This is a genomic window from Paenibacillus sp. UNC451MF (genome assembly GCF_000686845.1).
GTDB lineage: Bacteria > Bacillota > Bacilli > Paenibacillales > NBRC-103111 > Paenibacillus_S.
On the sequence record NZ_JMLS01000022.1, the window covers coordinates 1 to 115343 of the forward strand.

A 115343-nucleotide genomic window follows, 5' to 3' on the forward strand; every position below is an offset into this window, starting at 1 on the left:
GTTTGGTGATGATGGCGGAAGGGAACCACGCGTACCCATACCGAACACGAACGTTAAGCCTTCCAGCGTCGATGGTACTTGGACCGCAGGGTCCTGGGAGAGTAGAACGTCGCCAAGCAACTGATGAGTCTTCTCGGAACAAATCCGAGAAGACTTTTTTGTTTTGTAAATGATCGAGCTTGCTTTTTGGTGTATGTGGGTAAAGGATAAAGTGTTTTTCATGAAAGAAAACAAGTTATTTGATTAGTAAATATATTCATAATTTTCTTTACACTTTGGGCATTCTAAAGGGGAAGAAAGGGCATTTAATTCTTGTATTTCCATAGTTTGTACATAATTTCGAAGATACTCTAACGGTTGAGAAGATAAGCTTGACATTAAAAATAGGCTTTTGTTAATATTGCAATAATATCTACGGGCAAGTAAGAATTTGAAGGAGGACTAAGTTGTGTGGGAAACAAAGTTTGCTAAAGAAGGCTTGACGTTTGATGATGTGTTGTTGGTTCCAAGAAAGTCAGAGGTCTTTGGGAAAGAAATCAACATCTCAACGCAGCTTACAGATAAAATCAAGTTGAATATCCCTTTCTTAAGTTCAGCGATGGATACGGTAACGGAAGCAGCATTAGCGATAGCTATCGCACGAGAAGGCGGTATTGGGATTATTCATAAAAACATGTCTATCGCCCAGCAAGCAGAGGAAGTGGATCGTGTTAAGAGATCGGAAAGTGGAGTTATCACGAATCCGTTCTTCCTTACTCCGGAGCATCATGTGTATGATGCCGAAGAGCTAATGGCTAAATATAGAATTTCCGGCGTGCCGGTGTGTGATGAGAATAAAAAGCTGGTCGGTATTTTGACGAATCGTGATTTGCGTTTTGTTCATGATTACTCAATTAAGATTAAAGAGGTCATGACTCGCGAGAATTTGGTAACCGCTCCTGTAGGCACTACGCTGGCTGAGGCAGAAGTTATTTTGCAGCAGCACAAGATCGAGAAGCTGCCGTTGGTCGATGAGCATAACACCTTGAAGGGCCTTATTACGATCAAAGATATCGAAAAGGCTATACAGTTCCCTAACTCAGCTAAAGATGCTCAGGGACGCCTTCTAGTAGGTGCTGCGGTAGGTGTATCTAAGGACGTAATGGAGCGTACAGCGGCATTAGTAGAAGCTGGAGCAGACATGCTTGTTGTAGACTCGGCTCATGGTCACCATATCAACATTTTAAACACCGTTAAGATGATTCGCACCCAATACCCTGACCTCCCAATCTGCGCAGGTAATGTGGCTACTGGAGACGCTACAAGAGACCTTATCCAAGCCGGCGCTTCGATGGTTAAAGTAGGGATCGGTCCTGGTTCCATCTGTACTACACGGGTTATTGCAGGTATCGGGGTACCTCAAATCACAGCTATTTATGACTGCGCTTCGGTAGCAAGAGAATATAACGTGCCTGTCATCGCTGATGGAGGAATTAAGTACTCAGGCGATGTTACCAAAGCGATTGCAGCAGGTGCGAGTGCTGTTATGATCGGAAGCTTGTTTGCAGGTACGGACGAGAGCCCAGGTGAATCTGAAATTTACCAAGGCAGAAAGTTTAAAGTGTACCGTGGTATGGGTTCGCTTGGAGCTATGAAAGAAGGCAGTAAAGACCGTTACTTCCAAGAGAACGAGAGCAAACTTGTTCCTGAAGGTATTGAAGGTAGAATTGCTTACAAAGGTCCTTTGGCCGATACGGTGTATCAACTAATCGGCGGTTTGCGTTCTGGTATGGGCTACTGCGGAGCACACAATATTCCGGAGCTTATCAATGATACTTCGTTCATTCGTATTACCGGAGCTGGCTTACGTGAAAGTCATCCGCATGATGTACAAATCACAAAAGAAGCGCCTAACTATTCGTTATAATGTTTAACCATATTTTGGAGACAAGGGCTCAGGTCTTTGTCTTCTTTTTTTTGGTTACGTTGGTATGCTACAATAAAGGCACAAAATGAATGGGAGAGTGAAGAAGTGAACAGGTTTTGGAAATGGGGAAAGCTACTACTAGCTGCTTCGATCGTAGCACAAATTGCAATATCCCCACTAGTTGCTAATACAGCCCAAGCAGCGGAGGCAGAAGCCCCGAATTTAGGTTTAAGTTCGAAATCGGCGATATTGATGGAGGCTTCAACGGGACAAGTCCTGTACGCTCAAAATGAGAATACTCCTATGCCACCAGCCAGTATGGCCAAAATGATGACTGAATACTTAGTTCTTGATAGCATTGCCAACAAAAAGATAGATTGGACCGATACGCTTACTATCAGCGACTACTCTGCTTTTTTATCGAATAACAAAGCATTATCCGGTATTCCTAAAGCAGCGGGAGATCAATATAGCGTTCAAGATTTGTTTAATGCAGTAACGATTTATTCAGATAACGGAGCTGCAGTCGCCTTAGCGGAGAAGATCGCAGGTTCCGAAGAAAAGTTTGCACAACTGATGAATGAAACAGGAGCTAAGCTAGGCCTGTCCAAGGATGCTTATTTTATCAATACTTCGGGCTTGGACCGAGTGGATTTGGGTAAGTACGCACCGGCTTCATTACCGGGTGAAACGATCTTTACTGCCAAGGATGCTGCACTAATCGCTTATCATTTAGTTAAAGATTATCCGGATATTTTGAAGTTCTCTAGCATTGTCTCCAAGAAATTCAGAACAACAGATACCAATCCTATGATTAACTATAACTGGATGCTTGAAGGAAACAAGGATAATGTAAACTTCAAAAAGTATGTTTATCAGGGCTTGGATGGACTCAAGACGGGGCATACAGACCAAGCTGGTTACTGTTTTACTGGAACGGCTATCCGTAACGATACGAGACTTATCTCCGTTGTCATGAATTCGAGCAGCAGGGACAACAGCTTTTTTGATACTAAAAAGTTGCTAGATTATGGTTATACGAATTTCGAAAAGAAAGAAATCGTTAAGGCAGGCAGCCCAGTAGAGTCATTGGCAACTGTGCCTATTAAGAAAGGTACGAATACAGAAGTACCGGTTGTTACTGGTGAAGGTTTATCGCTGTTGGTTAAGAAAGGTACTCCGGATACTGCTTTTGCAAAAACAGCGGAAGGCAAGACGGATCTTATAGCTCCTATTACAAAGGGGCAAGAAATTGGTACGATGACGGTTACTTTTGAAAATAAGCCGTATACTATAAAATTAGTGGCAGCTAATGATGAGGAAAAAGGTGGCTGGTTCCGCTTATTTTTCCGGGCAATCAAAAACTTCTTTGTTGATATGATTAGCGGCGCTAAGAAGGCGTAAAATCCGGGTTTACGGGTTGTATAATTAAGGTTGTTCATGTAAAATAATTGCTTAGTTAGTTTGTCGCATTTTGCGTATCGTGAATTGATTATATGGGTTTTTAGGAGGAGTCGGGAAATGGAAACTGGTACATCACGAGTTAAAAAGGGCATGGCAGAAATGCAAAAAGGTGGCGTCATTATGGACGTCATGAATGCAGAGCAAGCAAGAATCGCTGAGGCTTCAGGAGCTTCCGCTGTTATGGCATTGGAGCGTGTACCTTCAGATATTCGTGCAGCAGGCGGCGTAGCCCGGATGGCTGACCCAACCGTTATGGAAGAGGTTATGAAGGCCGTATCGATTCCTGTTATGGCAAAGGCGCGTATCGGACATTTTGTCGAAGCGAAAATTTTGGAGTCCATGGGTGTGGACTATATCGATGAGAGTGAAGTACTTACTCCTGCCGATGAAGTATTCCATATTAATAAAAGAGACTTCACAGTTCCGTTTGTTTGTGGAGCAAGAGATCTTGGAGAAGCACTGCGCAGAATCGGCGAAGGCGCGTCTATGATTCGTACTAAAGGTGAACCAGGAACGGGTAACATCGTTGAAGCGGTTCGTCATATGCGCATGATGGTAGGGCAAATTAAAAAGGTACAAGCTATGGCCAAAGACGAGCTGATGGCTGAAGCTAAAAACCTGGGCGCTCCATACGAGCTGCTGTTGCAAGTCCACGAGACAGGCAAATTGCCGGTTGTTAACTTTGCTGCAGGTGGCGTAGCGACTCCAGCAGATGCTGCTCTTATGATGCATTTGGGTTCTGATGGCGTATTCGTGGGTTCCGGTATTTTCAAATCGGACAGCCCAGAAAAGTTCGCTAAAGCTATTGTGGAGGCGACAACGCACTACACGGATTATGCCTTGATCGCTCAAATATCCAAAAACTTAGGAACACCAATGAAAGGTATCGAAATTTCTAAGCTGGATGCTACTCAACGCATGCAAGAGCGCGGCTGGTAATTGTTCGATAAAGGATGGATTAGCCATGAAAATAGGAGTATTGGCACTCCAAGGAGCAGTAGCCGAGCATATTAGGCTGATCGAGAAGGCTGGCGCTGAAGGCGTCATCGTCAAAAAAACGGAGCAGTTAAGCGAAATCGATGGGATTATTATCCCTGGCGGGGAAAGTACGACCATTGGTAAGCTAATGCGTACCTATAACTTTATAGAAGCACTGCAGTCATTCTCTAAGCAAGGAAAGCCGATATTCGGCACCTGCGCGGGACTTATTGTGATCGCCAAGGAAATTGCCGGTCAGCCAGAAGCACATCTTGGATTAATGGATATCAAGGTAGCCCGCAATGCATTCGGTCGGCAGCGGGAGAGCTTTGAGACGGATTTGGCCGTAAAAGGAGTCGCTGACGATGTCCGTGCGGTATTTATCCGTGCTCCGTTAATTGAGAGTGTAGGCGAAGGCGTCGACATATTGTCGACGTATCGGGACCAAATTGTTGCGGCACGCCAGGGACATTTGCTAGCAGCCTCGTTCCATCCGGAATTAACCGATGATGAACGGATGCACGCATATTTTCTAGACATGGTACGTGAAGCGAGGTAGGAGGGGTCACCTTGTTAGATGTAAAATTAATGCGTAATGATTTGCAGCGCGTAGAGCAGGCGATGAACAATCGCGGCAAAACGCTTGAAGATATTAGCCGGTTTACAAGCTTGGACACCAAGCGTAGAGAGCTACTGCAAGAAGTCGAGCAGTTAAAAAATAGACGTAATGTTGTATCGCAAGAAGTAGCCGCTTTGAAAAAGGCTAAGCAGGATGCCGATGCTCTAATTGAAGAAATGAAGGGTGTAAATGACCGAATCAAAGTACTTGATGATGAAATCAGAGTACTTGAAGCGGATCTGAATGGCATTGTTATGTCAATTCCAAACATCCCTAATGACAGTGTGCCTGTAGGTAGATCCGAGGATGACAATGTTGAGATTCGCCGCATAGGTGAACCAGCTGTATTTTCGTTTGAGCCAAAGGCACATTGGGAGTTGGGTCAAGATCTTGGAATTCTTGATTTTGAAGCTGCGGCCAAAGTGACAGGTTCCCGTTTTGTGTTCTATAAAGGACTTGGGGCACGCCTTGAGCGCGCATTGCTTAATTTCATGATGGATCTTCACAGTGACAAGCACGGGTATGAGGAAATGATTCCTCCTCAGATTGTTAATCGTGACAGCCTAACAGGAACGGGGCAGCTTCCTAAGTTTGAGGAAGATGTGTTCAAACTGTCGGGAGAAGGCATCGATTACTTCTTGATCCCTACGGCTGAAGTTCCTGTAACGAACTACTATCGTGACGATATATTGACGGTAGAGGATTTACCGAAATATTTCTCCGCATTCAGCGCTTGCTTCCGTTCTGAGGCCGGTTCGGCAGGGAGAGATACCCGCGGCTTAATTCGCCAGCATCAGTTTAACAAAATCGAGCTTGTGAAGCTTACAACACCAGAAAGCTCTTATGATGAGCTGGAGAAGTTGACTGCCGATGCGGAAAAAGTACTACAGCTGTTAAAGCTGCCTTATCGTGTTCTGGCTTTATGTACAGGTGATTTGGGCTTTTCATCGGCGAAGACGTACGACTTGGAAGTGTGGCTGCCTAACAGCAACACCTACCGGGAAATTTCGTCTTGCAGTAACTTCGAGGATTTCCAAGCACGTCGTGCAAATATCCGCTTCCGCCGCGATGCAAAGGCTAAGCCGGAGTTTGTTCATACGTTGAATGGTTCCGGTCTAGCACTCGGACGTACGGTTGCCGCGATTCTGGAAAATTATCAGCAGGAAGACGGTAGTATTGTTATTCCTGAGGTACTACGCCCGTATATGAACAACTTAACTAAGATCTCTAAAAAATAGAACTTGATAAACAAGAGTCAAATGTGATACAATCCATTTTGTCACCCGGAGAGGTGGTCGAGTGGTTTAAGGCAGCGGTCTTGAAAACCGCCGAGGTCGTGAGGTCTCCGTGGGTTCGAATCCCACCCTCTCCGCCATTTAAACAAAATGGCATTACATATAAATATTAAGCTGTATCATCCATATAGAGGATGATGCAGCTTTTTTGCTTTTTCGGAGGATCCGAGGAACCGATCTGAAGGCCAAATTCCTTATTTTACTTTACCCTAGGCGAATAAAGAGGATTTAGGAATCGCACCTTAAAGAGTGTGGAGGTGTTGAAAAGATGGCGAAGACAGATACATTGACAATCGATCAACAAGAGCTGGCTGCTGCCTGGTCCAGAACATTGCCGACATTATTAAATGCATCCGACCGGGCGGAAGTACTGGCTGATGAGGCGGAATCTAATGTCCTACGCGTGCATATTGCCACTGCTGGGCATTCCGACTACAGTTTTGACTTTAAGTGTACGTATGTAGATTCCAGGGAAATAAAAGTGGAGCTCGTAGATGTAGAGTGTGAGGGTCGCAATGTGGATGAGCGTACAACAATCATTCAAACTTTAGTGGATGATTATGTCCGGCACATTCATGAATGCGCGCAACAGCTGCACGTGGTGACTAAATAGTCTGATTGCCGGAGGGATAAGCTGTGACTAAAAATAAGAGCAATGTAGATAAGAATCTGCAAAATGTCGTCAAGGATCTTGAGCATACCTCTGTAAATAGTCATCATGCTCAGCAAATTCAACAGCAAACGAATGATCGGCGGCATCAAGATGCGCTAAATCATGACGAGCCTACTCAAACTCAAACGGCGAGCTTATCGGATAAAGATTAAATTTTAAATATAGGAGGGCCTACCAAATGCCTAAGGATATTCCTCAACCTGTGAATCCCCCAAGTGGACAAAAAAACCGTGAAAAGGATACTCAGCCTACCGAGCCTTTATCCGGTTCTAAGAAGGTTAAGCAAGCCAATCATTCAAGACATAACAATGGTGAAGGTTAATCCAAGCCCAACGGTGTAGAAATAACGACAGTTCCTCTCCTCAGTAGGAAGGAATTGTCGTTTTTATATTACGCATTTTTGGCAGATAGGTATTGGAAACATTCGACTAACATCATTTGTGCAATTTCTTCGTTGTCAGCGTAGCCATATATTGTGCTTCCTGCCGCTAGTTCTTCACAAACATCATCAAGAAAAGAACAAATAGTAATCGTTAGTTCATCATAAACAATGTAGAATCGATTGTCCTGCAGCACGCTGTCCAACACCTCGCTCTTAGATTGCAATTATTTTACCATGAAGAATAATAAAAGAGAATGCATTTTATCACTTACAAAGATACAGATTACTGTTTGGAAATTAAAGGTTGAGCGAATGCAGAGGTCCTTTTTCCACCCTTACTACGTATTATGGTAAAAAAGAATGCTGAGGCGAAAAAGATGATCATTTTAAAAACACCTCAACAAATTGCAAAAATCCGCAAAGCAGGGCAAGTGTTAGCCAAGTGTCATCAGGAAATTGCTAAATTAATCCGTCCCGGAGTTACTACGGCATATATTAATGATTTTGTTGAACGATTTTTGAACGAAAATGGGGCTAAGCAAGTCACGAAAGGATATCAAGGGTTTCCTTTTGCAACCTGTGCTTCTGTTAATGATGTAATCGCACACGGATTTCCGGATGACAGACCACTACAAAGCGGCGACATCCTCAAAATGGACATTGTTTGCAGTTATGATGGTTGGATGGCCGACTCCTGCCGCACCTACCCTGTAGGAACGATTTCTCCCAATGCTGAGCGACTGATTAACGTAACAAGAGAATGTCTCGACCTTGCTATTATAAAGGCTGTAGCAGGCAATACGATCGGCGATATGATGCATGTCGTTCAGAAGCATGCGGAAGGAGCAGGATTTTCAGTTGTTCGCGATTTGCTGGGACACGGTATTGGACAGTCGCTTCATGAGAAGCCTTCCTTTCAGCATATTGGGCAACCGGGAAAAGGCTATAAGTTGAAGGAGGGCATGGTCATTACGGTTGAACCAATGCTTAATGTGGGTGGATATGAAATGTATATAGATTCCGACGGATGGACGGCCCGCACGTGGGATGGCTCTTTGTCCGCACAGTTTGAGCATACAATAGCTATTACTAAGGATGGACCATATGTATTGACTCAGCTGTGATGTTGAATATTGATAATGATTTAAGTAGCAGCAGTCTGAGGACTTTTGCTTAGCCGCCATTTGTGATAAACTACTAGGTAGCGCGCGCCCGTAGCTCAGCAGGATAGAGCGACAGTTTCCTAAACTGCAGGTCGTACGTTCGAATCGTATCGGGCGCGCCATTTATATTTGTTACTAACGAACCTCCTATGCTGTAGGAGTTTTTTTGTTTACCAATGGATTTGTAATAAGCGGAGACTACGCCCCAAAAGTGTGATCTTAGTACCTGTTTTTATAAAAGGATACAATGTACAATAAAGGCATATTATGGAATTAAAGGAGTAGAGATGAACTTAAAATGGATTGCAATGACGCTTGCTGTAGCTTTAAGTTTAGTTGGGTGTGGAGGAGAGTCAGCTAAACAGACGTCCGGGCAAACGAATAAAACCGAAGCTTCAGAGAAACAGGAAGGCAACTCCCTTATAACGAAAGCCAAATTCGAAAAGATAGAAAACGGAATGAGTTATGAAGAAGTGGTCAAGATTATCGGAGGATCAGGTGAATTATTGTCGGAGATCGGCAAAAAGGGCGAAAAAACTCACACTACGGTTTACGTATACAAGGGTGAAGGAACGGTTGGAGCTAATGCCACCCTCACATTTCAAGACGGGAAACTGATGGCGAAGGCACAAGCCGGATTAAAGTAGCAAGAGTTCTATGTAGGACTATCGGAGAAAGACGGAAGCACGTAGGATATTCTTTCCTGCGGCACCCGTCTTTTTTTGTTCATTTTACATAGATACTCGCCTGAGTGCTCTTCCCAAACATAGGATGAGGGAATTGATTGAAAGCGGCTCTTTTTTTGCTGTTGTACAATAAGGGGAGTTCTAGAAAAAAATAATCGATCATGTGCAGGGGTTTGCTGCTGGGCTATCGTCTATTCTTTCGGAGAGGAGGGGGAGAACCATTTCAGAGGAAACAGAGTGGATCGAGCGCATTGTAGCCGGCGACGTGCAATCATTTCGCTTATTGATGGACAAATATAATACGTATTTATATCAAGTTGCGTTCTCTGTGCTGCATTCGAGTAAAGACGCAGAGGATGTGACGCAGGAAGCACTGTGGAAAATATATGCTTCTCTCCCTACCTACCAGCATCAAGGCTTTAAAACATGGATTACTCGTATAACCGTAAACAAGGCGATAGATTATAAACGTTCGCTCGAACGAAAACGAGAGCAGTTAACCGACGAACCCGAGCAGCTCATTCCGTTGAATCCTGTACATACGGTGGAGGAGGAAGTACTCCATAGACATCGTCAGCAGCGTATTCGAGAATGTCTGGATGACTTGCCTGACAATTACCGGGATGTAGTCGTAGCCTTCTATATTGAGGACAAAAGCTATCAACAAATTGCATCGGAGCAGGGAGTTACTCTGAAAACAGTGGAATCGAAGCTGTATCGAGCCAAGCAGTGGATTCGCAAGCATTGGAAGGAGGAAGAGTGGGGATGAAGCATTACACGGTAGAAGAATGGTCCAGGTATGCTAGACAGGAACTAACTGCCGAGGAGCAGCATGAGTACGAAATACATCTCAGTTCATGTAATGAATGTCTTGAAAACTATATGCAAGGATTGGAACTCACGGCGGATACCTTCCCTAGGCTTGCAGAGGCAGCAGAGACGGCTATTGTTGAGTCGGTTATGAAGCGAATAGAGTCTGAGTCCACACTATCAGTGCAGGTCGTAGAGGCTACTTCTGAGCCTATTCAGCAGTATCAAGATCGAAAAGCCTCATCGTTCCTGCGGCATCCCGCGTTCCATTATGCAGTAGCTGCTGTCATCACACTATTGCTGATGGGAACGAGCACCTTCCAGTCGATGATGGATCGGATAGGTTCTGCGGAGACGAACATTGAGGCAGGGCCATGGGTACAGGAGGAAAACCGCTCATCCGTTTCCCAAAAAATCATGGAAAAAACGATTGTAATGTTGGACTCGATTCAGCCCAAACACGAAAGAGGGGGAACACGATAATGAAACCTAAAAGTCCGATGGCAGCGCTGCTGCTATCCTTTATCCCCGGAATGGGACACTTATATTTGAACCGTTTGGTAAGGGCGGTTATTTACGGCATTGGGTTTTTCGGACCGGTTTCGTTGATGTTCTTGCTGGTTCTGACAGGGAAATACCGGCACAACGGCGATTTTCTCGTCATTCTGATGGTCGTTGCCCTATTTTTCGGGGTGATCAACATGATTGACATGGTCATAGCTATCGCGCGGGGCCGTGTGCCAACCTTGGCTGTCTCTCCTAGCTACACAGAGGATGGAATGATGCTGGTCCAGCCAAACCAGGGGAATGACCGGTTTCTTACGATTATCCTGTCATTTATTCCAGGGCTAGGGCATTTCCAGCTTGGCTTGATGCAGAGAGGATTAGCCTTTCTAATCGCTTTCTTCGGAACATTGGCGATGGTCATTTTCGTAGCTGTGCTGACCCATAGGGATGGGTTTCTAGCCTTTCTCTGCATACTGCCTATCATCTGGCTTTACTCTATGTTCGACTGCGTACAGCAGCTGAATAGGAAGCAGCGAGGAGAAGAGCTTGTCGATCAGACGTTCTTCGAGGATTTCCAGGAAAGTCGTGAGGACGGCAGAAAAAGTAAAATGATCGCTACTTTCCTGTCTATCGTACCTGGAGCGGGACATATGTATCTCGGTTTACAAAAAAGAGGGCTTCAGCTGATGGCCGCCTTCCTGCTGCTCATCTACATTATGGATGTGCTTCGTCTATCGATTTTCCTATTTTTGATTCCCATTCTATGGTTTTACAGCTTCTTTGACGCTCTGCAGCAAATTTCAAAGCAAGGGCGAGAGGAGCTCAAGGATCTACCTTTTGTCGATTGGTTGATTAACCATCAAAAATGGGTCGGTATCGGACTGCTCGCCTTAGGTGTGTATTACTTGGCTGATGAGGTAGTCTTAAGCGCATTGGATCGGATGTTTCCTAAAGAACGGATTTCCATGCTGTTCCATCAATACTTTCAAACCTTTGTTGTATCCGTAATCTTGATCGGCGGCGGTCTACGACTGCTGGTCGGAAGCAAAAATCGAAAGGACGGATAGCCTATGAAAAAATGGCGGGTAGGCACATTGTCGATGGGGTTAACCTTAATTTTGTTAGGTGTCATCCTGTTTATGTCTCAGTGGCAAGGCATCCAGGCGTTCGATGCGTTCATCGCTTGGTGGCCGATCATCTTCGTATTACTGGGACTCGAAATTATCATATATTTATTGTTCTCCCGAAAAGAAAACAGCATCCTCCAATATGATTTTATGAGCCTGTTTTTCGTCGGAGTGATTTGCATAGGGTGCTTAGGCTTTGCTTTACTGACGTCAGTTGGCATAATGGGCGAGGTTCGCTCTATGATGGGGGCGACGGAGGAAACTCGCGATTTACCTACCGTGAAGGAAGCATTGGGCGATGGTGTGAAAAAAATCGTCGTACAGTCCGCAGACCAAAATGTAAAAATAGATAAGTCGGCGGATCGATCCGTCCAGATATTCGGTACTTTCCGTGAAAGGATTAAAGGGGGAGGGCAATCCCGCCCGTTGGACAAGGACCAGATTATATCGGTACATACGGCTGGAGATATCATGTATGTGCAGATCAAACGACTTCCGTCCGAACAAGGGATCCAATCCTATTATCCTTGGATGACGGTAACCGTAGTGCTGCCGCAGGATGTGCAGGTTGAGCTCAGAGGTTCTGACAATCGAATCATATCGTAATGAAAAAAGCAGGAGCCGGGATAAACCGAGCCTCCTGCTTTTCTTACATAGGAAATGTTAATTTCGCTAAAGGATTAACGAAAGGAATTTCATATTGCCGATAAAAACCTCCGCCTACGAAAGTACGTCAATAGACGATTTTCTCAAGCTTTTCCTCTCAGCCTGCGAAAAAATTGGGTAAGCATACTGCTGCATTCTTCTTGTAGAACGCCGGAAATGACATCCACACGATGATTAAAGCGCTCCTCCTGCAGCAGGTTCATTAGGGTACCGGCGCAGCCTGCTTTGGGGTCGGTTGTTCCGTAAATGACTTGTGGGATTCTGGACTGAACGATGGCGCCGGCACACATGGGACAAGGCTCCAGTGTCACGTACAATCTGCAATCGAGCAATCGCCAAGCCCCTAAATGTTCGCTGGCTTGTTTAATTGCAATAAGCTCCGCATGAGCCAACGGGTCTCGTGTGGTCTCGCGAAGATTGTGGCCGCGTCCAATAATGGTGTCATTCCATACGACAACGGCGCCGATAGGGACTTCTAGCAGTGCCTCGGCTTTGCGAGCTTCTTCCATTGCGGCGTTCATAAAAGGGATATGTTGTTGCACACAGGCACCTCGATTCTAATATTAACTTATTCACATGTGCATGCTGACGAACAAATATTCGATTTGTTAACATGCTGTGGATAACCTTGTGGATAACCCGTTTATTATGCACATTTTATTGTAGGAAATTGGGGATAGTTCCGCAAGTTCCCTCTATTTGTCCAAACGGCTATCCCCAAATGGGGATAAGCGCTAATGAACCTCATTGCTTATTATCATATAAATTTGCGTCTTATTTCGGGTGTTGGAATCATGCAATTGTCCTGTTTCCCGAACAGTTTGTGACGTCGTTTGGCGACCCAACGGTAAATGACATCTCGCCAAGGTGCAGGCACACTGGCAAATACATAGAGCAATGCCCAGCCACGTCCGAGTCGTCTGCATATTTGCAGCACAGCGGCAGAGTGAGTATAAACGATACCTTTATCGATGAGAATGACTGAATCCATGGTTGGATCTTCCCTAATCTCTTGAGGCAATAAGGATTGGGCCGTATCGGATTGCAGTGGGGCAAAGCGGAACACGTCCTTCTTATCTTTACGGATAATAAACTGGACCGAGCCGCTGCAAAAACGGCATTCTCCGTCAAATAGCATAATCGGGTGCTTGAACGTATCGTGCTTTGGGTCAGATACAGGGCAGGGGGCTTTCACTACGATCACCTTTTTTCATGGAGAAGTATACATTCATTATACTGTTATATCTACCGATCGTTAATGCTTTGGTCGAACTAGCGTACAGGTATTTCACTTGGAAGGCTTGTTTTATGCAGTAATGGATAGGCAACCAATGATTTTTGCTGGAAAATGGAGCAGCAAGGTGACAGCAACCCTATTTTTGCGATATAATAACTATTTAGGAATATTGAATAACGATAATTAAGGAGTTGTCCTATACATGGCTTTGAAAGCTGGGATCGTGGGCCTGCCGAACGTTGGCAAATCCACTTTATTTAATGCGATTACGCAAGCGGGCGCTGAGTCGGCAAACTACCCTTTCTGCACGATTGATCCGAACGTAGGTGTAGTAGAGGTTCCCGATGAGCGGCTGGTGAAGTTAACGGAGATGGTCGTTCCTAAAAGTGTCGTTCCGACGGCATTTGAATTTGTAGATATTGCTGGTCTAGTTAAAGGCGCAAGCCGAGGCGAAGGACTGGGCAACAAGTTTCTTGCCCACATCCGCGAAGTGGACGCCATTGTCCACGTAGTTCGCTGTTTTCAAGATGAGAACATTACGCACGTATCCGGTACGGTTAATCCTATCAGCGACATTGAGACGATCAACCTGGAGCTGATCTTGGCTGACGTTGAATCGGTTGAGAAGCGGATTGAACGTTCCCGTAAAAATATGAAGGGCGGCGACAAAAAATACGCTGCTGAGGTTGAATGTCTGGAGCGGGTTAAAGAAGCTTTGTACAACGATAAACCGGCTCGCAGTGTGGATTTGAGCGACGAAGAGAAGCTGTTGATTCGTGATCTTCATTTGCTGACTATGAAGCCAATGCTGTACGCAGCTAATGTGAGCGAAGAGGAAGTAGCGAGTGCAGACGACAATCCTTTCGTACAAAAAGTTCGTGAATTCGCGGCTCTTGAAGGTGCCGAAGTAGTTCCTATCAGCGCGAAGGTGGAATCCGAGATTGCTGAGCTGGAAGGCGAAGACAAGGAAATGTTCCTTGAGGAGCTTGGATTGCAGGAATCCGGCTTAAATCGTTTGATCAAGGCTGCTTATAAGCTGCTTGGATTGTATACGTATTTCACCGCTGGAGTGCAAGAGGTTCGCGCTTGGACGATTCGCAAAGGAATGAAAGCTCCGCAAGCAGCTGGAGTTATTCATACTGATTTCGAACGCGGATTTATTCGCGCAGAGGTTGTTGGCTATGATGAGTTGGTGAATGCCGGATCGATGAACGCGGCTAAGGAAAAAGGACAACTGCGTCTGGAAGGAAAAGAATACGTGGTGCAGGACGGCGATGTTATGCACTTCCGTTTTAACGTCTAAAATAAATACTAACCATTTGTGACATAAGGGGTGAATGATGATGTTAGATAGACTGCAATCACTGGCAGACCGTTATGATAAATTAAGCGAGCTTCTATGTGACCCGGACGTAACAAGCGATACGAAAAAGCTGCGGGAATATTCTAAAGAGCAATCCGATCTTCAGGAATCCTATGAAGCTTACACCGAGTACAAAGGCGTTGTAGAGCAGTATGAGGCTGCACGGGCTATGCAAAACGAGAAGCTGGACGATGAGATGCGTGAGCTCGTTAAGATGGAGCTCGATGAGCTTTCTCAGCGTAAAGAAGAACTGGAGGAGCGCATCAAAATTTTGATGCTTCCAAAGGACCCTAACGACGACAAAAACGTTATCGTCGAGATTCGTGGTGCTGCTGGTGGCGATGAAGCGGCTTTGTTCGCATCTGACTTGTATCGGATGTATTCGAAATACGCAGATACCCAAGGCTGGAAGACGGACATTATGGACGTCAGCATGAACGATCTGGGTGGATTTAAAGAAATCATCTTTATGGTGAACGGCAAGGGAGCGTACAGCAAGCTGAAGTTTGAAAGCGGCGCTCACCGGGTACAACGTATCCCGACGACGGAATCGGGAGGGCGGATTCATACGTCCACTTCCACGGTAGCTGTACTGCCGGAGATGGAAGATATCGATATCGAAATTAATGACAACGATATTCGCGTAGATACATTCTGTTCCAGCGGAGCAGGGGGACAGTCCGTTAATACAACGAAATCGGCGGTTCGGGTAACTCACGTACCGACTGGCATTGTTGCAACATGTCAGGACGGAAAGTCGCAGAACTCGAATAAGGAAAAAGCACTCCAGGTACTTCGTGCCCGGATTTTCGATAAGCTGCAGCAGGAAGAAATGTCCAAGTATGCGGGCGAGCGTAAGAGCAAGGTTGGTACAGGTGACCGAAGCGAACGTATCAGAACCTATAACTTCCCGCAAAGCCGTGTAACCGACCATCGTATCGGTTTAACACTGCATCGTTTGGATGCTGTGTTGAACGGTGATATGGATGAAATCATCTCCACCTTGACGATTGCTGCTCAATCGGACCTTATGGATAAAGGGGAACAAGAGTAAACCAATGACCGTCGAACGGAAGTTGACGATTCGTGAAGCCTATGTTGAGGCTTCTTCTTTTTTACAGGGGCATGATGTGAGCGAAGCCTCCAATTGTGCCGAATTGCTGCTGCAGCATCTGCTCGGTTGGAGCCGCAGTGAAATGCTGCTCCGATGGCATGAAATGTTCCCCGTGGAACTTGAACGGCAGTGGCATGAGCTGCTGGAACGTAAAGCGGCTGGAGAGCCGGTTCAATATATAATGGGGGAACAGGATTTCTATGGGCTTACCTTCAAGGTAACGCCAGCGGTGCTAATACCTCGTCCTGAAACCGAGCTGCTGGTCGAACAGGTTGTTCTGCTGGGTAGCAAGCTATGGCCTGAAAAGGATGCTTCTCCCCTTGTAGCTGATATAGGAGCGGGAAGCGGGGCGATAGCTGTGACCCTTGCCGTGGAGTGTCCACTTTGGCGTCTGATGAGCTCGGACATTTCGCCATCTGCTCTGGAGGTTGCACGTGGCAATGCGGAGCGATTAGGGGTCGGAGAGAGGGTCACCTTCCTAGAGGGTGACCTGCTGGTGCCTTACATCGAGCAGCAACTGCGGGTCGATGCGGTAATATCCAATCCTCCGTATATACCGGAGGAGGGTGAAGCCGGGCTTCAGCCGGAGGTGCGGCTGTATGAGCCAGCATCCGCATTGTATGGCGGACAAGATGGTCTGGTGTTGTATCGCCGTCTCATTGCACAGCTGAGCGAGCTAGTGGCGATGCCTTCCCTTGTCGGGCTCGAGGTTGGAATGGGCCAGGCTGAAGCTGTGTCAGTAATGCTTGCTGAAGCAGCGGAGTGGGAAGAGATACGTATCGTGCCGGATTTGGCGGGAATTGGACGACATGTTATTGCGTGGAAGTCTGGAGTTATGGAGTCTAGCAAAAAATGATAGATTGCTAGGTTTAAAACCTCTCTTATCGGTTCATACTAAAACTATGAAGCGATAACGAGAGGGGAAAACAAGCCATGGTGAAACGGACTTCCCGAGTACGGTATTATTATATAGCTTTTGCACTTATTCTATTAATTTTTTGCTGGGAAGCTCAACGTGAAAATGCAATAGTATTTGCCTCTAAGGTGGAGGCAGCCTCGGCTAGCTCGGAGGGCGTTATCCCTCAAGAGTCGATTCGTCTTCGCATTCTGGCCAATTCGGATTCCCCATCGGATCAATGGGTTAAAAGAGAAGTACGTGATGCTATTGTGGAGCAAATGAGTCGGTGGGTTACTGGACCGCAAACGATTGAGGAGGCAAGGCAAACGGTCCGCAATCATTTGCCGGAGTTGAATGATCTGGTTGGGCACACTTTGCGCAAAAACGGATTTGATTACACCTATCAGGTAGAATTGGGCGTTGTTCCTTTTCCTACGAAAATGTATGGCAGCGAAGTGTACCCTGCCGGAAATTATGAGGCGCTTCGGGTATCCATCGGTGAGGCTGAAGGGCAAAATTGGTGGTGTGTCCTGTTTCCTCCACTTTGCTTCGTTGACTCAGAAGTGATTGCTAAGAAGTCGAACGAGGTACGTGCAGAAGCAGCCCCTGAAACGGAGAAAGCTGCAATAAGCAACGCAAAAGATGGACAAGTGATCAAGGCTAATAAAGATACGAAAGTAACCAAGTCGACAAATGGGTCGGTTCAAGAAGCTAAAGTCGCAGCAGCATCAGAGAATGGGAAGGCAGCGGTAGCCAAGGCCGATGCCCAGCCTGAACAACCTGAAGTTAGGTTCTTTCTGTGGGATTTGATTAAAAAAATAGGATCGATGTTTGCGTAAACCAGTTGTTCAAAAATATCAAGCTTTGCTATGAATAAGAAGCACTTCCCATAGGGATTCGGATAAATAGGGGTACGCAAAGGACATCGGGATAAGGATGGATTGAGGATGACTGCATACTGGAAGGTCTCACCGGATCAGCCGCAGCCGGAATCATTGTCGGAAGCGGCAGAAACGATTCGACAGGGTGGTTTGGTAGCTTTTCCTACGGAGACCGTATATGGTTTAGGGGCGGATGCCCGGCAAACGGATGCGGTAGAAAAGATTTTCAAGGCCAAAGGAAGGCCGTCGGACAACCCGCTGATCGTCCATATTGCACATCGGTCTCAAGTAGAGGAGCTGGCCGCTTCTCCGGATGAGGCCGTTTCGCGTTTGCTGGACGCCTTCTGGCCGGGGCCGCTCACTGTAGTGCTGCCAGTCCGGCCAGGCGTCCTGTCCCCGCTGGTCACCGCGGGGCTGAACTCGGTCGGGCTGCGTATGCCCGACCATCCTGTAGCGCTGAAGCTGATTGCTGCTGCAGGCTGCCCTGTGGCCGCTCCGAGCGCTAACCGCTCGGGCAGGCCAAGCCCAACACAAGCGCCGCATGTGTTGCAGGATCTCGCTGGCCGCATCGACGGCATCGTCGACGGAGGGCCGACAGGGGTCGGCGTAGAGTCGACGGTGGTGGAGTACACAGCGGCAGCGGATGAAGCCGGCGGCGGTGTGCTCCACATCCTGCGGCCCGGCGGCATTACCGCAGCGCAGCTTCGCGAAGCGCTGCCCGGTGTCACGGTGCGCGAAGCTTCAGCGCACCACGAGCCCTCCGCGGCTCCCCGCGCGCCGGGGATGAAGTACACGCATTACGCCCCGCGCGGCGTAATGACCCTCGTTCAGGGCGATGCCCCTGAACGGGTGCTTGCCCGCATTCAACGCGAGCTCGATGAGGCTCACGCGCGCGGGGAACGCACAGGCGTACTCACGTACCGTGAGCACACAGCGCTGCTGCGCGCAGATCACATCGTCGCCTGCGGAAGCGTCGGCGACCTGGAATCGCTGGCGCACGGACTGTACGCCGCGCTGCGCGAGTTCGATGAAGAGGGAATCCACTTCATCGTAGGAGAAACCTGTCCCGAAGAAGGCATCGGGGCCGCAATCATGAATCGGCTGCGCAAAGCAGCTGGCGACCGTGTTATACATGCGTAGACCCACACCCTGTCATTCCAAAATTAACGGAATGGCGGGGTGTTTTTTTGCTGCATGGATGACTGTTTCGTACTCCTGGGCCCTAAATGTCGGGTCGAGCCTATTTTAACGATACAGGTCCGTCATAGGTGTAGTGAATAATTCCTCCCCCTATTGCGAAAAATGGCAATAAAATACGAGCCTCTTCAAGGGTATTGTTTGCGCTAGCTAATCTGTGAAAGCACCCCAAAGTCATGATTTTCTACTCGTCCGCATATGTTGATTAGGGACGGGGACAAGGGGTGAGTAAAATAATGGATTGGACATCTCCGCTGATGGTGGGGCAGTTTATCGCAATATTGATCATGGCCATCGCCTTGGGGCTGGATGCGCTATCGCTCGGCATTGGTATTGGGATGAGGGGCATACGCAAGCTGGATATAATAAAGCTCAGCTTTGTCATAGCCGTATTTCATATGATAATGCCGTTGATGGGAATGTTTACAGGCAGCTACGTAAGCTCTCTAATGGGTGGTATTGCGACCAAGGTTGGAGGGGCGCTGCTTCTGCTGCTTGGTATTCATATGGTGTACAGCTCTTTAAAGGGCGAAGAAGCACGTTCAATCGATCACCGCACGTTAGGGGGACTGCTCCTATTCGCTCTCAGTGTCAGTATCGATTCCTTTTCCGTTGGCGTCTCCCTAGGTATGTTTGCAGGAGACATGGCTCTAACGGTTATTATGTTCGGGACTGTCGGTGGAATCATGTCGATTATCGGACTGCTGCTTGGCAGTAAGATGGGACGATGGATTGGCGAATACGGGGAAGCGATGGGCGGGATTATTTTATTGGCCTTTGGCGTCCATTTTTTAATATGATAGAAGTCTATTTTATAAAAAATGAATTGTCTACCGTTCCCTATTTTCAGCATTTTAAGGTACAATAATATTGAAGGCTGCGTTAGACAAATTATGAAAAGTAAAGGCAGGGATCCCAGATGAATCGAATCCTATTCGTTTGTACCGGCAATACCTGCCGCAGTCCGATGGCTGAAGGATTGCTCCGGCGGCTGCTGGCGGAACATCAGTTGCAGCATCTTGAAGTCCGTTCGGCTGGAGTTGCAGCTTATGACGGCACTCCGGTATCCCATCATGCGGCGGCAGTATTGAAGGAAAAAGGCTCTGACTGTGACATGAGCTCCAGTGCGTTAACCGGCTCGCTGATCGAGTGGGCGGATGTAGTGCTGACCATGACGTCCGGCCATAAACAGCATGCAATTGGACGATATCCGGAATTCGTCGATAAAATATATACGTTGAAAGAATATGTGGAAGACGATCCGGATGCGGCTGACCGAATTGCGGAGATGGAGAGGCTGATTGCCGATCTGCAAGTGAAGAGGGCATTGTCTCAACAAGTCACTGATGAAGAACGAGCACGGATTTTAACGCTGGAGCGAAAGCTGCCTGATTATGATATCGCCGATCCCTTTGGCGGTTCTTTATCCCAATACAGGGCCTGTGCGGCAGAGATTGAAACCTCGCTGCTTAAGCTGATTGCCAAGCTGAAGGCATCGCTGTAACGAGTCTCATACCATGAATTATTCCTGTATAAGTCTTCGGAGCCAATGGCTTTTTAGGCTTTACACATGACGTCATTTCCGCTATGATAAAGATACAATCTAGGACCCTGATGTAACTGGCGACGAGTGGACTTAACCACAGTGGAGCATGAGGGTATACGGCCGGTCGCCTGGGCAAAGAGCATCGTTGTGCTGGAAACAGCACACAGCATGCTCTTTTTTCGTGTTTCGGCTATCTATCGGTTATAATGGAGCTAACTATGGTTAGGAGGCGAAAGACAAGATGAAAATTGCAATTGGAGCAGACCACGCTGGAGTTCGTTTGAAGGATGAATTGGTAGGATTTATCGAATCAATGGGTCACCAGGTGGCCGATTTAGGCTGTAACTGTACGGATTCCGTCGATTATCCGGATTATGCGATCGCCGTATGTGATCAAGTAGTCGCAGGGCAGGCGGACAAAGGAATCTTGATTTGCGGAACAGGGATCGGAATGACTATTGCCGCGAACAAAGTACCTGGCATCCGTTGCGCGCTGGTTCACGATTTGTTCTCCGCAAAAGCAACTCGCGAGCATAACGATACGAACGTACTTGCGATGGGCGAACGTGTTATCGGACCCGGCGTAGCACAAGAAATTATTAAAGTCTGGCTGGAGACGGAATTCTCTCATGGAGAACGCCATCAAAATCGGATTAATAAAGTTAAAGCGCTGGAAGATAAATATGCGCTGCATCCGTAAACGGAAAGCCTGACGAAAGAGGCGAATCCCTTATGGATAACATAGAGCAACTGCAGGAAGCTGCAGTGGAAGAGAAATCATTGGATTTAAATGCAATTCGTGTCCATCTGGAGCAGGCGCTTCGTGAGCTTATTCAGGCGGGCCACATAGAACCGGGGCAGCTTGTAGTCTTCGGGACAAGCACGAGCGAAGTGTTAGGCAAGCATATTGGTACTTCCGGAACGGAAGAAGTAGCCGAGCAGCTGTTCGCGGCCATGGAGGCTGTGCGGAAGGAAGTCCAATTTTATCCGGCCTATCAATGCTGTGAGCATCTGAACCGAGCTATTGTAGTTGAACGCGAAGCTATGAGAGAATATCGACTGGACCCGGTCTCGGTTATTCCAGTACCTAGGGCAGGCGGTTCCATGGCCTCTTACGCGTTCAAGAAGCTAACACAAGCCTGTGTAGTTGAGACTATTGAAGCTCATGCAGGTATCGATATCGGCGGTACGCTCATCGGCATGCATCTGAAGAGGGTAGCGGTTCCGTTCAAGCCGTCGATAAGAATGATCGGACATGCGTCTATCTTGGCTGCATATACCCGACCGAAGCTTATCGGAGGGGCACGTGCTGTTTATACCATGGAGGATTCAGCATCGCTGAATTCAAGCACTTGTATGTAATGAATTTTCTTTATAAAAATATAAGCATATCCTAAGGAGGAACTTACTGTGGAACAATTACGCAAGCAAGACCCCAAAATCGTTGAGGCTATGAACCTGGAAATCGGCCGTCAACGTGACAAAATCGAATTGATCGCTTCCGAGAACTTCGTAAGCGAAGCTGTAATGCAAGCTATGGGTACTGTACTTACGAACAAATATGCGGAAGGTTACCCAGGTCGTCGTTACTACGGTGGTTGCGAATACGTTGATATTGTAGAAGATATCGCTCGCGATCGCGCAAAAGAATTGTTCGGTGCCGAGCATGCGAACGTTCAGCCTCACTCCGGCGCACAAGCCAATATGGCGGTTTACTTGGCAGCTTTGCAACCAGGTGATACTGTATTGGGCATGAACCTGGCTCACGGCGGTCACTTGACTCACGGTAGCCCAGTTAACGCATCCGGTCTTTTGTACAACTTCGTTGCATACGGCGTAAGAGAATCCGATTCCCGTATCGACTATGATGAAGTACGTAAAGTAGCATTCAAACACAAGCCTCGTCTGATTGTAGCGGGTGCTAGTGCATATCCGCGCATCATCGATTTCGAAGCATTGAGTCAAATCGCTAATGATGTAGGCGCATTGTTCATGGTGGACATGGCTCATATCGCTGGCTTGGTTGCGGCTGGTTTGCACCCGAACCCAGTGCCTTATGCGCATTTTGTAACGACAACAACACATAAAACGCTTCGCGGTCCACGTGGCGGTATGATTTTGTGCCGTAAGCCTTGGGCAGCAGCTATTGATAAAGCGGTATTCCCAGGAACACAAGGCGGCCCATTGATGCATACAATCGCCGCTAAAGCCGTATCCTTCGGCGAAGCTTTGCAACCAGAATTCAAAACCTACGCACAAAACGTTGTTAACAATGCCAAAGCATTATCTGAAGCTTTGATCGCTGAAGGTGTTGACCTCGTATCCGGCGGTACAGACAATCACTTGATGCTGATTGACCTGCGCAGCTTGAACATTACTGGTAAAGATGCAGAGCATCTGTTGGATGAAGTGGGCGTTACCGTTAACAAAAATGCGATTCCTTTCGACCCTGCTAAACCTATGGTAACAAGCGGTGTACGTGTAGGTACGCCTGCGGCAACATCCCGCGGCATGAATGAAGAAGCTATGAAGACTATTGCCAAAATCATTGCTTTGACATTGAAAAACCCAACCGATGCAGCAGTACATGATAAAGTACGCGGCATGGTAAAAGATTTGACAGCTCAATTCCCTCTTTATCCAGGATTGGCATACTAATTGCTCAACCACAAGTCGGCACTGCTTAGCAGCTGCCGGCTTTTTTTTATGATATAAAACTCGTGTGGAGCTACTCGTAGGTGACTCTATAACCCTCCCATATAATGACCGTGCAAGGTCCATCATGAAGAAATAATAGGCGTACTGCTTGTATATTCAACGAGGTTTAGTAAAATAAATACAGTGCTTCACGAAAATTTGGAGGAGGATTGTATTCATGAGTACGGAACAAACTGCGGGTTACTTTGGTTCATTCGGGGGCAGCTTTATTCCTCCCGAACTTCAGGAAGTTATGGATTATTTGGCGCAGCAATTCGAGACTTACAAGACAGACCTTGAATTTGTAGAAGAATTTCAATATTATTTAAGAGAGTATGTCGGGCGTGAGAATCCATTAACTTACGCAAAGCATTTAACAGATAAGCTCGGCGGAGCCAAAATTTATTTGAAACGCGAGGATCTCAATCATACGGGCTCTCATAAAATCAATAACGTCCTCGGTCAAATTTTGCTTGCCAAGCGGATGGGTGCCAAGCGTATTATTGCGGAAACCGGAGCTGGACAGCACGGCGTAGCGACAGCAACGGTATGCGCCATGTTCGATATGGATTGCACCATTTATATGGGAGCAGAGGACACACGCCGTCAGGCTTTGAACGTATTCCGGATGGAGCTGCTTGGAGCCAAAGTAGTACCAGTAGAAAAAGGTCAAGGCAGATTGAAGGATGCAGTCGATGAGGCGTTGGGGGATCTGGTGCAGAACTACCGCAACACCTTTTATTTGCTGGGTTCGGCTGTAGGACCGCATCCGTTCCCTACGATGGTCAAACACTTTCAATCCATCATTAGCGAGGAGTCCAAGCGTCAAATCCTTGAAAAGGAAGGGCGTCTACCGACAGCTGTATTAGCTTGTACCGGTGGAGGAAGCAATGCCATTGGATCGTTCGCTCATTATATTGACGAACCGTCGGTTCGTTTGATCGGTGTGGAGCCGGACCAAGCCCCTAGTCTCACTGAGGGAGTGCCTGCCGTGTTGCATGGCTTTAAATGCTTGGTGCTTCTAGACGAAAATGGGGAGCCCCGTAAAACGTATTCGATTGCTGCTGGACTTGATTATCCGGGTATCGGACCTGAGCACAGCTATTTGAAAGAAAGCGGACGCGCGGAATACTATACGGTGACTAACGAGGAAGTGCTTAACGCCTTCCAGGTGCTGTCCAAAACAGAAGGCATCATTCCGGCACTCGAAAGCGCCCACGCCGTAGCACACGCTCTCAAGATGGCTCCGACGATGTCTAATGACGACATCCTGATCGTCAATCTGTCCGGACGTGGCGACAAGGACGTGGAACAAGTGTTCCACATGCTTCAGAAGTAATACTGGTGTGTAGAGGCTCTTTTTCGCGATGTGCTGAGTAAGTTTCAGTCCGCGGTAAGGGGCTTTTTTTTGCTGTTTAGGTAAGAGTTTTTTATACGAGAGGGCTTCAAATGAAAATGTCAATCTTGAGAGGATAACCTTCTGCAATTGTGGTATAATAGACAAGATTTGGCGTAAAGGGGACATAGTATGGGAAAAGTATTTGTGTGCGATCATCCGTTGATACAGCACAAGCTCACTTACATAAGAGACAAGGCGACAACGACGAAAGATTTTCGAGAGCTTGTCGATGAGGTGGCCACGCTGATGGCTTACGAGATTACAAGGGACATTCCTTTGCAAAAGGTAGAGGTGCAAACACCTGTTGCTACCGCCGATTGCCGTGTTATATCCGGCCGGATGCTTGGATTGATCCCCATTTTGCGTGCCGGTCTAGGCATGGTAGATGGGATATTGAAGCTTGTTCCGGCGGCTAAGGTCGGCCATATTGGTTTGTACCGCGATCCGGAAACGCTCGAACCGGTAGAATACTACGCCAAACTTCCTACCGATGTACAGGAGCGGGAGCTGATCGTTATCGATCCGATGCTTGCCACTGGAGGCTCGGCTAATGCTGCCATTACCGCATTGAAGAATAGAAACTGCTCGCAAATTAAGCTGATGTGTCTGATTGCCGCGCCGGAAGGTGTACAAGCTGTGCAGAATGCACATCCGGATGTCGATATTTATGTGGCTGCCATTGACGATTATTTAGATGATCACGGGTATATTATTCCGGGTCTCGGTGATGCGGGCGACCGTTTATTCGGAACGAAATAAGGCAATACGAGATAGTAAGGAATTATGGGCATACATGGAGGGGAAACGAACATGAGCAAAATTAAAGTTATTACGATTTTCGGTACAAGACCGGAAGCCATTAAGATGGCACCGCTCGTGTTAGAGCTTCAGAAGTATCCTGAGCAGATCGAATCGCTGGTTTGCGTGACCGCACAGCATCGCCAGATGCTTGACCAAGTATTGGATACGTTCAAAATTAAGCCGAATTATGATCTAGATGTCATGAAGGAGCGTCAAACGCTGAACGAGATTACGATCCGCGTGCTTCAAGGGCTGGACCCGGTTTTCCGCGAGGAGAAGCCTGATTTGGTCCTCGTCCACGGGGATACTTTAACAACCTTCCTGGCGAGCTATGCCGCTTTCATGCAGCAGGTGAAAGTAGGTCATGTTGAAGCGGGATTACGGACATGGAACAAGATGTCCCCGTATCCGGAAGAAATGAACCGCCAATTAACGGGCGTGCTGTCAGATCTTCACTTTGCTCCTACGGATTTGTCGGCTAGTAATCTTCGCAAGGAGAACAAGTCCGAAGAATCCATCTTTGTTACGGGCAATACGGTTACGGACGTGTTCCAATATACGGTTCAAAAAGACTTCACACATCCTGTGCTTGAATGGGCGGAGGGTAAACGTCTTATTCTGATGACGGCTCATCGCCGTGAAGCGCAAGGAGAGCCTCATCGTCAAATTTTCCGCGCTGTTCGCCTCATTGCCGACGAATTCGAGGATATCGCAATCGTATATCCAGTGCATCCAAGTCCTGCGGTGAAGGAGCCAGCTTATGAAATGCTCGGTGGACATCCGCGAATCAAATTGATAGAACCGCTAGACGTTTTTGAGTTCCATAACATTTATCCGCATGTACATATGATTTTGACAGATTCTGGCGGTCTTCAAGAAGAAGCACCTTCGTTCGGAGTTCCGGTACTTGTTCTTCGCGAAACAACGGAACGTCCTGAAGGGATTGATGCAGGGACGCTCGAACTAGTAGGAACGAATGAGGAGAAGGTATACGAACGGGCAAAAGCACTGCTGACAGACGCTGATTTATATCAAAAAATGAGTCAAGCAGCCAACCCGTATGGGGATGGAAAAGCGTCAGAACGTATCGTTCAAGCCATCCTTTACCATTTTGGACAAGCCTCTGCAAGACCTGAACCATTCCAACCGTGACAATCTCATGACAAACGTTACAGCGTACAGTTGCACTGTTTGGTTTGGAAGTGAAAAAAACCTTGCTGCGACTGGGTTTTTGTGATTTCGATCACTGTTTGTTAACAAAGATCGGTAATTGACAAACCTCGCATCGCTTCGTTACAATAAGTGAGGATTCTCAGGAGGGTGCTTATGAAACAGCCAAACCGCAACGATAATCCGTGGCGAGCCGCTGCATTGACGAGCGCCATTGGAATCGATCTTGTTGTATGCTTAATGGCCGGGTATTGGCTCGGAGATTGGTTAAGTCATACGTTAGGCGGGCAATTATGGCTGCTAGGAGGCTTTCTGCTGGGGCTTGTGTCTGCAATTATGAGCATTTACTTTATGATCAAGCAGTACGGAGGGCTATAATGGATGATTTTTCGGCCCATCTGAAAACGGTTCAAAATGTGTTTCTTTTCTTTCTTTCCTTTTGTTTGGTCGTTTGGGCGATTTTCGTCGAATTCCGGCCGTATTCGGCAGGACTGATGCTTGGTTCAATCGTCAGCATGATCAACGCTAGGTATCTTGCATGGAAAATCCGCAAGCTATCTGAGAAAGTGATCGAAGCTCCACCCGAGCAAAAAGTACCTAACAAAGCTAACATAGGATTTCTGACAAGAGCGGCCATTGCTGGCTTGGCGGGGCTTGTAGCTATTCGCTTTCCAGAGCATGTCGCCATACTTACAACCATTGTCGGATACTTTTTCGCTCAATTGGCAACACTCGTATTGGGTATTCTTTCTATTAAAAGATCCAAGAAGTAAATCCATTCGTGGAAAGGGGTGAAAATGGAAAACATGGAACATCACGTGCCGGGTATAGAACTGTTTGGTCTTCACTTCGATTTATCAGCGCTTCTTATGATCGTAGTGACTAGTATTATCGTATTAATTCTCGCCATCTCTGGCGCTAGCAAAGGATCCGTTACGAATCCTTCGAAAATTCAAAACTTTATGGAATGGGTCGTAGAGTTTGTAGAGGGCATTATCGGCAGCACCATCGGTACGAAGCACGGGAAACCGTTTATCGCACTGGGGCTTACACTCATCATGTATATTTTTGTCGGTAACATGCTGGGACTTCCGTTCTCGATCGTTACAGAGGATCATGTCTCTTGGTGGAAATCACCAACGGCGGATATTGCAGTAACGGCTGCATTGACAGTCATTGTCATCGTACTTAGCCATTACTTAGGTATTACTCGTAATACCAAACATTATTTTGCGCATTACTTTGAATACAAAGGCGCTATGCTTCCACTGCATTTGATTGAAGTGGTATCTAAGCCGCTGACGCTCGCTTTCCGTCTATACGGTAATATTTATGCGGGTGAAATAATGATTTCTGTCATCTTGGGGGCAGGTTGGTTTGGTATTGTGCCTCTATTTGTTTGGCAGGGCTTCAGTGTGTTCGTAGGTGCGATTCAAGCTTTCGTATTTACGATGCTGACGATGGTTTACATTTCGCAAACTTTGGTCCACGAAGAAGAGGGCCACTAAGAGCAAGACTCACCTCGGGATATAAACTCGAGTCATTTTATAAAAAAACTTTTCAATTTAAGGGAGGATTTTCTCAATGGGAGCTTTAGCATTAGTAGCAGCAGCAATCGTATTTGGTTTGGGAGCACTTGGTGCAGGTATTGGTAACGGTTTGATCGTAGGTCGCGCTTTGGAAGGTATTTCCCGTCAACCTGAGCTTCGCGGTACTCTTCAAACAACAATGTTTATCGGTGTAGGTCTAGTAGAGGCAATGCCAGTCGTAGCTTTGGTTCTTGCGTTCATCTTGATGGGCCAAGCTTAAGAAACCGTTTGGCGGGGATGGCGACATAGCCTCCACGCCTTCGTTTTGCCCACGTTATCAGAAGGGAGTGACGTTACTTGCATATCGAATGGACCACGTTTTTTATTCAAATTGTAGCCTTCTTGATTTTGTACTTCCTGCTGCAAAAGTTTGCGTTCGGCCCTTTATTCGGCATGATGGAAAAACGCAGACAGCTCGTGAAGGATCAAATTCAAACGGCTGAAAATAGTCGCAAGCAAGCTGAGCAATTGTTAGAGGAGCAAAAACAAGCCCTTCAACAAACTCGTAAAGAAGCACATGATATTATTGAGCAAGCTAAACAAACGAGTTCCAAACAAGCGGATGAGATTGTTGCTGCAGCACGTACAGAAGCAGATCGTCTGAAAGACGAAGCGCTTAAAGATATCGAGAACGAGAAGAACAAAGCGGTTGCAGCTCTGCGCAGCCAAGTGAGCGCGATGTCCGTTTTGATCGCCTCCAAAATTATCGAGAAACAAATTGACGAGAAATCTCAGAACGAGTTGGTTGAGACTTACCTCAAAGAGGTAGGAGGCAACGTATGAGTGACATCGTTGTAGCGAAGCGATATGCCAAAGCTCTATTCGAGGTAGCTAAGGAAAAAGGTATTATTTCCGGAGTGGAAGAAGAGCTGAAATCTGTAGTCGATGCGATTAGGGACAATGCGGATCTGCAGAAGTTCCTGGGCCATCCGAATATCGGGGCTTCCGTCAAAAAGGACCTGCTGAAGCAGATTTTTGAAGGCAATGTTTCCGAACCGGTGTGGAATACGCTGCAGATTTTGATCGATAAGGGTAGAGAGGGCACTTTAGCCCAATTGGTTTCCGACTATGTGAAAATTGCGAATGAAGCTTTGGGTCAGGCTAATGCTACGGTTTATGCACCGTTTGTAATTTCTGAAGCTCAACAGGCTGAAATTGCAGCACAGTTCGGCAAACTTACGAATAAAACCATCCGTGTGCAAACCGTTGTTGAGCCTAAGCTGCTTGGCGGTATTCAAGTGCGGATCGGCGACCGTTTATATGATGGAAGCTTGTCGGGACGTCTGAATCGTCTGGCAAGTTCTTTAAAATAAGCACAAGCACTGTAAGAATAGGGGTGAAGTTCGTTGAGTATCAAACCTGAAGAAATCAGCACATTGATTAAACAACAGATTGAAAACTATAAATCCGATATGCAAGTGGTTGACGTAGGTACAGTTATTCAGGTTGGTGACGGTATCGCTCGTGCTCACGGCTTGGAAAGCGCTATGGCGGGTGAGTTGCTTGAGTTTCCTAATGGGGTTTTGGGTTATGTATTTAACCTTGAGGAAAGCAACGTTGGTATCGTTATTTTGGGACCTTACAAGGACATTCGTGAAGGTGACCAAGTTAAACGTACAGGCCGTATCATGGAGGTTCCTGTAGGCGATGAGCTAATTGGCCGTGTAGTTAACCCATTGGGTCAACCAGTGGACGGTAAAGGTCCAATTAACACAACTACTTTCCGTCCTATTGAGTCCCCAGCACCAGGCGTAATGGCTCGTAAATCAGTACATGAGCCTATGCAAACGGGTATCAAAGCAATCGACGCAATGATTCCTATCGGTCGTGGTCAGCGTGAGTTGATCATCGGTGACCGTCAAACGGGTAAAACCGCGATCGCGATGGATACCATCATCAACCAAAAAGGCAACAACGTAAAATGTATTTATGTTGCTATCGGTCAAAAGCAATCCACCGTTGTTAACGTAGTTGAAACACTGCGTAAAGCCGGCGCTATGGATTACACCATTGTTGTAACAGCAAGTGCTTCCGAGCCTGCTCCATTGCTGTGGCTTGCACCGTTTGCAGGTTGCGCAATGGGTGAGTACTTCATGTACAAAGGTGAGCACGTGCTTATCGTATATGATGACTTGACTAAGCAAGCAGCGGCATACCGTGAGTTGTCCTTGCTGCTTCGCCGTCCACCGGGTCGGGAAGCTTATCCGGGTGACGTTTTCTACTTGCATTCCCGTTTGCTTGAGCGTGCAGCTAAGCTTAGTGATGCATTGGGTGGAGGTTCTCTTACTGCCCTTCCGTTTATCGAGACTCAAGCGGGTGACGTATCCGCCTACATCCCGACGAACGTTATCTCTATCACAGACGGACAAATTTTCCTTGAGTCCGACCTGTTCTACTCCGGTCAACGTCCAGCGGTTAACGTTGGTATCTCCGTATCCCGGGTAGGTAGCTCCGCACAAATTAAAGCGATGAAGAAGGTTGCTGGTACGTTGAAAACGGACCTTGCCCAATACCGCGAATTGGCTGCTTTCGCAGCGTTTGGTTCCGATTTGGATAAAGCGACTCAAACTCGTTTGAACCGTGGTCTGCGTACATTGGAAATCTTGAAACAAGGCGTTCACCAGCCGTTGCCAGTTGAGAAGCAAGTTGCTTCCATCTACACGGTTGTAAGAGGACATCTTGACGAGCTTCCAGTACAGGATGTAAGCCGCTTTGAAGCTGAATTCCTGGCATACCTGGATTCCAACCGTCCTGAGATTTTGCAAAGCATCCGCGATACAAAAGATTTGACTGCGGACAATGAGAACGCATTGAAAGATGCAATCCAACAGTTTACAAAAGGATTTGCAACTTCCGTATAATATACGAACGGTCTGAGCTTCTCGTCTGAGAAGCTCGGTGTTCCATTTTAAGTCTTTTAACAGGCTTTTCGAGTGAAGGCTTTTCCGTAAGAAGAGAAGCTTCGAGAGAGAGGTGAGCAAGCATGGCAAAAGGAATGCGCGAAATTAAGCGCCAGATCAAGTCCAAACAAAACACGAAGCAAATCACGAAAGCGATGGAGATGGTAGCTGCCTCGAAGCTGAGAAGAGCGCAAGAGGCTGCTGAAGCTGCACGTCCTTACGCTGACAAGCTGAAAGAAGTGGTTGGCAGTATTGCAGCAGGCACCAAGGGTGTAAAACACCCAATGCTGCAAAATCGCGAAGTGAAGAAGACGGGCTATCTCGTTGTCACTTCAGACCGCGGTCTGGCGGGTGGTTACAATGCGAACGTGTTGCGTAGAGTAATGACCGAGATCCAAGAAAGACATAAGTCTCCAAATGAATATTCGATTTTCGTAATCGGACGTAAAGGCAGAGATTTCTTCAGCAAACGCAATATGCCGATTGTTGAAGAGGTGGTTGGACTATCCGACTCACCAACTTTCGGGGACATCAAGTCAGTAGCAGCAGCTGCTGTGAAAAACTTTGAGAACGGATCATACGACCAGCTGTTCCTGGTGTATAACAGGTTTGTCAATGCAATCTCCCAAATTCCAACGGTAAAACAGCTTTTGCCGATGGAAGATATGAGCGGAACGGTAGTAGCCAACTACGAATACGAGCCATCTCCGGAGGGTGTATTGGAAGTGTTGCTGCCTAAATATGCGGAGACATTGATTTATAGTGCTGTATTGGACGGTAAAGCGAGCGAATTCGGCGCGAGAATGACAGCTATGAACAGTGCAACGAAAAATGCGACGAAGATGATCAATACGTTGACACTTTCTTACAACCGTGCACGTCAAGCTGCCATCACTCAGGAAATTTCTGAGATCGTAGCTGGTGCAAGTGCCGCACAAGGATAAAACCGATCGGCTTGAAAGTTAAGTCTAGGATTCATGCATATAACAAGCTTTGCTTTCAGCATGGCTAAAGTGAACGCTATGAAGCGGCTTTGTCCAAGGATGAAGCTTTTAGGAGGGAAAACAGTGAGCAAAGGGCGCGTTGTGAACATTACGGGGCCGGTTGTCGACATCGAGTTTGACCGTGGACACCTCCCTGAGATCTTAAATGCGATCAAAATTGAGAAAAAAGCAGAGAATGCAGGCGAGCAAGATATTAAATTAACGGTTGAAGCTGCTGTTCATTTGGGCGACAATTTGGTTCGCTGCGTTGCGATGTCTTCCACTGACGGTTTGGTCCGTGGTATGGAAGCTGTCGATACAGGTGCAGCTATTAGCGTTCCTGTAGGCGCAGCAACATTGGGCCGTGTATTTAACGTATTGGGAGATCCTATCGACGGTGTTGATGAAATCGACCGTTCTGTAACTAACCCAATCCACAGAAGTGCTCCTTCGTTTGACGACTTGTCGACGCAAGTAGAAATTCTGGAAACAGGAATTAAAGTTATCGACTTGATTGCTCCATATGTTAAAGGTGGTAAAATCGGTCTGTTCGGTGGTGCCGGTGTAGGTAAAACCGTTACATTGCAAGAATTGATTCACAATATCGCATCTGAGCTTGGCGGTATCTCCGTATTCGCCGGCGTTGGTGAGAGAACACGTGAAGGTAATGACTTGTACCACGAGATGAAAGAATCCGGCGTTATTGACAAAACCGCGATGGTTTTCGGTCAAATGAACGAACCACCGGGCGCGCGTCTTCGTGTAGCTTTGACTGGCTTGACTATGGCTGAATATTTCCGTGACGTAGAAGGCCGTGACGTTCTTCTGCTGATCGACAACATTTTCCGTTTTACGCAAGCAGGTTCCGAGGTATCCGCCCTTCTTGGACGTATGCCATCTGCGGTAGGTTACCAACCTACATTGGCTACAGAAATGGGTCAATTGCAAGAGCGTATCACATCCACCAAAAAAGGTTCCGTTACTTCAATCCAAGCGATCTACGTTCCTGCGGATGACTATACGGACCCGGCTCCGGCTACAGCATTTGCTCACTTGGATGCTACAACAAACTTGGAGCGTAACATTGCAGCAATGGGTATCTTCCCTGCGGTTGACCCATTGGCATCCTCTTCCCGTATTCTGACTCCAGAAATTCTTGGCGAAGAGCACTACAACGTAGCTCAAGGCGTTAAGAAAATCTTGCAACGCTATAAAGAGTTGCTTGATATCATCGCAATCCTCGGTATGGACGAGTTGTCCGACGAAGATAAACTGGTCGTAAAACGTGCAAGACGTATCCAATTGTTCTTGTCCCAGCCGCTTCACGTGGCCGAGGCGTTCAATGGTATCCCAGGTCTGTACGTACCGGTTAAAGAAACGGTTCGCAGCTTTAGAGAAATTCTGGATGGTAAGCACGACGATCTTCCAGAACCGGCGTTCCACAACGTTGGTACTATCGAAGAAGCGATCGAAAAAGCAAAAACTTTGTAATCTAACATGTATCGCTGGGCATTCTTAACGGTTTGTCCAGCGAGATATAGAACAGGCACGCGGCAAAAAGCGAGCTTTTCCATGAAAAGCTCGTTGTATGCTTACGAAGTGGTTTGCTAAAGCAAACTCTTAGGAGGAATCCAAGTGAGTACTTTCCTACTGGAAATTGTAACTCCTGAACGTAAAGTGTTCGCTGAGGAAGCAAACATGATTATCGTGAAGGGCGTAGCTGGAGAGCTTGGTATTCTGCCAAATCACATTCCTTTGGTTACTCCATTGAAAGTGGCGCCAGTTACCGTGAAGCAGAACGGCAAGCAATTGTATATTGCGGTAAACGGCGGCTTTATGGAAGTCCGCAAGGATAAAGTGGTTATTCTGGCGGAAAGCGCTGAGCTGCCGGAACAAATCGATCTTGAGCGTGCTCAAGCAGCTAAAGAACGTGCTGAGAAGCGTTTAGCGTCCAAGGACAACTACGACTTCAAACGCGCGGAAGCAGCTTTGCAAAAAGCATTGAATCGGATTGAGGTTTATGGTAGAAAATAAGAAGTTGAAATGATAAGGCGAGAGAACTTAGTTTCTCTCGCTTTTTTTACTATTATGAATTTATAAGTTTCGGGGCTCCCCGCAAAGTACCTGAATCAGCTCCGAAGCCAAGGCCTCACTCTATGTGGTTATTTCATATAAGGAAATTCAGGAAATATTAGACACCCCAACAGGCATTTGTTATAATTATTTAGGCATAAATTAACAGTAGGTGTATGTTCATTCAGATTTGTTCATAGAGAGCGGCCTAGGAATTTCATCTTGTTTACGCTTACATATAAAACAAGAAGAAAAGACGATTCCATCCTACCAAATCTGTCCTGCACAACCTTCTGTAGAACATACTTTCCAATACATTAGTGGGAGGCGGATCGTTCACGATGTACATGAACAATTACGTGGTCGTTGCCATTTTTCTCATGCTTGGAGTGTTACTTCCAATTGTAGCGCTTACAGTGGGACGATTGCTTCGCCCAAACAAGCCAGTGGAGGAGAAGTATACCACTTATGAAAGCGGAAATGAGCCCGTAGGCGAGAGCCACGTGCGCTTTAACATCCGCTATTACTTGTTTGCATTGATGTTTGTTATATTTGATGTGGAAACTGTATTTTTGTACCCATGGGCCGTTGCGTATAAGCAATTAGGCTTGTTTGCGCTTGTAGAGATGTGCATTTTTGTCGGGCTTCTCGTAGTAGGGTTAATTTATGCTTGGAAGAAGAAGGTGCTGCAATGGACTTCAATTTAGAGTCAATTTCCCCTGAAGAAAGACAAGAGCTTGAGCGAAATGTGTTTATGACAACATTGGAGCAAGTGAAGGCTTGGGCGCGAAGCAATTCCTTGTGGCCGTTGACCTTCGGTCTGGCCTGTTGCGCGATTGAGATGATGGGAACCGGTGCTTCACACTATGACCTGGACCGATTTGGAGTTATCTTCCGTACATCGCCAAGGCAGTCCGATGTGATGATTGTTGCTGGTACGGTAACGAAAAAAATGGCTCCCCTTCTGCGCCGCTTGTACGAGCAGATGCCAGAACCGAAATGGGTTATTGCTATGGGTTCCTGTGCAACCGCCGGTGGCCCTTATGTGAAGTCCTATGCGGTCGTCAAAGGCGTCGATCAGGTGGTTCCTGTCGATGTGTATATCCCGGGCTGTCCTCCGAACCCTGCTGCTTTAATCTATGGCATCAATAAGCTGCAGGAGAAAATACGGTACGAAGCAAAAACCGGTAAGCAGGTGACCAATCGATGAGCGATGAGCAAAAGAAGGATGGTTTGCAGCCTGAAGAGGAAGTGAAGCCGTCTGCAAGTGCGGAAACATCGTCAGCTGAGCCTCAGGCAGGTACTGCTGCTAAAGAGGTAGAAGGAACAGTGAAACCTGCTGAAGCGGCCTTAGATCAGAAGGAGAGCGATGCTGCTTCGCAAGCTTCTGGCGATAGCAAGAACGAGACAAAGCCTGTAGATGACACAGCAGCTCCAGTGAAGCCTGCACGGCCTGAGAGAAGAGCAGCCGCTGCTGCAAGCGAGTCTGCGGCGGAGGGTGCTACAGCGGAGAAAGCAGCACCCACTGATGAGGAAAAGGAAGCTAAAGCGAAGGCCGCCGCAGAGGCGAGAGCGGCACGAGCTAATGCGCGCGCCAAGAAGCCGGAGAGTGAGGAAGAATCCGCTCCTAAGGAGCCTTCCCCGAATCAGCCGAGGCTTGACCTGTGGGTGAAGATCCTCAAGGATCAGCTAGGAAATGATATCGTTGAGGAAGCTTTTATCAATGAGAGGGATGCGCACCTCCCCTATATAGTAATTAAAAACGATAGGTGGTTCGAAACGGCTGAACAGCTGAGAGATCACAGCGATTTTAAAATGAATTACTTGCGTAACGTCTCCGGAATTGATCAAGAGACACATATGGAAGTTGCTTATCACCTTCTCTCGTTGGATACGAAGCAGGAGATATGCATTAAAATTAAAACGAACAGGGAAACCCCTTCTATCCCATCCGTAACGCCTGTTTGGCCGACAGCCAATTGGAATGAACGAGAGATTTACGACTTGTTAGGCATTGATTTTCCGGGCCATCCGGACATGAGAAGAATCATGATGTCTGACGATTGGGTCGGTCATCCGCTGCGCAAAGACTATGAACCGCTTGACCCGGAGGTGTAGAGTCTCTTGATTAGAACGGAAGAACTGTTGTTGAATGTAGGGCCTCAGCATCCGAGTACTCACGGAGTTTTTCGGATTGTGGTTAAGCTTGACGGGGAAATCATCACTCATGCCGACCCGGTTATGGGTTATTTACACAGAGGGACCGAGAAGCTCGCGGAAAATTTAACTTACACGCAAATTATCCCCTATACGGATCGTATGGACTACGTTTCGGCTATGACGAACAATTACGTTCTTGTTCACGCTGTTGAAAAGCTGATGCAGCTGGAAATACCAGAACGCGCTGATTTTTTGCGGTTAATTGTTATGGAACTTCAGCGGGTAGCCAGTCATTTGGTCTGGTGGGGAACCTATTTATTGGATATCGGTGCGATGAGTCCTTTTTTGTATGCTTTTCGTGATCGGGAGATCATCATTAACCTATTTAATGAGCTATGCGGAGCACGGCTTACATACAATTATATGCGAGTTGGCGGTGTGAAGTGGGATGCTCCGGAAGGCTGGATTGAGAAGGTTCGCAAGTTCATTCCTTACATGCGTGATAAGCTTGATGAATATACCAACTTGGTCAGTGGCAACGAAATTTTCTTGGCACGGATTAAAGGGGTCGGCAAGTATGATGCTGAAACCGCCATCGCTTATGGACTGAGTGGTGCGAATTTGCGATGTACTGGCGTGAAGTGGGACATTCGTAAGGATCAACCATACAGCTTGTACGACCGTTTTGAATTTGACGTTCCTGTAGGGGAAAGAGGAGATTGCTACGACCGATATTTAATCCGGTTTGAAGAGATCAGGCAGTCGTTACGGATCCTCGAACAAGCTGTCGAGCAATTCCCGGCAGAAGGCGAGATTATGGGTAAAGTACCTCGTGTGCTTCGTGCCCCTGAAGGGGAAGTGTATGCAAGGATTGAGGCGCCGCGCGGCGAGATCGGCTGTTATATCGTATCCAAAGGGAAAGATAAGCCTTATCGCCTGAAGTTCCGCAGACCCTCCTTTGTGAACCTGCAAATATTACCGAAGCTTTTAGTTGGAGAAACAATGACGAATCTCATCACAATACTCGGAGGCATTGATATTGTCGTCGGGGAGGTGGACTGTTAATGGGAAGCTTATTGCATGAGCAGTTAAATTGGACGAATTTTGCGATCTTTTTCGCATGGGGCGTTTTATTGCTGCTGCTAGTCCTAGGCTTTGTAACGTATGCCATTTACTTCGAGCGCAAGGTTATCGGTTGGATGCAGCTTCGGATTGGGCCGAACAGGGTTGGACCCTTAGGACTTCTACAAAGTGTTGCCGACGTGTTCAAGCTGCTGATCAAAGAGGATACAATCCCTCGGAAGGCTGAACGTGAGTTATTTATTTTAGCTCCAGTCATTACGTTTATCCCTGCGTTTGTGGTCATTGCTGTAATACCCTATACGGATAAACTGATCAGCACCGATCTGAATGTAGGTTTGCTATTCTATGTTGCCTTGTCCGGAATTTCTACCATTGGGATTGTACTGGGAGGCTGGGCTTCTAATAACAAGTATGCGCTTCTTGGCGGCATGCGCTCGGCTGCTCAAATGATCAGCTACGAAATTCCGCTTGTCATATCCGTTATTGGAGTGATTATGACAACAGGCAGCTTAAATCTCAATACGATAGCCGAGCAGCAGGCGGGCGGATTCTGGCATTGGAACTTCCTCCCTCAAATTATCGGCTTTGTCGTATTTGTGATTGCCGGAGTATCGGAGTTAAACCGGACGCCTTTTGACTTACCGGAGGCGGAATCAGAGCTCGTTGCAGGTTATCATGTAGAATACAGCGGCTTTCGGTTTGCATTCTTTATGCTGGCGGAATATGTGTATGTCTTTGCCATCGCCGGGCTGACAACAACGTTGTTTCTGGGTGGATGGCATGCTCCGTTCCCGTTCCTTGACTTTATCCCGGGTATCATCTGGTTCCTGTTGAAGTTCTCCTTCATTGTGTTCTTCCTGTTCTGGATTCGGGCGACACTGCCACGGATTCGTGTGGATCAGCTGATGGGGTTAGGATGGAAAGTATTGCTGCCACTCGCTTTGATCAACATTTTTGTGACAGCCATTTATATGAGTATCGGATGAGTCGGTGTACTTCTATAAATAAAAGATGCTTTGGAAAGGGTGAGAAATCATGAAAGGCATAGTCAAAGGTCTCGGTGTTACCCTCAAAAGCATGACCCAGAAGAAAGTGACCTACGCGTATCCGGATGTTCCTTTGGAAATGCCGGACCGTTTTAGGGGAATTCAACATTTTGACCCTGATAAATGCATCGTCTGTAATATGTGTGCTCGTGTTTGTCCGACGGAATGCATTACGTTAACGGGTAAGGCCAATCCAGACCCTGAGAAGAAGGGCAAGGTCATCGATACGTACGATATCAATTTTGAAATATGTATTTTATGCGATTTGTGTACGGAGGTATGTCCAACGGAAGCGATTGTCATGACCAACAACTTCGAACTTAGTACTTACAGTCGCGATGATCTGTTTAAGAACCTCCAATGGTTGAACGAAAACAATGTAAATGTACGGAAGGAAAATAACTCGGCGCTTCCGAAAGGTGGGGCGAAGTAATATGTTCGGAAATATCGCTTCTTTTTTATCCAGCGGAGAGAATATTGCTTTCTTTGTATTCGCATTAATGGCCATCGGTGGCGCGATCTTTATGATCAGCTTCAATAAGGTGGTCCATATGGTGGTAGCTCTGGCGCTGACCTTTATCAGCTTGGCAGGGCTTTACGTCGTCCTGGATGCGGAATTCGTCGCCTTTGTACAAATCCTCATATATGCCGGTGCGATTTCGATCCTCATGATCTTCGGGATTATGATGACAAAGCACCAAGGGGAAGAAGAGGAGCCTAAGCGGCCTGTTCATAATACGCTGCTGATCATTGGAGCACTCGCCTTGTTCGGCGTACTGTTCTATGCGATCCAAAATGTTACCCTTCCGACAGGAGAATTTAAAGCGGCGGAAGACAATACATTGGAAATAGGCAAGCTTCTATTCAATCAGCATGTTCTTCCGTTCGAGATCATGTCAGTCCTCTTGACCGTAGCTTTTATCGGAGCCATTGTAGTAGCGAAGAGAGAGGAGGACTAGACCATGGCAGGAATGGCCACCCCCTACTTAACCTTAGCGGCGATTTTATTCTGTATCGGATTGTATGGTGCACTGACCAAAAAGAATGCCGTCATCGTGCTGCTATCCATTGAGCTGATGCTGAATGCAGTCAATATCAACCTGGTCGCTTTCTCAAAGCTGGGCGTTCATCCGAGCTTGACGGGTCAAATTTTTTCATTGTTTAACATCACGATAGCCGCAGCGGAGGCTGCGGTAGGCATAGCCATCCTAATAGCGCTGTACCGCAACAAAGGAACGACGGACGTCAACGAGATGGATTCGTTGAAACGATAGCTTGCAAGCATAAGCTTAGCAGCGCTTTCGAAGTAAGTTTGCGAATGCAAACTTGTAGGAGGAGGACATAAATTCATGATATCGGCCTACTCGCAGTATGCCTGGCTTATCCCGTTGTTCCCGCTGTTATCGTTCCTTATTTTAACGGCAGTTGGGCGTCAGTTAAAAGACGCGGGCGCATATATCAGCATTGTTGCCGTCTTCGCCTCGTTTGTTGTTTCTCTGCTCATTTTCATTGAGCGGCTGGGCGGCCAGATCGAAGACTTTACATGGAATAAGCTGCAGTGGATCAAATTCGGAACGTTTTCTTTGAACATGGGGTTTGAAGTAACGAATTTGAACGCTTTGATGCTTGTGATCGTTACACTGGTCAGCTTGCTGGTCAATCTGTATTCCAAGGGATATATGAAAGGTGATGAGCGAATCAATGTATTCTTCGCGTACATAGCGCTATTTACTTTCTCCATGTTAGGCCTTGTCATCTCTGAGAATTTATTGGAGCTGTATATTTTCTGGGAGCTCGTGGGTGTCTGTTCCTTTCTCCTGGTTGGATTCTGGTACTTCAAGCCGGAAGCGCGAGCTGCAGCGAAGAAAGCGTTCATTGTCACCAGGATCGGCGATGTAGGCTTATTGATAGCCATTCTGCTGCTGTTCTGGGCAATGCCGAATCATGCGCTCGACTTCACATCGATCCATAATGCAGTGTCCAGCGGGAAGATTTCCGGTGGCATGGTGACTTTAATTGCGATCTTGATCTTCGTAGGGGCTATCGGTAAATCGGGGCAATTTCCGCTTCATACTTGGCTGCCGGACGCAATGGAAGGCCCTACGCCGATCAGTGCGCTCATCCATGCGGCTACGATGGTTGCAGCGGGCGTGTACTTGGTGGCGCGTACGTTTGAAATTTTCCAGGCTTCCCCTACCGCACTAACTGTGGTTGCTTGTGTCGGGGGCTTTACAGCTATATTCGCAGCCACCATCGGTACGGCGCAAAACGATATCAAACGAATACTTGCTTATTCCACGGTAAGTCAGCTTGGGTATATGATGATGGCGCTTGGTATAGGGACCTCGGTTGCTTATACGGCGGGTATTTTCCATCTATTTACTCACGCATTCTTTAAAGCTTTGCTCTTCTTGGGGGCGGGCAGTGTCATTCATTCCGTACATACTCAAGACATCCATGAAATGGGCGGCTTAGGCAGTAAGATGAAGGTAACCGCATGGACGTTCGGTATCGGGGCGCTGGCATTGTCTGGGATTCCGCCATTGTCTGGATTCTGGTCCAAGGATGCTATTTTGTCGGAGGCCTTTGCACATAATCAGCTGCTGTTCTGGGTGGGGCTGATTGCGGCATTTTTCACAGCATTTTATATGTCGAGGCTGTTCTTCCTGGTCTTTATGGGCAAACCGCGCCATCAGGAGCACGTGCATGAATCGCCTCTTACAATGACGCTTCCTTTGGTCGTTCTGGCTGTGCTGGCGGTCGTTGCAGGCTTCGTATTCACGCCGTTTAGTCCATGGTTAGGTACATGGCTTACAGGACATGCGGAGGAAGAGAGCGCCAATGCAGTGGTGATGATCCTTTCTACAGTCGTAGGAGTGTTAGGGATTGGACTCGGCTATCTTGTGTATATGAAAAAGTCGATTGCAAGCGATGCGGTATCGAGCCGTGCTCCATGGCTGTACCGATTATTAAATCGCAAATATTACATTGATGAAATTTATGAAAATGCTATAGTGAGACCGCTCAAGGGATTCGGTCTGGTGCTCCATCTGTTCGATGAGTACGTGGTTGACGGTATCGTGAAGCTGGTCAGCTATTCAGTTGTAGGCATCGGACGGATCGGATCTCGTCTGCAAAATGGTCAGGTGCAAACCTATGGTCTAGCGACGCTTCTGGGGCTGCTCATTCTGATCCTTGCTATTGCAGGAAGGAGGTTCATCCATGTCGGATAGTATGCATATCTTGTCTTTGATTACCTTCTCTCCGCTGCTCGGCGTTCTTGTTCTGTTGTTTATGCCGAAGAATCAAGGTCAGTGGATCAAGACGGTTGCCATTGTGACCACATTGATCCCGCTAGTATTATCCGCGTGGCTCTACTCCGCCTTCAATCATCAGCTGGAAGGGATGCAGTTTAGGGAGGAGCTTGGCTGGATTCAAGTGCCTCTGAATCATGAAGCGCAAGGCTTGAATCAGATGACGTCCTTTTTCTTTCAGTTTAAGTACACTATGGCTGTCGACGGATTGTCGCTGCCGCTGGTTTTCTTAACGGCTTTAATCGGTACTATGGCCGCGTTGGCTTCTGTCTATATTAAGAAAAGATGGAAATCCTATTTCATCTTCTACCTGCTGCTTGAAACCGGAATGTTCGGTGTATTCATGGCACAGGACCTGTTCTTGTTCTTCGTATTCTTCGAGGTAACGCTCATTCCGATGTTCTTCCTGATCGGAATTTGGGGCTACATGGAACGCGAGCGAGCGGCCAACAAGTTCTTGATATACAACGGGATCGGCTCCGCGATTATGCTTATTGCCTTCATCATTCTCATTTGTACAGCAGGATTCGGACAGGTGTCGAACGAAGCTGGCAACTCGATTTTTTATAGTGGGGATATCAGTGTCATAACGAGTCATCTGTTCCAAGGGGAGGCATCCTACGTCAACCAGAGCGATTATCCGTTCTACCTGAGTGATACGATGAAGTGGGTGCTGTTCATTATGCTGTTGGTAGCTTTCGGAATCAAGCTGCCGATCTTCCCGTTCCATACGTGGATGCTCAGGGTTCATACGGAAGCCCCGCCGTCTATTGTTATGATTCACTCAGGCATCTTGTTGAAAATGGGCGCCTACGGGCTGATCCGCTTCGGCATTCTGCTCTTTCCTCAGCAAGCTACACAGTGGGCAACCGTACTTGCTGTACTGGGAGTAATCAATATTTTGTACGGTGCGATACTCGCCTTTGTGCAGAAAGATTTCAAGCTGGTGCTGGCTTACTCCAGTATTAGTCATATGGGGATTGTGCTGCTTGGGATTGCAGCCTTCAATACGATAGGTATGGAAGGTGCTATCTTCCAGCTGGTGTCTCACGGACTCATCTCAGCACTTCTCTTCTTGCTGGTTGGTGCGATCTATGAGAGAACCCAGACAACAATGCTGGATCAATTGGGTGGACTCGCCAAAAACGTGCCGTTCATCTCTGGCATTCTACTAGTAGCGGGGATGGCTTCTCTCGGTCTCCCGGGTTTATCCGGGTTTATCAGTGAGTTCTTGGCGTTCGCAGGTTTGTTCCAGTCTGCTAAAGTCATCACAGTCATCGGAACCATCGGGGTCATTCTTACCGCCGTGTACGTGCTGCGAGGGGTGCTGGCAATTACATACGGACCGCCTAGAGTGCAGGGGGACGGAATGCGTGACGCGCGCTTAATGGAAGCCATTCCTATGGTAGCGTTAGTGGCTTTTGTAGTAGTACTGGGGATTTATCCTGCGGTACTGAGCGGACCGTTGCATCAAACCGTCAGCAGCTTCGATCAATTCATTCAAACTGTAGTGAAGATAGGGGGTTAGACCGGTGGAACAACTACGTCTCCAATGGAGCGATCTCGGATACTTGGCACCGGAGCTGACTCTGGTTATTGCCGCAGTGGTATTATCGCTGCTCGATCTTCTGCTGCCGAAGCAAACGAATCGCACGGCCCTCGGTTGGCTATCGCTTGTTAGTATTATCGTCTCGGGTCTTTTTGTAGTAAGCTATCTGAACCCGACAGAGCCAAAGCAACTGCTGAACTATAGTTACCGCATTGATGACTTTGCAAATATAATCAAATTGATACTATTAACCGGCGCAGGCCTTGTCACTTTCATGAGTATAGGGTCTATCAAGGAAGAGGAAGTACCGCACATCGGGGAGTATTACTACTTGCTACTGCCTGCAACCTTGGGTGGAATGATCATGTCATCATCAGGCGATCTGATCACGCTTTACGTAGGCCTGGAGCTGCTCAGCATTACCTCTTACATTTTGGTAGCGATGCGCAAAAAAGACCTACGATCCAACGAAAGTGCATTCAAGTATATCGTTCTTGGTGGTATATCTTCAGCCATTATTTTGTACGGTATGTCGTTTCTATATGGGATGTCAGGCTCGACGAGCATTCCGGAAATTAACGCAGCCTTGGGGCAAAATGCAGAAGCTTTGCTGCCGTTCCTATACTTATCGTTCTTTCTGCTGTTGGCGGGTTTTGGCTTTAAAGTAGCAGCGGCTCCGTTCCATATGTGGGCTCCGGATGTGTATCAGGGAGCTCAGACACCGGTAACCGCCTTTCTGGCCGTTGTGTCGAAGGCAGCTGCGTTTGCTATACTGTTTCGAGTTTTGTACGGGGTATATGCTATTGGCGGATTGATGGAACTGCCGTTCCATGGCGACGTTCTTCTCTCCCTCATGGTGATGGCGGCGTTGGCTATGATACTGGGTAATTTTACCGCACTGCGGCAAAATAACCTGAAACGCCTGTTAGCCTACTCCGGGATTGCCAATTCAGGATATTTGCTCGTTCCTATTGCTACCCATTTTTCCATGATCCACTATTCCAACTTTTCGGAATTCGCATTTTACTTGATCGCTTACTTGTTTATGAACATCGGTATTTTCGCTGTAATTATGATAATCGAACGTTCAACAGGTGATGAAACGATGAGCGGTTTGGCCGGTTTGTATTATCGGGCCCCCGGAACGGCTGTGGCGACCGTGCTGTTAGTTTTATCACTGGCTGGTTTGCCGTTATCAGGCGGATTTTTCGGGAAAGTGTTTATTATGATGGGAGCGGTGCAAACGCAGCATTACTGGTTAGCAGCAGTGATGATTGTCACGAGTGTCGTGTCCTTCTACTATTACTTCGGCTTGATTCGCCAAATGTTCATGCGAACGGATTTTGAATCTCGAGAGGTTACTGTACCATTGCCACTTGGCATTACATTGTGGTTATGCGCAGGGGTAAGTTTGCTGTTAGGTATCGTTCCGCAGTGGGTTTTGGGCTGGATCGACCGAATTTTCTCCTTGACTCAGGATTTGTTTTTCTTCAGTTAAAAGAATTTATAAACTAAGCTCGGTTGGCGCTGTATTCTTATGCGTCAGCTGGGCTTTTTTTGGTTAAGTAACAATAGTTAGCAGATTAATGATACATTTTGACACCTAACCACAAGTTTACCCTTTTCCCCAGAATGAAGTTCATAAAACCTCCATCATTTACTAGGTGGTTTTCAGAAAACACGGCAGGAAACCGCATATCTTTATCGAAATAGTTAAGCTACTCCAATAAGCAAAGAAGGAACCATGACATGCTGCATAAATTATTGACTCGCCAACTCGCTCATTGGATCATTGGGGTCGTTATGATGCTTGCATTTACCGGACAAGCGTTCGGCAATGCGCAACCAGTTACCATAGCGGCGCTGGCGAACGATCCCTTGTCAGAAAAGCAAGCATACTTGAACCAGATACATATCAATGAAGCGTGGGATATCGCCAAAGGTAACTCGAATATCACAATTGCCATTGTCGATACGGGCGTTGATTTGAATCATCCTGATCTGAAAAAAAATCTGGTGGCCGGAGTCAATCTGATCAATCCGAATTTGCCGCCTCAGGACGATAATGGACACGGGACAAATGTAGCAGGGGTCGTTGCAGCGGTAACAAATAATGATAAAGGCGTCTCAGGCATTTTATGGAACGCCAAGTTGATGCCCATAAAAGCATTGGATTCAGATGGTTCCGGAGGAGAAGCCAAGCTTGGGGAAGGTATTCGTTACGCTGTTGACCATGGGGCTAAAATTGTCGTTCTGTCCCTGGGATTAAATAAATATTCGACTTATTTGAGCGATATTGTGCGTTATGCTGAAGAGAAGGATGTCCTCCTTGTCGCTGCGACGGGAAATGAAGGCAATCCTGTTAAATATCCTGCAGCTTATCCTACGGTATTGGCTGTTGGCGGGATGACGGCAGACCTCACTGCACACGAACTCTCCAATAAGGGACCGGAGATTGATCTCGTGGCGCCTTGGGATGTATTCACTACAGCGCTAGGCAGCTTGTATGAGAGTAAGGATGGAACTTCCATGGCGGCTCCACAAGTTGCTGCGGTAGCTGCATTGGCCTGGAGTAAATATCCGAACATGAAGGCTTATGAAATTCGGCAGCTTCTTCGGCAAACGGCGGATGATTTGATGACCCCCGGATGGGATCAGTCAACAGGCTATGGACTGCTTCGTGCCGATCGGGCTCTGACGGAAATGCCACTTATGGATATGTATGAACCGAATAACCGAAAGGATCTAGCCAAACCACTTTCCGTCAGCAAAATGATTTCGGCGTCGTTCTCCGACGGGTCGGATCCGGATTGGTTTTATTTTGATGCTCCTTATGATGGAACCGTCAATTTAACGTTCGACATCCAGGAGGGGCAGTCGGTCTCCGTCCAGCATACGGATGCCAAAGGAACGTTTGTAGGGATGACGGCACTTCCGGGACAACCGATAGCGTTAAAGGTTACTAAGGGGCGAAGCTATCTGCAGCTTCATTTGACTGATAGGAATCAGAAGAATGAAATTCCATATAAGCTAACAACGTCTTTTGATATATACCGTGATCTGTTTGAGGATAATGACCGGCAGTACAAGGCCTACGTACTTCCTTCACGAAGTCAGACGATCAAGGGCACCTTCCATCAGATGAACGATCAGGATTGGTTTGAGTTCCCCGTGGAACAATCCGGGATGCTCACTCTTCACCTAAGCACCGATACGGCGCGGATCGACCCGATTCTTTATGTACAGAAGCAAGGGGAGAAATCGATTACCGTCGATGATGGAGGAGATGGTATTCCGGAAGTGCTGGTGCTGCCAGAAGTGTTTCCGGGCAAATATTATATCCGGGTAAGCAATGTGAAAGAGTATGCTTTTCCCGTAACTGGGGAATACACGTTAAAAATAGAATATGATGCGAAGCAAATCGATCCTAATGAACCTAACAACCGTTCCTATCAAGCGACTACCATATCACTGGATACGGAATATACCGGGTTGATTGATAAGGTGGACGATATCGATTGGTTTCAGTTCCAGCTCAACGAAGAGAGCTATGTTCAACTAAGTCTGACGGGAATTCCTCGTGGAGTGAACATGTATGCATTCATCTATGATAGAAGCATGAAGCCAATGGATAGCTCCAATTCAGCAAGTGAGATTCAGCTCAAGGAACGACTCCCTGCTGGAACCTACTATTTGAAGCTTACATCAAGTGCGCCTTTTGAGCGTGACGTGTACCAGCTTGTCGTAAGAGCTAAACCTTTAATTGGCGGCTACGCTGATATTGAAGGGCATTGGGCTGTAGACAGCATACTGGAGATGGGCAGCAAGCAGATCGTAAATGGCTATGACGATTATACGTTCAGACCGGATCTTCCGATTACCAGGGCGGAAGCGACAGCGATTATAAGCAGAGCCTTCAAGCTGAATAAGCAAAAGAATATTAATTATACGGATGTTAACAGCAGTCATTGGGCGTATGCGGATATTGCCAAGACGGCACAAAGTGGTATTATTGAGGGCTACCCCGATCAATCCTTCGCTCCCGATCAACCGGTTAGTCGAATGGAAATGACGGCGATGATTGCAAGAAGCATGAATATATCTGGCAAAAAACGTGGTGCGGTTCCGTTCACGGATGTAGACGACGATTATTGGGGAGTCGGGATATTGAAGCAAATGAAGGCCGAAGGCTGGATCGCCGGCTATACGGATGGAAGCTATAAACCGGATCAACAAGCATCACGGGCTGAGTTCGTAACGATGCTGGCCAAAATTATGCCTTAAAGCGAGAAGTGGGGTCAAATATGGATTATGTACAGCAAATGAATACCTCCATGGGAATGAACGGGATGATCAATATATTCGTTACATTGGTCTGCATCGCTTGTTCCTGGTGGGCGCTTCAAGAGTTAAACTTGGACAAAATCGTTAAAAAACCGAAGAGCGTCCAGAGTAAAGTGCTTCAAGTTTTGTTATCTGTTGGATTAGGCTATCAGGTGGCGCGCTTTTTCATTGATTATTTTAATTGGTCTACTTGGTTGTCGGGAATGTTTTAACCTGCGGACATTGGATTAATTATCTAGTAAGACATCTGAGGACACTGTACAAGTGAAGTGATTCATGAGCCGACAAAAGGGTGTTAGGCGGCTTCTCTGTATGAGGATAAGTGTTTCCGCTGAAAAAGAGTATCAAAACGGGTATGCATATGCAGTTCGCGAATAACTAAGGTGAATATTGTCAACAATGGATAGTACAACCGTTGTAAATCCCTTGTTTGCTCCGAACAGTATCATGATTGGTTTTTCAAAATGAAAATTTACATGCTGAAGGTTCAATGCTAAACTAGTACAGTGTGCAATGAAAACAGCGCGGAGGGGGACCATGATGAGCAAAATTATCGTCCGCGGCGGCCAGAGATTGTCAGGCAAAGTTAGAATACACGGTGCGAAAAACGCCGTTTTGCCGATTATCGCAGCCTCTATTTTGGGTACAGAAGGAGACAGCGTGATCCACGACGCACCTCCCTTGGACGACGTCATCGTTATTAATAAGGTTTTGGAAAGTCTCGGAGTACAGATCGAATATAAAGATGAAACTATACGCGTCAATGCACAGAACATTCAAACGTGCGAGGCTTCCTATGAGTTAGTTCGAAAAATGAGAGCTTCTTTTCTTGTTATGGGACCTTTATTGGCCCGTATGGGTCAAGCGAGAATTTCCTTGCCTGGCGGCTGCGCTATAGGCACTCGACCTATTGATCAGCATTTAAAGGGCTTTGAGGCGATGGGAGCGGAGATTGAGCTTGGTCAAGGCTACATCGAGGCGAGAATCGCCGGGCGACTGAAGGGTGCTAAGGTATACCTGGATGTGGCTAGTGTAGGGGCAACGGAAAACATTATGATGGCAGCCACCCTTGCCGAAGGTACGACTACCATTGAGAATGCAGCCAAAGAACCGGAAATTGTAGACCTGGCTAACTATCTAAATGCAATGGGAGCCAAAATTCGCGGTGCCGGTACGGGACTCATTCGGATTGATGGCGTGGAGAAGTTAAGCGGTGCTGTACATACGGTCATACCGGATCGAATTGAAGCGGGTACATACATGATGGCTGCAGCTATTACAGGAAGTGACTTGTATATTGAAGGCGCTATTGGCGATCACTTAAGACCGGTTATTTCCAAGATGCAGGAGATGGGGGTTACCATCGAGGAAGACGAGAATGGCCTGCGTGTGTACACGGACAGAGCCCTTCGCTGTGTTGATGTGAAGACACTCCCGTATCCAGGATTTCCTACCGACATGCAGTCACAAATGATGGCGCTTCTGCTTACGGCAGATGGCACCAGCATCGTGACGGAAACCGTGTTCGAGAATCGGTTTATGCATGTGGAGCAATTGGTCAATATGAACGCATCCATTAAAGTGGACGGCCGTGCGGCAGTCATTAGTGGAGGCGGCAGGCTGCGTGGAGCGAAAGTGTGTGCAACGGACCTTCGTGCTGGAGCGGCTCTGGTTCTAGCTGCGCTTGCCGCGGATGGAGAGACCGAAATTACTGGTATCCATCATATTGATCGGGGCTATGTCGATATCGCGAACAAGCTGCGTTTGTTAGGTGCAGATATTCAGCGGGTATCGCTTGAAATCGTAGAGCCGGAAGAAGAATCTATTTCCATCTTTGCGGTCAGCCCTAGCTTGGCTTAATTCAATAAACATATGGCAAGAGGAGAATCTCTCAATGAGGGGCACTCCTCTTTTTTGTTTCCTATTTCCGTGTTCTATTCTATTTTTCGGGCTCATAAGATGGAGTTATCTGGATTCACAGCAACAATAAACTGTCTTAGAGCCGACAGAAGATGGAGGAAGTAGAAACGATGGACAAGAGAGTGATGCTCCAATGGGCTGCCGTATCTTTAACTAGTTTCTTAGCCGTCATAGTCATCGTACCCGCCATTCTCGTAAAAACCGTACACCCCGTGCTGCCAGCAGAGAGACAACAAGAATCAGCAGCAGTTCAGCTCAATAATCAAGAAGGGGTCTCTTCCCTCGTAATCCCCGTATACTTAACCAAGACCAAGCAAGTGGAATCCATTCCTCTGGAAACTTACGTAAGAGGCGTTTTGGCTGCCGAGATGCCGATAGAGTTTGAACTCGAAGCCATGAAGGCGCAGGCCATGGCAGCACGAACCTATATCATTAGAAGGATAGTAGAGCAAGATTTCAGCAATATGCCTGTGACCAATGCTTGGGTAACGGATACAATCACCCATCAAGCTTATGTTTCTGATGAAGAGTTAAAGGCGCGTTGGGGAACGGCTTATCAAGCCAATTCGGACAAGCTGAATCAGGCTGTTAACGAAACCAAAGATATCATTCTGACCTATCAGCAAAAGCCGATTCAAGCCACCTTCTTCTCTACTAGCAACGGTTATACCGAAAACTCGGAAGACTACTGGAACGAATACATTCCGTATTTACGCAGCGTCCCAAGTCCGTGGGATGCAAAGCTATCACCGCGTTACAAGGAGACAACTACCATTTCCGTAAAAGAGCTGCAAAGCAAGCTGGGCATTCGCGGAAGCGTCCCGGTTTCTTCCAATGGAAACGGTGGGTTGAAGATCTTACAAACGACGGAAGGGCATCGGATCAAGAAAATAACGATTGGCGGAAAGACCTTTACCGGTCGCGAAGTACGTGAGAAGCTGGGACTGGCTTCCTCCCAATTCCAATGGAGCTGGAAGGGGACGAATCTTCAGGTAACCACATTCGGATATGGTCATGGTGTAGGGATGAGTCAGTGGGGAGCTAACGGAATGGCATTAGAGGGACGCAAGGCGGAAGAGATCGTCAAGTACTTTTATACCGGAATAGAGATTAATAGAGCCTCAAACCTATTAAAAGGGAAAAGTTTCTAAAAAAATAGATCACCTCGCGTATAAAACTCGTATCCGTGGCAACAATGATTAGCGAGGTGATAAATCTATGAATGATCAAAAGAGAGATTTGCAAAACAATGAAGAAGCTCCTAAAACTATCGAGGGAGCGCAAACCAAACCAGCTTTTTCCTGGAAAAGATTACTGGCGAAAAAGTGGGTATTTCCTGCAACTTACATGGCAGCGGCGGCAATTATCTTAACGTTAATGTGGGTGTACCAGGATGCCGGAAAGTCGTCCCTTACCAATGAATTGGGAATCGACAGCAGTAAATCGGCATCGGTAACCGACAATGTGATGAAGCCGGATGCAGTAGCTGTCAACGCAAACACCGAAACGATGCAGTGGCCGTTCAAGGATCGCAGTGAGCTCGATGTGGTACTTCCGTATTTTGATAGTAAAGCTTCTAACGAAGTAAGACAAACCGCTATGGTAGAGTACGGTGACACCTTTACTCCACACATGGGAATGGATTTCTCAAGACCGGATAATCAGGCGTTTGACGTCATGGCAGCTATGAGTGGTAAGGTTACAGCAGTGGAGAAAAATCCGGTAGTTGGTAATCTGGTTGAAATTACGCATTCTAATGGTTTGGTTACTGTGTACCAAAGCTTAGCGGAAATTAACGTAGCCAAAGATGCTGAAGTGAAAAAAGGCGATATCATTGCCAAAGCCGGTCGCAACGAGCTGGAGAAGGAGCAAGGGAACCACCTTCACTTCGAGGTTCGCCAAGGCGAGAACGGACAAGCCGTAAACCCGGAAACCTTTTTGACAAGTCATTAATTCGAATTAGGAATAAAGTTGGCTGGGGGCGCATAGACGCTCCCTTTTTTTCGCATAGAAGCCTGTCAATGCCGCTTGTCCTTGAAAATAATTGTGGCTTTATGGGCTTGTCACGCTTGGAAACAAAGAATATAAGTAAACGCCCCTCATATAATGTACCAAACTAACTCGAGTAGGGAGGCGAGGGGAGTGCACGATTACATTAAAGAGCGAACCATCAAAATCGGACGTTGCCTAGTGGAAACTAAGCATACGGTTCGCACAATCGCGAAAGAATTCGGTGTTTCCAAGAGTACGGTGCACAAGGATTTAACCGAAAGACTGCCCGAAATTAACCCGGATCTGGCTAACCAAGTGAAGCATATTTTGGAGTATCATAAGTCGATTCGTCACCTGCGCGGGGGGGAAGCAACGAAGATCAAATACCGGAAAACACGCAGCCCAAAAGCTCAGGATAAACTGGTAACCGCAAAGTAAATGATTATGATTTCGTTTACACTCCCCCAAACCGATCCGAACCGACAACAGAAAGCGATAATTGTCGAAAAAACCGATTGAAAAAGAGGATTTTTAAAACGAATAGCGAATGGTATACATTAACGATTATAATAGAGGTACCGCTTCTGTTTAAGGAATGGACGGTTTGTTTAGGGAGGAACATTTCAATGTTAAGCAAGGATATTGGCATAGATCTAGGGACAGCGAACGTCCTGATTCATGTGAAAGGACGCGGCGTTGTGCTGGATGAGCCGTCGGTTGTCGCCATTGAGAGCGACACGAAGCGGGTGCTGGCTGTTGGGGAAGAAGCGTTCCGCATGGTGGGACGTACTCCTGGCAATATTGTGGCTATTCGCCCGCTTAAGGACGGTGTCATTGCCGACTTCGAAATTACGGAGTTAATGCTCAAGCACTTCATTAATAAAGTAGGAGGGAAGCAGTGGTACAGTCATCCGAGGATTCTCATCTGCGCTCCGACTAACATTACGTCCGTGGAACAAAAGGCCATTCGTGAAGCGGCAGAGCGAAGCGGAGCACGTGAGGTGTTTTTGGAAGAGGAGCCAAAAGCTGCTGCGATCGGCGCAGGCATGGACATTTACCAGCCTAGCGGTAATATGGTCGTGGATATCGGTGGGGGGACGACAGATGTTGCCGTGCTTTCGATGGGCGATATCGTCACCTCCTCTTCTATTAAAATTGCGGGGGACAAGTTCGATAATAGTATTATGAAGTATATCAAGAGCAAATATAAGCTCCTGATTGGGGAAAGAACCTCAGAAGATATCAAAGTGAAGGTTGGAACGGTATATCCGGACGGACGCAAGGAAACGATGGACATCCGCGGCAGGGATATGGTGAGCGGGCTGCCGTTGACGATTAACATCAACTCGAATGAGATCCAGGAAGCACTGTGGGATCCGGTTTCTTCGATCGTGGCAGCAGCTAAGTCAGTGCTTGAGCGCACGCCGCCGGAGTTATCGGCTGATATTATTGATAGAGGTGTAATTTTGACGGGTGGCGGAGCTTTGCTGCACGGCATTGATCAATTGCTGGCAGACGAGCTTAAAGTTCCTGTCCTGATTGCGGAAGATCCGATGCATTGTGTCGTTAAAGGAACCGGCATTATGTTGGACAACCTGGATAAGGTATCGAAACGGAAGTTTTAATTGACATACACTACTTAACTGACACGTCTGGGAGGATACATAACCATGCTAAGAGGTCTTTATACCGCAGCTTCGGGAATGATTTCACAACAGCGCAGACATGACATCGTGACGAACAACATCGCTAATATCAACACACCGGGCTTTAAACAAGGAAATGCTATCAACCGGTCGTTCCCGGAAATGCTCATTTCTAGAATAGGGAACGGTAAAGGAGAGCCTCAAGCCGTCCCTGTTGGTCGTTTGAATACAGGCGTAATGGCAGAAGAAAATGTTTCTGTCCATAAACAGGGTGATATTCAGGAAACAAGCAACCCGTTCGATTTTGCCATCATCTCCAATATTCAAGTGCAGGGAGCCCGGTTTGACGCTTCCGGCAAATATGTGGATGAGAATGGACAACGGATTAATCAACCGCAGGCTTTATTTACCGTTCAGGACCCTAATGGAGAGCAGCGTTACACGTTGGACGGCAAGTTTTCTGTGGATATAAACGGACAATTGGTTTCTACGGCAGGTCTTCCTGTGCTTGGTAATGATGGACAACCTATCGTACTGATGGATCCTGTTCAACAAACGCCGATTACCAATTTCCACATTACGAAGTCGGGGCAATTTCTTAATCCGGACGGCAGTGAAATATTGAATGCTAACAACCAATCGATAAGCTTGCTTATTAGTCGAATTGAAGATCCCAATCAGCTGGTGCGTGAAGGTAACGGCTTGTACCGCTTGAATCCGGGTTCTGAAGGTATGGTAAGGGCTATTAACCCAAACAACCCTAATGATATGGAGCAGCTGGAAGTGCGCCAAGGCTTCATCGAGCGTTCTAACGTAGACGGAAGTCAATCAATGGTAGACATGATGTCTGCTTTGAGAGCCTATGAGGCGAACCAGAAGGTTGTTCAATTTTATGATAAAAGCATGGACAAAGCGGTTAATGAGGTCGGTCGGGTTTAAGTTGATTGACTTGTAGTTGTTACAAAACTCTTAGGAGGAAACGCATGAACAATTCAATGATCAACGCGTCCGTTTCAATGCACGCTCTGCAGCAGAAGCTCGATATATTATCCAACAATATCGCTAACATAGATACTAACGGATACAAACGTAAAGAAGCATCCTTCCAGGATGTCCTCACCAGTGTGAAGCAGCAGCCTAACGGGTTTCAAAAACAAGGTCGGCTATCTCCCTTAGGCTATAATCAGGGTTGGGGCACCATGCTCGTACAAGCTCAGCTCAACATGGGACAAGGCTCCTTGCAGCCTACAGGCAACGATCTCGATTTGGCTGTTGAAGGTAACGGTTTGTTCGAGGTCAACAGCGTGGTCCGGGATGCCAATGGGGCGCTAACAGCTCAAACAGTCTGGACGAGGGATGGCTCCTTTCAGTTGAGCCCTTCGGATAACCCGGCAGATGCTGATTTCTTTCTAATGACGAAAGACGGTCGTTATGTGATGGGAACCGATGATACTCCAATCAGAATTCCAGCCAATCATAAGGTTAAAATCGAAGAAAATGGTACGATCATGGCACAGGACGATGCGGATAAATCCGCTCCACCGCTAGAAGTGGGACAAATCAAGATGGTTCGTGTTCTACGTCCTCAGCTGCTGCAGCAGCTAGGTGAGAATTTGTACAGCTTGCCAGCGGATGTAGCGAATCGTGGTGATATTTTGCAAACCGTGGATACTGCCAATAATACGACGGACCGTGTAGCTGTACGTCAAGGTTTTCTGGAGAAATCTAACGTGAAGCTAGCCGATGAAATGACGGACTTGCTTCAAGTCCAGAGGTCCTTCCAATTAAACTCAAGGGCGATCTCTTCGTCAGATACGATGATGGGTCTTGCGAACAGTTTACGTGGATAAGCCTCTTTTTGAAGTGAGGTTGGTAATGTGACAGAAGTGGAGTCAAAAAAAGAGAGTAAAAATAAAGAAAAGAAGCGGATTAAGTCTTCGAAAAAGTGGAAACGAGTGGTCTTTTCGATAGGCAAGTGGTTATCGATTCCATTTTTATGTGTGGTCGCTTTATCCATAGGACTTGTCTTAGGATATGTCTACGTAGGAAAGCGTCCGATGGATGAAGTCTATGAGATTGATACGTGGCGGCATTTGTATGACCTGGTCTTTTCCCAAACCTAATACCTTATAAGGAACTCCCTTGGTGGGAGTTTTATTTTTTGTCCAAGAACGGTATAATATATGGATGGGACGAATGCCCAAATCACGTGGAAGGGGAGAAAGGTTTTTACGTGTGGAACTTACCTAATCTGTTGACGGTATGCCGATTTTTTCTTATCCCCGTGTATTTGTTGGTGTTCGAAGCAGGTTATATCAGAACCGCCTTTTTGATACTCTTACTGGCGGGAATGACGGATGTACTGGACGGATATATCGCTCGCAAACAGAAGCTGGTGACGCAGCTAGGTAGCATGCTGGACCCATTGGCGGATAAAATGATGATGATTACAGTCATTCTGTCATTGGTTTTTTCCAAAATGATCTCGTGGGAAGCGGCAGTGGCTATGTTTTTGCGGGATGTCGGGATGATTGTGGGGTCGGCGATCTTTCACTTTCGCGGCAAACAGACGGTTCCGGCTAATGCCATGGGCAAACTGACCACCGTCTTATACTATGTGGCCATACTACTGATTATCTTTAAGCTCCCCTACGCTAATGCCTATCTGTGGTTTGTTATTATCGTTTCTTTTGTCACGTCGACCATATATATTTTCCAGTTTTATTTTCTCAATAAGAAGGGTAATGAAGTTCCGATAGATACCCAGAAGCCTAATCTGTGAATGTTATGTTCGATTGGTTTGCCTGCGAAGTGTAGACAACCATTGCGATAGACCTTTTTATGTAAAAAGAGCTTATGTCTAGGCCGGCATACGTTGGCAAACCTATACATAAGCTCCCTTATATCAACCTTCACTACTGCAGGTCATGAAGGGACAGCTATAGTGTAAGTTGAAAGAAAAGTTTTTATACCCAATTTCGAAAGGAGCAACATTACCGTGCTGGATGCCTTACAAATTCAAGAAATTATTCCTCATCGATACCCATTTTTGCTTATAGACCGAATATTAGAGGTGGAAGCCGGCGTCAGAGCGGTGGGGCTTAAGAATGTAACGATTAACGAGCCTTTTTTTGCAGGCCATTTCCCTTCCTATCCTGTTATGCCTGGGGTGCTGATTGTTGAAGCTTTAGCTCAAGTCGGTACAGTTGCCATGCTGCAAGTGGAAGCGAACCGGGGCAAGCTGGGCTTTTTTGCAGGTATTGATGAATTTCGTTTCCGCGGACAAGTCGTTCCTGGAGATACCTTAATTTTGGAAGTTGAAATTACCCGCCTAAAGGGTTCAATCGGTAAAGGACAGGCTGTCGCCAAAGTGGGCGATAAGGTTGTAGCAGAAGGCACCCTAATGTTCGCTCTGTCCGATCCCGCTAAAAAATAAATTCGTTGTTTACTTTTTTTACTACTATTATATAGGTCTAAAAGGAGATGGATTATGAGCACGCAAAACCGGGTGGAAGAACAATACAAACTATGGTTGAACGACCCTGCCATCGATGAAGACACGAAGAATGAATTGAACAGCATTGTAGGGAATCCGAAAGAAATTGAGGATCGCTTTTATCGTGATCTTGAATTCGGAACCGGGGGGCTTCGCGGCGTAATTGGTGCGGGCACAAACCGCATGAACGTATATACAGTAGGCAGGGCCACACAAGGTCTGGCACAGTTTGTCAATAAAAATGGGCATGCTAATCCATCAGTAGTTATCGCCTATGATTCACGCAATCAATCCCCTGAATTCTCGCTGGAGGCTGCTAAAGTCCTGGCTGGCAATGGAATTAAAGCCTATGTATTTGAATCATTGCGTCCTACACCAGAGCTTTCTTTTGCAGTAAGAGCCTTGAAAGCTTCTGCAGGAATCGTGGTTACAGCTAGCCACAATCCGCCTGAATACAATGGGTACAAAGTATATGGATCTGACGGTGGCCAGTTAGTGCCAGACCAGGCTGAGCAGGTAATTGGTGAAATTCAGCGTGTTCAATCGTTCAGTGATGTAAAACGTGAGACACGTGCGAAAGCGGAAGCTTCCGGATTGCTGCAGTGGGTTGGAAAAGAGCTGGATGAACAGTATATCCAGGCCGTTTCCTCTGTCAGCTTAAATCAAGACGTGATCAAAAAAATGAGCGATAGCTTCAAAGTCGTTTACACTCCATTGCACGGAGCAGGGAATATATCGGTTAGAGCGGTATTAGAAGCGGTGGGCTTCAGTCATGTTGATGTTGTTGCAGAACAAGAGCTTCCAGATGCCAAGTTCTCTACGGTAAAATCTCCGAACCCTGAGGAAAAGGAAGCCTTCACTTTAGCAATTCGCCAAGCGAAGGAAGTGGATGCCGACATTATTATTGGTACGGATCCCGACTGTGACCGGATGGGTGCGGTAGTGAAGGATGCTAACGGCGAGTATTTCGTCCTGACTGGAAATCAATCCGGGGCCATTATGGTCGACTATATGCTTAGTGCTCTTAAAGAGCGTGGCGAGCTGCCTGCCAATGGGGTTGTTATTAAGACTATAGTGACCAGTGAAATGGGCGCGGCTATTGCTAAGTATTATGGCGTAGAAACATTAAATACGCTAACCGGATTTAAATATATCGGAGAAAAAATGACGCAGTTCGAAGCCTCCAAAGAAGCGAAGTTTTTGTTTGGCTATGAGGAAAGCTATGGCTATTTGGCAGGTAATTACGCAAGAGATAAGGATGCAGTTATCGCCTCCATGCTTATTTGCGAAGCTGCGGCTTACTATAAGAATCAAGGAAAAACCTTGTATGAGGTGCTTCAGGAGCTGTACGAGCGTCATGGTTATTTCTTGGAGTCGTTGGAATCCCGGACTATGAAAGGGAAAGACGGCGTAGAGCAAATACAAGGCATCATGAGGGACTGGCGCGATAACCCTCCTGCAGAAGTGAATGGGCAATCGGTCGATAAAGTGGAGGACTTCTCGCTTGGACTGTACGGACTGCCTGTTGAAAATGTATTGAAATATACGCTAGCGGACAATTCTTGGTTCTGCTTGCGACCTTCTGGCACAGAGCCGAAGATCAAAGTATACTTTGCTGTCCGCGGCAATTCAGCGCAAGCAGCCTCCGACACGATTCATGGCTTGGTTAGCGCCGTCATGAGCCGGGTTGACCAAAAATAACGGTAGGAGTTGGAACGTGTTGACTGGGCGTTACTTGCACTGGAATCGTAAATGTATCAAATGGTTATGGTGGCTGGTTATTCTTGGACTGTTGGCTTCATTGCCTATAGCTTATGAAAGAAATGAGACGGAGCAGCAAACGGCTCGTAAGGTTGAGTTTGTGTTTGATTATCGGGATTTGTTAGAAATTTCGGATACACAGACCGATCCACGCCAGTTTGTTATGAGTCAACTCAAAGAAATGAAGAGTGCCGGCATTCAATCGATGGCTGTTTATGAGTCCACGTTAAGTGAGCTTAGACTAAGCCGTAGGATAGAGGTGTTCTCTTCACATGAAGCGACAGCCCTAACACAGAGCCCGATTTCTCCGAATGAAAATTTCACTTATATTTTGTTCGCCGAAAAAGACTCTCAGGAAAAGCTGCAGCCGTTAATTACCCAAACCTTTGCTAACTTGAATGTAAAAACACGTCCGTGGAGCTTTAAAAACCAGAACGGCATGATTATCGAGATGGGCTTGGATGAAGCGAACCTTAAGCCGATGGACCCGGATCCAATTACGCTGCAAATGCTGAAGGAGCAAGGCTTCCAAATCGTCATGAGGATGTCCAACCGCAGACCTTTCGATGAGGCGCGTATTGACACATTGCTTGGACAATTGCAGCAATTGGGAGTGAAGCGGTTCATTATCGATGGCGAAACCGTGCCTGGCTTTGTCAGCGAGTCCAAGCCGGAAAACATCGAAGTGATGGCTGAACTGATGAAAAAGCATCATATGGGCTTAGCTAACATTGAATTGCAGAAGACCCAGCAAAAAGGGTTTAACCGTTTAGCCAAATTAATTGACTACAATGTCGTACGTTTGCACTCCTTCACTGAGAAGGATGGAGAAAAGCTGACGGAAAACTTGACTGAGCAAGAATTAAACGAACGCATCCAGGGGGTAGCTGACCGCTTTGTGTTGGCTGTCAAAGATCGCAACATTCGTATGGTGTTCCTAAATGCGCGTGCGGTTAAAAACCTGGATAAAGGAAAAATACTGAATCCGTTGGATTCAATGCGTGAAAGTTTAAAAGGCGAAGATGGTGCAATACCTCGTATCAAGGATGCCGGGTTTACCATGGGGATAGCGGAACGCTTCTTCCCATTCCACTCTGGATGGCAGAAAGCGGCCAAAGGGTTATTGTTCATTGGCGCCATATCCTTAATCGCTTTGACGGTATCGGCTTTTATTCCGGAAATTACGTTGTTTATCTTTATCGTAGGGTTGGTTGGTGCTGCCGGAATGTATGTGCTATCGCCAAATTTGTTTGCGCAAGCCTTGGCTCTATCCTCCGGGACATGTGCTCCTACGTTAGCGATAATTCACGCCATTCGTTCGGCCAAAGCTAAATATCAGGCGAGCACAGGCTCTCGTCTTGGGTTTGCCATTTGGCTTTTGCTGCGAACATCGGCGATTTCGGTTATCGGTGTACTTTTCATCGTTGGATTGTTGAATCAAATTATTTACCCGCTGGTCTTAGACCAATTCAGAGGCGTAAGTGTACTGCACTTGCTGCCAATCGTGCTTGTTGCCCTATACTGGCTGCTGTTTAACGAGGGTCTTTCCCATCGGGATAAGCTGGCCAAAGGGAAAAAGCTGCTGTCGTCATACATTAGTGTGCTGTGGGTTATCGGCGCTGCAGCCATTGTTGGTGCGGGAATGTATTACTTATCTAGAACAGGGAACGAGGGACAGGCTTCTGCTTTCGAACGTTTGTTCCGGTCGTTCTTAGAGAATACTTTGGGCGTTCGCCCTAGAACAAAAGAATTTTTAATTGCTCACCCGTTGTTCTTGCTTGGAGCTTACTTGTGCATGAAATATCGCAATGCTGTGCTTCTTATCTTGGTGGGTGTAGTCGGTCAAGCCTCTATCGTTGATACCTTTGCCCATTTACACACACCCCTAATGATCTCAGCGACTCGTATCGTTTATGGATTATCGTTTGGGATCTTGATCGGGATTGGTTACATCATTGTCTGGGAGATTGTTGTAAGGAGTTGGCGTCGTTGGACCCCGTTGTTACTAAAAGAATAGTATTGTCCGGCTACTATGGCTTTGACAATAGCGGTGATGAGGCCGTGCTCCAATCCATATTGTTAGCTTTGGAAGAACAGGGAAAGGCGAACGGTGTACGATTCGTACCCGTCGTTCTTTCAGTTCAACCGGAGAAAACGAGCAAAACATATGGTGTTGAATCCGTTCATCGGATGAAGCTCGGCCAAGTGATTCGCGCGATTCGCGGGGCGGACGGGCTGATCAGCGGCGGAGGCAGTCTTTTACAGGATGCGACTAGTGCCAAGACCATTCCATATTACTTAGCTATTTTGAAAATAGCACAGTGGCTTGGAAGACCGACATTTATCTACTCGCAAGGAATTGGCCCGGTGAACCGGGGCATGTTTTTCGGATGGATTCGTTCTATTTTTAATAAAACGCTATATATATCCGTTCGAGACCAAGAATCTAAAGAGCTGCTTCAAAGAATGAAAGTATCTAAAGACATTACGGTTGTGCCTGATCCAGTGATGGGGATGCCACTCGGCTCCTATGATACGGATCAGGCACAAACAGCGGAGGCTCCGGTTATCGGAGTTTCCGTCCGTTATTGGAATCAGGACCGTTCCGAGTTAAAGGCTCTTGCCGAAGCTTTAAGACGTATGCTGGAGCAAAGTGAGGCAGTCATTCGGTTTCTTCCGTTTCATCTGCCATCTGATGCAGCCGCTTCAGACGAAGTACGTGCTTTGATTGGTGAAAGCTTTGGGTCTCGGATTACTACGGCCGTTAGTGTAACTCATCCTCAGCACATGCTGGCGGAAGTCAGCCGCTGTAACTTATTAATAGGCATGCGTCTGCATTCCCTTATATATGCTGCTTCGCAAGAGGTGCCGATGCTGGGCATTTCTTACGATCCGAAGATCGATCAGTTTATGAAACGGCTGCAGATGCCTGTCGTTGCAACAACGAAGAGCATTCAACCGGATCGGGTAGCTGAAGAAGGGTTGCGTCTTCTTGAGCAACGCTCATCATGGCGCGAAGATAAAAAAGGGCTTATTTACAATCTTAAGAACGAAGCACAAAAGCCTGCGCAATATATGGCTTCATTTTTCACCAAAGGAAGGGATTCCAAGTGACGATACCGAAAGTGTCCATATTCGGCGTACCGTTCTCCAAACTAAGTATGAAGGAAACGATCACTCATATAGCTCAGATGGTCGAATCCGGACGCCCACATCAAATCATTACGGCTAACCCGATTATGGTCATGTCAGCCTTGGAAAACACGGCGTATCTAGAGATGATGAAAAAAGCAGACCTGATCGTGCCTGACGGAGCAGGGGTTGTATGGGCAGCCAATTATGTTGGCAGCCCAGTAGCTGAACGGGTGACGGGATTTGATTTGATTCAGAATCTCATGCAATTGGGTCAAACCAAAGGGTGGAAAATATATTTGCTCGGGGCATCCCCTGAAATTATCCAAGCCGCTGCGAATCGTTTAAAGGAACAGTTTCCTAATCTGCAGCTTGTCGGATATCGTGACGGATATTTTAAACCGGATGAAGATCAAAAGGTTATTGAGAATATAAGATCATACCATCCGGACATCCTATTGGTAGGAAGATCAGCAGACACACAAGAGCCTTGGATTGCCAAGTATAAAGAAGCGCTTCAAGTCCCTGTTATTATGGGGGTTGGAGGAAGCTTTGACGTCATGTCCGGCAAATTGAAGCGGGCGCCAAAATTATTCCAAAAGCTGCGTCTGGAGTGGTTTTACCGATTGCTTCAAGAGCCTTGGCGGTATAAACGAATGCTGGTCCTGCCGAAATTCGCTATGAAGGTGATCCGGGAGAAGGATACCGTACAGAGACCTTGAAAATAACTATGAAAACTTACTGATAAACGCCTGATTTCCTTAAAATTAATGTGGTGTTACGGTCTCAAACGGAGTATAATCTGTAGTGTTTGGGGTTTTTATAGATAAAAGGGGCTGTGAAAACAAAAATGAATGTATTATACGCAATTGGTTTTGCTGTCGCATGCTTGATTGCCCTTCTTATGACACCTTTGGTAAAAAAGTTTGCTTTCTGGGTAGGCGCTGTAGATGCACCCAATCATCGGAAAGTACATAGTCGCATCATGCCGAGGCTGGGCGGATTGGCCATTTTTGTTGGATTTGTAGGTGCTTATTTCGTTATTTCACCGGCTATTGACTCCTTAAACGGAGACGTTGCATTGGGATTGCTAATCGGAGGAGCTATTATCGTACTGTTAGGTGCATTGGATGACAAGTTCGATTTATCCCCGAAAGTTAAACTGCTTGGGCAAATTCTTGCAGCGTGCGTTGTTGTTTATTCTGGTGTCGTTATTGATCTTGTTAACGTACCGTTCGGCGACACAACCGTTTCGTTAACCTGGTTAGCCATTCCACTCACGATATTCTGGATTGTCGGAGTAACGAATGCGATTAACCTTATAGATGGATTGGATGGACTGTCTGCTGGTGTATCGGGTATTGCGACAACAACTATTCTTATATTAGCTTTAATGATGGGGAACGTTACAGTGGTATTGCTGAGTATGATACTGCTTGGCAGCATTGTAGGCTTCTTATTTTATAACTTCCATCCGGCCAAAATCTTTATGGGTGATTCTGGTTCGCTTTTCCTAGGGTTTAGCTTGGCAACATTGTCCATCTTGGGCTTTAAGCAAGCAACCGTGTTATCCTTGCTGGTACCTATTATGATTCTTGGAGTACCCTTGTCTGATACTTTCTTTGCTATATTGAGGCGTTGGGTTAATAACTTGCCTATCTCCAAACCGGACAAGAGCCATTTGCACCATTGTTTGCTGCAACTCGGCTTTAGCCATCGCGTGACGGTATTAATTATTTATGGTGTTGCTTCCATTTTTGGAGGCGCAGCTGTACTGCTTTCTTACATGTCGGAGCAGCAGGCTATCTGGGGAATGGTACTACTGATCGTTGTTCTTATCGCAGTTTTGGTGTTAGGTGCGGAGGCAATCGGAATCATTAGTCAGACTAAGAAACCGGTCCTGCGTTTTTTACAAAAGATACGAGGATTGTCTGGTGACAGATCACGGATGATCAAATAAATAGATATAGTAAACGAATCCCAGACCTTCAAAGGTTTGGGTTTTTTTGTTTTGTCAATTTTCAGGATTCGCTAAATTTTTCATGCGATAAAGCCGATAAGTAAAGTACATGAAACTTTTTTATTGCTGCGGGCGGCCTAAAATCTGCAGTAAAACACGCAAGGGGGGCTTTTCGAACGAAGGGGCTAACGACAGCAAGTAACAAATATCAAGGAAATATGACATAAGGAGGAACCATTTTGAAACGACTAACCTACAAATGGACGAGCTTTTCCATTGTATTGGCACTTGTTTTAAGTTTAGTGGCGCCTTTAACGGCGTTCGCTGAAGTAACGTTGAACGTTACGAACTTGCAGTATCGTAATACAGATGTAGTGCCTGACAGCAACTCTATTGTTGATCAGTTTACAAGTAATCCCATTTCCGTTACAGCTGATGTGAATGGTATTGGGGATGACGAGATTTCTAATATTTATTTTGAAGTGACCAATGTTAAAACCGGTAAGTCAACGGTTGATAAAACTAGCAAACCGGTCAAAACAGGTAACAACGAAATCACTTTTGCAAATGTGACGTTAACCGAGGGTCTTAACAAGATTGTGTTGCGATATGATGGAACCTTGAATACAGCTTCCGCACCTAGCTGGGCTTACTATGTTCCGGTTTCTACTATCAACAATCTTGTCATTAATGGGGATCAAATTATAGATGGAGAGATGTTCCCTAAAAAGGCACCCTACTCCGGTGCGACTATTACAGGTACAGCAGGAAATGCGACAAGCATAGAAGCATACCTCAATAGAGGGACGACGGCATATCATCCTGCCAACTTTACTCGAGGAACGTTTACCTATATTACAAACACAGGAAGAACCAATGATATCAAGTTTGTTCCTGGGGATAACGAAATTAATTTTGTTTCTAAAAACAGTACCAATACATACAACTTAAATAAATCGTTTATTTACGATGATGGCAAAGCGTTCGCGTATGGTGCTATGGTTGATCAAAAAACTGCCGGAACGGCCCCAACCCAAAAAGTTAGCGTCGCACAAGTTCCGACTTTGCAGCAAAATTCCAGTACCAATAGTAATGTGACGTTCTCTACTTCCTTAAAAACAACCCGCACGGGAAGCGTATCGGATTATGTTTATGCGGACATTGAAATGGTGGGTACAGGTGGAGCGTATAAGCTTCATTATAATTTCAATGATAAAAAGCTTACGCTTCTTGATATCGATAATAATGTTGTAACCGATCCAACTGGCAAATTAAATAATAGCGTTACTCCTTACTTCAATCCTGCGCTTAATAATGCGAACAGTAACGTTACGATTGATACTGCAAGGGGGATTGAGATTCACAACATTCAAGTCGATTTACCGGTTAATACGAGTCGGAGATTTCAGCAAATTGATGTTACCTTCACTCATAAAAATCTAATCGACACTACGAAATCCAGCTTTAATTTCAACTTCGTTGACGACAATGCTCCTTATGTTGATTTCGTTGAGCGTATTATTTCCGGTGCCAGTACGAATCCTAGGCTGATTGAAACAGGAAGTAATCAGATTACAGAGTTTCCAGCGACATTGAAAATTACAGCAAAACAAGCTTCGCAGGTATTGGTGAAGCTGAACGGGGCTCCTTATGATGATGGGGTAACCGGGCATACAGGCGGAATTTACCCTATTAATAGCGATACTGCAGATGTCCTATTGCAAGGGCTTCGTGATGGACTGACGAAGTTTGAAGTAATACCTTATACGACAGGAACTCCGACAGAGTTTCCAGCAGGAGCCAAGTCATATGATCTCCAAGTCTCCGCTGCTCCATATATTATTGTAGATAATATTTACAATGGAATGGTTGTTAAAAATATCAGCGAAATTATCTGCGAAAGCGGAAATTCTTGTATTACTGGTAGAGTAGCTAATTTGGGCGGAACTGGCCAAATGAAAGTATCTATCAATAATAAACCGGTTGACCAGGCTGGCGAGGTTACGTTTACCACTCCAACTAAGTTTATAGTGAAGCCTACCGATGCAAGCAGGGTAGAATATTTGTTCGGTAAAGATGATGGAAGAAAAACCGTTCATTTTGAAATTTGGATTGATGGTCAAAAAGTCTCCGAAGCGAGCTATGACATCTTTGTTTTTAGTCAAAATCTTCCGACAATCTTGAGCTTTGCACCGGACTATGATCCTAAAGATGTTAAGTATACTAAAGATACGAGACCGGATACGTACTATACCACGTCCAATGAATTGAAAATCGCCGGTTCTGCGGCTAATGCAAGAGAAATCAAAGTAACCTATTTGAAACCAGGCAGTACTTCTCCTATTGGTGTAAGTATATCTCCAGCATCCGCAGGAGCTGTTGCGACTCCATTCAGAAATACGGGAGATCCAATTAAGCTCAATGATTACGGTGCTTATACATTCACAGTAGTAGTAACTAACGATAGCGGCGCAACAGTAACCAAGTCATTTACTATCACTCGTGAGCCGACGCCTTACTTAATTTTGGAGCCACAGCTTATTAAGAATGAAGCAGGTAAAGATCAAGCTAACATTAATAAGAATTTCCAGAAAATTAAAATCCTCGCTGAAAATGCAGATAGCGTAGTATTTGGTAAGGATGTGGCTGTAAAATCAACGGATCCAATCCAACCTGATATCTATTATTATGAGGTTACTGGTTTGAAGCCGGGGAAAAATGAGATCAAGTTTACCATTAATCGTTCGACTGGCAAACTGAGCGGAAGCTTCATTTTGTTCAATGTAGATACACCTATTGAAGGAAACCAATACAAATCACTGCTTTCCTCCAAAATGAAAGTGTTTAATGGGGATATTGAATTAAGCTTCCCTAAAGATACGAAGCTAATGCGCAATGATCGGGCAGCTGAGAAGCAATATATTTCAGCCGAGCGTAAAATTATGTTTGGCATTGCGAGTAATGATGACGGTCGTGTAGATAAAGAGCTGGAAGACCGTGGCGGGAAAAACTTTCTCATTGAAACATCGGGCCGTTTTAAACCAGCAAGTAAACGCTTCTGGATTGATGCAGGGTCCATTGAAGAGATAAGAGGTTCCAACCAAGAGGAAAAATTGAAAGACGCTCTTGAAGGAAGCGGGCGTTTGCCGAATGAGGCTTCCGAATTCGGTTCTTCTAATGATGTTTTCTATAATCGTTATTTAAAAGACAATGTCATTCCTACGAAGAGAGGCACATTGACATTGAAGTATGATTCCAATATTCGTGACGATGCATGGAAATACGTTACGGTGTTTGAATTCAGCACATTCTCCGATAATAATGGGATGCCGAACGATACCAGAGCGGAGTGGAGAAACATCGGTGGTGTAGTGGATCTCAGCAAAAACACCATTACCGTTCCATTCGATTCTTTCGGGTATTACCAAGTCATGTACATGGACGATAGCTTTGATGATGTAACAGGACATGCATGGGCGAGAGATTATTTGGACGTGTTATATTCCAAGGGTATGATGAACAGTAAAACTTCCAGTCCGGAGAAATTCTCGCCGGATGAGTCCATCACTCGCGGTGAATTTGTCACCATGCTGGTCAAAATCTTCAATATTCCATTGGATAATGAAGACACGAGCATGCCAATTGATAATAACGTTTATACAGACGGAACCTTCAAAGATGTACAAAGAGGAGATCTGTACGGATCTGATGGCCTTTACGATTTCAAACATATTGAGGCTGCAGCAAGAGCGGGTATTGTAAGAGGCGGTAGCGATGGTTATTTCGGTCATCATGATGCTATTTCACGCCAGGATGCGGCTGTTATGATTGCACGCGCTTCTGATTTGAAATTAAGTTCAGATGAGAATAAATCGCTAGCATCCTTGCAAAAATCATTCACGGATGGCGGCAGCATTGACTACTATGCCAGAACGGCTGTTGAGGCGGCTACTAAAGCTGGTTTAATCGAAGGCATGCCGAACGTGCTTTTGGAAGGCCAAAAGAAACAAACATACCGCTTCGCTCCGAAGGATTATTTCTCACGTGCAGAAGCAGCGGCAGTAGCTATTCGCGTATTGAAACAACAAAAGAAAATACCCAAATAAACAAATGAAAAAACTCGCCAAATCATTAGTATGGCGGGGTTTTTCGTTACGGGCACATTGGAAAATAATACGTGATGACGAAGATGATATATCGTTGTATACTAAGTTTCGTGAGCAAGCGAGTATACGAAAATGATATACGAATTGATAGACAAGCTCGCCCGAAAGCTCAGACTAATTTTTTAAAGAAAATCGAAAAAAGTTTTTCAAAGACCGCAACTTTTCATGCAACACTGCGTTTAATTCATTGAAACACAAATGAAACGCCATGAAGAGGCTGATTTTGTTGGGTTTTTTTCACAAAATAACCTCTTTACCTTACTAGTTTTGCAGTGTATAATGTATAAGGGTATGCGACTCTCTATTTATTCAATTATTATTGTTTACTAGTTTCTGCAATCTTATTCATTGCAGACCTTTATAATAATTAATTCGCTCAACTCTAGGAAGGGGGTGAATCGGCTAATGAGGGAATCGAGCTCTAATTTATTTAAACAAAACTCTCAACAACCGAAAGATATTCGAGGAGGAGAAAAAAAGGTTATGAAAAAAAGTTTATCTACAATTTTGTCCCTTGCTATGGCATTTTCGATGTTTTCTTCCGTAGCATTCGGTGAAGAAGCTGGCAAGACTTCCGCTAACTTTAGCGATTTGAAAGATCTTGACGCAGCTACTAAAGCTAAGTTCGATGCAATGATTTCCGCAGGAATTTTTGATGGTGTTAAAGAAGATACTTTTGGTTTGAAAGACAAAATGAACCGCGCTCAATTTGCTAAAGTAGCGGCTTTGGTTTTCAAATTGAAAGTTGACACTTCCTTGAAAACTTCCACTTTCAGCGATGTTAAGGCTGACGATCCAGCTAATGGCTACGCTCTTCCGTACATCGAAGCAGTTAAAGCTGCTGGTATTACTGATGGCTACGCTCCTGGTGAATTCAACCCAGCTGGCGAAGTAACTAAAGAACAACTGGCTGCTTTCTTGATTCGTGGTCTGAACAAAGATTCCGAAGGTAAAGCAACTCCAGGCGTTAACGATAAAACAGTTTCCGATTGGGCTAAAGGTTATGTTGCTCTTGCATTGCAATTGAAATTGCTGAGCAATGGTACTGACGGTACTTTCGGTGGTACTTCTGCAGCAACTCGCGATCTGTTGGTTCTTAGCTCCTATGAAGCTAAACAACAATACAAACCAACTTTCAACGGTAAATACTCCATCGCTTCTTTCAAAGCAACTAATGCAAATGAGTTGACTCTTGAATTGAACGGTGCAGTTACTGAAGAAGCTGCTAAAACTTTGAAAATCGAAATCAAAAAAGACGGTAACGTATTGTCTTCCGGTTACACTACTAAGTGGAGCGATGACAAAACTAAAGCTGTTCTGACTTTTGATTCCAAATTCCAAGAAAACAAATTTGACGTTACTATTAGCGGCGTATCCAACATCGATGACACTGCTAAAACTTCTTCCGTAACAACTACGAAAGAAAAAGTAACTAAAATCGACTTCTTGACTGCATCTGACACAATTCCTCTTGCAGTTGATAAATACGAACAACCAATCTATCCTGGTTACAAAGTGCGCATTGACTTCAAAGCTACTAACCAATATGGTCAAAAAGCTTCCTTCAATGCTAGTAACTTTGATATCCGCGTAAGTGATGGCGACGCTGCTCCAATCGCTGGCGAGCAAGCTATCAACTTGACTGAAGATGCTAAGCAAGAAAGAAACGATAGAATTTCTATCACAATCTTGCACGAAGATAGCGGCGTTCAAATTAACAAAATCTTCACTGTTGGTGACAACCCAATCGTTTCCAAAGTAGAAGTTGGCGACTTGTTGAACTCTGCTGGTAACAAAGTTGATTCCATCGAAGCAAAAAGCTATGCTTACCTTGACATCAAAGCTTGGGACCAATACGGTCTTCGCGTTGAAAACAAAGGTTTGCTGAACGATACAGTTACTGTATCCACTACAGATCGTGACCTTGAAGTTGGCGACAACGATAAAGACGCATTCGTTGATAACGCTGTTGGCGACAACGCTGCTGACTTGAAATTGGTTTCCACTAACAACGAAGAGAAAACAATCAACGTTTCCATCTTTGCTCGTGGTGGTCAATCCGTAAACAAAGACATTAAAGTTAAAGCTTCCAAAGTTCCAGCAACTGTAGAGTTCGGTTCTTACAACTATACTTTGGCTGAGGGCGACGTTCACACTGGTGACGAAGCTGTTGACAACAAATTCTATGTACCTATCGTAATTAAAGACTCCAAAGGTGAGACTTTGACAGCTCAAGAGATCGTTGACGCTTATGGCGATGGTAGAGAAAAACTTGATGTACGTGCTTCCGGTGGTATCAACCTTGAGTCTGCCGAAATCGCTACAACCGGTTCCCACAAAGGTCAAATCGCAATTAAAAATGCGGACAGAAAAGGTACAGCTAGTTTGTCTGTAACTTTGAGAGATATCCCAACTCAAAAAGCTAGCTTCAACATTTCCGTTGGCGATGCTCGTGAAGCTCAAGAAATCAAATTCTCCACTACTCCTAAGAAACAAATGGTAGCTGGTTCTGACAACGAATTGAAATTCAAATTCTACGATCAACAAGGTTCCGAGTTGAAGTATGTTAACAACAACGACTACGACTACTACGTGAAAGTATCTTACAAATTGAATTCTCTTTCCGGTACCGGTGATGCAGGCTTGACTTTCCTTGCTTCTAAAGAGAAAGACGCTGCAAGCGCGAATACTGATCAAAGAAAATTCATCTTTGCACCAAAAACTGTTTCTGAAGAAGTATATCAAAGATTTGATCTTAAAGGTCCAGATGCATACACTGGTCAATGGGAAAACCTGTTTGACAAATCGTTCAAAGTATACTCCAAAGCAGGAGCTCCTAAAGCTGCTTACACAGTTAAAGCTGAATTGTACAGAATTGACAAAAAAGCTAAATCTGGCACAGCAGACCAATTGGTTGATGATGTAAGTCAAGTAATTGAAGTTATCGATCCTAAAGATACTAACAACAAATTGACTTATGAAGTATACCTTGACAAAGGTGTAAACAACACAATTCTTGCAGCTGCTGACTACCTGAACTTGGATAACAACTACAACCAAGATGCAACTACAGGTAAAACAGTTAATGACGTAACTTACTTGAACAACAACTATAACAAGTTGGGTAAAGAAGTTAAAGTTAGAGCGAAAAACAGCAGCGGTGAAGAAGTTAAATTCCCTGCTAAAGTTACTGGCGTAGTATCCAGCAACCCAAGTGTTGTAAACAACATCACTGATGGTAAAGTTGTTTACGGTTTGGATGCAGGTACAGCTACAGTAAATGTGTTCTTCGAAAATGCTAAAGGTGAGCCACAAACTGCTAGCCTGAACGTTACTACTAAAAACGAAGGACCAAGCATCGCTAGCATTTCCCTGAAGAAAACAGGAAAACAATACTCCAGCCTTACTGGTTTGGTAGGTAAATATGTTTGGGATGCAAACCTTGCTGAGAAAATCACTGTTAAAGACCAATATGGTGATGAAATCGTAGCTGAGAATGCTCCAGGATCCAAAGGTGAAGAGCTTGGCGAGACTGACAACTTCTTGGTTCAAGATTCCCAAGGTCCGAAATCTAAAAACCATAACAGCGTATTGAACGTAAGCTTCTACGCAACTGATATTACTGGTGAAGGTACAGTGAAAATTGATACCAAAACTGGTAAAATCACTCAAATTGATGCAGGCGTTACAGGCTTCACAATTAACGTTCTTGCACCAAGCGGTGTAGCTGCTTCCTTCGCTGTAGGCGTTGGCACTAAGTAATAAGTAGCTCTTAAATAGAGAAGACCCTTCGGGGTCTTCTTTTTTTTATCCTAACAGGCTATACTTACAATACATACCAAGTTAAATTTACAAGAGGTGAAGCATGAACAAAATACGTACTAAGATTGTGATAAGCACAGTGATGTTATGGGCAGCAACTATCGTAGGAGCTAATGCAGACGGCACTAATTCAGCAGTCCAGCCTGGTTCTGTAGATGACCCTGTTATTACTAAGAGTTATTTTGAACAAAATATAAAGCAAAAGGTAACCGATGAGCTGACTAAGCAATCCATAACGGAAGAGAAGGTTCGTCAGATTATCAGCGAAGAGTTAGGTAAAGGACAAGCAGGTGGCGGAAGTACAACAACAAATCCGACTCCCGGTACTTCAGGCTCCTCGGGGAATTCTGAATTGACTGTAATAAAATTGGAACAAGGCCAAATCCTATATGGTGGTTCAGGTTCTGAAATTATCGTTCGTACGGGAAAAACTATAGCTGTAAGCGCAGACGACGGCATAGCCGATGTGACCTCTGGCAAGGATATCTCAGCAGGTTCCTCTGTTGAAAATAATCACCTGTTGATTATTCCAAGAGAAGGTCGTGGGATTAAGCCTGATCCCAAACAGAAGCAAGACATTTACGTGATGGTTCGCGGCGACTATAAGCTTACTAATGCGGATGGATCTAAGGTTACACCATAAATTTTACCCATAATGTAAACAGTTTATACGATTGTGCCATAGGTGAGAGGACATACTAGGGTTACATCACTTATGGAGGTGGGTTTTATGGCAAAAGCAAAGAAAGTGGTTCCTGAAAGTAAGCAGGCATTGGATGCACTGAAGTACGAAATAGCGGCAGAATTGGGACTACCCGTTGGGAAGTCAGTAGCTGACGCTAATGTAGAATTTGCAACAGAGCTCGGATCAATACCGTCACATTCCATTAAGGAAGATTATTGGGGGCATATTGCTTCCAGAGACGCCGGTGCAGTTGGCGGAGCTATTACAAGTCGATTGATTCGCAAGGCAGAAGAAATGATGTTTAATTTGTAGATAGATTCAGGAAAATACAAGATTATTTTCCATATATTAATTTTGTAGGAACTCATGCAAATTTATTGACAGTCCTCGACAAATCCAGTAACATAACTTAAAGAAGGTCATGTAAATAAAACCTTTTCCAATTGGAAAAGGTTGATTTTTTGTATGTATAGTTATTAACTAATAAATACTCCTTAGGAGGTCGATACTATGTCCATTCCTCGCGGTCGTCGTTTATTTACATCCGAGTCTGTAACTGAAGGGCATCCGGATAAAATCTGCGATCAGATTTCCGATGCAGTTCTAGACGCATTTCTTAAAAATGATCCCAACGCTCGCGTTGCTTGCGAAGTTTCCGTTGCGACAGGCTTAGTTCTTGTTATCGGCGAAATCTCAAGCCAATCCGAATATGTCGATATTCAAACGATTGCTCGTCAAACGATTGAAGGTATCGGTTATACTCGTGCTAAATACGGTTTTGACTCCAAAACATGCGCTGTGCTTGTTTCCTTGAACGAGCAGTCCCCTGACATTGCTCAAGGCGTAGACAAAGCTCTAGAAGCACGTGAAGGTCAAATGACTGATGAAGAGATTGAAGCTATTGGAGCAGGCGACCAAGGTATGATGTTTGGTTTTGCCGTTAATGAAACTCCTGAACTGATGCCGCTTCCTATTTCTATTTCACATCAATTGTCCCGCAGATTGGCTGAAGTACGTAAAAACGGTACATTGCCTTACCTTCGTCCAGACGGTAAAACACAAGTTACTGTGGAGTATGATGGCGATACACCAGTACGCGTTGACACTATCGTTGTTTCTACACAGCACAGTGAAGATGTTACTTTGGAGCAAATTCAAGCAGATATTAAAGAACACGTTATTAAGCCTATCGTGCCTGAGAAATTCCTTGATGCTGATACCAAATACTTCATCAACCCAACCGGTCGTTTCGTAATCGGCGGACCACAAGGCGACGCTGGTCTGACGGGTCGGAAAATCATCGTTGATACTTACGGCGGCTACGCTCGTCATGGCGGCGGAGCATTCTCCGGTAAAGATCCGACAAAAGTTGACCGTTCCGGCGCTTACGCGGCTCGTTATGTAGCAAAGAACATCGTTGCTGCAGGTCTTGCGGACAAGTGTGAAGTTCAACTTGCTTATGCCATCGGTGTAGCACAACCTGTTTCCATCTCTGTAGATACTTTCGGAACTGGTAAAGTAGCTGAGGAGAAACTGGTAGAAGTCATCCGTAGACATTTTGATCTGCGTCCTGCTGGTATCATTAAGCAATTGGATCTTCGCAGACCGATTTACAACCAAACAGCTGCTTACGGGCACTTTGGTCGTACGGATGTTGATCTTCCTTGGGAACGTACAGATAAAGCAGAACTGCTCAAACGCGACGCATTGGCATAAAAAGCGGTTCAACTATATAGAACAAGTGAAACCAAAGCCTGGTTCCTTATGGAGCTGGGCTTTTTTGTTTTCCTTATAGGCATTTTTCGTATATTGAATCTAAAAAATACGTTTTTTCGACCGTATTCAGGTGTTGTTCGAAAAATGTTCAAATATGACGGATGTTGTCTTCATTTATCTTTTTTTCATTCTAGTAAAACGTAACTTTTTCCATAGTAATAGAGTCTAAGTAAAAGAGAGTGGGAAATAGAAGGGAGAAAGCTACGTGAGTAAGCATAAGGCTTGGATTAAAGTGTCCTCTATCGTTTTATCTGCAATGATAAGTTTATCGCCTCTTATGACGACAGCGCAAGTATATGCGGCATCCGAACCTACAGTGACGATGGTTGGCCAAGAGATTTTAACGTCCGGTGCGGTTTTGAAAAAATATGTTTGGAAATCGACTCGGAATAAAAAAGATATCACCGTTAACGGCAATGTCGTTGAGGTGGATTTAACTAATCCCTATGTGAAATTAGATGTAATGACAGGGACGAACAATCAATTTACCAAGAAGCAAAGTGTTTTAGGTATGGCAACGGAAACGAAGGCAGTGGCAGGAGTGAACGGTGACTTTTACAACACCCAAGCAGAAGGCGTTCCAATGGGCCCTGAAATTGCTAATGGGAAATGGATGGCTACTCCTCCTTATTTGCCAGGTTTCTATACGTTTGGTCTTACGAAGGATAACGTTCCTGTAGTAGACTTGTTTACGTTTCAAGGCTCCGTAACGACTAAGGATGGGGCGAATTTTGTACTTGGCGGGATTAATAAGACGTACTACTGGTTTGAGCCAGGCGGTGAGCATAGTCATGTAGATGCCATGTTCATGTACACGGATGCTTGGGGACAATCCGATCGCTCCAATGACGGTGTTACGGTTCCAACGGAAGTGCTGGTACAGAACGGAATTATTCAAAAGATTGCCGACAACACGATCATTGATATGATTGCTCCTAAAGACGGCTATATTCTTCGTGCATCAGGCAAGGCGGCTGATTTTGTTCGTGCTCATATGAAGGTAGGAGAGCCTCTTAAAGCCGACTATCAAATTCTTCCTCAGGATTCTAGCAAAACGTATGATACGAAAAATTTTAAAATGATGATTGGCGGACATACGATTTTGGTAGATGGGGGCCAGCCTACGGAATTTTCAAGAGAAGTAGACAGCTTATGCTGCACTCGTTCCAGAACGGCCATTGGTTACTCTCAGGATCAGAAAACAGCTTACTTGATTACAGCTGATTACAGCGGAGATAGTAAAGGCTTAAGCATGACCGAGCTTCAACAGTTTATGATTAAAGTCGGTGTTTGGAAAGGGATGAACCTGGATGGTGGTGGATCAACACAAATGGTTGCCAGACCACTGGGAGAGAACAATCCTGTCTTAATCAATAAAACAGAAACAGGTATTCAGCGAAAGGTCGTTAACGGTGTAGGGGTTTATTCTCTGGCTCCCAAAGGGCAAGTGAAAGACCTCGTGATCCAGGCCCCGGATTTCTTGTTTTTGAATGAGCAGGCACCATTAGGATTTAAAGGCTATGATGAATACTATAATCCAATTGGATCTGATAGTGTGCAGGCGACATGGTCTTCAAGCAATAATGCTGGAACCTTCAAAGATAATGTGTTTACACCAACTCAATTAGGTACAGCCAAAGTAACAGCTGCATCCGGTACAGGGACTCAATCGGCGGAAATTCCTGTTGTAGGCAGAGATCAGCTTGCCACGTTGAAAATAGATGCTAGCGACATCGCTTTATCCGAGGGAGGATCCTATAAGCTCCCCGTCATTGCAACAACCAAAGCAGGCAAGACAAGAGAAGTACCACCTGAGTTGGTGCAGTGGGAAGTTCTAGGGATGAAAGCGGAAGTGAAGAACGGTGTCCTAACCGTAAATAGTTTAACGGGTGCTACACAGCTGCAGCTCATTGCTCGTTATGACGGCTACAGCACGATGCTGACTCTTCCTATTGGAAAAGATAACGTATGGTATGATCTCGATAACAATGCGGTTATGACGAATTCCCGTCCGCTGCCACAAGAAGTTACAACGGCAGTCTATATTCGCGAAACGGATACGAAAAATAAGTATTTGGAATTAAACTATGATTTTTCAAAGGCAACCGGAAGTAAATGGGCTTATGCCGATATGGATACAGGTATTCAAATCGATGGTCAACCACAGTTTATTAAGATGAAAGTGAATGGCGATGAAAGTCTGAATTCGTTAAGAACTGAGATTAAAGATAACAGCGGTAAAAACTACTATATAGAGCTAGCCCAAAATATCAACTGGAAGGGCTGGAGGCAAGTATCAGCCGATTTATCCGAGTACGATATGAAATTCCCGATTACGGTGAAAAGCGTTTATGTGTACAATGACCAAGTAGGTCAGGACGAGCGTGCGGCCGTTGGCAAGATTGGCATTGATGACATTACTTTCACTTCTAAAGGCCAACTAGCAGCATTGCCGAACAATTCGATTAGCCTCACGGTTAATAAAACCGCTGTTTCCGTAAACGGTAAAGGGATGACACTGGAGCAAGCTCCTGTCATTATAAGTGGGAACACGCTGCTTCCAATCCGCTTTGTTACGGATGCTTTGGGAGGTACTGTACGTTGGGATGATAAGGAACGGAAAGTAACGGTTATTCGCGGAGATAAAATGATCGATCTATGGATCGACAATCCAGATCTGATTGTTAATGGAAAACGGATTACTGCCGAAGTAGCTCCAAAAATAATGAAGGATGTTACTATGGTACCATTGCGCATTTTATCCGAAAATCTTGGCTGGAAAGTAACCTGGGATGCTAAAACCCAGCAGATTACTCTGCAATAATTAGTTCCATGCTCCTCTTACAAACTTCAATAAATATGGTACTATAATGCTAGGAGCCTGTCCGACACTCGGGGTCGCACAGGCTTCTGTATATGGAATCGTTGGAGAAGGGGCCTTACGTATGCAAGTGGACGCTTTGGACCGCATTATAAAAAATGCAATCGACGTCATGGAGAGCAGCAAATATCAAATATTTGAAATTTGTGAAAATGTCCGGTCAGAGCGTAGTGCGTTGAACAACGAGCTGCAGGAAGTAATGGACGAAACGAGAAAGACCATTGATATGGTCGATCATATTGAGTTGGAATATCGAAGGGCCCGTATTCGGCTGACGGAGGTTAGCCGCGATTTTAAACGTTTCAAAGAAGAAGACATTCGTACGGCCTACGAATTCGCTACTCAAATGCAAACCCAGCTCGCTATGTACAGGGAGAAGGAGCTTCACCTGAAGGCGAGAAGGGATGATCTTGCCAAAAGAATAAAAAATGTCGATAAACAATTGGAGAGAGCAGAAGCTGTAGTCTCCCAGGTCAACGTAGTGCTTGAGTACCTGTCCGGTGACTTGAACCAAGTGACCCGGCTGTTAGAGTCGGCAAAAAACCGACAGCTTCTTGGTTTGAAAATCATTTTGGCCCAAGAAGAAGAGCGTAAACGGATTGCCCGGGAAATACACGACGGCTTGGCACAGACGATGGCTAATGTCGTACTCCGTACTGAAATTGCGGAAAGAATGCTGACTAAGCAGGCGTATGCTTCAGTTAAAGAAGAACTTGTTGACTTGAAGGGTCAGGTCAGAGGAGGGATTGAAGAGGTTCGCAAAATCATTTTCAATCTTAGGCCTATGGCATTAGACGACCTAGGGCTCATACCTGCACTTCGGAAATTTGTACAGGATTTTGAAGAAAAATCAAAGATTAACACACAATTTGAATTTTCCGGTAAAGAAACAAGGCTTCCCTCAGGTATGGAAGTCGCCATTTACCGTCTTGTACAGGAAGCGTTCTCTAATGTAGTGAAGCATTCTCAAGCCTCACATGTTGCACTGGAAGTGACTTACCGACAACAGATGGTGAAAATCACGGTTTCCGACAACGGAATCGGTTTTCTTGTCGATAGTGTAGATAAGAAGATCGAGAAGGGAAGTCATTACGGCATTATAGGGATGCGCGAGCGCGTAGAGCTGCTTGAGGGCAGAATGGAGCTACTATCGACTAAAGGCGCAGGCACTAAAGTATCCATGTTGATACCCATCAAATTAGATTCGAAGGAGGACTAAATAATGGACATCACGGGAAATGCAAAACGCAACATTAAATTAGTTTTGGCGGATGATCACCAGTTATTTCGCGAAGGGGTCAAACGCATAATCAATATGGAAAATGACCTGGAGGTTGTTGGTGAGTGCGGAGACGGCATCCAAGTTATTGAACTTTGTAACACGTTGACTCCCGACATCGTATTGATGGATATTAATATGCCAATCGAGAACGGTGTAGTGGCAACGGAGAAGCTTAAAGGTATTTTTCCTGATATTAAAGTCATTATTTTATCCATCCACGACGATGAGAGCTATGTATTTGAAACGCTGCGTAAGGGTGCTTCGGGCTATTTGTTGAAGGACATGGAAGCGGAGTCGTTAATTAATGCTATTCGTTCGGTTGTTGCGGGTCACGCCTACATACATCCTAAAGTAACAGGTAAGCTGATCAATCAATTGCGCAGAATGACCTATTTGGATGAAGTGGGCGCGGCGGGGAGCGGCACTATTGCCAAGGATGCGGGAGTCAAGTACGTACATACCGATAACAGCCCGTTGACACGTCGTGAGGCCGAAGTGCTGCGACTTATGGCAGAAGGTAAAAGCAATAAGACGATTGGCGAATTTTTGTATATTAGTGAGAAAACCGTCAAAAATCACGTGAGCAGCATTTTGCAAAAGATGGAAGTAGATGACCGGACTCAAGCCGTCATAATTTCCATTAAAAACGGCTGGGTCACGCTGTAAACAGGAACCAACCAACTCATTGCGGCATATACTGGTCTTAAGGGAGGGAGCCGCGATGATGTTAGGTTTACTGTGGATCTTTGGCAGCTATGCTGCAAGTATTGTCTTGTTGCATTGGTGTTATCGACGGCACCGGGATACGGGTCGGAATGTGACGCATTTTTTGCTCATTACACATAATAATCAAAATCAGGTCGAGTGGTATGTTCGTTCGCTGCTTTTTTTCTCGCGGTTCAAAGGTAGAGAGGTCCACTTGACTATAGCCGATGAAGGCTCAACGGATGAAACGTTGGCTATAGCCGAACAATTCCGTAAGGAACATAACCTGGAGATCCTAGCCTTTGAAGGAATGGAATCATGGGATGAGTGGATCCGTCAGCATGAAGATAAGCAGGTTATTGTTGTTCGGCTTGCTAACCAAGATAGTTTGGTAACCGCTTACAAAACAATGTGAGGATGAATTCATGTAGGTGAAGGCAGTTCTATATGCGGTCATTAGCAATCAAGGTGCTGTATGGTATGTGTCATTAGATATGCGTGTCGATTTGGCTGTGTGGTTCGGTCAGTATGGGGATTCGATAAGGATCCGTATGCTGGAGCCGGCCATTTCGTTTGGACAAGCTGTCGTGCTTAGAGACAGGATGAATGCAATAAAGTGGTTACACAAAGAGATCAATGTGCCTCATATATGGGTAAGCAAGGTTTCAGGCGAGGCTGCCGCTTCGGGCATATCGGTATTCGCGGCGGACAAGTCAAGCAGGTGGACGCTAATGGATTGCGACATAAAACAGTGGCGTGCATATCAGCAGGTTCCCGGCGGTTCGGTTACTATTCAAGGTCAGGAACTTAGTCGATTTATAGAATTGATGCAAGGACGCAGCTTATTATGGGATGAAGTGAAGCAATTATTAGAGCATTACGGATTCCAAGCCGCCTCAGCAGATCCATTGGCTTACGTCCAAGCGGCATATTTATACGGATACTTCCTATTGGAACAAGGGATTAGAAAACAGGAAGGACGAAGCTGGCTTCGTTCAAAACAAAACTATCAATGTCACCGTTGTGGCGGTGAGATCCAGCAAATGATGATTACAGAATGTATGTTTTGCGGACAAGAGTGTCCTTACTGCGAACAATGTCTGACGATGGGGAGATCGCGGTTCTGCTCAGTTACAGTCCGGTCAGCCTTACCTGTAGCATCAAATACTGTGGAGAGACAAGTAAGGTGCCCTGATGAAGGGGATTCGCTAGAGAAGTACCTTTCACCCTGGGGGCTAAGTGAGATTCAAGCGGAAGCATCGGGACAAGCCTTGCTTTTTTTGAAAGGAAATGAATTGAAGAAATTAAACAAACCCCCAAATACTTCTTCAAAGTTTCTCATCTGGGCTGTGACTGGCGCAGGCAAGACGGAAATGATCTTTCCGATGATCCAATATACGGTTTCGAAGGGTGGCCGTGTAGTTGTAGCGACTCCTAGGAGGGATGTCGTATTGGAGCTGAAGCCCCGATTGGAAAAAGCGTTCGCTCCGACTCCTGTCGTGACATTATATGGTGGAAGTGAACAGCGATGGGACGTCGCCCCGATTATGATTGCTACAACTCACCAACTGCTGCGCTTCGAGCGCGCGTTCGATCTGGTCATAATCGATGAACTGGATGCGTTTCCTTATCATAATAATCCCATGCTGCAGTATGCAGCAGAAAAAGTGTGCAAGACGGACGGAGCAACGATCCTACTATCTGCTACACCTCCGATACAACTTCAGAAGGCTGCTTCACGGCGACAACTACCTCATGTAAAAGTAACTGCCCGCTATCATCGCCATCCGCTACCGGTACCCGCACTTATTGCTATGTCACCGTTACGTCAGCAAATTCAAAAAGCGACACTCTCCTCCAAAATTACACAGAAAATGACGGAATCTATACAAAGGGGAGCGCAGCTTTTCGTGTTTGTGCCCAAGATTTATATGGTAGAGCCCCTAACGGAGCTTCTTAGCAAAACGTTTCCACAGGTGGTTACTCAAGGTACATCTTCTAAGGATGAACATCGTGCGCAAAAAGTGATGGACTTCCGTGCTAAGCAAACCCGGATTCTCGTTACGACAACGATTCTGGAACGCGGTGTGACGATTCCCAAATCGGATGTACTCATTCTGGATGCGGACGAGCCTATTTTTGATTCCGCTGCACTAGTCCAGATGGCAGGAAGGGCTGGACGATCCGCTGATGATCCCGCTGGTAGCGTTTATTTTGCAGCTAAGGAGAAAACGCGCGCTCAGGTAGAGGCTATTCGTCAAATTAAGAGTATGAATTCGATAGCAAGGAAAAAAGGATACCTGCGCGATAAGGGAGGACCTGCGAGTGAAGGCAAGTAAGGGAGCGGTGAACCGGATAAATCAATGGTTTACGCAGCTGTTGAGTACAGCAGAGGGCTTGCTATCGCCTCAAACGTTAACTTGTACAGCCTGTAGTAATAAATACGGAACTCAGAGGGAGCTCCCGTTATGCGATGCTTGTTGGGCAGCAATTCCATGGATATTGCAGGTACATTGCCGTAGCTGTGGTCGACCGGAGGTCTGCACGGATTGCCAGCGGCGGCGTGAAACCTATTTTGTCCGAAACCGGAGTGCGGTCAGTTATAGCCCTTTAATGAAAGAATGGCTTGCTGTTTATAAGTATCGCGGGCATGAAAAGCTTCGGGAGCTTCTCGGTTCCATGCTGCTGCATGCCTACCATTTGCATCGCAAAAGTGAAGCGGAAGTAACAGTTTCGGGGTTCGAACTCATCACCTATGTCCCTGTAAGCCATAAAAGGCAGATGGAGAGGGGCTTTAATCAGGCGCAACAGCTGGCGGATGAGCTAGGAAGAAAAACCGGTATCCCGGTCGTTCCGATTTTGGAAAGGGTTCGGCATACGGACAAGCAAAGCTTTAAGACCCGAGGAGACCGACTGGAGGATTTGCAAGGTGTGTTTGCAATGCTGCCTGCGGCAAAACAAGCGCTGCCGGAACTTGTGTCTCAAAAAAACGTAAAATTATATATGGTCGATGATGTGTATACGACGGGAAGTACGCTCAATGAATGTGCCCGAGCGATTCAGGCTGAGCTGAAAGGTGTCGAAATATACGGATTAAGCTGGGCAAGATGACATATCGTGTCGGCTTTTGATAAAATTCAGTATACAACATCGCACTACTTGAGATACACTATGACTAATCATCATACTCAGAGTCGATCGATCATGTCTAACAATGGGGGGAGCTCAGGAATGAGTCTTAATGTCGATAACTGTGATCGTTGCGGAAAAATCTATGTGAAAAACAATTACGGCCTGTGCGGGCAATGTCTCAAAGATATTGATCTGCAATACGAGAAGTGTTTGAAATATTTGCGTGAGCAGCGCTCTTGTTCCATACACGAATTAAGCGAGGCGACCGAAGTCTCGGTAAAGCAAATTACCAAGTTTATTCGCGAAGGGCGTATATCCATCAAGAACAACCCGAATATGTCCTACCACTGCGAGATCTGCAGCACCCCGATCCGCGAGCATACGATTTGTGAATCGTGCAGACAACGCCTAGCGAAGGATGCGAACCATATGCATGAGGACGAGCAGAGGAAGCAAGCCTTGTTGGAAGAGGCTAACCGAATGTCGTTCAATATTAAAGACCGTTTGAAAGACCGCCATAGCTAATGATATTATCAATTTAATATAAACTTTCTTCCTAACTCCACCGATAAAAGTAATAACGCTTATTCGGTGGGGTTATTTTAATGAACAAAAAGAGGTGATATTTTATGAAAATAAATGGTACAAATCGGGTCGGAGCAGTCAATCAATATATGAAATCCCAGGAGGCGTATGCAGCCTCGGAGAAAGCCAAGACCGGTAAAAAGAAAGATAAAGTAGAAATTTCCAGCGAGGCGAAGGAACTATTGGAGACGCAAAACCCAGCTGCAGCAGAGAAGGCCAGAGAGAAAGTCGAAGCTTTGAAATCATCGGTAGCTGCAGGCACATACAAGGTAGATGCCAGAACGTTGGCAGAGAAGCTTTTTCCTTTTATTAAATGATAGATATTCTGAATACACGGGTGGATGAGCATGGCATTTGAAGCTTTGATACAAATTATGACGGCGCTGAACGACGTACACGAAAACTTACTTGAGCTGGCAGAACGGAAGAAGCAGGTACTCATCCAGAACGATGTAGAGCAGTTAATGCAGATCGTTTCTAAGGAAAATAAGCTTGTGAAACAGATTGGCGAATTGGATCAGCAGCGTGTAGAAGCTATCGGGCAATTCATGATCGAGAAGGGTTACAAACCGAATCCTAAGGTAACGGTAAGTGATTTGACGAAGATTATTTTCAATGTAGAGGATAAGAAAGCGCTTCTCGGGGTGCAGAAGCAGTTATTGAGTAGTATTCATAGACTTAAGGATTTGAATCAGTTGAATCAGCAGTTGATTATGCAGTCGTTGGCTTTCCTTGAGTATTCTCTCGATCTAATTGCTGGCCCCCCAGAAGACGAATATACTTACAAGAATCCACAACTGAATTCCTATGGCGCAAAGAGAGCCGGTTTATTCGATTCGAAAGCATAGTCATACAAGCGGTATGGAGGGATAAGAAAGATGCGATCTACTTTTGGTGGTATTGAGATATCTAAACGAGCTTTATTTACGCAACAGGCAGCTCTTTCTACAACTGGACATAACATTGCTAACGCAAATACGGCTGGATATTCACGTCAGGTCGTTAATATGGTAGCAGCTAAGCCGATCGAGGCTCCCGGACTAATGAGGAGTAATGTGCCCGGACAAATGGGACAAGGCGTTGAATTTGATTCCGTGACAAGAATACGCGAGAAATTTCTAGATGATCAATTTCACAATGAAAATAAAAGTCTGGGCAGTTGGACTGTACAGCAGGATACACTCGAGAAATTGGAAGCCATCATTAATGAACCTTCCGATTCTGGTTTGCGGTCTGTCGTAGATAAGTTCTGGGCATCCTGGTCTGATTTAAGTAAAGATCCGGAGAACATAACAGGCAGAAAAATAGTTAGGGAAAATGCGATGGCTATGGTGGATTCTTTGAACTTGACCAGCAGACAGCTATCGGATCTGAATAACGACTTAACTGAAAATATTTCCGTCAAAGTTACCCAAGTGAATTCAATTCTTTCAACGGTTTCTGATTTAAATGCTGAGATCAAAAGAATCGAGGGTATGGGCGATAGCGCCAACGACCTTAGAGATCAGCGGGATCTGTTGGTAGATGATCTGTCCAAGGTTATTAATATCAAAGTTCAAGAGACGGATACAGGCTATAATGTGACCATGGGGAACACGGTTCTGGTAGATGGAGATACCGCTAATCCTACCTCGGTAGCCCAAATCACGAGTGCGGTTGCATCAGGCGAGCTCAATAGCGGTGAAATACACGGGATGATTGTATCCAGAGACCGTTACGTTGCTGATTACCAGAAACAATTGGATACATTGGCAAGCACGATCGCAAACGGAAAAATCACGGTAACTATTCCTAAGGGAGCTGTTCTCCCTGAAGGAACCATATTTAACGATACAGTTTATCAAGGTTCTGTAGAGAATCGAACTCTCAAGGATGATCTTACCGTTACAGTGAACGGGCTGAACGGTCTTCACAAGCTGGGCTACCTTAACGATGATCCAACCAAAAAAGTAGGTGATTTCTTCACCTCCAAAGATAACGGAGCTATCACAGCATCGAATATTCAGCTTAATCCAACTATTGCGGCAGATCCGAGTAACATCGCCACATCCATGAGAACTGTTCTGAACACTAAAACAAATAAAGAAGAAGTCATAACGGGTAACAATACGTTGGCTATATTAGTTTCCCAACTTAAAGATACGAAGTTTGATTTTAGTTCAACAGGTTCCGCGGGGTCTGTCCTGCAGTCAGGTACCATTAATGACTTTCTAAGAGCGACAGTGGGGCAGTTAGGGGTACAGACAACTGAGGCTAAAAGACAGGTCGATAATTCCAAATCTATTGTCGATCAGGTAGATGAGCGTAGACAGTCTGTCAGCGGTGTTTCACTTGATGAAGAAATGGCTAATATGATCAAGTTTCAGCATGCTTATAACGCAGCTGCCAGATCGATGACAACCTTTGATGAAATGCTGGATAAAGTTATCAATGGTATGGGTGTAGTAGGAAGATAGTAGTCATATGAGGAGGGGTTATCGTGGCGCTTAGAGTTACCCAAAGCATGATGAGCATGCAGCTAATAAGAAATCTTAATACCAATACTATGCGTATGGATAGTATGCAAGAGCAAATGTCAACAGGACGCAGAATTAATAGACCTTCAGACGATCCGGTAGGCATAACGTATTCCTTGCGTTATCGCAGTGAGCTGGATGCGAATGATCAATATATCAAAAACGTGGATACATCGAGCTCGTGGCTCGATTTTAACGACACGATGCTGGATCAAGTGGACCAAGTATTCTTAAGAGCTACGGATTTGGCGACACAAGGGGCAACTGGAACCAATTCACAAGCAGCTTTAAACAGTATCAAAAGCGAAGTGGATGAGTTGTACAAACAATTGGTCACTATAGGAAACAGCAAGTTAAATGGTAAGTTCGTTTTTAACGGCCAAACCACAGACTGGGCGCCATATACAGAGAAAGACGCGGAAAAAGAATTAACCGATCCTTATGAGGTTGCGTTTGAGGTCGGAGCGGGCATTAAATTACCGGTTAATCTTACAGGCAATGAAATTTTTGGATCCCCTACTGATCCTGACAATGCTTTTCTAATTTTAAAACAATTGAGCCAAGATCTGGAGCAAGGTAATACTACCGGTGTATCAGCTGCGCTCGATAAGATAAGTACAAGAATGAACAGCATCGTTTCGACTCGCTCAGAGATAGGAGCTAGAGTTAATCGGTTAGAGCTTGTGGAAAACCGCTTAAAGGATATTGGCTTGAATATTGAAGGGCTTCAGTCCAAAGTAGAGGATGCAGACTATAGTAAGCTTATGGTAGACTCGAAGGTCAATGAAAATATTTATCAAGCTTCATTATCTGTAGGTGCCAAAATTATCTCCCCAACTTTAGTTGACTTCATACGCTAAAAGGAGGTAATGGTTTGATTCCATTCCCCCAGATCGACATACGTCAGCAGTTTGGCAGAATTGGTATCGATGCGGATTTAGGTCATTATGAAATTCATCAGCCTAAGGCAACTTTAGACATTCAGACGACTCCATCCAGATACGAAGTTAACTCGCCCCTAGGTGAGCTTAATGTTAATCAGGACAGGGCATGGAGCGCTCTAAATGGAGGAAAGCTGTCTGAGTTTACAAATCGGATTTACTCGCAAATGGAGGGTGTCCTTTTACAGGCGATAGCTAAGATCGTGCAGGATGGAAACCGTATGGCTGCACTTAACGTTCCCGGCAATCCATTAGCGGATATTGCTTATGAGAAGGCCTTCCAACCCCAGCCTTCTATTGAGTATATGGGGGAAGCCTCCTATGATAATGTAGATATAGAATACATACCTCATAAACCGGAAATTCAATTCATAGAAGGAAAGTTAAATATACAGAGTCAAGTGAATAAGCCAGATATCAATTATGTTCGAGGAAAGCTGAATATTTATATGGAGCAGAATCCTAAATTGGATATAACACCACCCGTCATTGATATGAAGCTATAGACTTTTTGAACTATGGATTGTTACAATCTGTAGTTTTTGTTTTTTTATAAGAACAATGATAATTTATATAAGATAAGGCCAAAATGGAAAGGAATGTCCCTAATGATACTTGACTCTTCAAGGCTTGGCAAAATTACGATTGATGATAAGGAAATCATTCATTTTCCGACAGGAATCCCAGGATTTGAGGAACTGAAAAAGTATGTGATCATACGCCCAGATGCTGATTTGCCATTATCGTACTTACAGTCCGTAGAGAATCCGGAGCTTTCCTTTATTGTAACAGATCCATTTGTATTTGAACCAAACTATGAGTTCGTTTTGCCCGAAACGGCAAAAGAAGAGTTAAAGGCAAGCTTAGAACAAGACATCGTAGTCTGGAGTATCGTTTCTGTACGGGATGATTTCAAAAACGCAACTCATAACTTATTGGCCCCATTGGTTATCAATATGAAAGAACGGTTGGGAAAACAAGTTATTCTACAAAATACTTCTTACAAAACCAGACATAGTTTATTTGCTACTAATGGATAAGGAAGACAATGAATAGAGAGGTGATTATCTATGCTGGTTTTATCAAGAAAAAAAGGCGAGTCGTTGATGATAGGTGATCAAATAGAGATCGTAGTCCTGGCTGCCGAAGGGGATACGATTAAATTAGGAATCCAGGCACCCCGAAATATCGAGATTTTGCGGAAAGAAGTATATGAATTGATACAAAATTCGAATACCGAAGCTTCAGAACATAAATCGGATTTGGATGAGTTGAAGAAAATGATCAAAAATCGGGGTAATTAAGAGAAAATAAGATGAAACATGAAGAATTATAGGGAATTACATCGGTTTTTGTTTGAAAATGATCCTAAATGAACGATTAAGAAACTGTAATTGATAATTAAATAAATCGATATATATAGTAAGTGGTTCAGTAGGATCGGCCGAGCTCTGGACCACTAAATTATAAACTCGCAAGGAAGCGGGTTTTCACTTCAAGGAGGAAGAAATCAATGATTATCAATCACAATATGAACGCATTGAACACTCATCGCCAAATGGGCACGAACAATGTTGCCGCTGGCAAAAACATGGAAAAATTGTCTTCTGGTCTTCGCATTAACCGTGCGGCTGACGATGCTGCTGGTTTGTCCATTTCCGAAAAAATGCGCGGTCAAATCCGTTCCATGGAGCAAGCTCAACGCAATGCTCAAGACGGTATCTCGATGGTACAAACTGCTGAGGGTGCTTTGACTGAAGTGAGTGATATGCTCGTTCGTATCAAAGAATTGTACACTCAAAAAGCAAATGGTACATATAACACAACTGATAAAGCTAACATTGATGAAGAATTGAAAGCACTGAAATCCGAGATTACTAATATCGGAACTAACACCAAGTTCAATGATATTGCGTTGTTGGATGGAACTTTAAGCAAGGATATTCAAATTAACCATACATCTTCTGATACTTTGAAAATTGCTTTGAGTGAAGATGTTTCTGGTGTAGGTACAGCAGCTTCTGACCTTGATAATGCAACAAAACAAATTGATAAAGTTGCAAAAGCTCGCGCTCAACTGGGAGCTCTTCAAAACCGTTTGGAGCACACTTCCAACAACTTGGGTACAACAACTGAGAACCTGACTGCAGCTGAATCTCGTATCCGTGATACAGATATGGCTAAAGAAATGGTGAATTTGACGAAGAACAACATTCTTCTTCAAGCTTCTCAAGCTATGCTTGCTCAAGCAAACCAACAACCACAAGGCGTTCTGTCCTTGCTGCGTTAATCGTAATGGATTTCAAGACTTCAGACTTCGATCTGAAGTCTTTTTTTCTCTCATCGAAAGATATCTAGTGCAGTATATAAGTAAATTATATGACTTCAGAGGTAATAAGACTATGAGACCAACTATATCATTGTGCATGATTGTGAAGAACGAGGAACGATATCTTAGGAAATGCCTAAGCAGTGTAAAGGGGTTTGTGGACGAGATCATTATCGTGGATACCGGATCTTCGGACGGAACCCTGGGTATAGTCAACGAGTTTGACGCCAGAGTGAGTGCCTTCGAATGGATCCATGATTTCTCTGCAGCAAGGAACTTTGCTATTCAGCAAGCAAGCTGCGATTACATTTTGCAGCTAGACGCCGATGAGTACCTGGAGGACGGAGCTACTTTACAAGAAGATATCGTTTCCAATAAAGATTATTACAGTGTGACCATCAAAAATCACAAATCCGATGGGGGATCATTCGCTCATCAAGCTGTACGTCTCTTTAAAAATCGAATAGGACTCCTTTATATCGGGAAATTGCATGAGCATCTGAACATTCTCGATCCTTCTTTGACTCTATCCACCGGAGATGCGAGTTCGTTAATCAATCATCTTGGGTATCTTGATGATACTGTACAAGAAAAAAATAAAGTTGAACGTAACTATGAAATTATGCTCAAAGAGCTGGAAAATAACCCCTCTCCCTATAGCTTGTACAATATGGGGAAAGTGTGCATGTCACAAAGGAAATATGAAGAGGCATTGAATTACTTCAAGAAATCTTACGAACTAGCCGATAACATGTCCTATGTTTACTATCTTTTTTGCTATATACTGACATGTTTAAGACTTTTGCATCGCTACGAGGAAGGCATTTCACTTGCTAAGGTGCTTATCGATAGGCAGCCTCTTTATCTGGATTTTCACTATGAATTGGCTAGGTTGTATGAGGAATACGGATGCTTGCAGGATGCAGAGATTGTATTTAAACACTGCTTGAGTGATCAGCCATGGTCTGAAAAGAAAGTGGCAAATGAGGGGGCCAATGGTTATTTATCTTTCTATAGGCTAGCATGCATTTATGAAAAGCAGGGAAGAAGCGGGGAAGCCTTCGAATCTATTTTTGAAGCCATCCAAAATAATCCTGTGTATCAGCCTGCCATAAAACTATATTTACGGCTCGTGCTCAAAGCCAATATTAATAATGAGGAAGTTATCGCCCATTTAGAAAAAATCTACAACGGCAAAGATGCAGAGGTCATCAAGATGCTGCTTGTAGCTATTTATGAAGCTCGGCATCCCATTATGGCTAATTATTTTTCGCAGAGGGAAGGACAGCCTTTAGATAAAGAAATTAACGCTGTCGTCCAGCAATATGACCATAAATACGAACAAGCCCGTGACCTTTGGTTGGAGATTTCCAATATAAAGCCGGATAACATAGTGGATGTTATTACTTTATCCATCATCCTTAAGGATACAGATCTTATAAATAAATGCAGGGACGTAGCAAACGCAAGTCATCGGGAATGGAAACTCATCAAAAGTATAATTAAGAGAGAGCCGTTCAATTCAGACCTGGGCCAATCCTGGATAGAACCTCATTTAGTAAACATAGCGGAGCAATTGATTGTCCTTGGGGAGTTTGAAGCCTTCGAATACCTATCGACATGTATTATGAAGGCGTCATTAGCCATTCAGATTGAGCTTGCTATTCTATTAACGGATTATGGATTCAAGGATACTGCAGTAGATTTTCTTTTGGAGCATTACCACACCAATCCGAATCATCCTGATATTCTTCAGAGCTTATCTGCTATTCTCTTAAGCGCAGGCAACTATGAAGAGGCTGTAAGTCTATCTCAGCAACTAATTAAATATAAAAATGATTTCAAATCTTATCAGCAGTTGTATTTATGCTATTTCCATTTAGGAGATGATGGTTCTGCTCAAAAAGTAGCGCAGGACATGAAAAAGAAATTTCCTTTTTCCTCCTGGGTCAATTCCTTATAGAGGGTGAAACATCAATGAACAGAAGTACAGTATCCTTGTGTATGATCGTGAAAAACGAGGCATTATTTATCGAGAAATGTTTGCAGAGTGCAAAGGATCAGGTTGATGAAATTATCATTGTAGATACGGGCTCAACGGATGAAACTATTGCCATTGCCGAACAATACGGTGCCCGAGTTTATCATTATCAATGGGAGAATGATTTTGCTTTAGGCAGGAATTTCTCATTAGAACAGGCATCCTGTCAATATATCCTGGTATTGGATGCAGACGAGTATCTGGATGAAGGCAGTCATATTCAAGAGATTCTCCAATCGCAAAAAAAAGGATACTCCATCAGAGTAAGAAATCAATTAGAAGATGGCCTTGTTAAAACCACGTCGATTCTTAGGATTTTTCAGTCAAATCCAGCAATTCGATTTACGGGACAGATTCATGAGCAAATTTTGCTGGATTCTAGCGAAATCGAGGAAACAGGGTTTTTGATTCATCATGTGGGCTATAGGAAAGATGTTTATTCTCTCAAAAATAAAGCGGAACGTAACATTCGCATCTTGCTTGATGCTGTAGATAAATCTCCTTCACCCTTTTCTTACTATAATGTAGGTAAACAGTACCTTGTAGATGGAGAAGATGAGCTTGCATTGGAATTTCTTGATAAGGCAAGGAACGATTTGAATAATCAAAATAATGCTGATGTGCTGGCAATGGAAATTGATTATAACCTTGCTGATTGCTATTACCGATTAGAAAAGCCTGAAAAAGGAATTCAAGTATTAAATCATACGATTTCTAATTGGCCTAAATACACGGATTTATACTTTATGCAGGCAAGACTTTTCGAGCAAATGGGTTACTGGAAGGACGCTGAACAGTACTATAAGAAGTGTATATCGTTAGGTGATATGGATAGTGCTGTCGCAAGAGAAGGAGTAGGAGGGTACCTTGCTCATTTTCTATTATCGAGGTTATACGAGAACCAAGGAAACATTCAGGAGGCTTTGGAGCATTCCTTCCATGCGCTTAATTTAAAGCAGGGATTTTCTTATAGTTTGGAAAATTATCTTTCGTTAGCACAAAAAGCTGGTGTTTCTGCCGAGGTCCAAAAGGAATGCTTGAGCTTTTCCTATCCTGTTAAAACGGTTGATAATCTCACTACTTTGGTAGGTCTTTTATATAAGTTCAGACATCCGCTTCTGCATGAAACTATCACAGAGTATGGGTTCCACAACGATATCACCGTGACGGCTTGTGGATTACAATATAGCAAGAGGTATGAAGAAGCGAGATCTGTATGGCATGAAGTTAATATAATCCATAAGAATAATCTTGAAGATGTTATGCTGCTTTCTTTGCTCACAAATGATGAGGAAATGGTCAAGAAGATCAGTACGGTACAAAATTTGACCGACCAGGACGAAGAAACGATCAATTCCATCATAAAGAGAGAAAGCATAAGCCACGAGAGATTCAATTCGTTCATAGGGAAAATATTACTCAAACTATGCGAGAGATGTATAAGATTGGATGAGTTTGATTGCTTTGAGTATATGTCTGGGTTGATTAGATCCTGCGAATTGGATATACAATATCAATTGGCCCTGATATTAGACCAGTCGGGATTTCGAGATGTAGCGTTTGACTTAATGGTTTCGGTTTTTGAGAACTATGAGAGATCTACAGCTATTGATCAGTTTGTTGGACGTCGTTGTTTAGAGCGGGGCTATCGGGAAGATGCCAAACAAATTTTCCTTCAATTAGTCAATACTTCTCCTTCTTACGATGTGTATTTATCTTTGTATGAGGTGTTGCTACTAGAGGAAGATCAATCTCAAGTAACCGCTCTATTAAAAGAAATGAAGCAGAGGTTTCCCCTGTCCGTTTGGATGCAGTCATTATGAATGCCTTGACTGCGCCTTTTTTCAAATATCTCTAAACAAAAATGGGAATATATCCGATATAAATGGTAAATATCGTTCTGTTGGGGGTGTTTTTCTGTGATTTCGGATGTATCGCTTAATGGTGGTTCCTCCATTCCACTTACGGGTAGAGATGCTGCTGTGAAGGTTGCGGAGCAAATAGACAATGTCCAGGTCAATAGTTCTAAAGATTTACATAAGGCTGAATTGCAAGGGGCTCGTGTAACGACCGGAGATGAGCAAATTGTAAAGGCAATTGAACGTGCATTGAAAGCACTTCAAGGCCCAAGCACCATGGTAGAAGTGTCGGTACATGAGGATACGAAGCAAGTGATGGTTAAGGTGCTTGACCAAGATACGGGTAAAATCATCCGAGAAATCCCCCCTGAAAAAATGCTTGATCTTGTCGCCAACATGATGAAGGTTGCAGGACTTTTAATAGATGAACGGAGATAAATGATGGAGGTGTGCAGTAATGGTACAAAGAATTAGCGGATTTGCATCCGGGATGGATATAGACCAGCTTGTAAGCAATATAATGACAGCCAAACGTGTTCCTCTAGATAAACTCAAGCAAAAGCAGCAAACGCTGCAGTGGCAGCGTGAGAACTTTAGAGATATCAATTTAAAGCTGGTCGAATATAGAAAAAAAGCATTTGATAACTCATTATCGGGTTCTTTTCAAACCCAAAAGTCAACCGTAACAGGGGATACAAGTGCTGTAACGGCTAAAGCAGGAAGCCAGGCCACTTCCGGTACCATTAGTATCGAGGTTACTGAATTGGCTAAGACGGCGTCCGTTTCAAGCGCCACTCCACTCTTAGACTCGAGTGCCACTCCAAAGCCTTACTCTGCTGCAACCAAATTGACGGATGCCGGTATTACCGGAACCAAAATTACTATTAATGGATCAGATATTGCAATCGAAGCAGATGAGACCATTAGCTCCCTAGTGACCAAAATAAATCAGAACAAAGGCGCTAATGCGAGCGCATATTATGATGAGGTTACGGGCAAATTCTCCATTACCTCCAAAACTGCTGGGAAAATCAATGGAGATGGGAAGATCGCCATTAGCGGTGACGGAAATTTTATTTCAAAATTTAATTTAACTAATGTTACACTTGGCGATGACGCGCAGCTAAAAATCAATGGAATTGCTACAACGCGCCCTACCAATAGTTTTAATATTAATGGAGTCGACATTACAATTAATGCCAAGACGACAGCTCCGTCTATAGTCTCAACCGCAGTAGATACAGACCAAGTTCTCGACAAGATTAAGTCGTTTATTACGGATTACAACGACATGTTATCCACTTTAAACACTAAAGTGAAAGAGAAGCATGACAGGAATTTCGTGCCTCTTACCGATGACCAAAAGAAGGCGATGAAGGATGATGAAGTCGAGAAATGGGAGGAAAAAGCCAAAACGGGTTTACTCTATAATGACAGTATATTAAATGATGCCATTTCCAAACTCAGATCCAACATATCCTCAGTCGTCACGGTTAACGGTGAAAAAGCGATTTTGGATCAAATAGGCATTACGACAGGACAATGGTTTGAAGGCGGAAAGCTGGTTCTGAAGGACGAAGCGAAGCTCAGAGAAGCAATTGAAAAGGAACCGGATAAAGTAGCGGCTTTATTTACTTCAAAAAATAAAGGAATGTATGATGATCTCAAAAAAACATTGGATTCCTTAACCGAAAGAGCAGGTACCTCCTTTGTTGCCACATCAAAGGATGCGGTTTTGAAGGAAGAGAGCACTATTGGACGTCAGCTCAAAAGACTTAGCAACGATATATTAAACCAAGCCAGATTATTAAACGATATGGAAACAAGATATTATAAACAGTTCACAGCAATGGAAACAGCCATGAATAAATTTCAATCACAATCTTCATCACTATCCAGCTTTGGTTAAGAGATAATAAGTAAGAGGTGAATCTAATGATCCAAACGCCATTCAATAAATACAGGGAGACTTCTATTCAAACCATGACTCCTGGCCAACTCTTAATCATGCTGTACGACGGAGCCATTCGTTTTGCAAGAAAAGGAGTCGAGGGAGTCAAACAGAAAAACTATCAAGAGGCTAACAACTGTTTTATAAGAGTCCAGGAAATTATTAATGAATTGGTGGCATCGCTTGATCATTCCTATCCTATTTCGAAAGATCTGCTGCAATTATATGATTATTTCCTCCGGAAAATGGTTGAAGCTAACATAAAGAAAGATATTCAACCGGCATTGGAGGTTATAGATCATTTGGTAGAGCTGAAGGAAACATGGATTCAGGCCTCGAAGCTTAGTACATCATCGGGATCTGTGCTTAATCATGGATAAATCTCTAGATGAACTGTTGCAGATGACTCAACAACTGGCTTCCAAATTGGAAACGGTGGGATATGAGGAAATCGTTGAATTTGTGAATATTCGTGAAGAGCTTGTACTGAATATCCAGAAGCAATATGAAAATCATAAATTAGATAAATCGTATCTGGATCATGCATTAGTTTCCATTCTAAGCTATGATGATCAGATACTTTACCGGATGCAGCAATTAAAGAATGAAGCTTCAGACAACTTGAACAAAATGACCACTGCAAAGCAGCAAAAATCAAGTTATGAGGCTAAGTATGCTCCGGAGAGCATGTTTTTTGATAAAAAGAAATAATAGTAATGTTTTATAAAAAAGAACGTGAGCGGTACGTTTTAGAGATGTGTTGGAGCCCTAATCCGAAAGGTGCTCATTTTGAAAAAATTCAATTACATTAGTTTGTTGGTGGAACAAGTACCATGTTTATTAATAATTTGATTATCCACTCCCCCTGTGGATAATGTGCATAACTTTGTGTATAACTTTATACAAAATGTCGAAAAACCGCATAATGGTGCGGTTTTTCTTTGTGTATACTTTATTAACGTCATGTTAATACGTGAATTTTCAAAATATTTTGCTAAAAGCCGTGGATATAATTGACATCCGTGGAGAGGGGATGCTATATTCGATTTGTGGGCATGCCCACAGTTATTTGATAATGAAGGGAATGTTTTACATGCAAGGTAAAGTGAAATGGTTTAACGCAGAAAAAGGATACGGTTTCATTGAGCGTGAAGACGGCGGGGACGTATTTGTTCACTTCTCAGCTATTCAAACCGATGGATTCAAAACGCTGGAAGAAGGTCAAGCAGTTGAATTCGATATTGTGGAAGGCGCTCGCGGACCACAAGCAGCTAACGTTATCAAGCTATAATCATCCGGCTCACAACGCCCTTGTATAGATGGTTATTCCGATTACTATTAGCAGCGACAACACCCTGGAATGATTCCGGGGTGTTTTTTTGTCTTTTGAATAGATGCACCCAATAACCTTTTGGTAGGAAAGACAATGCAAGGGAATATACCCACTGAAAGAGACCTTCAAACTCACAAAAAGCCTGATTCTATGCGGTTTGTCACACGGACACCAAATTGTAAGAATATTTTGAAAAATTGTCGATAAATATAAAGGATTTTTGAAGGCGTCTATAGAATATAGTATAATAGGTACATGAAAGGAGGAGAAGTACAATGAAATTCAACATTCGCGGTGAGCGCATAGAGGTTACAGAAGCACTAAGAGAGTATGTTGAGAAAAAGCTTAGCAGGCTGGAAAGGTACTTTGAAGCTCCCCCTATAACTGAAGTACATGTCACACTCAGTGTGGTCAAAGGATTACAAGCAGTCGAGGTGACAATCCCGCTGACAGGTGTTATGCTGCGGGCCGAGGACAAAAGCAATGATATGTACGCTTCCATCGATCAGGTGATCGACAAGCTGGAGCGGCAAATTCGTAAACACAAAACTAAAGTGAATCGTAAAATCCGTCAAGAAGGCGGTATAAGGGATATATTGAGAGTCGATTCCCCTGCACAGTATGAAGATGAGGATGATTATGAGTTGGTTAGGACCAAGCAGTTTATGCTGAAACCGATGGATATCGATGAAGCCATTCTGCAAATGAATATGGTTGGTCATAGCTTTTTCGTTTTTGCTAATTCCAATACGGAGCAAGTGAATGTGGTGTATAAACGCAACGACGGCAAATATGGTTTGATTGAGCCGGCCAGATAATGGATGCGAATTTCGAGAGCTTGCCTGACAGGGCAGGCTCTTTCGCATTTCATGAAATGCTTAATGCAAGAAGATAATAAAAGGATAGCTCCGCAATTCTTGCGACTTGTGTCGCAAACTGCTACAATTTAAGGCAAACCGTTCTTAAAAAAGGGAGATGGGCCCATGTTAGGACTCGTTAAGAAAATATTCGGCGACTCAAATGAACGCGAAGTGAAACGGCTGTGGAAAACAGTCGATGCCATTAACCAATTAGAGCCTTCAATTGAGGTATTGTCCGATGAGGAACTTAGGCATAAAACTGTAGAATTCCGCGAGCGCTTGGAACAAGGCGAAGATTTGGACGATTTGCTTCCTGAAGCCTTTGCTGTCGTGCGTGAAGCATCCAAACGTGTTCTTGGCAAACGTCACTATGACGTACAATTAATCGGCGGTATGGTCCTTCACGAAGGTCGAATTGCGGAGATGAGAACTGGTGAAGGGAAAACTTTGGTTGGTACCCTGCCGGTTTATTTGAACGCATTGCTTGGCAAAGGCGTGCACGTAGTTACCGTTAATGATTACTTGGCTCAACGTGACAGCGGAGAAATGGGTAGAGTGTACGAATTTCTCGGCATGTCGGTTGGCGTAAACCTGAATTCCTTGGAGCATGGCCAGAAGCAGGCGGCCTATGCTTGTGATATTACTTACGGGACGAACAATGAGTTCGGCTTCGATTACCTGCGTGACAACATGGTGGTATATAAAGAACAGATGGTGCAGCGTCCGCTGTATTTTTCAGTAATTGACGAGGTGGACTCCATTCTGGTCGATGAGGCGAGAACGCCGCTCATTATTTCTGGACAAGCTGCTAAGTCGACAGACATGTACTATATGGCTGATCGTTTTGTTAGTAAGCTGACAGAAGAAGAGGATTACATCGTTGATATTAAAATGCGCGCAGTGTCCCTAACTGAGGGCGGTGTAGCAAAGGCGGAAGAAGCATTTGGCATCGAGAACTTGTTCGACCATGCGAATGTAACTCTTAATCACCATATTACACAAGCGTTAAAAGCTCATGTCATTATGAAGCGTGATGTAGACTATGTGGTTCAAGAGGACGAAGTCGTCATCGTAGACGAATTCACAGGCCGTTTAATGACAGGCCGCCGCTATAGTGAAGGCTTGCATCAGGCGATTGAAGCCAAAGAGCAGCTGCAGGTGCAAAATGAGTCTATGACTCTGGCTACCATTACGTTCCAGAACTACTTCCGGATGTACCGTAAGCTGTCAGGGATGACGGGTACGGCGAAGACGGAGGAAGAAGAATTTAAAAAGATTTACGGTCTAGAGGTTATTATTGTGCCTACGAACCGTCCAATGATCCGTCAGGATCTACCGGATATTGTGTATAAATCGGTTAACAGTAAATTCCGGGCTGTAGTAGAAGAGATTGTTAAACGTCATCAGACGAACCAGCCAGTGCTTGTGGGTACGGTATCCATCGAGAACTCTGAGCGGTTGTCCGAAATGCTTAAGAGGAAAGGCGTACAGCATAAGGTTCTTAATGCGAAGTACCATGCGGAAGAAGCGGAAATCGTATCACGTGCAGGTCAGCCTGGATCTGTAACGATTGCTACCAACATGGCGGGACGCGGTACCGATATTATGCTTGGCGAAGGGGTTCACGATGCAGGCGGTCTGCATATTATAGGTACGGAGCGACATGAAAGTCGCCGGATCGATAATCAGCTGCGCGGTCGTGCCGGACGTCAAGGTGACCCTGGTTCTTCTCAGTTCTATTTGTCCATGGAAGATGAATTGATGCGCCGCTTCGGTGCGGAGAACATCATGGGCATGATGGACCGTCTCGGCTTCGAAGAAGATCAGCCAATCGAAAGCAAGCTGATAACCCGTGCCGTAGAATCGGCACAAAAACGCGTTGAGGGCAATAACTTTGACGTACGTAAAGTCGTGCTTCAGTATGACGATGTCATGAACCAACAGCGTGAGATTATTTACAAGCAGCGCCGCGAGGTGCTGGAGTCCGAAAATATCCGCGATATTACCATCGGGATGCTGATGCCGGTTGTTGAACGCCTTGTAGAAACACACTGCCCGGCGGACCTGGTTCCGGAGGAGTGGGATCTTCAAGCGATCGTCGATTATGCTAACGGCACGTTCTTACATGAAGGCCAGCTTACTGCTGAAGAGCTTTGGGGCAAGGAAAAGGAAGAAATTGCTGAGTACATGAAAGACCTCGTGATGAGACTTTACGAAGAACGTGAGCAGGCGATTGGCGATGTGATTATGCGTGAGCTTGAGAAGGTTATTGTACTTCGTGCCGTTGATTCCAAATGGATGGATCATATCGATGCGATGGATCAGCTTCGTCAAGGTATCCACTTGCGCGCCTACGGCGGTACAGATCCACTTCGTGAATACCAGTTTGAGGGCTTTGAAATGTTCCAGGAGATGATTCAAAGCATTCAAGAGGAAGTTGCTACGTATATTATGAAAGCTCACGTAGAAACGAACCTCGAGCGTCAGCCGGTGGTTGAAGCAGATGCGGTCAGCTCCAATGGTGAGCCAGCGCCGAAAAAGCCGGTTGTTAACAACGATGAAGATAGAGTCGGACGTAACGACTTGTGCCCTTGCGGAAGCGGCAAAAAGTATAAGCAGTGCCACGGCGTTCAGTAATAGGGATGTCGTCTCCACATACATGGAATTTAAACAAAAGGGTCGTCGGTGTAACAACCGGCTCCCTTTTTTTGAAGGTAAACTGAGCTTGAGATTGAAGCGAAAATTGAGGAGTGAACGGATATGTTGGATCCAGAAGTGAAACAAGATTTACGAGAAACGGCTAAACGGTTAGCTGAGCTTAGGGGGTCTCTTTGACTTAGATCTTAAGCTGGAGCAGATCGCGAATTACGAGGAGAAGATGGCAGCTCCTGATTTTTGGGATGACAATGAATCGGCACAAAAGCTCATTGCCGAAATGAACGCAATCAAGGGAGGTGTCGATCAATTTCAGGCGCTTTCTTCCGAGTTTGAGGACTTGGAGCTGATGGTGGAGTTAATGCAAGAGGATCAGGATGACAGCATGGCGGCGGATATCGAACAAGGAATTAAGGCTGTAGTATCTAAGTTAGAAACTTTCGAGCTGCAACTGCTCCTTAGCCAGCCTTATGACAAGTTGAATGCCATTCTGGAGCTTCATCCGGGAGCAGGTGGCACCGAGTCTCAGGACTGGGCAGAGATGCTGCTGCGTATGTATCGCCGTTGGGCAGAGAAGCGCGACTTCAAGGTAGATGTCCTTGATTACTTGCCAGGTGATGAAGCGGGCGTAAAGAGCGTAACGCTGCTCATCAAGGGCTACAACGCTTATGGTTACTTAAAAGCGGAAAAAGGCGTCCATCGACTGGTACGTATTTCACCATTCGATGCGTCAGGCCGACGTCATACCTCTTTTGTGTCCTGCGATGTAATGCCGGAAATTGATGACGATGTGGAAGTTGAGATTCGTACCGAGGATTTGAAGGTGGATACTTATCGTGCCAGCGGTGCGGGTGGACAGCACATCAATACGACAGATTCGGCTGTGCGTATTACACATATTCCAACTGGGGTTGTTGTAAGCTGCCAAACCGAGCGTTCGCAGATCAAAAACCGCGAAACAGCGATGAAGATGCTGCGTTCCAAGCTATATGAGAAGAAGATTGAAGAGCAAATGAAGCAGCTGGCCGAAATCCGCGGTGAAGTATCCGATATCGCCTGGGGAAGCCAAATTCGTTCGTATGTATTCCATCCATACAGTATGGTTAAGGATCACCGCACTTCTGCTGAAACGGGCAATGTTGGGGCCGTCATGGATGGAGATCTCGATATGTTCATTGATGCCTACCTGCGTCTTCAAATTAAATCGGAACCTGCCGAATAATTCCATACTTTTATAATAATAATCATTGAAGCAAATCCTACACTTAAAGCCAAGTCTACAGAAACGTTGGGAGAATGGCGGCTCGAGGCCGCCTGTTATCTTACCTTGTTGTCGGTCGATTACGGTGATTCCGTGTAGGATTTTTTGTGTTGCTTGCGATATTCAGTTTGAATAGTACGGAGGGAAGCGTATGCAAAGCATGAAGAAACGGCCGCGGAACCCCGCGATAGTGCAGCCTGGACCGGGACAGCGTGTCATGGAGTATGTGCTTTTAGTGCTGGGCTCTTTATTGATCGCAATCAGCTTCAATATGTGCTTGAGCCCGAATCAGGTAGCCTCAGGCGGGGTATCGGGGATTAGCATTATTGTGAATCAACTGTTCGGGACTGAGCCGGCGATTACGCAGTGGGCGCTTAACATACCATTGTTTCTGCTGGGAACGTGGTTTCTTGGGGGCCAGTTCGGCGTGAAAACGGCGGTCGGTTCTGTGCTGCTGCCTTTACTCATATTGCTTACACGTAGCCTTCCTCCGCTCACAACGAATATTTTGCTGGCAAGCATTTATGGCGGTATTTTAATTGGTGTGGGCCTTGGGCTTGTTTTTCGCGGCAGAGGTTCAACAGGCGGATTGGATCTGGCCGCGCAAATGATACATAAATTAACAGGGATGAGTCTTGGGCTGGCTGTAGCGATGCTGGACGGGATGGTTATTTTGACGGCGGGGATCGTACTGTCTCCGGAGAAAGCGCTCTATGCACTTATCGGTCTATTCGTGACAAGCAAGACGATCAATATCGTACAGCTCGGGCTTAGCTATTCGAAGGTAGCTTTTATTATCTCTTCCGAGACGGTGACGATCCGTGAGGCGATCCTTCACGACCTAGACCGCGGGCTTACCGAGTTAAAAGCAACTGGAGGCTATACAGGGGAGGCGCGAACGGTGCTTATGGTGGTAGTAGGACAGACGGAGGTCACCCGATTAAAGCAGCTTGTGAAGGCTATTGATCCTGGGGCCTTTGTTATTTTGAGCGATACAAACGAGGTGCTTGGCGAAGGGTTTAAGTTTCACATTCCTTCTTAAAAAGAGCCTGTATTCAAGTTGAAGCAGATTAGGTAAAATGGGGGAGTTAGCAAGTAATAATTTCCTTATATAGAATAAGTTAATGCAGGGAATGGCGACGGAGAATGAACGAGACGAGAGAAAAAATCCATTGAATTATTATACTTAAGAATGTATAATAATACATAGTTTTTCATGTGGAGGGAACGGTTATGTCTAATAAATTAAGAGCGGCAATTATCGGTGCAACAGGATACGGTGGAGTGGAAGTGATTCGGCTGCTTCTAACGCATCCGAACGTGGAGATTACTTCGGTGATTTCTTCGTCCAGCGCGGGAACGCCAATTGCAGACGGATATCCGCATTTGAATGAAATTATGGTAGGAAACCTGGATGGTATCGACGTAGAGCAAATGAAGCAAAAGGCGGATGTTGTTTTCTTGGCGACGCCGCATGGCGTAGCTGCTGAGCTGGCTCCGAAGCTGGTGGACGCGGGCTTGAAGGTCATCGATATTTCTGGAGATTTCCGATTGAAATCCGGTGAAGTGTATGAAAAGTGGTATAAGCATAAACCGGCGGATCCGGCGTATGTGGACAAAGCGGTATACGGCTTATCCGAGGTGTTTGACGATGAAGTTCGTGATGCATCGTTTATTTCTAATCCGGGCTGTTTTCCAACGGCTACGCTGCTTGGTTTAGTACCTCTTGTGAATAAGGGATGGGCAGATTTGTCCTCTATTATTGTCGATGCCAAATCGGGTGTGTCCGGAGCGGGACGCGGCTTAAGCTTGACTTCGCACTATTCCGAGATTAACGAAAATTTCTTGGCGTATAAGGTGAATAAGCATCAGCATACGCCTGAAATCGAGCAGATTCTCAGCCGTGTGGCTAGCGAAGAGGTGGTTGTGTCTTTCACGACACATTTGGTGCCTATGACTCGCGGAATTCTATCTACGATGTATGTTAAGCTGAATGGGAACCATTCAGAGGACGAGATCATTGAGATGTACCGCCAGTACTACGAAGGGCGTCGTTTCGTAAGAATTCGTCAGAAGGGGAAATGGCCGGCGACGAAGGAAGTATGGGGCTCGAACTATTGTGATATCGGCTTCTCGCTAGATGAGCGTACAGGACGGCTGACGATTATTTCCGTAATAGATAATGTGGTTAAAGGGGCAGCCGGTCAGGCGGTCCAAAACTTGAACTTAATGATGGGCTGGGAAGAAACGACTGGATTGGCGTTCACCCCGGTTTATCCATAACAGTAACATGCCATGGGTGAGGAGAAGATGAAGGTGAAGGATCAATTTACTGTCGTGCCAGAAGGCTCGATCACAACACCGCAGGGCTTTCGTGCTGGAGGCCTGCATTGCGGCTTGAAAAAAACAAATCGCTATGACCTTGGCGTCATAGTGTGTGAGGTTCCGGCTCAAGCTGCGGGCGTATATACGCTTAACGCGTTTCAGGCGGCTCCCTTGCGGGTGACGCAAGACAGCATTGCTGTTGACGGCAAGCTGCAAGCGATGCTCGTTAACAGCGGTAATGCCAACGCCTGCACGGGGCAACAAGGTGAGGATGACGCACGTTCCATGCGTGCGGCGGCTGCAAAGGCTTTTGGCGTAGCGGAGCACCATGTCGGTGTTACGTCGACAGGAGTTATCGGCGAGCTTTTGCCGATGCCTAAGGTGTTGGGTGGTATTGAGAAGCTTCCGGCAGAAGTGAAGGCTGACGGAGGAGAGGATTTCTGTCAGGCGATCCTTACGACCGACCTAGTTCAGAAGATGACCTGCGTGAAGCTGACGGTGGGCGGAAAAACGGTACATATCGCTGGCGCAGCTAAAGGCTCGGGCATGATTCATCCGAACATGGCGACGATGCTTGGCTTTATGACGACAGATGCCAACATCGAAAGCGCTCAGCTGCAAAAGCTGCTGAACGGCGTGACGGACTCCACGTTCAACATGATCACAGTTGACGGCGATACAAGCACGAACGACATGGTTGTCGTTATGGCTAGCGGCATGGCCGGCAACGATAGTTTGACACCGGATCATCCGGATTGGGCTGCTTTCGAAGCGGGCTTCCGCTACGTAGGAGAGTACTTGGCCAAAGCTATCGCTCGTGATGGTGAAGGGGCAACGAAGCTGATTGAAGTGAATGTGGCAGGTGCTGAGTCCCAAGACGCTGCACGTGCTATTGCTAAGACGGTCGTAGGCTCGAGCCTAGTGAAGTCCGCTTGCTACGGTGCAGATGCCAACTGGGGCCGTATCATCGCAGCAGTAGGACGCGCTGGAAAGCCGGTTAATACGGAAACGGTTGATATCCGTTTAGGGGATATTGTGGTGCTGGAACAGTCTCGTCCAGTGAAGTTCGACGAAGATCGTGCTGAGGAGTACTTGAAGGGCGAGCTGGTTCAAATTCATGTGAACTTGAACATGGGCTCTGAGACGGCAACGGCATGGGGCTGCGATTTGACCTATGATTATGTTCGTATCAACGCGGCATATCGGACGTAAGAAGCGAATCGGTTTAAATAAATAAGCTAAGCAAACGGTAGAGCTATTGATCTTGCTCTAGATTAGTCGATAGCTATCCGTGCATATAAAGGGGAACGAAACATGAGTGCAATGTGTTTTGTGATGAAATGCGGCGGCAGTACGCTAGCGGCGCTGCCGGATTCTTTTTTCGTGGATATGAAGAATCTTCAGGATGAAGCGATTATCCCGGTTATCGTCCATGGGGGCGGTCCGGCGATCTCGTCTACGCTTGAGAAGCTTGGTATCGAAACCGAGTTTGTCAACGGTCTGCGCAAAACGAACGAAGCGGTGCTCGACGTCGTCGAGATGGTGCTGTCGGGTCAAATCAATAAAGAGATCGTTCGCAAAATCCAGTTGTCCGGCGCTCGCGCCATGGGCTTGTCTGGAGTAGATGGTCATCTTATTCAAGCGGAGCCTGTGGCTAACGCTCATGAAGTAGGGCTAGTTGGCGATGTCACACACGTCAATGCAGAACTGATTCAAGGCATTGTCAAGATGGGCTACATGCCGGTTATAGCTCCTGTCGGTCTTGGAGCAGATGGCGGACAGCGTTATAATATTAATGCGGATACGGCGGCAGGCGCCGTGGCATCGCATTTGGGTGTCGAAAGAATGATCGTTGTAACGGATGTGCCGGGCATTATGAACGGTGAGAAGAAGGTGCTTCCTTCCGTAACGGTACAGGAGATCGACGCGATGATCGCAAGCGGTGAAATTTACGGAGGTATGATTCCAAAGGTTCGCGCAGCGGTTCAATGTATTCAGGGCAAAGTTCGTGAGGTCATCATTGTGAACGGAGCAGAGCCGGAAGTTTTGAGCAAGGTCATTAAGGGCGCTGCTATTGGAACGCGAATTGTGAAATAGATGAATCTATAAGGTTATTACCTATATGAAAAAGGAGTGATTCAGCATGGGAGAAGGAGCTAATTCATTGTTTCCGAATTACGGGCGCTACCCGCTAGCATTTGTGAAGGGGGAAGGCAGCCGCCTTTGGGATGAGAATGGCAAAGAGTACCTCGATCTGATGTGCGGTTTAGCGGTGACGAACCTGGGGCATGCCCCCAAACAGGTAAAAGAGCGCTTAAAGGATCAGGTTGACCAGCTGTGGCACACGAGCAACCTGTTTCATATTCCGAATCAGGAAAAGCTGGCGAAGCTGCTGACTGACAACAGCTGCGGAGACGCTGTATTTTTCTGCAACAGCGGAGCGGAAGCGAACGAAGCGGCTATTAAGCTGGCTCGCCGCTATTTCCAAAAAGTGCTCGGCAAGCCGGATCAATATGAAATCATTACGTTCCACTTGTCTTTCCATGGACGTACCCTTGCCACATTAACGGCAACTGGACAGGATAAGGTAAAAGAAGGCTTTGCGCCGCTGCCAGAAGGCTTCGTCTACGCACCATACAATGACGCTGAAGCGTTGGAAAAAACGATCGGCCCTAAAACATGCGCGATCATGCTCGAGATGGTACAAGGCGAAGGCGGCGTTAACCGTGCTGAGCCTGAATTTGTTACTCGCGTTGCAGAGCTTTGCAAGCAGCATGGCCTGCTTCTGATCATTGATGAAATCCAAACGGGTATTGGCCGTACGGGTAAAATGTTCGCTTACGAACACTATGGCGTGGAGCCGGATATTTTTACATTGGCAAAAGGATTGGGCAGCGGTATGCCAATTGGCGCAATGCTTGGAAAAGAAAAGCTGCGTACAGCATTCTCTGCGGGCAGCCATGGATCAACCTTTGGGGGCAACTACTTGTCTACGGCAGCCGGTATTGCTACTATGGAAACGATGCTCGCCGAGAAGCTGCCTGAGCGTGCAGCGGAGCTTGGCGATTATATCGTCAACACCTTGAAAGAGAAGCTGGCAGGCAATCCGTTGGTGACTGAGGTTCGTGGTCTGGGTATGTTGATCGGCATCGGCTGCACTCAGCCAGTTGCGGATCTGATTACTACCATTCAAGACCAAGCGGTATTGGTTGTATCTGCTGGACCTAATGTCATTCGTCTTGCGCCAAGCTTGCTCATTTCTAAAGAAGACTTGGACCGCGGTCTGGATGTGGTCTGCTCGGTATTAAGCAAACAAGCTGCAGCTGCTGTATAAGCAGCCCTTCGGCTAACATAAGCCTTCCCGTTGGGGGGGTATCGAATAATAAATTAAACTATTGAAAGGGGCGATTACATTGGCAGGAACCGAACAGCCTGTGGCAATCGACTTAAAAGGACGGGACTTCCTAGCCGTTGCCGATTACTCAACGGAAGAGCTGCAATATTTAATTGACCTGGCTATCGAATTGAAACGGAAGCAAAAGGCAGGAGAAGTATACCAACCGCTCAAAGGAAAGACGCTGGGCATGATTTTTGAAAAATCATCTACTCGTACTCGCGTATCTTTTGAAGTCGGGATGTATCAATTGGGAGGCCACGCGCTCTTCTTGAGCAAGAACGATCTTCAGATCGGACGCGGCGAATCGATTTGGGATACGGCTCAAGTTATGTCCCGTTATTTGGACGGCATTATGATTCGGACCTATGAGCACCGCAAAGTAATCGATTTGGCGAGAGGGGCAACGATTCCAGTTATTAACGGATTAACGGACCGTACGCATCCTTGTCAGGCGCTGGCGGATTTCCAAACGATTCTGGAGCATAAAGGCACTTTGAAAGGCTTGAAAGTAGCTTATATCGGGGATGGCAACAATATGGTGCATTCCTTGATGATGATGGCTGCCAAGCTTGGAGTGGATTTTGCATCTGCTTCTCCAGTAGGCTACGAGCCTGATAAAGGTATCGTTGAGTCCACTAAGGAAGTGGCTAGCCAGAACGGATGCAAGCTGTATGTTGGCAATGATCCGAAGGAAGCTGTAGCTGGGGCTGATGTTGTTTATACAGATGTATGGGCTAGCATGGGCTTTGAAGAAGAGCAAAAAGAACGCGAAATCGCCTTTAAAGACTATCAAGTCAATGAAGAGCTGATGAAGCTTGCGAAAAAGGATTATCTGTTCATGCACTGCTTGCCAGCACATCGCGGCGAAGAGGTAAGCGAAGGCGTGATTGACGGGGAAAACTCGATTATTTTTGATCAGGCTGAAAATCGTCTTCACGCACAAAAAGCAATTATGGTTGCTATCATGTAATTTTTACTATAATGAGTCTGTTGAGAAGCGGTGGGCATGATCGATTCATGTCCACTGTGTGCGGACTTGCATAATAAAGGAGAGCGGGACACAATGGCAAAGCAAAAAATCGTACTGGCCTATTCGGGCGGTTTGGATACATCGATTATTTTAAAATGGTTAAAAGAAACGTATGATGCGGAAATTATCGCATTCACTGCGGATATCGGACAAAAGGACGAGCTCGACGGTTTGGAAGCGAAAGCTTTGGCAACCGGCGCTTCCAAAATTTATATCGATGACCTGCGCGATGAGTTTGCAAAAGACTTCATCTTCCCAATGTTCCAAGCGGGTGCTTTGTACGAGGGACAATACTTGCTCGGCACCAGTATTGCGCGTCCACTGATCGCTAAGCGTATGGTTGAAATCGCACGTAAAGAGGGCGCAACTGCAATCGCCCACGGCGCAACAGGTAAAGGTAATGACCAAGTGCGTTTTGAGCTGACTGCAGCTGCTTTGGCACCTGAGCTGGACGTTATCGCTCCTTGGCGTTTGGACGAATTCCGCGAAACATTCCCAGGACGTGCGGAAATGATCGCTTATGCTGAGAAGCATGGCATTCCAGTAACAGCTTCCGCAGCGAAGCCTTACTCAACAGACCGTAACCTGCTGCATATCAGCTTTGAGAGCGGCATGCTCGAGGATCCTTGGTTCGATCCAAGTGCGACATCTAATAAGGACATGTTCGTATTGAGTGTTGATCCTGAGGATGCGCCGGACCAAGCGGAATATGTGGAATTGAATTTTGAAAAAGGGAACTGCGTTGGCTTGAATGGCGATAGCATGACTCCGCTTCAAGTAATGGAACGCCTTAATGAACTAGGCGGCAAGCATGGCGTAGGCCGTGTAGATATGGTTGAAAACCGGTTTGTCGGCATGAAGAGCCGCGGCGTATATGAGACACCAGGCGGAACGATTCTGTTCACGGCTCACCGTAAAATGGAGTCCTTGACTATGGACCGTGAAGTCATGAGCTTGCGTGACTCTTTGATCTCCCGTTATGCCACTCTTGTATACAATGGCTTCTGGTTTGCTCCTGAACGGTTGGCAGTACAAGCGCTAGTGGATGAAAGCCAAAAGAACGTTACAGGTACTGTACGTTTGAAACTGTACAAAGGTAATGTAATCGGAGCGGGCGTACAAAGTCCAGTAAGCTTGTACAATCCTGACATCGCAACGATGGAAGCTGATCCTACACAAGCTTACAACCAAGGGGACGCAACAGGCTTTATCCGCCTGAATGCGCTGCGTTTGAAAGTATCTTCCGGCGTTCAACAAAATGCGAAGAAGTAATTGGTGATTATGGCCGTGTAGACTGCGGCCTTTAGTGAAACGGGCTTCCCAGTGGACAACCATAGGGAAGCCCTGCATCACGTAAAAGGGTGAACGATATTAGCTTTCCGTTAGGAAAGCCTAGCAAATGTTTAGGAAGCTAGTTTTCCTAACGGAAAGCTTCAGTTAATACTTACGAAGACAACTTTCTTACAGAAAGTTCAGCATATGCTTACGAGGTTAGCTTTCCTAAAGGAAAGCTCTTAGAAAGGGGCAGCAGCCGTGTCAAAGCTTTGGGGTGGAAGATTTACAAAGAAAACGGATCAACTGGTGGAGGAATATACAGCTTCCATCATGTTCGATAAAGAACTGGCTGAAGAAGATATTCAAGGCAGCTTGGCTCATGTAACGATGCTCGGCAAATGTGGGATTTTGCCGCAAGAAGATGTGGAGAAAATTAAAGATGGCTTGTTGAAAGTACAAGGTACGATCCGACGCGGCGAGATGGAGTTTTCCGTTAGCGACGAAGATATTCATATGAACATCGAGAAAGCGCTGATTGAAGAAGTGGGCCCTGTAGGCGGTAAGCTGCATACGGGACGCAGTCGTAATGACCAAGTAGCAACGGACATGCACTTGTACTTGCGCAAGCGTGTTGTAGAATTTGTAGGGCTGCTGAACAAGCTTCAGGAAGCATTGATCGAGCAAGCGAAGAACAATCTGGATACGATCATTCCAGGCTATACGCATCTTCAACGTGCTCAACCGATTTTGTTCGCACATCACTTGATGGCTTACGTGTCCATGTTCCAACGCGACATCGAGCGTTTGCAGGACAGCTACAAAAGGATTAACGTGCTTCCGCTTGGAGCAGGAGCATTAGCAGGGACGACATTCCCGATCGATCGCCACTTCGTGGCTCAGCAGTTGGGCTTTGAAGGCGTTTATGAGAATTCCCTGGATGCGGTCAGCGACCGCGATTTCATCATCGAATTCTTGTCTAATGCTTCCATGATCATGATGCACTTGTCGCGTTTGAGCGAGGAGTTCATTCTTTGGTCAAGCACGGAGTTCCATTTTATCGAGCTTGATGATGCGTTCTGTACAGGAAGCAGCATTATGCCCCAGAAGAAAAATCCGGACGTACCTGAGCTCGTTCGCGGAAAAACAGGCCGCGTTTACGGCAATTTGTTCGGGCTGCTAACCGTTCTTAAATCTTTACCGCTTGCCTACAACAAGGACATGCAGGAAGACAAAGAAGGGATGCTGGATACAGTTCGTACGCTCCAAGGCGCCCTTCAGTTATATGCCCCAATGGTCAGCACCATGAAAGTAAATAAGGATCGTATGCGTCAAGCGGTCAACCAGGACTTCTCTAATGCAACGGATATTGCAGATTACTTGGTTAACAAAGGCTTGCCTTTCCGCCAAGCACATGAAGTCATTGGTAAAACGGTTCTCTACTGCATCCAAAACGGTAAATTCCTGTTGGATTTAAAGTTAGAGGAGTTCCATCAATTCTCCACCCTGTTCGAGCAGGACATTTATAAAGTTCTGCAGCCAGAACAGGTTGTTAATGCCCGTAACGTGTACGGCGGTACAGCAAGCAATCAAGTTAGCGAAGCTATCGCGCGTGCCGAGGCTGTGTTCAACAGCACGAACGAATGGTTCGAGCAGTTCAGTAATAAAAGTCGTTAATCAGTAAAAATACCTATTCATACCCGTTGTTTGAGATGCTTATCTCAAACAACGGGTTTTTTATCATTGTTTGAAAATTTTCTTTCTCACCTGAAAGTCGGTCCCTTCACACCATCCTCTATCAGCGGAGCTTCCGGTTGACGACTGTTTGGCTCAATGGCACCGCCTTGATTAGTAGCGATGATGGTAGGCTGAGCGGCATAGGTATCCCGGGATACTCGTTCTCTGCTCACCTCGACCCCGTTTTGCATTTTGATCCGGTACGTTTCTACGACATAGCCTGTTTTTCCTTTACTGATGGTCTGCTTTTTGCCTGTAGGGAGTGTTGGGTTTAATACATACTTGATTGAGGGCTGAAGCTTTTCAATAGTAGTTGATTCGATGCCGTAGGTAATATCGGCGGGTGCTTGCCCGAATAATTTTACTGTAATCCGTTGGTCGTCCGTGTAAGTGCGAATCAGCAGGTACTTCGCAGTGTTGTTGCGGAACTTGAAATTAATATGCCCGCTGGCGAATGTAGCATCCTGGCCTAAAGGCACGTAGCTGACGGGTAAAGAATGATTGCGACGCTCGACGATTTGAAGTCCTGCCCGCAGTACTGCATTGTAAAGTGTAGAGGATACCTGGCAGATCCCGCCTCCGATACCGGGCACCAGCTTGCCGTTCAGTATAACTGGCGCTTCTTTATAGCCAAATTTAGCTTCCGTCTCTGCGATATAGGTTGCGTAATCGAATGTTTCTCCCGGCTTCAACAATACATCTTGAATAGACTGAGCTGTAGAGCGTATATTGTGAATCCGCCCTTCGCCATTCTGCGGGTAGGACGTTGTAAATTCGCTAATTTTACGCTCGATACCTTGTGCCTGAAGCATACCGACACTTAAGTTAGGCTGCTGCTTTACAAAAGGCAGCGCAATCAGGAATGGAGATCTACCCGCAGGAGATACCGCTGTAGGGGCAGCATTTTCTGAATTTACACGATGAGCTGCAGCTTCTGGCGTTTTCCTCCCATCCGAATGTTCTGCAAACTGTTGTCCATCCGTTCCTACCGTCCAACCGACGCTCCCCATAGAGGGGAGTATCCGCTGCAATTGTTGGATTAGCTCGGGCTCATCGATGCGTAAGACAGCTGCTTCAGGCACATAGCTGATCATATCATTAGGTCCAATAATTCTTTGGGCGTCTTCAGGCTGTTTGCTGTACAGCGTTGGGAAACCGCGCAATAAGGCTGTGTGAAGCTTGGACGCGTCAAATGAAGGAAGGAGGGGCCATTCTTCATTTCGAATATTCCAGCGGTAAGCCGCTCGTTGAAATACAGATCCTGTTTTTAGTGGTTGAAGCCGCTCGTATATTTCCTGAAGCGGGAGCTCAAGCCCAAGTTGATCGAGAGTCCAATCGACGGGCTGCAGCTGGGCATCAGGATGCTTGCTCATCATACGGACCGGTTGCTGCAGGAGCAGCTTTTTTTTATCCTCCAGCTGGCGTTCGAACTCGGTTATCGGTATCCTGCCCACATCCCAGTTGTCTACTGTTAAACCTGCGGGGAGTGTTCGCTGTGTACCGTACCAAACCAGGGTTGCGCAAGCTGCACCAGTAAACAACAGTAACCCCAGAAGCGCCCGCACCAAAAACATACGCTGAAGCGTCATCATTTTCGTCTCCTTTGGCCCAATGTTCCGTGTACAAGTTCTGCTCGTACATATTGATGTATATGCCGATAGTTCGGAAATTTGCCTACGGGGTTATTCGTGTTTTCTACAAAAAATGCTGGCGTAAATGTGAAAAAGTGTTGAAAATCTTTTACAAGTAAAGGATTTTACCTGTTTATGTCGAAAGGATATAAGCTAGCGAAAAATTCAGGATGTGATACCGTGATTGAGATGCATGACGTTTGGAAGACGTATCCCGATGGAAGTCAGGCTTTGCGAAGCATTAATGTCAAGGTGGACCGCAATGAATTCTTGTATGTCGTAGGTCCGTCAGGCGCAGGAAAATCGACATTTATGAAACTGATTTATAGAGAAGAGAGACCGACTAAGGGAAGTATTTTTGTAAATGGATTTAATCTGGAGAAGTTGAAGCAGCGCAAAATTCCCTATGTACGACGGAATATCGGCGTTATATTTCAAGACTTCCGGCTGCTGCCTAAGCTGACCGTATATGAGAATATTGCTTTTGCGATGGAAGTCATCGAAGCACCTAAGAAATTAATCCGCAAGCGTGTGCAAGAGGTTTTAGAGCTTGTCAGGCTAAAAGAAAAGGCGGGTTCTTTGCCGACGCAACTATCGGGTGGAGAACAGCAGCGGGTAGCGATTGCCAGAGCTATCGTTAACAACCCAGGGGTTATCATAGCGGATGAACCGACAGGAAACCTCGATCCCGAGACGTCTTGGGATATTATGAAGCTTATGGAAGAGATCAATTTCCGTGGAACAACCATCATTATGGCAACCCACAACAAGGAAATCGTAAATACGATGCGTAAACGCGTGTTGGCTATTGAGCAAGGACAAATTGTCCGCGATGAAGTTAGGGGTGAATACGGCTATGAGGATTAGCACAGGCTTCCGCCACTTTCGGGAGGGCGGTAAAAATGTGATCCGCAATGGCTGGATGACGTTCGCTTCGGTAAGCTCGATTGCCATATCATTGTTAATACTTGGTGTATTTTTACTATTGACGTTAAATGTGAACTACCTTGCGCAGCAAATAGAGCAACAGGTAGAAATTCGTGTGTATTTGGATGTAAACATTCCCAAGGAGCAAACAGCTCCATTGCAAACTGAGATTGCTGCCATTCCCAACGTAGACAAGGTAACCTTTATATCGAAGGATGAGGGCCTTACCTATTTGCGTGACAAGCTTGGCGACAGCGGCAAGTCGCTGCTCGAAGGCTTTGATGGTGACAACAACCCATTGAATGACTCTTTTACTGTAGAAGTTGTGGAACCACGCCAGGTAGGTATTGTAGCCCAGCAAATCAATGATCTGAACAACGGAAAAGCTACGAAGCCGATCTATCGTGTCAGTTATGGACAGGGAACCGTTGAAACGATGTTTAAGGTAACGCAAATCGTACGAAATATCGGCCTTATTCTGGTAGCGGGACTTGCTCTAACAGCGATGTTCCTCATCGCAAATACGATTAAGCTGACGATAGTGGCCAGACGCCGTGAGATTGCCATCATGAAGCTCGTTGGAGCGACCAATTCGTTTATACGCTGGCCGTTTTTTATCGAGGGTGCGCTATTAGGCATTACAGGCTCGATTATTCCAACCGCCATATTGCTTTATGGTTATTGGGAATTGATGACTTCAACACAGCTTGATTTGAACTTGTTGATGATTAAGCTGCTGCCTTTTAATCAAATATGCTACACAATGGCGGGTCTGCTGCTTGGAATTGGTGTGTTGATCGGTATATTTGGCAGCACCTTGTCGGTGCGCAAGTTTTTGCGGGTGTAACGATATTGTGAGGGGCTTGGGCTGGTGCCCGGCTGAGTATGAGTCTGATGGAGGAGGAAACGAAAGTTGAAGAAATCGGTTCTGTCACTAGTCGTTACCGCAGGGATGGCAAGCACGCTGCTAGTACCGCAGTTATCCTTTGCTTTGTCCGAATCACAAAAGATTCAGCAGCAGTTGGATCAACTGAAAAAGCAACAAAATGCTACCCAGCAAAAAGCTGCCGATACGCAGCATGAAATAGGTAAGGTTCAGCAGGATAAGCAGCAGGTTGAGGCTGAGGTTAAGAGTATCATCAAGCAGATTGAAACCGAAAATCTTAAGCTGAACAAACTAAATGACCAGATTGCAGAAACCAAGGATGATTTGCAAGAAAACAGCAAGCTGTTAGATGAGCTGAAAGCACAAATAGAGGCTCGTGACGTGTTGCTGAAATCCCGTTTGCGTCTTATGTATATGAATGGGGTAGTCTCCTATGCGGACGTTTTGTTAAGCTCTACGAGCTTCGGGGATTTTCTGGACCGTATGAACGCATTAAAGGCCATTGTCAACCAGGACAAGGAAATATTGCAGGCGAACCAACGGGACCGTCAATCTAAGGAAACGAAGCAAAACGAGATTGAGCAAGAGTTAAAGCAGGTAAGTGATCTATATAACCAATCCGCTACGATCAAAGCGAGTCTTGTATCGAAGGAAAAAGAAAAGGAAGTCAAGATCGCCAGTCTTTCCAAGAAGGAAAAAGAGCTCGAGGACATCAGCGAGGATCAGGAACAGCAGCTTCTTCAATATGCCCGAAAATCGTCTGCTCTGGCAGCGGACAAGCGTAAAGCTGCGGCAGCAGAGGCAGCAGCAGCAGCAGCCGCGGCCGCTGCAAAGGCCAAAGCGAACGGTAGCAGCGGGGGCAGTACGGCTTCATCGTCTGCACCTGCGACGGCTTTTTCCGGAGGCAAATTCGGGTATCCGTTGGCTAAAGTCGCACCGATGTCATCGGATTTCGGATATCGTTCCGACCCGTTTACGGGTGCCAAGAAACTGCATAAAGGGATAGACCTCGCAGCTCCAAATGGCACCAGTATTTTGGCAGCAGGGGATGGGGAAGTCATTGTTGCTTCTTGGTGGAGCGGATACGGAAACACGGTTATCATCGATCATGGAAATGGTTATTGGACATTGTATGGACATATTCGTAACGGAGGCACAGTGGTAGAGAAAGGCGACCAAGTGAAGCGAGGCCAAAAAATTGCCGAAGTCGGCTCCACGGGTGAATCCACAGGCAATCACGTGCACTTCGAGGTGCGTGTTAATGAAGATCCGGTTGATCCGAAGCCTTACTTAAAATAAAACCGCTGTTAATAATTTCTAATAGCTTGTCATATAATACAAAGACGAGTTCATCAAGGCAGGAACAAAGGCGGTGTATACAAGGCAATGACATTTAAGGGACGTACGGTTTTGGCATTTATTTTGTTGGCTATGTTCGCCAGCAGCATTATGACGCTTACGATTGTGAACCCGTCTATGTTCGCTTCAGTCGGTAAGGATGGAGGCGCTTCGGGAACGGCGAAGGCAGGATTGACATCCAAGGACATTAACAAAATATCCACGACGTATCAATTGATTGAGAACAAATTTTTATCCGAGGTCGATCATGATAAGGTCGTCAACGGAGCCATTAACGGGATGCTTTCCACATTGGATGATCCTTTTACCGTGTATATGGATCAGAAGGAAGCAAAACAGTTTGATGAGAGCATCACTTCTTCGTTTCAAGGCATTGGCGCTGAAGTCTCAACAGAAGACGGCAAGGTGACCATCGTGGCACCTATCAAGGGCTCTCCTGCGGAGAAAGCGGGACTGCATGCGAAGGACGTCA

General features: G+C 45.6%; 111 protein-coding genes, 2 tRNA genes, 1 rRNA gene and 1 riboswitch (1 of these 115 running past the window's edge). Of the genes, 110 read left to right on the forward strand and 4 right to left on the reverse strand.

Annotated features, from left to right (window positions below; all coding sequences use genetic code 11):
• The first annotated feature begins 1 nt into the window (after position 1).
• The 10 genes from rrf (at position 2) to BP97_RS37085 (ending at position 7257) form a co-directional block, all read left to right on the forward strand.
• Positions 2-118: ribosomal RNA gene (gene rrf / locus BP97_RS0121345) — 5S ribosomal RNA — on the forward strand.
• 330 nt (positions 119-448) lie between these two features.
• Positions 449-1906 (forward strand): IMP dehydrogenase, encoded by a 1458-nt coding sequence (guaB, locus tag BP97_RS0121350; RefSeq protein WP_028550924.1) that lies wholly within the window; start codon positions 449-451, stop codon positions 1904-1906.
• A 105-nt stretch (positions 1907-2011) separates the two neighbouring features.
• Entirely contained in the window at positions 2012-3310 is a 1299-nt protein-coding gene (locus BP97_RS0121355) for a D-alanyl-D-alanine carboxypeptidase family protein (protein ID WP_028550925.1), read from the forward strand.
• Between the two features lie 117 nt (positions 3311-3427).
• Positions 3428-4309 (forward strand): pyridoxal 5'-phosphate synthase lyase subunit PdxS, encoded by an 882-nt coding sequence (gene pdxS / locus BP97_RS0121360; protein ID WP_028550926.1) that lies wholly within the window; start codon positions 3428-3430, stop codon positions 4307-4309.
• Positions 4310-4334: 25 nt separating this feature from the next.
• Complete coding sequence (gene pdxT, locus BP97_RS0121365; RefSeq protein ID WP_028550927.1) at positions 4335-4907, forward strand: pyridoxal 5'-phosphate synthase glutaminase subunit PdxT; 573 nt, start codon at positions 4335-4337, stop codon at positions 4905-4907.
• Between the two features lie 11 nt (positions 4908-4918).
• Positions 4919-6205: a serine--tRNA ligase gene (serS, locus tag BP97_RS0121370; RefSeq protein WP_028550928.1), complete on the forward strand. Its 1287-nt coding sequence runs from the start codon at positions 4919-4921 to the stop codon at positions 6203-6205.
• Between the two features lie 47 nt (positions 6206-6252).
• A tRNA-Ser gene (locus tag BP97_RS0121375) sits at positions 6253-6342 on the forward strand.
• A gap of 188 nt (positions 6343-6530) precedes the next feature.
• Positions 6531-6875, forward strand: a complete 345-nt coding sequence (locus BP97_RS0121380) for a hypothetical protein (protein ID WP_028550929.1) — start codon at positions 6531-6533, stop codon at positions 6873-6875.
• Positions 6876-6898: 23 nt separating this feature from the next.
• The gene (locus BP97_RS0121385; protein WP_028550930.1) at positions 6899-7087 is read left to right on the forward strand and encodes a hypothetical protein; all 189 of its coding nucleotides are present in this window, start codon (positions 6899-6901) and stop codon (positions 7085-7087) included.
• Positions 7088-7113: 26 nt separating this feature from the next.
• Positions 7114-7257: a small acid-soluble spore protein P gene (locus BP97_RS37085; RefSeq protein WP_036746319.1), complete on the forward strand. Its 144-nt coding sequence runs from the start codon at positions 7114-7116 to the stop codon at positions 7255-7257.
• Between the two features lie 68 nt (positions 7258-7325).
• On the opposite strand, the gene BP97_RS0121395 is transcribed toward BP97_RS37085, so the two are convergent.
• Positions 7326-7511 (reverse strand): hypothetical protein, encoded by a 186-nt coding sequence (locus BP97_RS0121395; RefSeq protein WP_036746322.1) that lies wholly within the window; start codon positions 7509-7511, stop codon positions 7326-7328.
• Positions 7512-7694: 183 nt separating this feature from the next.
• Here BP97_RS0121395 and map point away from each other — a divergent pair, with 183 nt between their 5' ends.
• The 7 genes from map to BP97_RS37095 all read left to right on the forward strand — a co-directional run bounded on the left by map (position 7695) and on the right by BP97_RS37095 (position 12216).
• Positions 7695-8441, forward strand: a complete 747-nt coding sequence (gene map / locus BP97_RS0121400) for a type I methionyl aminopeptidase (protein WP_028550932.1) — start codon at positions 7695-7697, stop codon at positions 8439-8441.
• A gap of 84 nt (positions 8442-8525) precedes the next feature.
• Positions 8526-8602 (forward strand) — tRNA-Arg (locus BP97_RS0121405).
• A gap of 165 nt (positions 8603-8767) precedes the next feature.
• Positions 8768-9127 carry a DUF3862 domain-containing protein gene (locus tag BP97_RS39045; protein ID WP_231506359.1) on the forward strand — a complete coding sequence of 120 codons (360 nt, stop codon included), beginning with the start codon at positions 8768-8770 and terminating at the stop codon, positions 9125-9127.
• Positions 9128-9431: 304 nt separating this feature from the next.
• Entirely contained in the window at positions 9432-9935 is a 504-nt protein-coding gene (locus BP97_RS37090; RefSeq protein WP_231506360.1) for an RNA polymerase sigma factor, read from the forward strand.
• The gene (locus BP97_RS0121420) at positions 9932-10459 is read left to right on the forward strand and encodes an anti-sigma factor family protein (RefSeq protein ID WP_028550935.1); all 528 of its coding nucleotides are present in this window, start codon (positions 9932-9934) and stop codon (positions 10457-10459) included. The genes BP97_RS37090 and BP97_RS0121420 overlap by 4 nt, the downstream gene beginning before the upstream one ends.
• Positions 10459-11550: a hypothetical protein gene (locus BP97_RS0121425; protein ID WP_036746324.1), complete on the forward strand. Its 1092-nt coding sequence runs from the start codon at positions 10459-10461 to the stop codon at positions 11548-11550. Before BP97_RS0121420 ends, BP97_RS0121425 begins: the two co-directional genes overlap by 1 nt.
• A gap of 3 nt (positions 11551-11553) precedes the next feature.
• Complete coding sequence (locus BP97_RS37095) at positions 11554-12216, forward strand: LiaF transmembrane domain-containing protein (protein WP_051620854.1); 663 nt, start codon at positions 11554-11556, stop codon at positions 12214-12216.
• 143 nt (positions 12217-12359) lie between these two features.
• On the opposite strand, the gene tadA is transcribed toward BP97_RS37095, so the two are convergent.
• Complete coding sequence (tadA, locus tag BP97_RS0121435; protein ID WP_028550937.1) at positions 12360-12818, reverse strand: tRNA adenosine(34) deaminase TadA; 459 nt, start codon at positions 12816-12818, stop codon at positions 12360-12362.
• A gap of 215 nt (positions 12819-13033) precedes the next feature.
• Positions 13034-13471 carry a thiol-disulfide oxidoreductase DCC family protein gene (locus tag BP97_RS0121440; protein WP_231506361.1) on the reverse strand — a complete coding sequence of 146 codons (438 nt, stop codon included), beginning with the start codon at positions 13469-13471 and terminating at the stop codon, positions 13034-13036.
• A gap of 244 nt (positions 13472-13715) precedes the next feature.
• Here BP97_RS0121440 and ychF point away from each other — a divergent pair, with 244 nt between their 5' ends.
• From ychF to argH, 89 genes are all read left to right on the forward strand, one after another.
• On the forward strand, positions 13716-14816 hold the full coding sequence (gene ychF, locus BP97_RS0121445) for a redox-regulated ATPase YchF (protein ID WP_028550939.1): 1101 nt from the start codon (positions 13716-13718) through the stop codon (positions 14814-14816).
• A gap of 40 nt (positions 14817-14856) precedes the next feature.
• Entirely contained in the window at positions 14857-15930 is a 1074-nt protein-coding gene (gene prfA / locus BP97_RS0121450) for a peptide chain release factor 1 (protein WP_028550940.1), read from the forward strand.
• Between the two features lie 4 nt (positions 15931-15934).
• Positions 15935-16846 carry a peptide chain release factor N(5)-glutamine methyltransferase gene (gene prmC, locus BP97_RS0121455; protein WP_028550941.1) on the forward strand — a complete coding sequence of 304 codons (912 nt, stop codon included), beginning with the start codon at positions 15935-15937 and terminating at the stop codon, positions 16844-16846.
• Between the two features lie 77 nt (positions 16847-16923).
• Positions 16924-17727, forward strand: coding sequence for a stage II sporulation protein R (gene spoIIR, locus BP97_RS0121460; protein ID WP_028550942.1), 804 nt, complete (start codon positions 16924-16926; stop codon positions 17725-17727).
• 108 nt (positions 17728-17835) lie between these two features.
• Positions 17836-18909: an L-threonylcarbamoyladenylate synthase gene (locus BP97_RS0121465; protein ID WP_028550943.1), complete on the forward strand. Its 1074-nt coding sequence runs from the start codon at positions 17836-17838 to the stop codon at positions 18907-18909.
• Between the two features lie 293 nt (positions 18910-19202).
• Positions 19203-19766 (forward strand): manganese efflux pump MntP, encoded by a 564-nt coding sequence (locus BP97_RS0121470; RefSeq protein WP_028550944.1) that lies wholly within the window; start codon positions 19203-19205, stop codon positions 19764-19766.
• A gap of 119 nt (positions 19767-19885) precedes the next feature.
• Positions 19886-20470 (forward strand): low molecular weight protein arginine phosphatase, encoded by a 585-nt coding sequence (locus BP97_RS0121475; RefSeq protein ID WP_028550945.1) that lies wholly within the window; start codon positions 19886-19888, stop codon positions 20468-20470.
• A gap of 102 nt (positions 20471-20572) precedes the next feature.
• A riboswitch (ZMP/ZTP riboswitch) is annotated at positions 20573-20653 on the forward strand.
• Positions 20654-20753: 100 nt separating this feature from the next.
• A complete protein-coding gene (rpiB, locus tag BP97_RS0121480; protein WP_028550946.1) occupies positions 20754-21212 on the forward strand; it encodes a ribose 5-phosphate isomerase B in 459 nt (152 codons plus the stop codon).
• A 32-nt stretch (positions 21213-21244) separates the two neighbouring features.
• Positions 21245-21874, forward strand: a complete 630-nt coding sequence (locus tag BP97_RS37100) for a TIGR01440 family protein (protein WP_036746326.1) — start codon at positions 21245-21247, stop codon at positions 21872-21874.
• 48 nt (positions 21875-21922) lie between these two features.
• The gene (gene glyA, locus BP97_RS0121490; RefSeq protein ID WP_028550947.1) at positions 21923-23170 is read left to right on the forward strand and encodes a serine hydroxymethyltransferase; all 1248 of its coding nucleotides are present in this window, start codon (positions 21923-21925) and stop codon (positions 23168-23170) included.
• Between the two features lie 217 nt (positions 23171-23387).
• Complete coding sequence (gene trpB, locus BP97_RS0121495; protein WP_028550948.1) at positions 23388-24548, forward strand: tryptophan synthase subunit beta; 1161 nt, start codon at positions 23388-23390, stop codon at positions 24546-24548.
• A gap of 189 nt (positions 24549-24737) precedes the next feature.
• Entirely contained in the window at positions 24738-25367 is a 630-nt protein-coding gene (gene upp / locus BP97_RS0121500; protein WP_028550949.1) for a uracil phosphoribosyltransferase, read from the forward strand.
• Between the two features lie 51 nt (positions 25368-25418).
• A complete protein-coding gene (wecB, locus tag BP97_RS0121505) occupies positions 25419-26561 on the forward strand; it encodes a non-hydrolyzing UDP-N-acetylglucosamine 2-epimerase (protein ID WP_028550950.1) in 1143 nt (380 codons plus the stop codon).
• A 174-nt stretch (positions 26562-26735) separates the two neighbouring features.
• Positions 26736-26957, forward strand: a complete 222-nt coding sequence (locus tag BP97_RS0121510; RefSeq protein WP_028550951.1) for an AtpZ/AtpI family protein — start codon at positions 26736-26738, stop codon at positions 26955-26957.
• Complete coding sequence (locus tag BP97_RS0121515) at positions 26957-27352, forward strand: ATP synthase subunit I (RefSeq protein ID WP_028550952.1); 396 nt, start codon at positions 26957-26959, stop codon at positions 27350-27352. The genes BP97_RS0121510 and BP97_RS0121515 overlap by 1 nt, the downstream gene beginning before the upstream one ends.
• Before the next feature lie 33 nt (positions 27353-27385).
• Complete coding sequence (gene atpB, locus BP97_RS0121520; RefSeq protein ID WP_028550953.1) at positions 27386-28087, forward strand: F0F1 ATP synthase subunit A; 702 nt, start codon at positions 27386-27388, stop codon at positions 28085-28087.
• A gap of 76 nt (positions 28088-28163) precedes the next feature.
• Complete coding sequence (atpE, locus tag BP97_RS0121525; RefSeq protein WP_028550954.1) at positions 28164-28388, forward strand: F0F1 ATP synthase subunit C; 225 nt, start codon at positions 28164-28166, stop codon at positions 28386-28388.
• Positions 28389-28465: 77 nt separating this feature from the next.
• Positions 28466-28951: a F0F1 ATP synthase subunit B gene (gene atpF, locus BP97_RS0121530; RefSeq protein ID WP_028550955.1), complete on the forward strand. Its 486-nt coding sequence runs from the start codon at positions 28466-28468 to the stop codon at positions 28949-28951.
• On the forward strand, positions 28948-29481 hold the full coding sequence (locus tag BP97_RS0121535; RefSeq protein WP_028550956.1) for a F0F1 ATP synthase subunit delta: 534 nt from the start codon (positions 28948-28950) through the stop codon (positions 29479-29481). The genes atpF and BP97_RS0121535 overlap by 4 nt, the downstream gene beginning before the upstream one ends.
• A gap of 33 nt (positions 29482-29514) precedes the next feature.
• Entirely contained in the window at positions 29515-31029 is a 1515-nt protein-coding gene (gene atpA / locus BP97_RS0121540; RefSeq protein ID WP_028550957.1) for a F0F1 ATP synthase subunit alpha, read from the forward strand.
• 122 nt (positions 31030-31151) lie between these two features.
• On the forward strand, positions 31152-32012 hold the full coding sequence (atpG, locus tag BP97_RS0121545; protein WP_028550958.1) for an ATP synthase F1 subunit gamma: 861 nt from the start codon (positions 31152-31154) through the stop codon (positions 32010-32012).
• A gap of 123 nt (positions 32013-32135) precedes the next feature.
• Positions 32136-33542, forward strand: a complete 1407-nt coding sequence (atpD, locus tag BP97_RS0121550; protein WP_028550959.1) for a F0F1 ATP synthase subunit beta — start codon at positions 32136-32138, stop codon at positions 33540-33542.
• Positions 33543-33686: 144 nt separating this feature from the next.
• The gene (locus BP97_RS0121555) at positions 33687-34085 is read left to right on the forward strand and encodes a F0F1 ATP synthase subunit epsilon (RefSeq protein WP_028550960.1); all 399 of its coding nucleotides are present in this window, start codon (positions 33687-33689) and stop codon (positions 34083-34085) included.
• A 380-nt stretch (positions 34086-34465) separates the two neighbouring features.
• Positions 34466-34831 (forward strand): NADH-quinone oxidoreductase subunit A, encoded by a 366-nt coding sequence (locus BP97_RS0121560; protein ID WP_028550961.1) that lies wholly within the window; start codon positions 34466-34468, stop codon positions 34829-34831.
• Entirely contained in the window at positions 34816-35334 is a 519-nt protein-coding gene (locus BP97_RS0121565) for a NuoB/complex I 20 kDa subunit family protein (RefSeq protein ID WP_028550962.1), read from the forward strand. Before BP97_RS0121560 ends, BP97_RS0121565 begins: the two co-directional genes overlap by 16 nt.
• Positions 35331-36242, forward strand: coding sequence for an NADH-quinone oxidoreductase subunit C (locus BP97_RS0121570; protein ID WP_028550963.1), 912 nt, complete (start codon positions 35331-35333; stop codon positions 36240-36242). Before BP97_RS0121565 ends, BP97_RS0121570 begins: the two co-directional genes overlap by 4 nt.
• Before the next feature lie 6 nt (positions 36243-36248).
• A complete protein-coding gene (locus tag BP97_RS0121575; RefSeq protein ID WP_028550964.1) occupies positions 36249-37349 on the forward strand; it encodes an NADH-quinone oxidoreductase subunit D in 1101 nt (366 codons plus the stop codon).
• Positions 37349-38353, forward strand: a complete 1005-nt coding sequence (nuoH, locus tag BP97_RS0121580; protein WP_028550965.1) for an NADH-quinone oxidoreductase subunit NuoH — start codon at positions 37349-37351, stop codon at positions 38351-38353. The genes BP97_RS0121575 and nuoH overlap by 1 nt, the downstream gene beginning before the upstream one ends.
• 49 nt (positions 38354-38402) lie before the next feature.
• Positions 38403-38846 (forward strand): NADH-quinone oxidoreductase subunit NuoI, encoded by a 444-nt coding sequence (gene nuoI, locus BP97_RS0121585; RefSeq protein ID WP_028550966.1) that lies wholly within the window; start codon positions 38403-38405, stop codon positions 38844-38846.
• 1 nt (position 38847) lies between these two features.
• Complete coding sequence (locus tag BP97_RS0121590) at positions 38848-39372, forward strand: NADH-quinone oxidoreductase subunit J (protein WP_028550967.1); 525 nt, start codon at positions 38848-38850, stop codon at positions 39370-39372.
• 3 nt (positions 39373-39375) lie between these two features.
• Positions 39376-39687, forward strand: a complete 312-nt coding sequence (gene nuoK / locus BP97_RS0121595; RefSeq protein WP_028550968.1) for an NADH-quinone oxidoreductase subunit NuoK — start codon at positions 39376-39378, stop codon at positions 39685-39687.
• A gap of 75 nt (positions 39688-39762) precedes the next feature.
• Positions 39763-41646 carry an NADH-quinone oxidoreductase subunit L gene (gene nuoL, locus BP97_RS0121600; RefSeq protein ID WP_028550969.1) on the forward strand — a complete coding sequence of 628 codons (1884 nt, stop codon included), beginning with the start codon at positions 39763-39765 and terminating at the stop codon, positions 41644-41646.
• Complete coding sequence (locus BP97_RS0121605) at positions 41636-43255, forward strand: complex I subunit 4 family protein (RefSeq protein WP_028550970.1); 1620 nt, start codon at positions 41636-41638, stop codon at positions 43253-43255. The genes nuoL and BP97_RS0121605 overlap by 11 nt, the downstream gene beginning before the upstream one ends.
• Before the next feature lie 4 nt (positions 43256-43259).
• Positions 43260-44774 carry an NADH-quinone oxidoreductase subunit N gene (locus tag BP97_RS0121610; protein WP_028550971.1) on the forward strand — a complete coding sequence of 505 codons (1515 nt, stop codon included), beginning with the start codon at positions 43260-43262 and terminating at the stop codon, positions 44772-44774.
• A 251-nt stretch (positions 44775-45025) separates the two neighbouring features.
• Positions 45026-47560, forward strand: coding sequence for a S8 family serine peptidase (locus tag BP97_RS0121615; protein ID WP_028550972.1), 2535 nt, complete (start codon positions 45026-45028; stop codon positions 47558-47560).
• 20 nt (positions 47561-47580) lie between these two features.
• On the forward strand, positions 47581-47832 hold the full coding sequence (locus tag BP97_RS0121620) for a DUF1146 family protein (RefSeq protein WP_028550973.1): 252 nt from the start codon (positions 47581-47583) through the stop codon (positions 47830-47832).
• A gap of 328 nt (positions 47833-48160) precedes the next feature.
• Complete coding sequence (gene murA / locus BP97_RS0121625; protein WP_028550974.1) at positions 48161-49480, forward strand: UDP-N-acetylglucosamine 1-carboxyvinyltransferase; 1320 nt, start codon at positions 48161-48163, stop codon at positions 49478-49480.
• Positions 49481-49650: 170 nt separating this feature from the next.
• On the forward strand, positions 49651-50691 hold the full coding sequence (gene spoIID, locus BP97_RS0121630) for a stage II sporulation protein D (protein WP_028550975.1): 1041 nt from the start codon (positions 49651-49653) through the stop codon (positions 50689-50691).
• A 67-nt stretch (positions 50692-50758) separates the two neighbouring features.
• Positions 50759-51493, forward strand: coding sequence for a M23 family metallopeptidase (locus BP97_RS0121635; RefSeq protein WP_028550976.1), 735 nt, complete (start codon positions 50759-50761; stop codon positions 51491-51493).
• Between the two features lie 189 nt (positions 51494-51682).
• Entirely contained in the window at positions 51683-51970 is a 288-nt protein-coding gene (gene spoIIID / locus BP97_RS0121640) for a sporulation transcriptional regulator SpoIIID (RefSeq protein ID WP_028550977.1), read from the forward strand.
• Positions 51971-52158: 188 nt separating this feature from the next.
• A complete protein-coding gene (locus BP97_RS0121645; RefSeq protein ID WP_028550978.1) occupies positions 52159-53157 on the forward strand; it encodes a rod shape-determining protein in 999 nt (332 codons plus the stop codon).
• Positions 53158-53202: 45 nt separating this feature from the next.
• The gene (locus tag BP97_RS0121650) at positions 53203-54117 is read left to right on the forward strand and encodes a flagellar hook-basal body protein (protein WP_028550979.1); all 915 of its coding nucleotides are present in this window, start codon (positions 53203-53205) and stop codon (positions 54115-54117) included.
• Between the two features lie 44 nt (positions 54118-54161).
• Positions 54162-55028, forward strand: a complete 867-nt coding sequence (locus tag BP97_RS0121655) for a flagellar hook-basal body protein (protein WP_028550980.1) — start codon at positions 54162-54164, stop codon at positions 55026-55028.
• A 27-nt stretch (positions 55029-55055) separates the two neighbouring features.
• Complete coding sequence (locus tag BP97_RS0121660; RefSeq protein WP_028550981.1) at positions 55056-55301, forward strand: DNA-directed RNA polymerase subunit beta; 246 nt, start codon at positions 55056-55058, stop codon at positions 55299-55301.
• Positions 55302-55411: 110 nt separating this feature from the next.
• On the forward strand, positions 55412-55960 hold the full coding sequence (locus BP97_RS0121665; RefSeq protein WP_028550982.1) for a CDP-alcohol phosphatidyltransferase family protein: 549 nt from the start codon (positions 55412-55414) through the stop codon (positions 55958-55960).
• A 216-nt stretch (positions 55961-56176) separates the two neighbouring features.
• Positions 56177-56614 carry a 3-hydroxyacyl-ACP dehydratase FabZ gene (gene fabZ / locus BP97_RS0121670; protein ID WP_028550983.1) on the forward strand — a complete coding sequence of 146 codons (438 nt, stop codon included), beginning with the start codon at positions 56177-56179 and terminating at the stop codon, positions 56612-56614.
• 54 nt (positions 56615-56668) lie between these two features.
• Entirely contained in the window at positions 56669-58375 is a 1707-nt protein-coding gene (locus tag BP97_RS0121675; protein WP_028550984.1) for a phospho-sugar mutase, read from the forward strand.
• 16 nt (positions 58376-58391) lie between these two features.
• Positions 58392-60452 carry a DUF5693 family protein gene (locus BP97_RS0121680; protein WP_442952383.1) on the forward strand — a complete coding sequence of 687 codons (2061 nt, stop codon included), beginning with the start codon at positions 58392-58394 and terminating at the stop codon, positions 60450-60452.
• Positions 60425-61549, forward strand: a complete 1125-nt coding sequence (csaB, locus tag BP97_RS0121685; protein WP_028550986.1) for a polysaccharide pyruvyl transferase CsaB — start codon at positions 60425-60427, stop codon at positions 61547-61549. Before BP97_RS0121680 ends, csaB begins: the two co-directional genes overlap by 28 nt.
• 47 nt (positions 61550-61596) lie before the next feature.
• Positions 61597-62289, forward strand: coding sequence for a WecB/TagA/CpsF family glycosyltransferase (locus BP97_RS0121690; protein ID WP_081824311.1), 693 nt, complete (start codon positions 61597-61599; stop codon positions 62287-62289).
• 128 nt (positions 62290-62417) lie between these two features.
• Positions 62418-63527, forward strand: coding sequence for an MraY family glycosyltransferase (locus BP97_RS0121695; RefSeq protein ID WP_028550988.1), 1110 nt, complete (start codon positions 62418-62420; stop codon positions 63525-63527).
• A 239-nt stretch (positions 63528-63766) separates the two neighbouring features.
• The gene (locus tag BP97_RS0121700; protein WP_028550989.1) at positions 63767-67633 is read left to right on the forward strand and encodes an S-layer homology domain-containing protein; all 3867 of its coding nucleotides are present in this window, start codon (positions 63767-63769) and stop codon (positions 67631-67633) included.
• 465 nt (positions 67634-68098) lie between these two features.
• Complete coding sequence (locus BP97_RS39050; protein ID WP_051620856.1) at positions 68099-71455, forward strand: S-layer homology domain-containing protein; 3357 nt, start codon at positions 68099-68101, stop codon at positions 71453-71455.
• A gap of 103 nt (positions 71456-71558) precedes the next feature.
• Complete coding sequence (locus BP97_RS0121710; protein ID WP_028550990.1) at positions 71559-72158, forward strand: hypothetical protein; 600 nt, start codon at positions 71559-71561, stop codon at positions 72156-72158.
• 87 nt (positions 72159-72245) lie between these two features.
• On the forward strand, positions 72246-72512 hold the full coding sequence (locus BP97_RS0121715; RefSeq protein WP_028550991.1) for an alpha/beta-type small acid-soluble spore protein: 267 nt from the start codon (positions 72246-72248) through the stop codon (positions 72510-72512).
• 198 nt (positions 72513-72710) lie between these two features.
• Positions 72711-73916, forward strand: coding sequence for a methionine adenosyltransferase (gene metK / locus BP97_RS0121720; RefSeq protein ID WP_028550992.1), 1206 nt, complete (start codon positions 72711-72713; stop codon positions 73914-73916).
• A 265-nt stretch (positions 73917-74181) separates the two neighbouring features.
• Positions 74182-76800: a stalk domain-containing protein gene (locus tag BP97_RS0121725; RefSeq protein ID WP_028550993.1), complete on the forward strand. Its 2619-nt coding sequence runs from the start codon at positions 74182-74184 to the stop codon at positions 76798-76800.
• Positions 76801-76921: 121 nt separating this feature from the next.
• Entirely contained in the window at positions 76922-78076 is a 1155-nt protein-coding gene (locus BP97_RS0121730) for a sensor histidine kinase (RefSeq protein WP_028550994.1), read from the forward strand.
• A 3-nt stretch (positions 78077-78079) separates the two neighbouring features.
• Positions 78080-78805 (forward strand): response regulator, encoded by a 726-nt coding sequence (locus tag BP97_RS0121735; RefSeq protein ID WP_028550995.1) that lies wholly within the window; start codon positions 78080-78082, stop codon positions 78803-78805.
• A 55-nt stretch (positions 78806-78860) separates the two neighbouring features.
• Positions 78861-79259 carry a glycosyltransferase family 2 protein gene (locus tag BP97_RS0121740; protein ID WP_028550996.1) on the forward strand — a complete coding sequence of 133 codons (399 nt, stop codon included), beginning with the start codon at positions 78861-78863 and terminating at the stop codon, positions 79257-79259.
• A gap of 16 nt (positions 79260-79275) precedes the next feature.
• A complete protein-coding gene (locus BP97_RS0121745; protein WP_028550997.1) occupies positions 79276-81183 on the forward strand; it encodes an ATP-dependent helicase ComFA in 1908 nt (635 codons plus the stop codon).
• The gene (locus BP97_RS0121750) at positions 81170-81955 is read left to right on the forward strand and encodes a ComF family protein (protein WP_231506362.1); all 786 of its coding nucleotides are present in this window, start codon (positions 81170-81172) and stop codon (positions 81953-81955) included. Before BP97_RS0121745 ends, BP97_RS0121750 begins: the two co-directional genes overlap by 14 nt.
• Positions 81956-82075: 120 nt before the next feature.
• A complete protein-coding gene (locus BP97_RS0121755; RefSeq protein WP_028550999.1) occupies positions 82076-82501 on the forward strand; it encodes a flagellar protein in 426 nt (141 codons plus the stop codon).
• Positions 82502-82605: 104 nt separating this feature from the next.
• Positions 82606-82878, forward strand: a complete 273-nt coding sequence (gene flgM / locus BP97_RS0121760) for a flagellar biosynthesis anti-sigma factor FlgM (RefSeq protein ID WP_028551000.1) — start codon at positions 82606-82608, stop codon at positions 82876-82878.
• A gap of 30 nt (positions 82879-82908) precedes the next feature.
• Positions 82909-83409: a flagellar protein FlgN gene (locus BP97_RS0121765; protein WP_028551001.1), complete on the forward strand. Its 501-nt coding sequence runs from the start codon at positions 82909-82911 to the stop codon at positions 83407-83409.
• A gap of 30 nt (positions 83410-83439) precedes the next feature.
• A complete protein-coding gene (gene flgK / locus BP97_RS0121770; RefSeq protein ID WP_028551002.1) occupies positions 83440-85017 on the forward strand; it encodes a flagellar hook-associated protein FlgK in 1578 nt (525 codons plus the stop codon).
• Between the two features lie 23 nt (positions 85018-85040).
• Positions 85041-85937, forward strand: a complete 897-nt coding sequence (flgL, locus tag BP97_RS0121775; protein WP_028551003.1) for a flagellar hook-associated protein FlgL — start codon at positions 85041-85043, stop codon at positions 85935-85937.
• A 14-nt stretch (positions 85938-85951) separates the two neighbouring features.
• Positions 85952-86524: a DUF6470 family protein gene (locus BP97_RS0121780; protein WP_051620858.1), complete on the forward strand. Its 573-nt coding sequence runs from the start codon at positions 85952-85954 to the stop codon at positions 86522-86524.
• Between the two features lie 102 nt (positions 86525-86626).
• A complete protein-coding gene (gene fliW / locus BP97_RS0121785) occupies positions 86627-87058 on the forward strand; it encodes a flagellar assembly protein FliW (protein ID WP_028551005.1) in 432 nt (143 codons plus the stop codon).
• Between the two features lie 30 nt (positions 87059-87088).
• The gene (gene csrA, locus BP97_RS0121790; RefSeq protein WP_028551006.1) at positions 87089-87322 is read left to right on the forward strand and encodes a carbon storage regulator CsrA; all 234 of its coding nucleotides are present in this window, start codon (positions 87089-87091) and stop codon (positions 87320-87322) included.
• Between the two features lie 209 nt (positions 87323-87531).
• The gene (locus BP97_RS0121795; protein WP_028551007.1) at positions 87532-88308 is read left to right on the forward strand and encodes a flagellin N-terminal helical domain-containing protein; all 777 of its coding nucleotides are present in this window, start codon (positions 87532-87534) and stop codon (positions 88306-88308) included.
• A gap of 112 nt (positions 88309-88420) precedes the next feature.
• Positions 88421-90310: a glycosyltransferase gene (locus BP97_RS0121800; protein WP_081824307.1), complete on the forward strand. Its 1890-nt coding sequence runs from the start codon at positions 88421-88423 to the stop codon at positions 90308-90310.
• A gap of 14 nt (positions 90311-90324) precedes the next feature.
• Entirely contained in the window at positions 90325-92211 is a 1887-nt protein-coding gene (locus BP97_RS0121805) for a glycosyltransferase (RefSeq protein ID WP_028551009.1), read from the forward strand.
• A 96-nt stretch (positions 92212-92307) separates the two neighbouring features.
• Positions 92308-92685, forward strand: coding sequence for a flagellar protein FlaG (locus BP97_RS0121810; RefSeq protein ID WP_028551010.1), 378 nt, complete (start codon positions 92308-92310; stop codon positions 92683-92685).
• Positions 92686-92704: 19 nt separating this feature from the next.
• Positions 92705-94156, forward strand: coding sequence for a flagellar filament capping protein FliD (gene fliD / locus BP97_RS0121815; protein ID WP_028551011.1), 1452 nt, complete (start codon positions 92705-92707; stop codon positions 94154-94156).
• A gap of 26 nt (positions 94157-94182) precedes the next feature.
• Positions 94183-94578: a flagellar export chaperone FliS gene (fliS, locus tag BP97_RS0121820; RefSeq protein WP_028551012.1), complete on the forward strand. Its 396-nt coding sequence runs from the start codon at positions 94183-94185 to the stop codon at positions 94576-94578.
• Entirely contained in the window at positions 94571-94909 is a 339-nt protein-coding gene (locus BP97_RS0121825; RefSeq protein WP_028551013.1) for a flagellar protein FliT, read from the forward strand. The genes fliS and BP97_RS0121825 overlap by 8 nt, the downstream gene beginning before the upstream one ends.
• A gap of 382 nt (positions 94910-95291) precedes the next feature.
• Positions 95292-95489, forward strand: coding sequence for a cold shock domain-containing protein (locus tag BP97_RS0121830; protein ID WP_028551014.1), 198 nt, complete (start codon positions 95292-95294; stop codon positions 95487-95489).
• 317 nt (positions 95490-95806) lie between these two features.
• Positions 95807-96349: a ribosome hibernation-promoting factor, HPF/YfiA family gene (gene hpf, locus BP97_RS0121835; protein WP_028551015.1), complete on the forward strand. Its 543-nt coding sequence runs from the start codon at positions 95807-95809 to the stop codon at positions 96347-96349.
• A 165-nt stretch (positions 96350-96514) separates the two neighbouring features.
• The gene (secA, locus tag BP97_RS0121840) at positions 96515-99028 is read left to right on the forward strand and encodes a preprotein translocase subunit SecA (RefSeq protein WP_028551016.1); all 2514 of its coding nucleotides are present in this window, start codon (positions 96515-96517) and stop codon (positions 99026-99028) included.
• A gap of 123 nt (positions 99029-99151) precedes the next feature.
• Positions 99152-100268 (forward strand): peptide chain release factor 2 gene (prfB, locus tag BP97_RS0121845; protein WP_156043276.1). Its coding sequence is split into 2 segments (ribosomal slippage): positions 99152-99223 and positions 99225-100268, totalling 1116 coding nucleotides; the frame shifts between segments, so codons are not numbered across the junction.
• Positions 100269-100458: 190 nt separating this feature from the next.
• Positions 100459-101349 (forward strand): YitT family protein, encoded by an 891-nt coding sequence (locus tag BP97_RS0121850; RefSeq protein ID WP_028551018.1) that lies wholly within the window; start codon positions 100459-100461, stop codon positions 101347-101349.
• 191 nt (positions 101350-101540) lie between these two features.
• The gene (gene argC / locus BP97_RS0121855; RefSeq protein ID WP_028551019.1) at positions 101541-102590 is read left to right on the forward strand and encodes an N-acetyl-gamma-glutamyl-phosphate reductase; all 1050 of its coding nucleotides are present in this window, start codon (positions 101541-101543) and stop codon (positions 102588-102590) included.
• A 27-nt stretch (positions 102591-102617) separates the two neighbouring features.
• Positions 102618-103844: a bifunctional glutamate N-acetyltransferase/amino-acid acetyltransferase ArgJ gene (argJ, locus tag BP97_RS0121860; RefSeq protein ID WP_028551020.1), complete on the forward strand. Its 1227-nt coding sequence runs from the start codon at positions 102618-102620 to the stop codon at positions 103842-103844.
• A gap of 102 nt (positions 103845-103946) precedes the next feature.
• Positions 103947-104729: an acetylglutamate kinase gene (argB, locus tag BP97_RS0121865; protein WP_028551021.1), complete on the forward strand. Its 783-nt coding sequence runs from the start codon at positions 103947-103949 to the stop codon at positions 104727-104729.
• A gap of 46 nt (positions 104730-104775) precedes the next feature.
• Positions 104776-105966, forward strand: a complete 1191-nt coding sequence (locus tag BP97_RS0121870) for an acetylornithine transaminase (protein ID WP_028551022.1) — start codon at positions 104776-104778, stop codon at positions 105964-105966.
• 79 nt (positions 105967-106045) lie between these two features.
• Complete coding sequence (gene argF, locus BP97_RS0121875; protein ID WP_028551023.1) at positions 106046-106999, forward strand: ornithine carbamoyltransferase; 954 nt, start codon at positions 106046-106048, stop codon at positions 106997-106999.
• A 93-nt stretch (positions 107000-107092) separates the two neighbouring features.
• The gene (locus BP97_RS0121880) at positions 107093-108331 is read left to right on the forward strand and encodes an argininosuccinate synthase (protein ID WP_028551024.1); all 1239 of its coding nucleotides are present in this window, start codon (positions 107093-107095) and stop codon (positions 108329-108331) included.
• Positions 108332-108592: 261 nt separating this feature from the next.
• On the forward strand, positions 108593-110008 hold the full coding sequence (gene argH, locus BP97_RS0121885; RefSeq protein WP_028551025.1) for an argininosuccinate lyase: 1416 nt from the start codon (positions 108593-108595) through the stop codon (positions 110006-110008).
• A gap of 86 nt (positions 110009-110094) precedes the next feature.
• On the opposite strand, the gene BP97_RS0121890 is transcribed toward argH, so the two are convergent.
• The gene (locus BP97_RS0121890) at positions 110095-111657 is read right to left on the reverse strand and encodes a VanW family protein (RefSeq protein ID WP_051620860.1); all 1563 of its coding nucleotides are present in this window, start codon (positions 111655-111657) and stop codon (positions 110095-110097) included.
• A gap of 222 nt (positions 111658-111879) precedes the next feature.
• On the opposite strand from BP97_RS0121890, the gene ftsE reads away from it, so the two are divergent.
• From ftsE to BP97_RS0121910, 4 genes are all read left to right on the forward strand, one after another.
• The gene (gene ftsE, locus BP97_RS0121895) at positions 111880-112566 is read left to right on the forward strand and encodes a cell division ATP-binding protein FtsE (protein WP_028551027.1); all 687 of its coding nucleotides are present in this window, start codon (positions 111880-111882) and stop codon (positions 112564-112566) included.
• Complete coding sequence (ftsX, locus tag BP97_RS0121900; RefSeq protein WP_028551028.1) at positions 112556-113473, forward strand: permease-like cell division protein FtsX; 918 nt, start codon at positions 112556-112558, stop codon at positions 113471-113473. The genes ftsE and ftsX overlap by 11 nt, the downstream gene beginning before the upstream one ends.
• 66 nt (positions 113474-113539) lie before the next feature.
• Positions 113540-114811 carry a murein hydrolase activator EnvC family protein gene (locus BP97_RS0121905; RefSeq protein ID WP_028551029.1) on the forward strand — a complete coding sequence of 424 codons (1272 nt, stop codon included), beginning with the start codon at positions 113540-113542 and terminating at the stop codon, positions 114809-114811.
• Positions 114812-114898: 87 nt separating this feature from the next.
• Positions 114899-115343 carry the 5' portion of a S41 family peptidase gene (locus tag BP97_RS0121910; RefSeq protein WP_028551030.1) on the forward strand. The gene runs 1007 nt beyond the window's last position, so the window shows 445 of its 1452 coding nt (coding positions 1-445); the start codon lies at positions 114899-114901; its stop codon lies beyond the right edge, outside the window.

What these genes read in the sequence shown, in the direction of transcription:
- pdxS (WP_028550926.1), top strand. Translation starts at nt 3,428, where the DNA reads ATGGAAACTGGTACATCACGAGTTAAAAAGGGCATGGCAGAAATGCAA.
- pdxT (WP_028550927.1), top strand. Translation starts at nt 4,335, where the DNA reads ATGAAAATAGGAGTATTGGCACTCCAAGGAGCAGTAGCCGAGCATATT.
- BP97_RS0121380 (WP_028550929.1), top strand. Translation starts at nt 6,531, where the DNA reads ATGGCGAAGACAGATACATTGACAATCGATCAACAAGAGCTGGCTGCT.
- BP97_RS37085 (WP_036746319.1), top strand. Translation starts at nt 7,114, where the DNA reads ATGCCTAAGGATATTCCTCAACCTGTGAATCCCCCAAGTGGACAAAAA.
- map (WP_028550932.1), top strand. Translation starts at nt 7,695, where the DNA reads ATGATCATTTTAAAAACACCTCAACAAATTGCAAAAATCCGCAAAGCA.
- BP97_RS39045 (WP_231506359.1), top strand. Translation starts at nt 8,768, where the DNA reads ATGAACTTAAAATGGATTGCAATGACGCTTGCTGTAGCTTTAAGTTTA.
- BP97_RS0121420 (WP_028550935.1), top strand. Translation starts at nt 9,932, where the DNA reads ATGAAGCATTACACGGTAGAAGAATGGTCCAGGTATGCTAGACAGGAA.
- BP97_RS0121425 (WP_036746324.1), top strand. Translation starts at nt 10,459, where the DNA reads ATGAAACCTAAAAGTCCGATGGCAGCGCTGCTGCTATCCTTTATCCCC.
- BP97_RS37095 (WP_051620854.1), top strand. Translation starts at nt 11,554, where the DNA reads ATGAAAAAATGGCGGGTAGGCACATTGTCGATGGGGTTAACCTTAATT.
- ychF (WP_028550939.1), top strand. Translation starts at nt 13,716, where the DNA reads ATGGCTTTGAAAGCTGGGATCGTGGGCCTGCCGAACGTTGGCAAATCC.
- prfA (WP_028550940.1), top strand. Translation starts at nt 14,857, where the DNA reads ATGTTAGATAGACTGCAATCACTGGCAGACCGTTATGATAAATTAAGC.
- prmC (WP_028550941.1), top strand. Translation starts at nt 15,935, where the DNA reads ATGACCGTCGAACGGAAGTTGACGATTCGTGAAGCCTATGTTGAGGCT.
- spoIIR (WP_028550942.1), top strand. Translation starts at nt 16,924, where the DNA reads ATGGTGAAACGGACTTCCCGAGTACGGTATTATTATATAGCTTTTGCA.
- BP97_RS0121465 (WP_028550943.1), top strand. Translation starts at nt 17,836, where the DNA reads ATGACTGCATACTGGAAGGTCTCACCGGATCAGCCGCAGCCGGAATCA.
- BP97_RS0121470 (WP_028550944.1), top strand. Translation starts at nt 19,203, where the DNA reads ATGGATTGGACATCTCCGCTGATGGTGGGGCAGTTTATCGCAATATTG.
- BP97_RS0121475 (WP_028550945.1), top strand. Translation starts at nt 19,886, where the DNA reads ATGAATCGAATCCTATTCGTTTGTACCGGCAATACCTGCCGCAGTCCG.
- rpiB (WP_028550946.1), top strand. Translation starts at nt 20,754, where the DNA reads ATGAAAATTGCAATTGGAGCAGACCACGCTGGAGTTCGTTTGAAGGAT.
- BP97_RS37100 (WP_036746326.1), top strand. Translation starts at nt 21,245, where the DNA reads ATGGATAACATAGAGCAACTGCAGGAAGCTGCAGTGGAAGAGAAATCA.
- trpB (WP_028550948.1), top strand. Translation starts at nt 23,388, where the DNA reads ATGAGTACGGAACAAACTGCGGGTTACTTTGGTTCATTCGGGGGCAGC.
- upp (WP_028550949.1), top strand. Translation starts at nt 24,738, where the DNA reads ATGGGAAAAGTATTTGTGTGCGATCATCCGTTGATACAGCACAAGCTC.
- wecB (WP_028550950.1), top strand. Translation starts at nt 25,419, where the DNA reads ATGAGCAAAATTAAAGTTATTACGATTTTCGGTACAAGACCGGAAGCC.
- BP97_RS0121510 (WP_028550951.1), top strand. Translation starts at nt 26,736, where the DNA reads ATGAAACAGCCAAACCGCAACGATAATCCGTGGCGAGCCGCTGCATTG.
- BP97_RS0121515 (WP_028550952.1), top strand. Translation starts at nt 26,957, where the DNA reads ATGGATGATTTTTCGGCCCATCTGAAAACGGTTCAAAATGTGTTTCTT.
- atpB (WP_028550953.1), top strand. Translation starts at nt 27,386, where the DNA reads ATGGAACATCACGTGCCGGGTATAGAACTGTTTGGTCTTCACTTCGAT.
- atpE (WP_028550954.1), top strand. Translation starts at nt 28,164, where the DNA reads ATGGGAGCTTTAGCATTAGTAGCAGCAGCAATCGTATTTGGTTTGGGA.
- BP97_RS0121535 (WP_028550956.1), top strand. Translation starts at nt 28,948, where the DNA reads ATGAGTGACATCGTTGTAGCGAAGCGATATGCCAAAGCTCTATTCGAG.
- atpG (WP_028550958.1), top strand. Translation starts at nt 31,152, where the DNA reads ATGGCAAAAGGAATGCGCGAAATTAAGCGCCAGATCAAGTCCAAACAA.
- BP97_RS0121560 (WP_028550961.1), top strand. Translation starts at nt 34,466, where the DNA reads ATGTACATGAACAATTACGTGGTCGTTGCCATTTTTCTCATGCTTGGA.
- BP97_RS0121565 (WP_028550962.1), top strand. Translation starts at nt 34,816, where the DNA reads ATGGACTTCAATTTAGAGTCAATTTCCCCTGAAGAAAGACAAGAGCTT.
- BP97_RS0121570 (WP_028550963.1), top strand. Translation starts at nt 35,331, where the DNA reads ATGAGCGATGAGCAAAAGAAGGATGGTTTGCAGCCTGAAGAGGAAGTG.
- nuoH (WP_028550965.1), top strand. Translation starts at nt 37,349, where the DNA reads ATGGGAAGCTTATTGCATGAGCAGTTAAATTGGACGAATTTTGCGATC.
- nuoI (WP_028550966.1), top strand. Translation starts at nt 38,403, where the DNA reads ATGAAAGGCATAGTCAAAGGTCTCGGTGTTACCCTCAAAAGCATGACC.
- BP97_RS0121590 (WP_028550967.1), top strand. Translation starts at nt 38,848, where the DNA reads ATGTTCGGAAATATCGCTTCTTTTTTATCCAGCGGAGAGAATATTGCT.
- nuoK (WP_028550968.1), top strand. Translation starts at nt 39,376, where the DNA reads ATGGCAGGAATGGCCACCCCCTACTTAACCTTAGCGGCGATTTTATTC.
- nuoL (WP_028550969.1), top strand. Translation starts at nt 39,763, where the DNA reads ATGATATCGGCCTACTCGCAGTATGCCTGGCTTATCCCGTTGTTCCCG.
- BP97_RS0121605 (WP_028550970.1), top strand. Translation starts at nt 41,636, where the DNA reads ATGTCGGATAGTATGCATATCTTGTCTTTGATTACCTTCTCTCCGCTG.
- BP97_RS0121615 (WP_028550972.1), top strand. Translation starts at nt 45,026, where the DNA reads ATGCTGCATAAATTATTGACTCGCCAACTCGCTCATTGGATCATTGGG.
- BP97_RS0121620 (WP_028550973.1), top strand. Translation starts at nt 47,581, where the DNA reads ATGGATTATGTACAGCAAATGAATACCTCCATGGGAATGAACGGGATG.
- murA (WP_028550974.1), top strand. Translation starts at nt 48,161, where the DNA reads ATGAGCAAAATTATCGTCCGCGGCGGCCAGAGATTGTCAGGCAAAGTT.
- spoIID (WP_028550975.1), top strand. Translation starts at nt 49,651, where the DNA reads ATGGACAAGAGAGTGATGCTCCAATGGGCTGCCGTATCTTTAACTAGT.
- BP97_RS0121635 (WP_028550976.1), top strand. Translation starts at nt 50,759, where the DNA reads ATGAATGATCAAAAGAGAGATTTGCAAAACAATGAAGAAGCTCCTAAA.
- BP97_RS0121645 (WP_028550978.1), top strand. Translation starts at nt 52,159, where the DNA reads ATGTTAAGCAAGGATATTGGCATAGATCTAGGGACAGCGAACGTCCTG.
- BP97_RS0121650 (WP_028550979.1), top strand. Translation starts at nt 53,203, where the DNA reads ATGCTAAGAGGTCTTTATACCGCAGCTTCGGGAATGATTTCACAACAG.
- BP97_RS0121655 (WP_028550980.1), top strand. Translation starts at nt 54,162, where the DNA reads ATGAACAATTCAATGATCAACGCGTCCGTTTCAATGCACGCTCTGCAG.
- BP97_RS0121675 (WP_028550984.1), top strand. Translation starts at nt 56,669, where the DNA reads ATGAGCACGCAAAACCGGGTGGAAGAACAATACAAACTATGGTTGAAC.
- BP97_RS0121690 (WP_081824311.1), top strand. Translation starts at nt 61,597, where the DNA reads ATGAAGGAAACGATCACTCATATAGCTCAGATGGTCGAATCCGGACGC.
- BP97_RS0121695 (WP_028550988.1), top strand. Translation starts at nt 62,418, where the DNA reads ATGAATGTATTATACGCAATTGGTTTTGCTGTCGCATGCTTGATTGCC.
- BP97_RS39050 (WP_051620856.1), top strand. Translation starts at nt 68,099, where the DNA reads ATGAGGGAATCGAGCTCTAATTTATTTAAACAAAACTCTCAACAACCG.
- BP97_RS0121710 (WP_028550990.1), top strand. Translation starts at nt 71,559, where the DNA reads ATGAACAAAATACGTACTAAGATTGTGATAAGCACAGTGATGTTATGG.
- BP97_RS0121715 (WP_028550991.1), top strand. Translation starts at nt 72,246, where the DNA reads ATGGCAAAAGCAAAGAAAGTGGTTCCTGAAAGTAAGCAGGCATTGGAT.
- metK (WP_028550992.1), top strand. Translation starts at nt 72,711, where the DNA reads ATGTCCATTCCTCGCGGTCGTCGTTTATTTACATCCGAGTCTGTAACT.
- BP97_RS0121730 (WP_028550994.1), top strand. Translation starts at nt 76,922, where the DNA reads ATGCAAGTGGACGCTTTGGACCGCATTATAAAAAATGCAATCGACGTC.
- BP97_RS0121735 (WP_028550995.1), top strand. Translation starts at nt 78,080, where the DNA reads ATGGACATCACGGGAAATGCAAAACGCAACATTAAATTAGTTTTGGCG.
- BP97_RS0121740 (WP_028550996.1), top strand. Translation starts at nt 78,861, where the DNA reads ATGATGTTAGGTTTACTGTGGATCTTTGGCAGCTATGCTGCAAGTATT.
- BP97_RS0121755 (WP_028550999.1), top strand. Translation starts at nt 82,076, where the DNA reads ATGAGTCTTAATGTCGATAACTGTGATCGTTGCGGAAAAATCTATGTG.
- flgM (WP_028551000.1), top strand. Translation starts at nt 82,606, where the DNA reads ATGAAAATAAATGGTACAAATCGGGTCGGAGCAGTCAATCAATATATG.
- BP97_RS0121765 (WP_028551001.1), top strand. Translation starts at nt 82,909, where the DNA reads ATGGCATTTGAAGCTTTGATACAAATTATGACGGCGCTGAACGACGTA.
- flgK (WP_028551002.1), top strand. Translation starts at nt 83,440, where the DNA reads ATGCGATCTACTTTTGGTGGTATTGAGATATCTAAACGAGCTTTATTT.
- fliW (WP_028551005.1), top strand. Translation starts at nt 86,627, where the DNA reads ATGATACTTGACTCTTCAAGGCTTGGCAAAATTACGATTGATGATAAG.
- csrA (WP_028551006.1), top strand. Translation starts at nt 87,089, where the DNA reads ATGCTGGTTTTATCAAGAAAAAAAGGCGAGTCGTTGATGATAGGTGAT.
- BP97_RS0121795 (WP_028551007.1), top strand. Translation starts at nt 87,532, where the DNA reads ATGATTATCAATCACAATATGAACGCATTGAACACTCATCGCCAAATG.
- BP97_RS0121800 (WP_081824307.1), top strand. Translation starts at nt 88,421, where the DNA reads ATGAGACCAACTATATCATTGTGCATGATTGTGAAGAACGAGGAACGA.
- BP97_RS0121805 (WP_028551009.1), top strand. Translation starts at nt 90,325, where the DNA reads ATGAACAGAAGTACAGTATCCTTGTGTATGATCGTGAAAAACGAGGCA.
- fliD (WP_028551011.1), top strand. Translation starts at nt 92,705, where the DNA reads ATGGTACAAAGAATTAGCGGATTTGCATCCGGGATGGATATAGACCAG.
- fliS (WP_028551012.1), top strand. Translation starts at nt 94,183, where the DNA reads ATGATCCAAACGCCATTCAATAAATACAGGGAGACTTCTATTCAAACC.
- BP97_RS0121825 (WP_028551013.1), top strand. Translation starts at nt 94,571, where the DNA reads ATGGATAAATCTCTAGATGAACTGTTGCAGATGACTCAACAACTGGCT.
- BP97_RS0121830 (WP_028551014.1), top strand. Translation starts at nt 95,292, where the DNA reads ATGCAAGGTAAAGTGAAATGGTTTAACGCAGAAAAAGGATACGGTTTC.
- hpf (WP_028551015.1), top strand. Translation starts at nt 95,807, where the DNA reads ATGAAATTCAACATTCGCGGTGAGCGCATAGAGGTTACAGAAGCACTA.
- secA (WP_028551016.1), top strand. Translation starts at nt 96,515, where the DNA reads ATGTTAGGACTCGTTAAGAAAATATTCGGCGACTCAAATGAACGCGAA.
- BP97_RS0121850 (WP_028551018.1), top strand. Translation starts at nt 100,459, where the DNA reads ATGCAAAGCATGAAGAAACGGCCGCGGAACCCCGCGATAGTGCAGCCT.
- argC (WP_028551019.1), top strand. Translation starts at nt 101,541, where the DNA reads ATGTCTAATAAATTAAGAGCGGCAATTATCGGTGCAACAGGATACGGT.
- argJ (WP_028551020.1), top strand. Translation starts at nt 102,618, where the DNA reads ATGAAGGTGAAGGATCAATTTACTGTCGTGCCAGAAGGCTCGATCACA.
- argB (WP_028551021.1), top strand. Translation starts at nt 103,947, where the DNA reads ATGAGTGCAATGTGTTTTGTGATGAAATGCGGCGGCAGTACGCTAGCG.
- BP97_RS0121870 (WP_028551022.1), top strand. Translation starts at nt 104,776, where the DNA reads ATGGGAGAAGGAGCTAATTCATTGTTTCCGAATTACGGGCGCTACCCG.
- BP97_RS0121880 (WP_028551024.1), top strand. Translation starts at nt 107,093, where the DNA reads ATGGCAAAGCAAAAAATCGTACTGGCCTATTCGGGCGGTTTGGATACA.
- BP97_RS0121890 (WP_051620860.1), bottom strand. Translation starts at nt 111,657, where the DNA reads ATGACGCTTCAGCGTATGTTTTTGGTGCGGGCGCTTCTGGGGTTACTG.
- ftsX (WP_028551028.1), top strand. Translation starts at nt 112,556, where the DNA reads ATGAGGATTAGCACAGGCTTCCGCCACTTTCGGGAGGGCGGTAAAAAT.